Here is a 113288-nt window from a genome sequence, read left to right as displayed (position 1 = left end):
GATCGAAAATGGCCTGACGGCGATCGAGATTCCGCTTAACTCGCCGGAACCATTCAAATCCATCGAGATCGCCGCAAAGATGGCGCCGGCCGAGGTGCTGATCGGCGCCGGCACGGTGCTGACCGTCGAGGCGGTCGACAGCCTGCATGCGGCCGGCGGCAAGCTGCTCGTCACCCCGAATGTCGAGCCCGAGGTGATCATCCGGGCGCGCGAATACGGCATGGTGACGATGCCGGGCGTCTTTACGCCGACCGAGGCGCTGGCGGCTGCGCGCGCCGGCGCCACCGGTCTCAAATTCTTTCCGGCCAGCGTGCTTGGTCCGTCCGGCATCACGGCGATCCGGGCAATCCTGCCGCCGGAGCTCACGATTGCCGTGGTCGGCGGTGTGTCGGACAAGAATTTCGGCGATTACACCAAGGCCGGCATCTTCTCCTTCGGCCTCGGCACCAGCATCTATAAGCCAGGAATGACCGCGTCAGAGGTTGCCGAGCGCGCCAAGGCGACCATTTACGCCTATGATGCAGCCATTGGGAGCGTGAACGTATGACCGATATTTATGAGTTCGAGGGCAAAACACTTTGCAATACCAATTCCGTTCTCGGCGAAGGCCCGACCTATGATCCGGACAGCAATACCGTCTGGTGGTTCAACATCCTCGGCAAGGAACTGCACGAGCTCAATCTTTCGACAGGCGCGAAAAAGGTGCATCCGCTGCCTGTCATGGCGAGCGTTCTTGCCCGCATCGATGCCGGGCGGCAGCTGATCGCGACGGAAGAAGGGCTTTTCGTGCGCGACATCGCAAGCGGCAACCTCACCTTCTATGCCGCGCTCGAAAACGACAGGCCGGAAAACCGTTCGAACGACGGCCGCACCCATCCTTCCGGCGCGCTCTGGATCGGCACGATGAGCAAGCGGGCGGAAAACCAGGCCGGCGCCATCTATCATCTCGCCTCCGGCAAGGTGACGAAGATCTTCAACGGCATCAGCATCCCGAATTCGATCTGCTTCTCGCCTGACGGCACGGTCGGCTATTATACGGATTCCCGCATCAATCGGCTGATGCGCGTCATGGTCGATCCGTTGACCGGCCTACCCTCGGGCGAGCCGATCGTGCTCGTCGACAGCATGAATGACCCCGGCGACATCGACGGCTCGGTGGTCGATGCCGACGGCTATTTGTGGAATGCGCGCTGGGGCGCCGGCGTCGTCGACCGCTATAGTCCGGACGGGCTGCGCATCTCGCGCTACAAGGTTCCCGCCGTCCAGCCCTCCTGCCCTGCCTTCATCGGCGTCAATGCCGACCGGCTGGCGGTAACGACCGCCTGGGAAGGATTGGACGAGGACGCCCGTTCCGCGCAGCCCAGTGCCGGCGCGCTGCTGGAACTCGGCATCGACGTCAAAGGCGTGTTCGATCCGGTCTATGTGATCTGATCACGGGTGATATGCGGCCACCAGAGGCGCTCCCGACCGGGGCGCCTTTTCTCGTTTTGGCGGCGGTTCTTCGATAAATGTTCCGTGAAAATCGAGAAATTTTCCGTGTTTTCAACCGGAACCAATCGGCCCACCAGTCATTTTCCTTTCGAACCGGCGCGGCAATCATACCTGGGAAACAGGTGCTGCCGGGCCAGCGATCACTCTAGGGAAAAACGAAGGTAGGTTCGAAATGACACGCAAACTTTTGACGACCGTTGCCGCTGGCGCCCTGTTTGCCACGGCTTTCGCACCGGCGGCATTCTCGCAGACGGCCCCGCAGCCTGCGGACCCCGCCGCTCCGACCCAGGCGGCTCCCGCCGATCCGGCAGCCCCGAAGCCGATGACGCCTGATGTCACCAAGCCTGCAGGCGATGCCGCACAGGCTCCGGCCGCAGCACCGACGGCAGACACGGCTCAGGCCGGCTATCTGACGGAGCAGTCTCCGGATCAGATCAGTGCCAATACCTATATCGGCCAGTCGGTCTATAACGGCAACAATGAAAGCATCGGCAGCGTCAACGACCTGATCCTGAAGAAGGACGGCGGCTTCGTTGCTGCAATCGTTGGTGTCGGCGGCTTCCTCGGCATCGGCGAAAAGAATGTCGCCGTGCCGATGGAAAAGATCACCGTCGCGCAGAACACCCAGGACGGCAGCGTCAAGCTGACGACAAGCGAAACGGCTGAATCGCTGAAGGCCGCACCTGAGTTCAAGACGCTGGCAATGCAGTCGGCCGAAAAGGCTCCGGCTGCAACCGGTACCGATACCACGGCGACCGGCTCGACCACGCCTAAGTAATCCGTGCGCGGTAGTATAGCGTAGGCGATGGCGCTGCTAGGGGCGCCATCGCTTTATGCGCTGACGCGCTCCATCACGGTCGGATCGTAGTAGTTCTCGTGCAGGAAGCGTAGCGTGGCGATACCATCGGCCGGACGGCCGAAGTGATAGCCCTGGCCCATGCCGCAGCCGAGCATGCGCAACTTCACTGCCTCCGCATAATCCTCGATGCCTTCCGCCACGACCTCCAGCTCCAAACCCTCGCACATGGTAAGGATCGCCTTGATGATGTGTTCGGAGGCGCGATCGGAATTGATGCGCGAGACGAAGGCACGGTCGATCTTGATCTTGTCGAAGATGAAGTCGCGCAAGCGTCCGAGACTCGACTGGCCGGTGCCGAAATCGTCGAGCGAGATGCGCACACCGGCGGCGCGCAGATCGGCGATGATGCGATGAGCGGTATCGGCCGAACTCATCACCGCGGTCTCGGTGATCTCCAGTTCCAGGCGATGCGGATCGAAGCCAACGCGCCCGAGGATCGACAGGACGCTGCTGCTCGTGCCCGGATCCATCAGCTGGGCCGAGGATAGATTGAACGACAGAAAGAGTTCGCGCGGCCAGGAAAGTGCTGCTTCGGCGGCTTTACGCAGCAACGCCTCCGACAGCGCATCGATGAAGCCACGCTCTTCGGCGAGCGGCACGAAGACGCCGGGCGACACGAAGCCGAGATCGGGGTCGTTCCAGCGGGCGAGCGCCTCGAAGCCGACGACCTGATTGTTGGACAGCGAGACGATCGGCTGGAAATGCACGTCGATCGCATCCGAGATGATAGCGTTTCTGAGCGCCTGCTCCAGCTGCGTCGCGCGTTTCATTTCCTGCGCGATCTCGCGCGAATAGACGGTGATCTGGCCGCGACCGCGGCGCTTGGAACGGTAGAGGGCGGTTTCGGCGCTCTTCAGCAGTTCCTCGCAATCCTCTCCGGCGAACGGATATATGGAGAAGCCGAGGGAAGCGGAGAGACGGACGTTGCGGTCACCGAGGTCATAGGGGGCCGATAGCACCTCGCGGATCATCTGGCCGAATTTCTCGGCACTCGCCCGCTCGAAGATCAACGGCAGCACGAAGGCGAATTCGTCACCATCGTGGCGGGTAACAAGCGCGCCATCAGGAATACAGGCCCTGAGACGATGGGCGACCTGGCAGAGGATTTCATCGCCGGCCGTCGAGCCGAAGAGGTCGTTGATCGGCTTGAAGCTGTCGAGGTTGACGATGCCGATGGTGAAGGGGGCCGGATCGCTGGCGCGCTCGGAAGAGATCTGCAAGACCTTGTCCCGCATGCGATTGCGGTTTCCCAATCCGGTCAGCGGATCGGTGTAGGCCATCGCCTGAAGCTCATTCTGACCCACGGTCAAGAAAGCTATTTCCGCCGATTTTATCATGCAAACCCGAGCTTTCCCCCGCAGCTATGCAAAAGAATGACCGGCATGTCTTAATAATTCGATAGGAAATCAGCGGCCTCTGCCGCCTAGAACGCCCAAAATCTAGGGAGTTGACGGGTATTTCGGTTAGAGCGGTTCAGCTTCTCATGGAAGCGCCGAACCGCTCTAACTTTTTGTTTTACGCAATTCCGGACGGAAAACCGCTTCACACTTTTCCTGAAATTGCTCTAAAGCGCGTCGCGATCCTTCAGATTCGCTCCTCGCGCTTTAGGTCTTTGTTTTTACGCATGTCGTTAGCGCAAAACCGCTGCACACTTTTGCGCGACATGCCTTAGTTTCGCGCCCGCAAAGCTTCGCCCATTAGGTACTTCTGAAATACCATCTCGAGCATGTCCGGGCTGACGGGTTTCATGATGACGTCGTCCATGCCTGATTTGACGCATTCGGCACGGTCGCGCTCGAAGGCCTGGGTGAGCACGCCGATGATCGGGGTGCGGGTTCCGTCGCCGGTTTCCTCCATCTGCCGGATGAGGCGGGCGGCCTCGAAACCGTTGAAACCCGGCAGGGAAATATCCATCAGTACGATCTGCGGCCGGTGCTCCGCCCAGAGGCGCACGGCCTCGTCGCCGGTCGCCGCAAGCATATGGCGGTAGCCGAGGCCTTCGAGGATCTGCGAGAAGACGATCTGGTTGATATCGTTGTCTTCGGCGACAAGAATCTGCAGGCCGACCACATCGTCGGACGTGCTGATTTCCCAATCCGCATCCGAACCGGCGGCGCTGCGGCTGTTGCGATTGAAATGGCGGGCGATCTGGAATGTGAGCTCGTTGGCGATCTGGAAGCCGTCCATGACGAGCGCCGGGATGCCATATTGCTCGGCAAGCTCGAGGCAGCGCATGCCCATCTGGTTGTCGATGATCAAAAGATCGAGCGAGATGCCGGAGGAGGTGGCGATTTCCAGGAACCGCTCCTCTTCGTCCTCGCCGCGGACCGAGGAGGATTCGAAGCCGTATTTCGTCAGTGTCCGCAGCGCGGCTGTCTCGGCCGCGAGGTCGGCAGTGACGACGAGGACCTTGCGGCCGGAGAAATTCTCCGGAACGATCGCTTCCATCGCCGCTGGTTCGCGCCGCTCGACGCCGGTTGGTACCGGCACATAGGCCCGGCGATAGCTTTGATTGCTGGAGGCGGTGATCGCGGACGCTTGGCCGAACTCGTCGAGATCGGCGCCGTCGCGCGGCAGGTCCTGCATGGTCGACACCAGGAAATAGCGGCCGGGCTTGCCGATGCGGTGCTTGCGGCTGACGATGTCGCGCTCGATGCCGTCGCGGGAGATCTGACGCTGGCGGGAGACGGACATCTCGCCGGTCTCCAGCACGTGGCGATCGCTCTCCTCGAAGCGCTTGGCGATCTCCTCTGAAAAAAGATCTCCGCTCTTACGGCCGAGCACCTCGTCAGCGCTCGTCTGATATTTCTCGCAGAAGGCGAGATTCACCGCGACATAGGTGAGGTTGCGATCCTTGACGAAAAGCGGAAACGGCAGATTGTCGAGAATGTCCTCGGTGAGCTGCACGCGCTCCAGATCGGAGCGCCATTGCTCTTCGCGCTTCTTGTTCTCGGAAATGTCGGAGATGATGGTGACGCCGTAGCCGCCCGGCAGCCTGCGCTTGACGAAGCGGACCCAGCTGTCGGTGCCATGGCGCTCGACGGCGTCGAAGCGTTCGCGCCAATGAGAGGCGATTTTCTCCGACAGCCAGTCTTCGCGGCTCAGAGAGCCGCCCTGCCTGACATCATACTGCTGGCGAATGCCGGTGTCGTACATTGCGCCGAGGAAATCGCGAAGCCGTGTGCCCGGCTTCAGCATTTCGGCGGGCAGCGGAAAGAATTCGAGGGTCTGGCGGCTTGCGAAGATCAGATGATCGTTCTTGTCGTAGATGATGAAAGCTGCGGAAAGGCTGTCGCACACCACATCGAAAAGCGCCGTCTGCAGATCGGCCTCGGCGGGAGACCCATCGATTTCTGATGATGTGTCCGCCTTTTCGAAGCCGGCACTCATTCTGTTGCGTCCCACATCTGTTCGATTTCACAGCTTCCGGAAGTATGTGATTAGAAATGCCATTTTTATGTTAAAACCGGCTTAACACTAGCCACCCCCAAATTCGGGGATGGCCGTGATCACGCTTTGGGAAAGCGCATCGAAACCCCTTCCCTCCGGCCCGCGAATCCCCGAAAATAGCCCATGGCCATCATACAGCTCTCCGAAACGCTCATCAACCAGATCGCCGCCGGCGAAGTCATCGAACGGCCGGCGAGCGCTGCCAAGGAACTGATCGAAAACGCGCTCGACGCGGGCGCGACGCGCATCGAAATCGCCACGGCTGGCGGCGGCAAGGCGCTGCTGCGCGTCAGCGACAATGGCTCCGGCATGGATGCTGCCGACCTGGAGCTGGCGGTCAGGCGTCACTGCACCTCGAAGATCTCCGAGACGCTCGAGGATATCCGCACGCTCGGCTTCCGCGGCGAGGCGCTGCCCTCGATCGGCTCGGTTGCAAGGCTCAGCATTGCAAGCCGCAGACGCGACAGCGCCGGCGGCCACGAGATCGCCGTTGCCGGCGGCAAGATCGCGCATATGCGGCCGGCTGCCGCTAACCCAGGGACGATCGTCGAAGTGCGCGACCTGTTCTTTGCCACACCGGCCCGCCTCAAATTCCTGAAGACGGAGAAAGCCGAGGCTGGCGCCATCACCGAGATCGTCAAGCGCATGGCGATCGCCTTTCCGGCCGTGCGCTTCGTGCTGTCGGGCTCGGACCGCACGACGCTGGAATTCCCGGCGACCGGCGATGATCATCTGGCGCGCATGGCGCAGGTGCTCGGCAAGGAATTCCGCGACAACGCCATTGCGCTCGACGCCGTACGCGAAGAGATCTCGCTTACCGGCTTTGCCGGTGTGCCAACCTTCAATCGCGGCAACTCCGCCCATCAATACGCCTTCGTCAATGGCCGGCCGGTGCAGGACAAGCTGATCCTCTCGGCGATCCGCGGCGCCTATGCCGAGACGATCCCTTCCGGACGCCATCCGGTGGCGGTGCTGTCGATCACGCTCGATCCCGCTCTCGTCGACGTCAACGTGCATCCGGCAAAATCCGACGTGCGGTTCCGCGACCCGGGCCTGGTGCGCGGCCTGATTGTCGGCGCCATCCGCGAGGCCTTGGCGCGTGACGGCAGCCGGGCGGCGACGACCGGAGCGAGCGACATGCTGCGTTCCTTCCGCCCCGGCTTCCAGCCGAATAGCCAGCGGCCGCAAACGGCATGGTCGGCCGAAACTTCGCCCTCCCGGCCGTATCAGCCGACAACGGGTTTCGGCGAGCGGCCCCAGGCGTCCTTCGACGGACTTTCTATGCCGACGGCGCGAGCCGAGCCGCAGTTTTCGCCGCAGCCGGCAGCGCCCGAACCAAATGCACGGTATCCGCTCGGCGCGGCACGGGCGCAGATCCACGCAAACTACATCGTCGCCCAGACCGAGGACGGGCTCGTCATCGTCGATCAACATGCCGCGCATGAGCGGCTGGTCTTCGAAGCGATGCGCAAGGCGCTGCATTCGAAGCGGCTGGCCTCGCAGGTGCTGCTCATCCCCGAGATCATCGATATTCCGGAAGAGGATTGCGACCGGCTGATGCAGCATGCCGCCGAGCTTTCCGAACTCGGCCTGGCGATCGAGCGTTTCGGCCCCGGTGCGATCGCCGTGCGCGAGACGCCGGCGATGCTCGGCGAGGTCGATGCGCATGGCCTGATCCGCCAGCTCGCCGACGAGATTGCCGAATGGGACACGGCGTCAGGCCTATCGGCCAAGCTCGAATATGTGGCGGCGACCATGGCCTGCCACGGGTCGGTGCGCTCCGGACGGCGATTGCGGCCGGAGGAAATGAACGCGCTGCTGCGGGAGATGGAAGTGACGCCCGGCTCCGGCCAATGTAATCACGGCCGGCCGACCTATATCGAATTGAAGCTCAGCGATATCGAACGGCTTTTCGGCAGAAGCTAAAAAAGCTGGAAAAGCAGCCCTTGCGGGAGTATGGCAGACTAAAGTGTGTCGCGATCTTTCAGATTCGCGTGCCACGCTTTAGGGCTTTGGTGTTCCGCATGTCGTGATCGCAAAACCGCGGCACACTTTTGCGCGACATGCTCTAATGACAGTCGGCAGGGAACGGAGCGCATGAATTTGTTCGAAGGGCACGGAAACCGCGAAGCGAAGATCCGGTATCTCGATGGCGATTTCCAGATTCTCTCGCCCGGCTCCTATGTCGTCTGCGCGATGACGGGAAAACAGATCCCGCTCGACGAGTTACGCTACTGGAGCGTCGCCCGGCAGGAACCTTATGCTGACGTGATCTCGGCAATCGAAGCCGACAAACGCGCCGGCGTGCTGCCGAACCAGCGGCGCTAGATGTTGCGATCCGCGTCGGAGGTTCTGGCTGAGATGGTTCTCCAGTCTGCAGCCCGGAGCTGCTGCAGAGAGAATATCCGCTCCGGTCACCCGGCGACTTGAAGTATCATAGGCTCATCCACGACAACGTCCGTATCGACTGACCAACGTGGCTCCGGGCCGCAGGGCTCGACGATATCATTCCCGAAAGCGGGGAGGTTGACTCCCCGCCTACGCGATCGACATAGGGCAACGGTTCACTTGAATTTTGCCATATTCTCAGGCGTCACGAGCGCAGCGCCGGAATCGATCAAAGACTCAACCTTCTCTCCGCGAATCGATTTTACCAGCGCATCCACACCGAGTTCGGCCATCTTGGTGGGGAACTGCGCCACCGACGCATCCTCGACTCCACTCTTCAGCGCTTCCTCTTCGCCGCAGCAGAAGTCGAAACCGACCAGCACAATCTTGTCATTGGCAGTGCCAGCGTTCTTGATCGCGCGCGCCGCGCCAGCCGCGGGCGGGCCGCAAGCGGCATAAATGGCCTTGAGATCCGGGTTCTTCGTCAGCAGATCCTCGGCGACACTGATCCCCAGCTCCTCGGTGCAGTTTGTTGCGCCTTTCCCGACGATCTTGACATCAAGGCCGTTCAGCCCTTCAAGCATACCGTTCACGCGGTCATCAAGCGCCGGCACACCGGGCACGCCCTCGAGAATCCCGAGCGTATCGCCGGCATGAAGAACAGTTTTGAGATATTCGCCGGCGATTTTGCCCGCAGCGAAATTATTGGTCGTGGCAAGCGCCGTCCTGCCTTTCCAATCCGGAATGTTGTTATCCATCAGCACGACCTTGATACCGGCCGCCACCGCCTTGTCCAGCGCAGTGGACACGGTAGGATCGACGGGCGTGAGGGCAATGCCCTGCACGCCTCGTGTCACCATGGATTCGATCTGTGCAATCTGGCCCTCGATGTCGGTTGCTGACGTACCCTGCCCGTAGATGATCTCGACGCCGGGATTTCTCTTCGCATAATCTTTGGCGGCGTTCTCCATTGTTGCGAAGAACGGTACAGGGAATTTGGTTATAAAGCCGAGCTTGACCGGCTCCTGCGCCAAGGCCGGCACTGCAGCGACGGCCAGGAGCGCAAGAGCTCCCAGCAGGGATTGCGGTTTCATGATAGATCTCCCATGTTTCGACCGCCCTCCTCTAGAGCGATCTCGTTGTCCGCTGCCCCAACGAAGCAGCGATCTCCCTTAAGCCTCGGCGCCGACAATCATCGCGACAACGTCCTGCTTGTTCGCTTCAGTCGGCTTCAGTTCACCCACCTTGCGACCTTGCCGCAGCACAACCGCCCGATCGGCGATTTCGACGACATGCTCCATATTGTGCGTGATGATGATCACGGCATTGCCGTCGGCTTTGAGCTGATGGATAAGGTCAAGAACCTGGCGAGACTCGCGAAGACCGAGGGCGGCCGTTGGCTCGTCAAGGACCACCAGCTTGCGCGCAAAAACAATGGCGCGCGCGACCGCGATAGCCTGTCGCTGCCCCCCAGACATCAGCGCGACCGGCGCGTCGAATCTCGGCAGTTTAACCTTCAGGCGATCGATGACACTTGCTGCCTCCCGCTTCATCGCGCCGGTGTTGAGGAAGCGGAGCGGGCGCGGCAGCCAAGAGGGGAAAGAGATTTCTCGTCCGCAATAGAAATTCTGTACCGGGGTCAGGTTGTCGAAAAGCGCCAGATCCTGATAGACGGTTTCAATACCGGCGCGGCGGGCCGCCGCCGTTGAATGGAGCGATACGGGCGCACCATCCACGAGGATCTCTCCTTCGTCGAGACTATGAAGCCCACTGATGCATTTGACGAGCGTCGACTTGCCGGCGCCGTTGTCACCCAAGAGCGCGGTTACCTCACCTGCATAGGCATCAAAGCTTACATTTTTCAGGGCATGGATGGCGCCAAAGCGCTTCTGGGCGTTTCGAACCGAAAGGGCCGGTGTGGTAGATGCAGGGTTCATTGCACTCTCGCCGATTGAAGCACACGCGCGCGCGCCTCGAGATGGTTACGAAGCACGTCGGCCTCTACGGCGATGACAATGACGAGCCCAATCGCGATCATTTGAAAGAACACGTCGACCCCTAGAAGGTTAAGGGCGTTGCGGATGACGCCGATCAGCACGGCGCCGATCAGGGCGTGGCCGAGATGGCCTCGTCCGCCAAGGAAGCTGGCGCCACCGATAATCACCGCAGCAATCGTGTCGAGCTCCAAAAGATTGCCGTAGATTGGCGAGGCGGCAGCGGTCCGTCCTGCGAGCAGCACCGCGCCGACACCTGCACAAAAGCCGCAAATAATGTAGGTTGCGAGCAGAACGCCCTTTACCGGTATACCCATGCTTCTGGCGGCACTCGGCGCGCCGCCGACCGCATAGATCCATCGGCCAAAGACCATCGACTTCGTCAGGATCAGAAAAAGAAGCCCGAACATCGCAACGGCAAAGAAGGAATTGGGCACACCAAGCGTCGTACCGCCGCCGATTGCAGTCACCGCATCGGGCATCCCGCGCATGGTGGTGTGGCCGGGCGCCAATGCAAGTGCCAGGCCACGGCAGATACTCAAGGTCGCAAGTGTAATGATAAAGGGGTGTGGCAGCCGGCCATAGACAAAGACCAGGCCGTTGACCGCACCGATAGCAGCGCCGGCAAGCAGCATGGCGATAATGACGACGATCGAGGAATCAACCTGCTGGTAGACAAGTCCGCCGATGACGGTTGCTAGCGCCAGATTCGAGCCTACAGACAGGTCGATGCCGCGCGTCAGGATAACGAGTTGCTGCCCCATTGCCACAACAGCAATCACTGCTGTCTGCGCCAGGATGTTCCCCAGGTTAACGGGCTTGAGAAAAGCCGGCGTGATCAAACTGACGACGGCGATGAGCATAATCAGGATCAATAGAGGGCCAAGGCTCAATAGCTTCAGTCCGAATGTGATGCCGGATTGTCTCGGATGGAAGGTTGCATCTTGCGAACCACCAGGCCGGGACGAATTCTGAGGCATAATCCCGGAGTCTTCCAAATTCCCCTAGCCTCCCCCGTTTTTTATACATAAGAAACATATGATACACGTGCGTCAACTTGTTTTTTATGGATAAGTAATCATGCTAGGAGTTGTGCCATGAGAACGGATACGACCTTCAAGCGGGCATTCAATGATATGATCGATATCATTCGGACGCTCGATCTTGGGGAGGAATTGCCGTCCGAAAATGCACTGCGCGCCCAGCTTGGCGTGAGCAGAACAACGGTGCGGAAGGTGCTGGCCGGGATGTCCGCACGTGGGATCATCATATCTGAAGCGCACAGGCGGATCATAGGTGAACAGCCGCAGCAGATAGAGCGCTATCCGAAGGAAGAGACCTTAGCCATTTCGGAACAGGTCGAGACGAGTTTCATGGAATGGATGCTGCGCGGCGATGCCTGTCCGGGTACAGAAATCAATGAGGCGGAATTAGCTCGGAAATTCGGCGTCGCGACAACGATCGTGCGTGAGTTTCTCAATCGATTTCAGAAATATGGGCTGATCGAGAAACGTCAGAATGCAGGTTGGGTTTTTAAAGGGTTCACCGCCAGTTTCGCACTCGAACTGTTCGAGATCAGAGAAATGTTCGAAATGCGCTCCGCACGGCTGTTCGCTACCCTGCCCGACGGGTCGCCGGTCTGGAAGCAGATCCAATCTATGCGGGCGGCACATTTGGAACTGCTCGCGGATATCGACGCTCGGTTTCAGGATTTCTCCGAGCTGGACAGCCGCTTCCACCGGCTGATTACGGCAGTCGCGCCAAACCGCTTTATCGAAAGCTTCCAAGACGTGATAGCCATGGTCTTCCACTATCACTATCAGTGGAACAAGCGTGATGAACGCGCGCGGAATGAGGTCGCCATTGGGGAACATCTCGCGCTGATCGAAGCCCTCGAAAGCCGGAATATCGCGTTGATCGATCGCGCATGCCGGTTGCATCTGACTTCCGCCCGCGAAACTTTGCTTCACTCGATCGCGTGATAGCGTTGCATGCAGAGATGTGCGCGCAGGACGATGCGTTTTGCAGCAGCCTGTCAGAGCGGTTCAGCCTTTCCTGGAATCGCTTTAACCCCGGCCTTCATCTCCCGCAGGCGCCGCTCGCGGCAAGCGGCGATCGCCCGGTCGATGATGAGGCTTGGGGCGAGGTGATCCTCGAATACCATGTCGACCTCAATCACCCGGCTCTTTTCGGCGAGCTGGGCCGCCTTGCCGTGATGGCCGGAGAGACGGACGAAATCCTTGGACGTGGTGACGATCAGAAGGCCGTGCCGCTCGGCGGTCGTCAGGATGTCGTCGATCTCCTCCTCGGTCAGGTGCTCGTGATCGCCGAAGGACTTGGCGACGGTGATTTCGGCGCCGCGGGATTCGACCGTGCGGAAGAATTTGGCGGGATCGGCGATGCCGGCGAAGGCGAGCACTTTCGTGCCGGCCAGCGTATTATCGCCGCGCACTTTCAGCGATGCGGTGAAATAGGGCTTTGCCGAGCGCGCCGCCATGCGGACGATCCTGTCCGCGGCATTGCCGCCACCGACCTTGAGCAGGGCGGTTGCAGAACGCAGCTGCTGGCGGATCGGCGCGCGGACCGGGCCGCCGGGCACGATATGGCCGTTGCCGAGGCCGCGGGTCGCGTCGATGACGAGCAGGGCATAATCGATCGCCAGCCGGGCGCTCTGGAAACCGTCATCCATGATGATGAGATCGGCGCCCTCCGCCACCAGGCGTGCGGCACCCTCGACGCGTCGGCGGGAAATCACCGTCAGCGCTTCCTGGGCAAGCAGCAACGGCTCGTCGCCGACGGCGCCCGCCCGGTGATGATCGGGATCGACGACGGTCGTCACATCGAGCGAGCCGCCGTATCCTCTGCTGAGAAAGCCGGGCTTCAGCCCCTTCGCCTTGGCGGCACGGGCGATCGTCAGCGCCGTCGGCGTCTTGCCGGCGCCGCCGACGGTGAAATTGCCGACGCAGATGACCGGAATGGGAACGGAGGCGCGGCGCGCATGGGCCATGCGGTGGCCGGCGATACGGCCATAGAGAAAAGAAAGCGGCAGCAGCAGCCAGGCCCGCCAATCGGCTTTCCTCCACCAGAACGGCGGCGCTTCGGATATCATCTTGCCGTCCCGCTCCCCTGCCCGCCTCTGTTACGGCCAGTCCCCTGCTTCTCGACGGCGGGATTGAGAAGCCAAAACCTGAAAAAATGCAAGCCCTTACCCGTCAGGCCGGCTGCAGATCCGGCAGCAGCGTCTCGATGGCGGTGATATCATCGAGCACATGATCGGCCGCGGCGGCAAGCGTCTCTCGCGAACCGGTGCCGGTCAGCACCGCGATCCTCAGGCCCGTGCCGGCATTCAGACCCATGTGCAGATCGTGATTGTTGTCGCCGACCATGGCGACCTCGGCCGGCGAAAGACCGGTCGCGGCACAGAAGCCGAGCACCATGCCTGGCTCCGGCTTGACGCCGAAACCGCTGTCGTAGCCGGCGATATAATCGACATAGCAGGCGAAACCGAAGCGTTCCGCCGTCTGGCGGATCGAGCGTTCATTGTCGCTGGAGGCGACACCGAGCTTGAAGCCGCGCCGATGCAGCCGGGCGAAAAAGCCGGCAAGGTCGGTCACCGGCACGGAAAATTCGGCGGCGCTGGAAAAGAGATCGTCGAGGCGGACCGTCAGCTCGCCAACATCGACCATCGAACCCGCGGCAACGAGACCCTCGGCAATCTGGCGGGTATTGCCGGCGGCAAGCAGGCTGTCGGGAACGATATGGCCGGTCACCGGATTCATGCCGCAGGCGGAAAGCAGCCGGTTGGCGAGAAGCTCGTCCCCTTGGGCGGCGATGCGGGCAAGCTCGCGGTTGACCGGCAGCCAGCTCTCATCATAGTCGAGCAGTGTGCCGTCCTTATCGAAGAGGATGCCTTTGATACCAGTCGCAGCCGACATCTTAGCTCCTCAGACCTGGGCCGCGGTCTTGGGCAGCAGCCGCGCCTTCACCGTCAGCGGATTGATATAGGGTTCCAGCCCCTTGACTGTCGCAGTCAGCGCGCCGCGCATCTCGTGCACGGCGGTGATGCCGGCTTCGATCATAGTGCGGCGGGCTTCGTCATTGGTCAGCAGATAATGCACGCCCTTGGCCAGCATTTCGGTATCGCGCACCATGCGGGCGCTGCCGCTGCGGGCAAGCTTCTGATAGGCCTCGCGGAAATTCTGCACATGGCCGCCGGAGAGAATGGCGCAGCCGAGCATGGCCGGCTCCAGCGGGTTCTGGCCGCCTTCGGCAAAGAGCGAACGTCCGACGAAGGCGATTTCCGTCAGGCGGAGATAAAGACCCATTTCGCCGATCGTATCGCCGAGGAAGATATCGACATCGGCCGACAAGACATCGTCGCGGGTGCGACGGGCGACCTTCAGCCCCTGCTTGACGAGCGCTGCCTCGATCTCGTCGCTACGCTCGGGATGGCGCGGCACGATGATCGTCAATTGATGGTCGCGCTCCCTGAGCGCCCGGTGAACGATGGCGGCGGCATTCTCCTCGCCGTCGAAGGTCGAGATCGCCGCCCAGGTCTTGCGCTCGCCGATCTGCTTCTTGTAGCGGGCGAAGACAGCGCTGTCGTAAGGCGGCGCGTCGGTATCGACCTTCAGATTGCCCGAGGTGATGACGGGGACGGCGCCGAGATCGCGGAAACGCTCGGCATCGACATCCGACTGGGCGATGACGAGGGCAAGATTCTCGAACAAGGCTTCGGCGATCGCCGGACGGCGGCGCCAGCGGGCAAAGGAGCGGTCCGACATGCGGGCATTGATCAGGATCTGCGGAATGCGGCGGCGGCCGAGCTCTAGCACCGTTGCCGGCCAGATCTCGGATTCGGCGATGATGGCGCAATCGGGCTGCCAATAATCGAGGAAGCGGCTGACGGAGGGCTTCAGGTCGAGCGGCACATATTGATGGATCGCTTCCTGGCCGAGGCGCTCGGCGGCGAGCTTGGCAGACGTGATGGTGCCGGTCGTCAGGATGACATGGATGTCGCGGCGGCGGATTTCGCGGATCAGCGGGATGACGGCGTTGGTTTCACCGACGCTTGCGGCATGGAACCAGATGAGCGGGCCCTGCGGCCGGTTGGCGCTCGGATAGCCGAAGCGCTCCAGGCGGCGAGCCCGGTCTTCCTTGCCTTTGGCCGTACGGTAGGTGATATAGAGGCCGACGACTGGAGAGGCCACGGTTCCCGCCAGACGGTATGCGCTCAGACCGAACCGCGCCATCCGGGAACTCATCGCGCCAGCCTCCGATCAAAACCGATCGACATCAAACCCATTCCCTAATTATCGTTGCGGCCGCAATGGCCGATTAATTTGTTCAGAATGCGTCAAACAATCCGGATCGACGGGCGCGCCCAATGCACCAAAGCCCCGCTCGACGAGCGGCCGGCGGGCGGCACTTGCTAAGCTCAGCCCTTGGGCTTTTCCTGCGGATCGAGCAAACGATGCATGTGGACGATGAAGTAGCGCATATGCGCATTGTCGACCGTCTGCTGCGCTTTCGCCTTCCAGGCCGTCAGCGCCGCGGCATAATCCGGGAAAATGCCGACGATATCGAGACCCTGCAGATCACGGAACTGGACGTCATCGAGGCTTTCCAGTTCGCCGCCAAAAACGAGATGCAAAAGCTGCTTCTTGTCACCGGATTCAGTCATTTTTTGTTCTCTTTCTGCCTATTCTCCTCCGCCACCCCATCTGCGGGATTTTGACGGAAACGTCAACTGTCTCGTCGCCCCGCAAAGGCCGCGAGGAATTCGCCAAGGCGGGGCGTTGGGGCCGCGCAGAGGACCTTGTGGGTCACTTCGGGGCGGTTGTAGACGATCGGCCTGCCTTCGAGGTCGACGAGAGCGCCGCCGGCGCAAACGAGGATCAGATCGGCGGCAGCCAGATCCCAATCATGTGAATTGCCTTTGACGAAGGTGCCTTCCAGACGACCGTCCGCCACCATGGCGATGCGATAGGCGAGCGAGGGAATGTATTTCTCGCGCGTGACCCGGTCACGAAACTCCGGCGGAAAGGCCTTCAGCAGGTCTTCGCCGATCGCAAGGCGGCTCATCTCTTCCGGTCCGGCGGCCGAGACGGTGAACGGCACGCCGTTCTTCAGCGCCACGCCGCCCTCGACAGCCTCATAAAACTCCTCGAGCGCCGGGGCATAGAGCACACCGGCGACCGGCCGGCCGCGATGAACCACCGCGACGCTGACGCACCAAACCTTCTGGCCGCCGAGGAAGGCGCGCGTGCCGTCGATCGGATCGATGATGAACAGCGTCTCGCGTGAGAGACGGTCGGCATCGTCGTCGGTTTCTTCCGACAGCCAGCCATAATCCGGCCGGGCTTTGCGCAGGATGGTCTCGAGCGTCTTGTTTGCGGCGAAATCGGCGGCGCTGACGGGAGAGCGATCCTTATTCTTCCACCAGACTTCAGGAGACTGGTTGAAGAAGCTGAAAGCGACGGCACCCGCCTCTTTCGCAGCATCGGCGATCAGCGCGAGATCGCTCTGCCAGCGGGCATTTTCCACGTCGCTCATCCCGTCAATCCGTTTCTCAATTCAATAGCGGGAGCATGATGTCGTCCGAAAACCGCTCACACTTTTCGGCATCATGCTCTCAAGCGCGTCGCGATCTTTCACATATGCTTGCCACGCTTTAGGTCTTTGCTTTTCCGCATGTCTTTATCGCAAAACCGCTGCACACTTTTGCGAGACATGCTCTAGCGCCCCGCGAGCGTCATGCCTTCGATGGCGAAGGTGGGGGCCGCGACGCCGAACTTGCGATCGATGTCGTTTGCCGGCGTCAGGCGCATGAACATCTCCTTGAGGTTCGAGGCGATCGTCACCTCGGAGACCGGGAAGGTGAGTTCACCGTTCTCGATCCAGAAGCCGGTGGCGCCGCGGCTATATTCGCCGGTGATCATGTTGACGCCGTGGCCGATCAATTCGGTGACATAGAAACCGTTGCCGACGCTCAGGATCAAATCCTCCGGCGCGATGTCGCCGGGTTCCAGGGCGAGGTTGGTGGAGGAGGGCGAGACGGAAGTGCCGCCGCGCACGCCGCGGCCGTTGGTCTCCAGACCCAACTCGCGCGCGGTCGAGGTCGAGAGGAACCAGTGCTTCAAGACGCCGTCCTCGATCATCACCAGCCGCTCGCCGGACACGCCCTCGCCGTCGAAGGGTCGCGAGGAAGGGCCGCGCACGATCAGCGGATCGTCGGTGATCGACAGGCCTGACTTCAGCACCTGCTGACCCATCTTGTCGCGCAGGAAGCTGGACTTGCGGGCGACGGCTGCGCCATTGATCGCTCCGGCGATATGGCCGACGAAGCCGCGGGCGACACGCGGGTCGAAGATGACCGTGACGTCCTTGCCGGTCGGCACCTGGCGCGGATTGATGCGCTTGATCACCCGTTCGCCGGCGCGACGGCCGATTTCAGCGGGGTCGTCGAGCTCGGCATAATAGAGGCGGCTGTCGAAATCGTAGTCGCGCTCCATGCCGGTGCCTTCGCCAGCGATGACGCTGACGGAATGGCCGAAACGCGAGGCCATGTAACTGCCCTCGAAACCGTGCGAGGTGACTAGAACGAGGCCGCCCATGCCGGCCGACGCACCGGCGCCGGAGGAATTGGTGACGCCCTTGACCGCAAGGGCGGCTGCTTCTGCGGCAAGGCTCGCCTCGCGCAGCATCTCGGAGGAGACCTCGGTGGTGTCGAGCAATTGCAGGTCGGGATAGGATTTCGAAAGGCTCGCCTCATCCGCAAGGCAGGCGAAGGGGTCTTCCGGGGAAACCTTGGCCATGGCGACGGCGCGTTCGGCCAGCGCCTGGAGATCGAAGCCCGGATTGGCCGAAACGCTGGCGACACGCTTGCCGATGAAGACGCGCAGGGAAAAATCGTCGCTTTCGGAGGATTCCGTGCCTTCGACCTTGCCGAGGCGGACGCTGACCGATTGCGAGCGCGACCGGACGACGACAGCGTCGGCGGCATCGGCCCCTGCCTTCCTTGCCAGATCGATCAATTGACTTGCGCGGGAAAGAAGTGTCGAGGAATCAATTTCAGAGGACATGATTTGGCCTTTCCTTCGGCTTCCATTTATTGTGCACTCTCCAAAGCATCAAGGCCGCCGCCACCGATTCTTTGTCGGGGCTGCTTGCTTGCTCCCCGCCGTTGAAAGAAATTGCCAGCATGTCAGCGCCCAATGCCCTTTTTTCCGAAACGATCCTGCTGCTTGGCGGCGCGGTGGTCGCCGCGCCGATCTTCAAGAAGCTCGGGCTCGGCACGGTGCTCGGCTACCTCGCCGCCGGCATCGTCATCGGCCCGGTCTTCCACGGCATCACCGATGGCGAACAGATCCTCAATGTCGCCGAACTCGGCGTCGTCTTCCTGCTCTTCATCATCGGACTGGAGTTGAAACCCACTCGCCTCTGGCAGATGCGGCGCGACATCTTCGGCCTCGGCACGGCGCAGGTGGTGGTGACGGGGCTGGCGCTGACCGCACTTGCCTGGTTTTCCCAGGTTCTCGACTGGCGCGGCAGCATCGTTGCCGGCTTCGGCCTGGCGCTGTCTTCGACGGCCTTTGCCATGCAGATTCTCGAGGGCGACGGCGACGTCAATACGAGATACGGACAGCGCTCCTTTTCGATGCTGCTGTTCCAGGACCTGGCGATCGTCCCGCTGCTGGCGCTGATTACCATCCTCGACGGCGGCGACAAGGGCAACAACGCGCCGCTCTTCGATTTCGCCGTCGCCATCGGCGCGGTTGCGGCGATGATCGTCATGGGGCGCTACCTGCTGACGCCGCTTTTCCAGATCATCGCCCGGACCGGCGCGCGCGAGGCGATGATCGCGGCCGCCCTCTTCGTCGTCATGGGATCGGCGAGCCTGATGCAGCTTGCCGGGCTTTCGATGGCGATGGGCGCTTTCCTGTCCGGCGTGATGCTTGCCGAATCCTCCTACCGGCACGAGCTGGAGGCGGATATCGAGCCGTTCCGCGGCGTGCTGCTCGCCATCTTCTTCATCGCCGTCGGCCTGTCGCTGGAACTCGACGTCCTCGCTGACAACGCGCTCTTCGTCATCCTCGCCGTACCGATCATCATGGCCGTCAAGGCGATCATCATTTATGGGCTCTGCCGGATCTCGGGCTCCCCGCACAACGATGCGATCCGCATCGCCTTCCTGCTGCCGCAGGGCGGCGAATTCGGCTTCGTGCTGTTCACCGCGGCAGGTGCGGTCGGGCTGATGTCGACGAGCACGGCCTCCCTGCTGATCGCAATCGTCACGCTGTCGATGGCACTGACGCCGATCGGGGCGGCCCTTTCGAAGCGGCTGCTGCGCGGCGACGAACAGGAGGAACTGGACGAGGATTTCGAGGGCGCCGGCGCCGACGTGCTGATGGTCGGCTTCTCCCGTTTCGGCCAGATCGCCGCCCAAATCCTGCTTGCCGGCGGGCGCAGCGTCACCGTCATCGATTTTTCGGCCGACCGCATCCGCCAGGCCTCCTCCTTCGGCTTCCGCATCTATTTCGGCGATGGCGCCCGCAAGGACGTGTTGCGCTCGGCCGGCATCGACCGGGCGAAGATCGTGCTCGTCTGCACGCAGAAGAAAGAAATCACCGACAAGGTGGTAGAGCTGGTGCAAGCAGATTATCCGCACACGCGGCTCTACGTGCGCTCCTACGACCGCATCCACTCCATCGAACTGCGCAACAAGGGTGTCGACTACGAGCTGCGTGAAACGCTGGAATCGGGCCTGCTCTTCGGACGGCGAACACTGGAGGCGCTCGGCGTTTCCGAGGTCGCCGCCTACGAAATCGGCGAGGATATCCGCAAGCGCGACGAGGCACGCCTGGTGCTGCAGGTGTCCGAAGGGCTACAGGCGGGGCGCGACATGCTGTTTTCCCACCCCGTCCGCCCCGAACCGCTGGTCAAGCCGAAACGCGCTGCCGATCCCTTCGAAGACGATCCGCTGGCCGGCACCGCGGATGCAACGGCGGACGCGTAAATCGATTCCAGGAAGTGTGAAGCTTGAGCGGATCGAAAGGCCCGATCCGACACGAACCACGACTTGGAGACGATTTAAAAGGCACCGCAGGGACAAACGCTACTGCCAGAATCTGTCAGTATGTCTCGGTAGAGGTGCTCCTGACTGACAACAGGAGCTTGCCGTGATCGACAGCAATAGCATTCTACTTTTCGTAACCGACGCGCCAAAGAGCGCTAGCTTCTATAGCCAACTGCTCGGGCAGGAGCCCGTTGAGGCCAGCCCGACCTTCGCCATGTTCATCCTGCCTTCGGGTCTGGCACTTGGACTCTGGAGCAAGACGGGCGTTGAGCCGGCGCCGGCTGCGACGGGCGGCGGCTGCGACCTCGGTTTCAAGGTGGCGACAGCAGACATGGTCGATACGCTTCACGCCGAATGGCAGGGCAAGGGCGCGACCATCCTCCTGCCGCCGACCAACCTCGATTTCGGCCGCACCTTCGTCGCAGCGGATCCCGACGGGCATCGCCTGCGCGTCTATAACGTGGCGGAGGGTTGAAACATGTCCCGCAACTGGATCGCAGTGGCATCGGCAAACCATGTACGCATCGGGCGCGAAGCCGGTTTCATGCAGGTCTGTCACGGAAAGGCCGCTCCGCTTAGGCGGAGCGCGCCTGGTGACCGCGTGATCTACTATTCGCCGACCGAAACATTTGGCGGCAGGGATCGGCTGCAAGCGTTCACGGCAATTGGCATGGTCGAGGAAACTGATGCATATCAGATGGAAATTCACCCCGACTTCCGCCCCTGGAGGCGGGATGTCGCCTGGCGACAAGCCATGGAAACTCCTATTCGGCCGCTGCTCGGCCGACTATCTTTCACAAGCCGTCGGGCAACCTGGGGCTATCAACTCCGCCTTGGTCTCTTCGAAATCGACAAAAACGATGCCGAGCTGATAGCCGAAGCGATGCTCGTGAAACGCCCGAGGAATCTGGGCTGCACGCCCGACTTCGAACCTTCCGAAAAACCGCACGGGCCCCAGCCGCCGCTTCCTTGACCCGACACGTATAGCATCTGCGAAATTGACGCATTGAATCTGTGGGGAACGGCGTTTATCAAACGCGCAATCGGAGCGACCCAAGAGGGAATCTTGATCAGGCGGACGACACAGATCGAACAATGGGCGCTGCGCATCCTGTGCGCGGTCGCGCTAGTGTTCGTCGGCTTCGCCCATCAGCTGCCCGCCGCAGCGGCTGGCGAATTTGATCCGGCTGAACTCGGCCAATATGTGCTTCCGGACGGGACGCTGCCGACGCTTTGCGTCACCACGACGGACAAATCCGGTCAGAGCCAGCACGACAAGGCGCATTCGCATGGTTGCGAAGCCTGCCGGATCAGCACCGCCATTCTCCTGCCGGCGCCGGCGGACATCGCCGGTGCTGCCATACCCTTTGCGGCCACGGTTGAACTGCCGATCCGGACCGAGGCCTTCCATCGCCAGCTTTTCCCGCCCAATACCGGTCCCCGAGCTCCTCCTTCCGATCCGATCCCTGCCTGAACTTCGCGTTGCGGCAGGCGCCGTGACGCGCCTTTCAACGCCGGCCGACCTGCATGTGTGCCGTCGGTCGTGGATACGGATCCATTCTCATGTCGACTATTACTGCTGCCGAACCGGCAGACGACGCCGCAAACGGCGTTTCGCTCTACCGTGCCATCTGGCGTTGGCATTTCTTTGCCGGGCTTCTCGTCATACCCTTCCTGCTCAATCTGGCCGTTACCGGATCGCTCTATCTCTTCAAGGACGAGATCAACAGCACCTTCTTCGGCTACCGCTATAGTGTCCAGCCGGCTGGCGAAGCGCTGTCGCCGGAGCGGATCGCAGAGATCGCCGCCTCCGCCGTGCCGGGCTCAACCGCGACATCCTACAAAGACCCGGTCCTGCCCGAGCGATCGGCGATCGTCACCCTCTCCAGCGATGCCGGCTCGATGCTGGTCTTCGTCAACCCCTATGACGGCGAGGTGCTCGATGTGGTCGGATCGACCGACGAGTTCAATTATGTCGTCAAGCGCATCCACAGCCTCGCCTATTTCGGCACCATAACGAACCGGCTGATCGAAATTGCCGGCGGCTTTGCCATGGTGCTCGTCGTCACCGGCATCTATCTCTGGTGGCCGCGACGCCAGACGGGCGGTGTTGTCAGCGTGCGGGGAACGCCCGGCCGTCGCGTTTTCTGGCGCGACCTGCATGCCGTGACCGGTGCCTTCGCCGGTGTCCTGATCTTCTTCCTTGCGATGTCAGGCATGCCATGGTCGGCCTATTGGGGGGCGAACGCCAATGCCTGGCTGACCGAACACGGCCTCGGCTATCCGGTCCAGCTCTGGGACCAAGTGCCGAAGTCGCGAAAGGTCACCGAGGATATCCTTCCGAACAGCGGCTGGATCGTCGAGAAGGCGCCAGTCCCGCTTTCCGATATCGCCGCCGCGCAATCAGCCAGGCCAATCGGCCTCGACAAAGCCGTGGAGATCGCCAAACGGCTGGGCATGGCACCGGGCTTCGACGTGGCGATCCCCTCCGACGAGACGGGCGTCTATACCGCCTCGCTCTTTCCCGACGATCTTACCGACGAACGCACGCTCCATATCGACCAGTATTCCGGCAAACCATTGATCGATATCGGCTTCGATCAATATCCGTTCCTCGGCAAAGCGATCGAGTGGGGCATCAATATCCACCAAGGACAGGAATGGGGGCGTTTCAACCAACTGCTGATGCTCGCAACATGCCTTGCAATTGTGCTGAGCTGCGTGACCGCCGTCGTCATGTGGTGGAAACGTCGCCCGATCGGCCGCCTCGGCGTGCCACCCATGCCACCAAAGCCTTCGATCTATTACGGCCTGTGGGTGATTGTCGGGATCTTCGCCGTCACCTTCCCGATGAGCGGGCTCGCGATTCTCGTCATGATCGCCTTCGACCAGATCGTCGTGCGCTTCGTACCGTTGCTGAAACGCGTTCTCGCCTGAGGGAGGCCATCAGATGAAGAAGATCATCGCTATTGTTGCCGGCGTGCTGCTTGCAGCCATGGCATCTGCGGACGACGATCCGCAACAGGCGATCCCGGCAAGGCTGAAGGTGATGTTCGAAAGGCCGGACAAGCCGCTCGATATCGCGCCGGTCGTCGTTCAGGCCGATTGGGCGATCGTCGGCTGGCGGCAGGACGGACGCGGCGGACGGGCCCTGATGAAGAAGACGCATCATGGCTGGAGCATCTATCTCTGCAGCGGCGACAGCCTGAAGGATACCGGGACGCTGGAGACGATCGGGCTCTCCGCAGTTGACGCCACGGGGCTCGCTGCGAAACTCAAGGATGCCGAGGCCGGCCTCGATTCTTCCGCGCTTGCGCTCTTCTCAAGCTTCGAGGGCACGGTGATGATGAATGAGGCTTCAAACGGCGCGGGTCACGCCGGCCATGAGGGCCATGCCCAATGAAGCAAAGAAACAGCTAAAGCATGTCGCGCAAAAGTGTGCAGCGGTTTTGCGACAACGGCATGCATAAAAACAAAAACTTAAAGCGCAAGGAGCGAATCTGAAAGATCGCGACGCGCTTTAGCGCTTCAGTCGAGCCTCGATTTCCCGGTCAAGGGCGAATTTCAGGTCGTCCTTGACGCCGACGGACATGGCAAGGACTTCACGGGCCTTGAGGAAATCCATGACGCCGGTGCGGCCGACGCTCGGGCGCAGGAAGATATGCGGCGGGCGAAGCTTCAGCTTCAGCGAGATCGCCGTCTGCATCATCAGCTGACCGGAACCGAAGATGCTCTCCATGCGGTTCGGAATATGGGTGCCGTCGCCTTCCGGCGCGCCGACGACATCGATGCCGACGACGATGTCGGCAAGATCCATCAGGCATTCATAGGGCACCGGATTGCTGATGCCGCCGTCGATCATCACGCGGTCGCGCAGGCGCACCGGCATGAAGACGGCGGGGATGGCGGAAGAGGCCGCAAGTGCGGGAAACAGCTCGCCCTGTTCGATGATGACTTCGCACTGCCCATAATAATCGGTGGTGATCACCTTCATCGGGACCAGCAGATCCTCGAAGCGGGCCGGCAGCTCGGACGGCAGGAAGGCCTTGAGGATCCGCTCCAGATTGAACTGGCCGATGCGGATACCCTTGGCCACCGCATCGCGCACCGTCGCCGGCCTCAGGCCCCAGATGCGGGCGACGACGGCCGTCTTGTTGCCGACGGTCGTCAGCGCATGTTCGCGGATTTCGGCGCCTGACATGCCGGCCGCCATGCCGGCTGCCATGATCGCACCGATCGACGAGCCTGATACCGCCACCGGGCGGATGCCGAGTTCATCGAGCGTCTCGATGACATGGATATGGGCAAGTCCGCGCGCACCGCCGCCGCCAAAAGCGACGGCGACCGTCGGCACATCGCTGATCGCAGGCAATTTCGGGCTGATGATCTCTGCCTGCTGCACGCCCGCCCCCGCCTATTGCGGCTGATATCGGAAGAAATGCACCCTCGTATCGCCGAAGATGCGGCTTTCGAGGAAAACATAGGAAGGATGCACGGAAACGACAACATCGGCGTGTTCTTCGAGCACCGCAATCGCGCCTGGCCGCAGCCAGCCGCCTTCGGCCGCCGCCGCCATCGCCTTTTCGCCGAGACCCTTGCCATAGGGCGGGTCGGCAAAGAGCACGTCGAAGGGTTCGAGATTGCCGACGGTGCCGAGATCGGTTGCATCCCGGCGCAGGATGCGCGTGCGGCCATGCAGGCCGAGCGCATCGATGTTTTCCCAGAGCAGCGCCCTGCCCTCGACGCTATTTTCGACGAAGAGCGCATGGCGACAGCCGCGTGAAACCGCTTCGAGGCCGACGGCGCCGGTGCCGGCAAAAAGGTCGAGGATCCGGGTGCCATCGACACATTCCGGATAGGCATGGCTCAATATATTGAACAGGCTCTCGCGCGTCCGGTCGGCAGTCGGCCGGATCTCGTTGGATTTTGGCACGGCGAGAGGCCGTCCGCGAAACTCACCGCCGACGATCCGCACCGCGCGTCATTCCTTTTCCTCTAGCACCACCTTTGGACGGCCCGCCTGCAGGCCTGTCGCCGCCCGGCCTGTCACCGCCGGGTTTGGCGCCTTTCGGCTTGCCGGAAAAACTCTTGGCCCCGCCAGGCTTGGACCCACCGGGCCTGGGCGCAAAGCCCTTGCCGCGCGGCCTGTCACCAGAAGGCCTGTCACCCGATGGTTTGTCGCCGAACGATCTTTCGCCACGCGGACGCTCGGAGCGACCCTCGCCGGCAAAGCTTCTCGCTGCCCGCGGGCGCTCATCACCGTCCTCGCGCGGCCTGCGATCGCCACGCGGCTTATCGCCGAAGGGGCGATCCCCACGCGAGGGACGATCACCGAACGGCCGGTCGCCGCGCGGACGCTCCGAACGGCCTTCACCGGCGGAGGCTCTGGCGGCACGAGGACGCTCATCACCGTCCGCACGCGGCTTGCGATCACCCCGCGGCTTGTCGCCGAACGGCCGATCACCGCGAGAAGGACGGTCACCGAACGGCCGATCGCCGCGCGCCGGGCGGTCGCCAAAACCGCGGTCTTCGCGGGCGGGGCGATCACCAAAGGCGCGCTTGCGGCCGGAGCCTTCGCCCTCATCCTTGCGACGAGGCTGCTCGCTCGAGCGGATCCATTCACCATCCTCTTCGCGCACGCGGTTCACCTGCGTGCGCGGGCGGTCCTCGATGCGATCGAAACCAGTGCCTTTTGCCGGCGACTGCTCGCCGCGCTTGCGCGCGGTCTGCGCATTCTTGGCAGCTTTCGCCGCTGCCTTTTCGCCAAGAGGCCGGGCGCCGGGCGCCATCCAGACATTGGCGCTGCGGCGCTGACCGAGCGGCTGGGGACGCTTCGGCTTGTCGTCGTCCCTGCGACCGCCGTCACGGCGATCGTCATCTTTGCGCCCCCCGCCGTGGCGGTCGTCGCGCTTGGTGTCGAGGCGGCTCAGCGCCCGTTCGCGCTTGTCCTCGTCGCGGCGCGGCCGTTCGCGCTTTTCCGGCGCTGCGGGCTCTGCCTCTTCCTCGGCAGCGACCGCCGCCGCATTGTAGATCGGCGCGTCGAAATTCGCCTTGGCTTCCTCGATGAGGCGCGGGCCGAGCTGGTCGCGGAGTGTGCGGCCGCGCACTTCGATGACATGGCCTTCCGGCAAGTCGCCGAGCTGGAACGGGCCATAGGAAATACGGATCAGCCGATTGACGTCGAGGCCGAGCGCGCCGAGCACGTTCTTGATTTCACGGTTCTTGCCTTCGCGAAGGCCCATGGTGATCCAGACGTTCGAGCCTTGCGTGCGGTCAAGCGTCGCCTCGATCGAGCCATAGAGCACACCGTCGACGGCGATGCCGTCCTTCAGCTTGTCGAGCGCATCCTGATCGATCTCGCCATGGGCGCGGACGCGGTAGCGCCGCAGCCAGCCGGTTGCCGGCAGCTCGAGCGCCCGGGCGAGACCGCCGTCATTGGTCAAGAGCAGCAGGCCTTCGGTGTTGATGTCGAGGCGGCCGATCGACATGACGCGCGGCAGTTCTTCCGGTAGGTTGTCGAAGACAGTCGGTCGGCCTTCCGGATCGGCATTGGTGGTCACCAGCCCAGTGGGCTTATGATAAAGCCACAGCCTGGTGCGTTCGATGCCGCGGATCGGCACGCCGTCGACTTCGATGCGGTCGGCGAGCGTGACGTTGACGACGGGGGTTTCGAGAACCCTGCCGTTCAGCGTCACACGGCCTTCCATGATCATGCGTTCGATGTCGCGGCGTGAGGCGACGCCGGCGCGCGCCATCACCTTGGAAATGCGTTCGGCTTTGGCCTCGCCATCGGTCTCGGCGGCGATCGCGCGTGCAACCGCAGGCTTTGCCGGCTTCTCGCCGCCCGGCTTCGGGCCGGCTTTCGACCTGATATCCCGTGAAAGGGGCTTTGCGCCCGGGCGTTTTGGCTTGTCTTTGGGTGTCATTTGTTGTTTGCCTGCCTTTTGGGCCTGTCTATCAGGTCACGCATCTGCGGTTAAGTGGAAATTCGTGCGATCGTGAAGACAAATCGTTTCATGGAGATGGCGCTTGAAGAAGCGCGCGCCGCCGGAGAACGCGGCGAGGTGCCGATCGGTGCCGTCGTCGTTATCGACGATATTGCCGTTTCACGCTCAGGAAACCGCACGCGCGAGCTGAAAGACGTGACCGCGCACGCCGAAATCGCCGCAATCCGGTTCGCCTGCGAAGCGCTCGGGCAGGAACGTCTTGCCGGCGCCGATCTCTACGTGACACTCGAGCCTTGCACCATGTGCGCGGCAGCCATCTCGTTTGCGCGTATCCGCAGGCTCTATTACGGCGCCGAGGACCCGAAGGGCGGCGCCGTCGACAATGGCGTGCGATTCTATGCGCAACCGACCTGTCACCATGCCCCGGAGGTCTATTCCGGTTTCAACGAGGTCCAATCGGCCGATATGCTGCGAAGGTTCTTTTCGCAAAGGAGAGAGGCGCCGTAGTCCCAGCGCCTCTGCGCGGCGCCGTCATCCTTGCCGGCGCGCCGAACATGCTATTGCAGGAGGTTCCACCACTGCTTGCCGGTGTTGGCGACCGCTGCATCCTTCTTGCGCTTCTTCTGCTTCTTCAGCTCGGGCTCGCCGACATCGTCGAGCTTTGCCGGATCGTCGACGGTGCGGTAGCCGGGCGGCGGATCTGATATATAGCGGCGCTGATCGATATAGGAGCCCTTCTGCAGGGCGCGGGCTTCGCGATAGGCCTTGGTCTGGGCTTCCGTCGTGCGCCGGCCGCCTTCGATTGCAGAGCTTGCGAGCGGCGAGCGGTAATTCGGATTGTCCGAATTCGCGTCAGCTTCCGAAACGAGACGGGCGCGGGTCTCCTCCGGCGATTCAAGCCATTGCGAATTGTCCTTGTTGGCGACCGTCTGCTGCGGCGCAACGAGGGTCTCTTTCCGCGCCTGGGCCGGCAGCACCAGCGTCGGCCGCGGCGTATACTTGACGCCCTTGTTCTTCGGGTCCGGACCGGTCAACGACACGGACTGGCCGAGATCGTCGGTCAACTGTTCCATGGCGGTCTTGTCGGTGCCGTAGGTCGGGCTGCTGGCGCAACCGGACACCAGGGAACATCCCGCCATGACGACAGACAGGCAGGCGCCCATACGGAACCAATGCGTTGCTAACATGAAAACCCTTCCAGCCCTGCCGGTGCAATCATCGCCCAACCGGACAACCGTCCCCCTGACGCAAAAATCCGGCCATTTTCAGGCAGCTTTTACCGGATGAACCGCGAAAGCGCAATTCACCCGGCAATATTCTTCACGTGAGCGCGGCGAGTTCGCGAAGGGCGGCGGCGTCGCGGGCCGAAACATCGGGATATTCCGGATCGGAACCGACATCCCTGGTGATGCGCCAGGAGCGGGCGCATTTTTCACCCTCTGCAAGCTTCGGCACGACGCTGACCTCAGGCACCTCAGCCAGGCGGAAGGCTTCCGCTGGGCCTTCACCGGCCTTGATCTCGATTGCCGAGGTGATGCAGACTTCGGTGAAGTCCTGGCCTTCCAGCGCCTTCAGCAATTCCCGATCGGCGATGTGGACGACGGGAGCCGCTTCCAGCGAGGAGCCGATGCGCTTGTCCTTGCGCTCGATTTCCAGGGCGCCGGTCACGACCGAACGCACGGCGCGGATATTCTTCCACTTCTCGGCCAGGGCATCGTTACGCCATTCCTTTGCGACCGGAGCAAACTGCTCCAGATGCACGGAAACGGCCGACGGGTTGCGCGACAGCCAGGCCTCCTCGGTGGTGAAGGGCAGCATCGGGGCAAGCCATGTCACCATGCAATCGAAGATCTGGCGGATGACGTGCAGGCTGGCGCGCCGGCGCAGGCTCGACGGCGCATCGCAATAGAGCGCATCCTTGCGGACATCGAAATAGAAGGCCGACAGCTCGACGTTGGCGAAATCGATCAGCGCGCGAGCGATCTTCTTGAAGTCGAAGGCATCGTAGTTCTCGCGCACCAGCTCATCGAGTTCGGCAAGCCGGTGCAGCATCAGCTGCTCCAGCTCCGGCAGGTCGACAAGCGCGATCTCCTCGCCCTTGTCGTGGGCGAGCGTGCCGAGCATCCAGCGGATGGTGTTGCGCAGCTTGCGATAGGCGTCGACATTGGTCTGGATGATCGTCTTGCCGACGCGCAGGTCGTCGGCATAATCCGAGGTCATCACCCAGAGGCGCAGGATATCGGCGCCGGCGTCCTTCATCACCTCCTGCGGGGCGGTGACGTTGCCTTTCGACTTCGACATCTTCTCGCCCTTCTCGTCCATGGTGAAGCCATGGGTGAGGACGGCGTTGTAAGGCGCACGGCCGCGGGTGGCCGCCGATTCCAGCAGCGACGAATGGAACCAGCCGCGATGCTGGTCGGAACCTTCGAGATAAAGATCGGCCGGCCACTTCAGATCCGGGCGGTCTTCGAGCGTGAAGGTGTGCGTCGAGCCAGAGTCGAACCAGACGTCGAGGATATCCATGACCTGGGTCCAGCGGGAATGGTCGTGGTCATTGCCGAGGAACCGCTCCTTGGCGCCTTCGGCAAACCAGGCGTCGGCGCCCTCATGTTCGAAGGCTTCGAGGATGCGGGCATTGACGGCTTCATCGACCAGAACCTCGCCCTGCTCGTCGGCAAAGACGGCGATCGGCACGCCCCAGGCGCGCTGACGCGAGAGCACCCAGTCCGGGCGGCCCTCGATCATGGCGCGCAGGCGGTTCTGGCCGGCGGCGGGCACGAAGCGCGTGTCGTCGATCGCACCGAGCGCGCGCGAACGCAGCGTCGTGCCGTCGGCAAGGGTCTTGTCCATATAGACGAACCATTGCGGCGTGTTGCGGAAGATGACCGGCTTCTTCGAGCGCCAGGAATGCGGATACTGATGCTTCAGTCGGCCGCGGGCAAAGAGCGCGCCGCGAGCGATCAGCTCCCTGATGACGCGGTCGTTGGCATCGCCCTTCTTGCCGTTGTCGTCGATGACGCGGGCGCCCTCGAAGCCGGGAGCGTCGGCGGTATAGAAGCCGCCGTCGTCGACCGGGAACGGGATCTTGGTGTCGATGCCGCGGGCCTCAAGCGTGCGGACAGCCGACATCCAGGCATCGAAGTCTTCGCGGCCGTGGCTGGGTGCGGTGTGCACGAAGCCAGTGCCGGCGTCATCGGTGACGTGGTCGCCGTCGAGCAGCGGCACGTGGAATTCATAGCCGCCGTCGAGACCCTTGAAGGGATGCGCGCAGGTCATCGCTGCGAAGTCGGCCGCAGAGACATCGCTCAAGCGCTTGTACTGCAGCTTGGCCTTGGCGAAGGATTCCTCGGCCAGTTTATCGGCAAAGATCAGCCTTTCGCCCGGACGCGGTCCGAAATCGTTCTCGGCGGCCGTCACCTCGTAGAGACCGTAGGAGACGCGCGCGGAAAAGGAGACCGCGCGGTTGCCGGGGATCGTCCAGGGCGTGGTCGTCCAGATGACCACGAACGCATCCTTGAGCGCGACCGGACCTTCGACGACCGGGAATTTCACCCAGATCGTGTCGCTCTCATAATCCTGGTATTCGACCTCGGCCTCGGCCAGCGCCGTGCGCTCGACGACCGACCACATGATCGGCTTGGAGCCGCGATAAAGCTGACCGCTCGCGGCGATCTTCAGGAGTTCGCCAGCGATGCGCGATTCCGCGTGGAAGTTCATCGTCGTATAGGGATTGTCGAAGTCGCCCTCGATACCGAGACGCTTGAACTCTTCCGCCTGGACCTTGATCCAGCCGGCGGCGAATTCACGGCATTCCCGGCGGAATTCGTTGACCGGAACCTCGTCCTTGTTCTTGCCCTTCTCGCGGTATTTCTCTTCGATCTTCCATTCGATCGGCAGGCCGTGGCAATCCCAGCCGGGCACGTAATTGGCGTCGTAGCCGCGCATCTGGAACGAACGGTTGATGACGTCCTTGAGGATCTTGTTCAGCGCGTGGCCGATATGGATATTGCCGTTGGCATAGGGCGGGCCATCGTGAAGGACGAATTTCTCGCGGCCGGCGGCGGAAGCACGCAGTTTCTTGTAAAGACCCATTTCCTGCCAGCGCTTGACGAGTTCCGGCTCCTTCTGCGGCAGGCCGGCGCGCATGGGGAAATCGGTCTCGGGCAAATAGAGGGTCTTCGAATAGTCGATCTTTTCGGCTGTGTCGGTCATGTCGGACAATCATTTCTGGCGGCCCAGGAAGGGGCGCAACGGGCGTGAAAAAGCTGGTGACGGAAGCGCTTGTATCCAAGCGCCAAAAACCCGGACCTTCCGGCCGCTTAGCGCGCGCGGAAGGCCGGGCCGATAATTCGCATCATCATTGCCAGCCGATATTTCGTCATCGCGCCGGTTCATAGGCGTTTTTGCCGGGAAAAGGAAGAGAAGAATTCGCGGTTGGCAATCGGCTTCAACGGCTGGAATCGCCGATGTCCCAGCGACAGCCGCACTCAAGGCGACCTCAGGAAAAGCAGAGTTTCCGATCAAGAGCGCCGAGCGGCTTGACACCCGCAAGCAGCGCCCTCGCCTCTTCCTCATCGCGCTTGATCTGGGCGACGAGCGGATCGAGGCCGTCGAATTTCAGCTCGGGTCTAATATAGCCGAAGAAGGAGACGGAGCAGAGCTGGCCGTAGAGATCGCCGCTGAAATCGAAAAGATAGGTTTCGAGCAGCGGCGCGCCGTTTTCCGTCACCGTCGGGCGGCGGCCGTAGCTTGCGACGGCATCATGGAGCGTGCCGTCCTGACGGCGGAAGCGGACGGCGTAGATGCCGGCGGCAAGATCGACCTCCGGCGGCAGGCGCATGTTGGCCGTCGGGAAACCCAGCTGCCGGCCGAGCTTTTCGCCATCGATCACCTCGGCTTCCACCGTATAGCGGTAACCCAGCATGCCGGCGACTTCGCTGACATTGCCCTCATTGAGGAGCGCGCGGATATGGCTCGAAGAGACGACATCGGCGTTTTCGTCGCGGAAGGCGTCGATCAGGGTGACGCCGAAGCCGTAGGTATTGCCGGCATTCATCAGGAAGGCGGGACCGCCCTCGCGGCCGCGGCCAAAATGGAAATCGAAGCCGGTGACGACTTCGGAAGCGCCGAGCCAATCCTTCAGGATCGAATGGATGAAATCATCGGCCGAGCGCTGCGAGAACTCGTAATCGAAGGGATACTCGATGACGGCGCTGAAACCCAACGCTTCCAGGATGCGGGCCTTCAGGGGCGCCGGCGTCAGGCGGAAGACCGGCGCCTGCGGCCGGAAGACCGTGCGCGGATGCGGCTCGAAGGTCAGCACCAAAGCGGGGATGCCACGCGCCTTGGAGATTTCGAGCGCTCGGTTCAGCACCGACTGATGGCCGCGGTGCACGCCGTCGAAATTGCCGATGGCAATGACGCCGCCCTTCAGATGGGCGGGCAAGGGTTCCCGGGTTTCATTGCGGTGGAAGACGGTCATCGGCTGGCTTCTCTTCATGCAAGGCGTGGCATCCACCACTTCGGCGCGGCGTTTTCCCGTTCGAGATAGGCGTTGAGGATCGCCTCGTCGGTTTCGCCGTTGAGGGTGTATTCCTTGGCGTGGATACCGCCGCTGATGTAGAGAAGGTCGAGCCCATAATTCAAGGCGCCGCGCACATCGGTCGGCATGCCGTCGCCGATCGCCAGCACGCGCTCGACGGGGAAATCACCGCGAACCTCGCGGGCCGCCGAAAGCGTCGCCTCGTAGATCGGCCGATGCGGCTTGCCGGCGATGCGGGTTTGGCCACCAAGCTGCTCGTAGTAGGCGGCCATGGCGCCGGCGCAGGGGATGATGCGATGGCCGCGTTCGACGACCAGATCGGGATTGGCGCAGATCATCGCCACGTCGCGGGCTTTGAAATCGAGAAGCATGTCGGTGTAGTCCTCCGGCTTCTCAGTCTCGTCGTCGAAAAAGCCGGTGCAGACGAGCGATAGCGCTTCGCCGGCGGGCCTGCGCTCGATGTCGAGGCCATCAAGCAGCGGGCTGTCGCGCTCGGGGCCGAGCAGGAAGACCGTCTTCGGCCCTTCGGAGATCAGCCCGCGCGTGACGTCGCCAGAAGTGACGATCCTGTCATAGGCGCTGTCGGGAACACCGATCTGGCGCAACTGCTCGACCACTTGCCAGGAAACGCGCGGCGAATTGGTGATGAGGACGACGGCGACGCCGTTCTCGCGCGCCGCTTCAAGGGCTGCGGTGGCCCTCGGGAACGGATCGACGCCGTTGTGAACGACACCCCAGACATCGCAGAGCACCACATCATATTGACCTGATATCTCCGAGAAGTTTTCTATCCGCCTGGCCATTCCGATTTCCCGATTTGTTTCAGTCACCGGTGACATTGCAAAGGCGCAAGACGATGGCAAGGAATTTTCTTCGCGGCCCGGCCCATGCGAAGAACTCGAAGGCGATCCGAGGGTGCGGATAGCAAGGGGTTTGACGATTATCCCGAAGCGGCAGATCGCCGACGGCGGACGAGTTCGGCAAAGTTCGGCCGCGCCTGGGTTTCGGCCGCAATCTCAGACTATTCTCAGGTCTCTTCACAATTCCGGCACAAAAATTCGTGATTGCTCTCATTGACTCCTTTCGGAGCCATCCCTAAATGCTCGTCGCTAGCACTCACCGCAAGGGAGTGCTAACATCTATCCATGTGGGCCACTCCGGTCCGCGAATGTCATTCGATCGAGGGATTAGACAATGGCAAGCACCAACTTCCGCCCCCTTCACGACCGCGTCGTTGTTCGCCGCGTTGAGTCCGAAGCCAAGACCAAGGGCGGCATCATCATTCCCGATACCGCCAAGGAAAAGCCGCAGGAAGGCGAAATCGTCGCCGTCGGCTCCGGCGCGCGCGATGAGTCCGGCAAGGTCGTCGCACTCGACGTCAAGGCTGGCGACCGCATCCTGTTCGGCAAGTGGTCCGGCACTGAAGTCAAGATCGACGGCGAAGACCTTCTGATCATGAAGGAAGCCGACATCATGGGCATCATCGGCTGATCGGCCGACCTGCTTTCCCGAAATGGCTGACGGGCCTTTTGCCCGAACAACTCGAATTCAGGAGTTAAGAATATGGCATCTAAAGAAATCAAGTTTGGCCGCACCGCGCGCGAAAAGATGCTGCGTGGCGTCGACATTCTCGCCGATGCAGTGAAGGTCACGCTCGGCCCGAAGGGTCGTAACGTCATCATCGACAAGTCCTTCGGCGCTCCGCGCATCACCAAGGACGGCGTTTCCGTCGCCAAGGAAATCGAACTCGAAGACAAGTTCGAAAACATGGGCGCCCAGATGGTCCGCGAAGTTGCTTCGAAGACCAACGACATCGCCGGCGACGGCACCACGACTGCAACTGTTCTTGCCCAGGCGATCGTTCGCGAAGGCAACAAGGCCGTTGCAGCCGGCATGAACCCGATGGACCTGAAGCGTGGCATCGATCTTGCTGTTGCCGACGTCGTGAAGGATCTCCAGGCCAAGGCCAAGAAGATCTCGACCTCGGAAGAAGTTGCACAGGTCGGCACGATTTCGGCAAATGGCGACAAGCAGGTCGGTCTCGACATTGCTGAAGCCATGCAGAAGGTCGGCAACGAAGGCGTCATCACGGTTGAAGAAGCCAAGACCGCCGAAACCGAACTCGAAGTCGTCGAAGGCATGCAGTTCGACCGCGGCTACCTCAGCCCCTACTTCGTGACCAACCCGGAAAAGATGATCGCCGACCTCGAAGACGTCTTCATTCTCCTCCACGAGAAGAAGCTGTCGAACCTGCAGTCGATGCTGCCGGTTCTCGAAGCCGTCGTCCAGACCGGCAAGCCGCTCCTCATCGTCGCTGAAGACGTCGAAGGCGAAGCCCTCGCAACGCTCGTCGTCAACAAGCTGCGCGGCGGCCTCAAGATCGCTGCCGTCAAGGCACCTGGCTTCGGCGACCGCCGCAAGGCCATGCTCGAAGACATCGCGATCCTGACCGGCGGTACGGTCATCTCCGAAGATCTCGGCATCAAGCTCGAATCCGTCACGCTCGACATGCTCGGCCGTGCCAAGAAGGTTTCGATCTCCAAGGAAAACACCACGATCGTCGACGGTTCGGGCGCCAAGACCGACATCGAAGGCCGTGTTGCCCAGATCAAGGCCCAGATCGAAGAAACCACCTCCGACTACGACCGCGAGAAGCTGCAGGAACGTCTTGCCAAGCTCGCCGGCGGCGTTGCCGTCATCCGCGTCGGCGGCTCTACGGAAGTCGAAGTGAAGGAAAAGAAGGACCGCATCGACGACGCGCTCAACGCGACCCGCGCTGCTGTTCAGGAAGGCATCGTCCCCGGCGGCGGTATCGCTCTGCTCCGCTCCTCCACGAAGATCACCGTCAAGGGTGCAAACGACGACCAGGAAGCCGGCATCAACATCGTTCGCCGCGCCCTGCAGTCGCTCGTTCGTCAGATCGCTGAAAACGCAGGCGACGAAGCCTCGATCGTTGTCGGCAAGGTCCTCGACAAGAACGAAGACAACTTCGGCTACAACGCCCAGACATCCGAATATGGCGACATGATCGCCATGGGTATCGTCGACCCGCTCAAGGTCGTTCGCACGGCGCTGCAGAACGCTGCTTCTGTTGCATCGCTGCTGATCACCACCGAAGCCATGATCGCCGAACTGCCGAAGAAAGAATCGGCTGGCGGCGGCATGCCGGGCGGAATGGGCGGAATGGGCGGAATGGACATGATGTGATCGGCGAAAGCCATCACTGACGACCATTCCGGCATCCGGAATAGGAAGGGCGGCTCTCGGGTCGCCCTTTTCTTTTGCCCAAAGCGATTCGACGTGCGGCACACTGATTGGCATAGCCGACGAAACGTTTACTCAGCACCCTCTTGCAGGCCCCGGGCGCGAAGCTTGCGCCAAGCTTGCGCTGCCTTCGCATTTCTCAGCCTGCCGAAATGCGGGAGATCGCAGTGCTGCCGCAACATTTCCGGCCTGACGTGGAGTGAAAACGTTTGTAAAGCTCTCAAATATGATCTTCCCCTGCCAATTCTCGCGAAATAGGCCGAAGATGCAGGCATTTCAAGAAATGAGGCGGATCCGAATACCCCTTAAAAAGCCGTTGCCGTTTGTCCGAAAGCCCCTATAAATCCGCGCTGCAATTAAAGTGCACCCGGCGATAATTTTTCGCCAATAGACGAGGCCGGGGCGCGGAAGGCGATGCATGAACGTTCGGCTTCGAAGGGCTCCGCTTACGGAGGCCAGATGGCCGTGGCAATAATCGCCGGAGGTAAGCGCGGGCATCATGCCCGCTGCTGCGTGATCCTGTTTCTTTGTGTTTGCCGAGCGTGCGGCGGGAGCCGCATCCGAACGGGGGAACGCCTTGTTTAAGATCGCCAGAGCCAATGCAGCCGTAACTTTGACACCCGGCTCGTTTGATGACGCCAATCAAAATCACGAGATGTTGGCGCAGTTCTCCGTTTCCGAAGCCTGGACCGGAGATTTTTCGAGCGGCATGCTCCGTCTCGGCGAGTGGAGCGCGACGCTGCACGGCCTCGCCGCACAGGAATGCGGACTTTTGAGCCTGATCCGCTGCTATGATACCAAGGACCGCAGCCACATATTGGCGCTGTTCGAGCAGGCGGCAACGCTCTGCTCCTCCTTCTGTTTTTCGACGACGATCATCATGCCGAACGGCTTTCGCCAGCCGCTGTTCTGCATGGGCGAATCCAACGGCCTGGAAGAAAAATTCAGCGGCAGCATGGTCGGCGTCTTCGTCTTTCCGCGCTTCAAGCTGGAAGGCGCAAAGCAGATATCAAGTCGGCGATAAGGGTGGAATGGCTGCCCCTCACCCTAACCCTCTCCCCGCTCGCGGGGCGAGGGGACGTGCCCTGCGATAGGTAGGCGGAAAACGGACAGCTTGCGGCATGGTCCCTTCGCCCCGTTTACGGGGAGAAGGTGGCGGCAGCCGGATGAGGGGCCGGGATCGGCGATCTCTTGGGCCGTCCGTTACTCCGGCTTGACCGGTATGTTGAGGCCCCTGGCACTTGCCGGACGAGCGATGCAGCGCTCCAGCCAATCCGAGACGGCGGGGAATTTCGCGTATTCGAGAACCTCGCGGCCGCCATAGAAGATGTCGGCGCCACGAACCCAGGTGAAGGTGGTGATGTCGGCGATCGTATAGAGATCGTCCATGATCCACTGGCGATCCTTCAGCCGGTCTTCGAGCACGCCGAGCAAGCGTTTGGATTCATCGCGATAACGCTCCACCGGATAGGAATTGTTGGCGACCTTGTCGGCGGCGAATTTGTAGAAATGTCCGAACTGGCCGAACATCGGGCCGATGCCCGCCATCTGGAAAAACACCCACTGGATGGTTTCATATCGGCCGGCGGCATCGGCAGGGATGAGCTTGCCCGTTTTTTCCGCGAGATAAAGCAGAATGGCGCCGGATTCGAAAAGGCCGATCGGCTTCCCGTCCGGACCGTTCGGATCGATGATCGAGGGGATGCGACCGTTCGGGTTGAGAGATTCGAATTCCGGCGACTTCTGCTCGTTGGCGGCGAAGGAAATATAATGCGGCTCATAGGCGAGGCCGAGTTCTTCGAGGGCGACGGAGACCTTCACCCCATTCGGGGTCTGCAGGGAATAGAGCTGGATGATGTCGGGATTTTTCGCCGGCCAGCGCGTCGTGATCGGAAAAGCGGAAAGATCTGCCATCGGATTCTCCATGTTGGGCGCCGACCATAAAAACCGGGCTTAGCAAACGCAAGCGGGGGCATCCAATGCATGTCGCCCAAAAGTGCGCAGCGGTTTTGGGACAACGACATGCATGACAACAAAGATCTAAGCGCGTCGCATGAATGCCGTCGAACGCGACGCGCTTTGGAGATCGTTCCATATTAGTGAACGAAGTGTCCCCTTTCGTTTATCTTTCCACAACGCACGAAAAGAGCCACATAGAGGCATCCGAGGTCGAAGCGGTGCCGGGGCACCAAGATCTCCAGAGTCCTTCAAACGGAGACAACGTCCATGTCGAACAACGTCATCATCCTGATTGCCCGTATTCTTCTTTCCTTCATGTTCATCTTTGCCGGCTTCGGCAAGGTGACCGATCCGGCAGCGACCGCCGGCATGATCGCCGGTGCCGGCCTTCCGGCTTCCACCGCGCTGACCTATCTCGCCGGCCTCTTCGAACTCGCAACCGGCATTGCCGTGCTCGTCGGCTTCCAGGTCCGCATCGTCGGCTGGCTGCTCGCCGTCTTCTGTGTCTTCACCGGCGTCGTCTTCCACCTTGCGCCAGTCAACGTTCCGGATTTCCCGGCCGCCGCCAACGGCTGGATCAACGGCCTGAACTTCGTCAACTTCCTGAAGAACATCACGCTCGCCGGCGCCTATATCATGCTCGCAACCAACGGCGCAGGCGCCTACTCGCTCGACGCCCGCCGCGGCGCCTACGCAGCTGCATAACGCCAGCAGACATCCTCCCGGACATACAGAACCCGCCGTCATCCGACGGCGGGTTTTTCTATGCCTTATGACCAGGATCAGAGGGCGGCGCGCACTGCCTCGATGATTGCCTGCACGGCGGGTTCGCCGGCGTGGTTTTCCTTGCGGGCGCGCACCAGGCAGGCCTGCGAATGCAGGATGACGCCGTCCTGGAGCACCTTCAGGTGGTTGGCGCGCAGCGTCGAGCCGGTGGAGGTGATATCGACGATGATATCGGCCGAGCCGGAGGCGGGAGCGCCCTCGGTGGCGCCCAGGCTTTCGACGATGCGATAAAGCTGGATGCCGTGCTGGCTCGAAAAGAACTGCTGGGTCAGCCGCCAGTATTTGGTGGCGATGGCAAGGCGTCGGCCGTGGCGGGCGCGGAAATCGGCGGCGACATCGACGAGATCGGCCATGGTGTCGACATCGAGCCAGATCTCCGGCACGGCAACGACGACATCGGCATGGCCGAAGCCGAGCCGGGCGCAGAATTCGACGCGCTTGTCGACCTCGGCAAAACCTTCCCGCATCAGGTCCTCGCCAGTGACACCGAAATCGACGGTGCCGTTGCCGATTTCACGGGAGATTTCGGAAGCCGAGAGGAAGGCGATCTCCACATCATCCCAGCCTTCGACGCGGCCGCGATAGGAGCGGTCGTTGCCGACCGCCGAGATTGTCATGCCGGCACGTTCGAAGATCGCCGAAGCGTCCTCCTTCATCCGGCCCTTGGAGGGAAGCGCGATGGTGATGGTCATGCGGCTGCCCTTTCGGTTTCGATGCGGTCGAGCCAGAAGGAGAAGCCGACGGCCGGAATACGGTCCGTCGCACCGAGGAAGGTCAGGAGCCGGTCGAAACGGCCGCCGCCGGCGAGCACCGCGCTTGAGCCTTCCACCGTCACCTCGAAGACGAGGCCGGTGTAATAATCGAGCGGCCGTCCGAAGGCGGCGCGGTAGTCGAGGCAGGAAAGATCGACGCCGGCATTGGAAAGTGCTGCGACGCGGCCGTTGAAGCGGGAGAGCGCATTGCCGAGTTTCAGGCCGGCAGCATCGGCAAAACCGGAAAGGGCTGCGGAAGCATTGACCAGCGGCACGTCGAGCGACAGGAACTCTTCCAAAACACGGAAGGCCGCATCGTCGAGGCGCGTTTCGGACAGGATGAGCTTTTCCTTGAGCCGTCGGGCGATCTCCAGGGCCGAGCGGCCGGCATTCGTCGAATAGCCGGTCTTCTGCATCTCCCGCTCGAGATGGGCGACCAGCGCCTGCTCGTCGCCCGATGCGACAAGCCTGGCGATATCGTCGTCCAGCCCGGTGACGAATTGCGGGCTGACGAGGCTGGCAAGCAGCGCTTCCAGCTGCGTCATATTGCCGAAGGCGTGGATCAGGCGCTTCTGCCAGCCGAGCGGCAGGCCGAGCGCCTGGACGACAGCCTCGAACACCGCTTGGTCGCCTAGTGTCACGGCTAAGCGCCGGCCCGGCAGCAGGCGGGCGAGAATGCCAGTGGCATCGCCGATGGCGCGGGCGTCGGCGTTTGACAGGTCGATATCGCCAAGATCCTCGATGCCGGCCTGATAGAATTCATTGGCGCCGTCGCGACGCTGGCGGAAAACCTCGCCGAGATAGGCATAACGCTTCGGCGTGCCGGTCGCCGTCTCGATGTGGCGCAGACAGACAGGGATGGTGAATTCGGGACGCAGGCAGAGGCTGGCGCCGGTTTCGCTCTCCGTCATGAAGATGCGGCGGCGCAGATCTTCGCCGGCGATATCAAGGAAAGGTTCGGCCGGCTGAATGACAGGCGTGTCGATGCGCTCGGCGTTGCGCGCGACGAATTCGGCAAGCAGGTCGCCAGCGAAGTCAGGAAGGTTGATCAGGGGCATGCGAGCCTCCGAACAACAGGCAAAGAGCGTGTCGGAAATGCCTCAGACATCACCGCCTGCCCTCTTCCGATCCTCGGCCTGCGCAGCAAGGATCTCCCTGACCTTGGCGACGAGGTCGGCTTCCGGCGCCGTCTCTTGCGCCACGCGCGCTTCGCGCCAGCTGGCATTGTCCTCGATCTCGCCGGAGAGCCGCTTGCCTTCGATCAGATCTTTGATCTGCACGACGCCTTCGGCGCGCTCGTCGCCGCCCTGGATGATGGCGACGGGGCAGCCGCGGCGATCGGCATATTTCAGCTGGTTGCCGAACTTCTTCCAGTTACCCTGGAACATCTCAGCGCGGATGCCGGCGGCGCGCAGCTCCTGCGTCATCTTCTGATAGCGGCCCATCGCCTCGATATCGCCGTCCATGACGGTCACCAGCACCGGCTCGATGACCTCGCTCGCGCCGAGCTTGCCGAGGTTCTTCAGCGCCGTCATCAGCCTGGAGACGCCGATCGAAAAGCCCGTCGCCGGAACCGGCTGGCCCATGAAGCGGGAGACGAGGCCGTCATAACGCCCGCCACCGCCGACCGAACCGAAGACGACCTTTTCGCCCTTTTCATTGGTGACGTCGAAGGTCAGTTCGGCCTCATAGACCGGGCCTGTATAATATTCGAGGCCGCGCACGACGGAGGGGTCGATCTTGATGCGGTCAGGGCCATAACCGGCGCTAGTCACCAGCGCACCAATGAAATTCAGCTCCTCGACGCCTTCGCCACCCCTGGCGGTTCCAGCAACCAGCTCGGCAAGACGCGCAGCGCTTTCGGCATAGTCCGTGATGCCGACAAAGAACAGCACCTTGTCGATCTGCGCCTGATCGAGACCGGCGCCCTTGGTGAAGTCGCCGGATTCATCCTTGCGGCCGGGACCGAGCAGCAATGCCACGCCTTCCGGACCGAATTTGTCGAGCTTGTCGATGGCGCGCAGCACGTTGAGCCGCTGGCCAGCCTTGTCCTCGCCGCCGAGACCGATCGCCTCGAGCACGCCGTCCAGAACCTTGCGGTTATTGACGCGGATGACATAGTCGCCGCGCTTGATGCCGAGGGCTTCCAGCGTATCGGCCATCATCATGCACATTTCGGCATCGGCCTGAACACCCGGCGCACCGACGGTATCGGCATCGAACTGCATGAACTGGCGGAAGCGGCCGGGGCCTGGCTTCTCGTTGCGGAAAACATAGCCGGCGCGATAGGTGCGATAGGGCAGTTGGATCTCGTTGAAATTCTCGGCGACATGACGGGCGAGCGGCGCCGTCAGGTCGTAACGCAGCGACATCCATTGCTCGTCATCGTCCTGCAGCGAGAAGACGCCTTCGTTCGGCCGGTCGCTATCGGGCAGAAACTTGCCAAGCGCATCGGTATATTCAAACAGCGGCGTTTCGAGCGGATCGAAACCATAATGCTCATAGACTTCCCGGATCTTTGCCGTCATCTCGTTGACGGCGCGGATATCGCCGGCCGTTCGGTCGACGAAGCCGCGCGGCAGGCGGGCCTTGAGCTTTTGCGGTTTCTTCTGCTTATCGTTCATTTCCGGGAATTCCACTGACTGTGACAGTGGCGGTTTCCTAGCGGATTGGGCGGGGAGCGGCAAGGGCGAAGGGCCTTGATGTCAAGACCGGAATCGATTGAACGAAGAGGCGTCCCTCAGAAATGCGGATATGCTCATGATCACGGAGGCGCTTCTCTATGCCGCGACCTTGCCGCTGACCGGCAAGCCGCATCGAAAGTTCGTCCGCTATTCCGTCAATCTCTGGTCGCGGGCCGGGCGCTGCGCGGCGGATTGGGCCGAGCATGAGGAGATGAGCCGGAAGGCGATCCTGGCGGCAACGGCCGACCTCAGGCAGAAGCGGACCGCCGTCGTCCTCGGCTCAGGCTTGTTGCGCGACGTGCCGATCGAAGCGCTGGCGCGGGATTTCGACACCGTCGTCCTGGTCGATCTCGTTCATCTCGCCTCGGTGCGCCTGTGGCTGTCGGCCAAATTCTATCGCAATGTCCGGCTGATTGAGCGTGATCTCTCCGGCTATGATGAACTTGCCGCCGGCCGCGAACCCGAACCGCTCGGCTTCATGCGCGGCGTGCCCTATCTCGATTTCGTGGTTTCCGCCAACCTCTTGTCGCAGATCGGTCGCGGCGTGAAACGGCGCCATGAGGCCGAGGCCGGGCGAATGCCTGAAGACACGGTGGAAAGGCTGATCGCGGCACATCTGACCGGGCTTGCGGGACTTCCCTGCCGGAGCTGCCTGGTGACCGACATCGCCTATGCCGTCATCGACCGCAACGGCAAGACGCATGAAGAGGCCGACCTGCTGCATGGCGTTTTGCCGCCGCCGGCAAAAGCCGCCTGGACATGGCCGGTCGCGCCGCTCGGCGAAGAGAACAAGGATTATAAGATCGAGCACAAGGTCATTGCCGCCTGGTGACCTGGATGTGACCACCGGCTTGGCTTCTATCCGGCCTTCGCCTATAAAACAGCATGCGCACGTTCGCTCTCATCACGATGTTTCTCGGCTGGCTGGTCTACAGCGCCATGTCCGCATGGGCAGGCTGTCCGACATGTGCGTCGATGAATGCACCGGTTGCCGTCGAAACCGGCATGCACCACGAAATGCACGGCATGGCTATGTCCGAGGCGGTGGGCAAGACTGAGCCCTCGAAAGGCCCCTGCGCCAGCGGCAATTCCGCACATATGCCCCTTTGCGCCGCCTGCCTGTTGCTGCCACCGGCGGTGACGGTCATGGCCAGCGGAAAATCCATTTTCGGCTACCCCACCCCGGCGCCTGCCCGCGCCCTGGACGGCGACAAGCCGGTACCGCAGCCGCCCCCGCCCCGACTGTCCTGAGACAACGCTTTCCATGCCGAATGGGCGGCCCGGCCGCCTGGAAGACCTATTGTCAGACAGAGGAAGGAACTCTCATGTCTTTGAAAATCATCACCCTCACCGCAATGCTCGCCATCGTTGCCGCTCCCGTCCTTGCCGAAGACAAGCCGATGGACATGAGCAAGCCGATGGGCAACCACGATGCGGCAAGCCACGCCTTCAGCGAGGCGAACGCCAAGATGCACAAGGATATGATGATCGAGTATAGCGGCGATGCCGATGCGGATTTCGTCCGCGGCATGATCCCCCACCATCAGGGTGCGATCGATATGGCCAAGATCGAGCTGCAATACGGAAAAGATCCCGATATCCGCAAGCTCGCCGAAGCCGTTATCAAGGCGCAGGAAGCCGAGATCGCCGAGATGAACGCCTGGCTCAAGACCCACGGCAAGTAATCGATCACTCGTGAAAAGGGAACGCCGGGAGAAATCCGGCGTTCCCCAAGACTTATGTTGGCGAGGTCAGTCCTTCGGCTCGAAATCGGCCGGCCGGCGGCCGGCGCCCTGTCGCGCCAGCATCCAGCCCGGATATTCCGGAGCAAGCGCGCTCACCTCGTCGAGCCTCTTCATATCGTCTTCATCGAGCTTCAGCTTGACGGCGGCAAGGTTCTGGTCGAGCTGATCGACCCGCTTGGCTCCGATGATGACTGTGGTGACGAAGGGCTTGGCGAGGATATAGGCGAGTGCCACGGTGGCGACGCTGACGTCGTGCTTTTCGGCGACTTCGCGCATGACGGCGACACAGGCCCAGGCCTTGTCCTTGTCGACGGGCGGGAAATCGAAACTGGCGCGGCGGCCCTCGCCGTTGCCGGGCGCGCCGGGACCATACTTGCCGGAGAGCAGACCGCCGGCGAGCGGCGACCAGACCAGCAGGCCGAGCTTTTCCTCCTGCATCATCGGCACAATGTCACGTTCGAGATCGCGGCCGGCGATGGAGTAATAGGCCTGTACTGTCTCGAAGCGGGCAAAGCCGCGGCGTTCCGATAGGCCGAGCGCCTTGGAAATGCGCCAGGCCTGCCAGTTGGAGACGCCGATATAGCGCACGAGACCACGGGAAACGAGATCGTCGAAGGCGCGCAGCGTCTCCTCGATCGGCGTCACCGTATCGGTCGCGTGGATCTGATAGAGGTCAATATGATCGGTCTGCAGGCGCTTGAGGCTCGCCTCGACCGAATCCATGATATGGCCGCGCGAGGCGCCGCGATCGTTCGGCTTGTCACCCATGACGCCGTAGACCTTGGTGGCGATGACGACGTCCTTGCGCGGGATGTCGAGGTTCTTCAGCGCTTGGCCGAGCAGCCTTTCGGACTCGCCGGATGAATAGACGTCGGCCGTGTCGATGAAATTGACGCCTGATGCAAGCGAGCGCTCGACGATCCGGTCGGCGGCATTCTGGTCGACGTCGGCGATGGCGCCCCACATACTGCCCTGTTTGGCTTCGCCGAAGGTCATCGTGCCCAGGCAGATTTCCGAGACGAAAAGTCCCGTATTTCCGAGTTGATTGTAACGCATGGTCGAAAAATTCCTTTGTGTCTGCCGCAAGAGGGGCTTGCGAACTACTGAACTTCATTTTTTGATTATTGGCCTGCATATGACAGGCACAGCCGTGGCTGGCTGCAAGGTGAGGCGATTTTCATGTAGTGCGGCGGCGGCGCTTTTCAACGCCGTACCTTGGCTGTGCGGAGGCGGATGCCCTTGTCTCGACACAGGCAGCCGATAGATTGCCGGCCATATTTTAAGAGGTGCGCATATGACGACGCGACCACTGACCACGATTGGCTTCGATGCCGACGATACGCTCTGGCAGAACGAACAATATTACCGGCTGACGGAAGCACATTTCACCGGGCTGCTTGCCGATTTCGCCGAAGGACCGAAAATTTCCGAACGGCTGCTGGAAGCCGAGAAACGCAACCTTCGCCACTACGGCTTCGGCATCAAGGGCTTCACGCTGTCGATGGTCGAAACCGCGATCGAGATCACCGAGGGCAAGGTCCCGGCGAGCGTGATCGCCAAGATCCTTGATACCGGCCGGGATCTTCTCAACCATCCGGTCGAGACCATGCCGCATGTGCGCGATACGCTGGAGGCGCTTGCCGGCAAATACCTGCTGGTGATGATCACCAAGGGCGATCTCTTCGATCAGGAGCGCAAGCTCGCCCAATCCGGGCTCGGCGACTTCTTCGATGCCGTCGAGATCGTCTCCGACAAGACGGCCGTCACCTATCGCCGCATCTTCGCCAAGGTCGGCGACGGGCCGGAGCGGGCGATGATGGTCGGCAATTCGCTGAAATCGGACATCGTGCCGGCAATCGCGGCCGGCAGCTACGGCGTCTTCGTGCCGCACGAACTGACCTGGGTGCTGGAACATGTGGACGAGCCGAAAGAGGCGCCGCGTTTCCGCAAGATCGGCCACCTCGGCGAATTGCGCGACCTGATCGACCGCCTCTCATAAGCTGCGCTTGCAGCTCTTACCTCATTGCTTGGCGGGCGCCTTTGGAAAGAGCGACGGACTCTCCGGCTCGGCCGGCGGTTTCGGCTGCTGCGGAGCAGCCGCCAGCGGCTCGATCAGGATGCTGAAGGGAGCGCCGAGGCCGCGACGCGGCGAGACCTTGGAATAATAGGGACGCAGCAGCCAGGTAGCGTTTTCCTTGACCGTCGTCTCGAAGCTCGTGCCGTCCTCGTCGGTACCGAAGAAGGCCTCGTCATCCGGTTTCGACAGGTCGAAGATTGCCAGGAAGGCAAATTTGCTCTTGCTGGAAAAACTGATCTTCATGTGCTGGCCGGCGCGCACCGGCAGCGTATAGACATGGCCATTGCCGAACTTCGTCCAGCCCTTCAACTGCATGGTGACGGCAGGGAATTGCAGCTTCTCCAGCTTCTCGCCAGGATCGAGCTGCGGCGTCTGCGCCATGGCGGAGACCGTCAGGAGGAAAAGGGCGGCGGCGGCGATCAATGTTCTCACGGAGTGATCTTTCATGGGCGAACCAGGGCGGTGCGCATCGCCTCGACCTCGGGCCGGCAGAAGCAGCCTTCCAGATGATCGTTGACGAGACCCATCGCCTGCATGAAAGCATAAACTGTGGTCGGGCCGACAAAGGTCCAGCCGCGTTTCTTCAGATCCTTCGAAATGACCACGGATGTCGGCGTCGTCGGATTGGCGACGATGTGATCACGGTCGACCACTGCCGGCCGTTCGTTATGGCCGGGTTCGTAGCGCCAGAAATAATGGGCGAGCGAGCCGAATTCGTCCCTGAGCTCTATTGCACGCTTGGCATTGTTGATGGTCGAGACGATCTTGCCGCGATGACGGATGATGCCGGCATCGGCAAGGCAGCGCGCGACATCGCCTTCGCCGAAAAGGGCGACCTTCTCGAAATCGAAACCTGAAAAGTCGGCGCGGAAATTCTCGCGCTTGCGCAGGATCGTCAGCCAGGAAAGGCCGGACTGGAAACCTTCGAGGCAGATCTTCTCGAAGAGTCGGATGTCGTCGGTGACGGGGCGGCCCCATTCCTCGTCATGATACCGGAGATAGTCGGGCAGATTGGCGTGCCAGTGGCAGCGGCTCCTGCCATCCTCGCCGGTGATGATGCCTGTCGTGCTCATGATCCTTCATTCTGCGGGGGTCCGCTTCGTTCTCCGGTATTGATTCCGGCTTTACCATTTGCAAACCGTCTTTCCAAACCGAACGGTAACCCTGACGAAAAGTTTATCCGATCGGTCGGCTTTTCATGAATCGATCTTTACCATTCGCTGGCGGATTGGGTGGCAGCGTCTTCCCGGGCGGACATGTCCCGCCAGCGCATTTTCGGTCATTTGTAGAGAGTTCGTCCGATGATGAAACAGCTTGTTCTTGCCGCAGCCCTCTTCGGCATTTTCTCCACGGCCGCCCTTGCAGACGACCGTTACGCCACTCGCCCGCCCGTCGTGCTCAGCCCCGATCTGACCGCGCCCTGGATCAACCAGCTGGGCGGCGGCACGGTTCGTCCCGTCGTCTACCAGCGGCCGGTCATCCAGCCGCAGCAGCGCGGCCTTTTCCAGCGCCGTATCATCCGCCGGGCGCCGCAGGTGTCACCGCAGACCGTTTCGGCGATCAATCCCGGCATCCCGTCGATCCGCCATCCGATCGAACCGCAATACCTGCCGCAGATGGTCGACTACGACACGCAGGAAAAGCCCGGCACGATCGTCATCGATACCAACAACCGTTTCCTCTATCTGGTGATGCAAGGCGGCAAGGCGCGCCGCTACGGCGTCGGCGTCGGCAAGCCTGGCTTCGAATGGGCGGGCGCCCACAAGATCACCCGCAAGACCGAATGGCCGGACTGGACGCCGCCTTCCGAGATGATCAGCCGCGAAGCCGCCAAGGGCCATTACCTGCCGGCGCGCATGGACGGCGGCGCGGAAAACCCACTCGGCGCCCGCGCCATGTATCTCGGCTCGACACTTTACCGCATCCACGGCACCAACGCGCCCTGGTCGATCGGCAGCGCCGTCTCCTCCGGCTGCATCCGCCTGCGCAACGAAGACGTCGTCGACCTCTACGACCGCGTCAACGTCGGAACCCGCGTCATCGTCATGTAACGGCGGCACAACATCTTGGGAGCCGCAAGCACAGCCGGCTCCTTTCCCCAAAATTGCTGTATCCGATCGCGCCGATCTTGAATCGGGCAGAAGTTCATGTAGCTTCGCTCGGATATTGCTTGAGGGGAATCGTCCATGATCAAATTGATGCCGGGTCTGGCTGCCGCCGGACTTGTCCTGTCCTTGATGTCTGCGTCCGCCATTGCCGCACCCGCCGGCTCCACCCCTGATAACGCACAGCGCCCGGCGCAGATTGTGCGTGTGGCGCAGATGCCGAAATACGTGAAGCCGCAGTTTAAGCGCAAGAAAGTGCGTCTGGTGACGACGGAAGCGGCCGGCACCGTCATCATCGATACCAACAACAAGTATCTCTACCTTGTCGAAGGCAACAATCGCGCCACCCGCTACGGCATCGGCGTCGGCCGCGATGGCTTCGGCTGGTCCGGGGTGGTCAAGATCGGCCGCAAGGCCGAATGGCCGGCCTGGACGCCGCCGGCCGAGATGCGCCGCCGCGAAGCCGCCAAAGGACACATGATCCCCGCTTTCCAGGAAGGCGGCGAGGACAATCCGCTCGGCGCCCGCGCCATGTATCTCTACCAGGGTGGCCGCGACACGATCTTCCGCATTCACGGCACCAACCAGCCCTGGACGATCGGCCTCAACATGTCGTCCGGCTGTATCCGGATGATGAACGAGGATGTGACCCATCTCTATGACCGCGCGCCTGTCGGCACCAAGGTGATCGTCATTGGCCCCGGCAACAAGCAGGGCAAGGTCGCGTTTGAGGATCGGGGCATCGACGTGCTGCGCACGATGTTTGGCGGCTGAGCAACACTTTCAAAAAAAACGAAAGGCGCATTTTGACGCGCCTTTTGTTTTGCTTAGACTTTGCGACTGAAAGCTGGCAAACCTGCCTAAGAGTCGACACATTTGCAATATCGGGGCTATTCAATGACATATGCGCTGCGTTCCTCCGCTTCACTGCTTGCGGGCATCGCGTTTCTCACCATCTGTTCGGCAGCTTCCGCCTCGGCGGAAGATCTGCAATTCTCCGTCTACGGCGGCTATCAGACCGCACCACACAGCGGCGTCGATCTCTCCGACGGCACGCATTTCACCGCCGGCTGGGAAGGCAAGTCCTTCGGCAGCCCGCCTTATTACGGCGGCCGCGTCACCTGGTGGCTCGAGAACTTCAACAAACCGAACTGGGGTGTCTCGCTCGATTATACCCATGACAAGGTCTATGCCGACGACGATACGCTGGCCAAGACCGGCTGGTCGCATTTCGAATTCACCGACGGCCTGAACCTGATCACGGTGAACGGTCTCTATCGCTTCCAGGATCCGACCCGCCGCTGGACGCCCTATCTCGGCGCCGGTATCGGCGTGAACATTCCGCATGTCGAAGTGATTCGCCCAGAGGGCAAGACCTGGGCCTATGAATTCGGCGGCGTGACGCTGCAGGCCCAGGCCGGCGTCGACTTCAAGGTGACCGAGCGCTGGTCGACCTTCGTCGAATACAAGGGCACCTATTCGCGCATCGACGTTCCGATCGATAGCGGCGTGGACCTGAAGACCAACATCTTCACGAATGCCGTCAACGTCGGCGTTTCATTCCACTGGTAAGAATAAATTTCGGCTGCGGCGCTATTTGGTGCCGCAGCTGACCTTGCCCTCGACGGCATAGGGCTTTTCGCCGCCTGCTATCGTCAGGGAATATGTGCCGCTGAAATTTGCCGACGGCTTGCCGCGCTCACCGGCGACGACCACCAGATCCAGCGTTGCTCCGTCGGTATCGTCACCGCCGCCGTCAAAGACCTCCATAAGCAGTTCGCCGTCGCGCGACCAGTGATTGGTCAGGTGCTGCGATTCGAAAACACGCTTTCCGAATACGGTCGATTGGGCCTCATCCTTGACGATCAACGCGCCGCGGAAATGGTTGAGCTTGTGGCCGGCATCGCTTTCGAAACCGCTTTCGAGCGTGAAGCGTGCTTCCTTGTCATCGGCGGAACAGAAATAGCGGCTATTTGCATGGGCGGTGCCTGCCGCACCGAGTAGTCCCGCAAGCACAATCATTCCCCGCCACATCGTCTAAACTCCCGAGACCGGCCCGACAGGCCTTCGCAAGCTTCAACCTAACGGCAAACCTGTTAATTTTTCCGGCATAGCGCCGCCGTAGGCCCAATCGAGCAGTTCGACCGTGTGCAGGATCGGAATGCCGGTGCCGGTGGCTATCTGGGTGATGCAGCCGATATTGCCGGTGGCGATGATATCGGCCTTGGTCGCCTCGATGTTTTTGACCTTGCGCGCCTTCAGCGCAGCCGAGATCTCCGGCTGCATGATGTTATAGGTGCCGGCAGAGCCGCAGCACAGATGGCCTTCGGCCGGATCGCGCACCGCAAAGCCCGCCGCTTTCAGCAATTGCTTCGGTGCGAGGGTGATCCGCTGGCCGTGCTGCATGGAACAGGCGGAATGATAGGCGACCGTGATGCCCTTCGGCACGTGCGCCGGCAGATCGAGGGTCGCAAGATATTCGGTGACGTCCTTGGCCAGTGCCGAGACCCTCGCCGCTTTTGCAGCATAGGCGGGATCGAGACGCAGCATGTGGCCGTAATCCTTGATCGTCGTGCCGCAGCCCGAGGCGGTGATGATGACCGCATCGAGGCCCTGCCCGTCGATCTCGCGCGTCCAGATATCGACATTGGCGCGGGCGCTTTCGAGCGCCTGTTCGGCGCGGCCCATGTGATGGACCAGCGAGCCGCAGCAGACCTCTCCTTCCGGCAGCACGACCTCGACGCCGAGCCGCGTCAACAGCCGGATCGCCGCCGCGTTGATGCCGGGATCGAGCACCGGCTGGGCGCAGCCGGAAAGGATCGCCACCCGGCCGCGCCGTTCCGTCTCGGGCAGGTAGCTGCCGGGTTTTGCGAAGGGCGAAGCAGCGGGGATGCGGCGCGGTGCAAGCGCCAGCATGGCGGCGAAGGGTTTCAGCGCGCCACCCCGCATCAGACCGGCGAAGGGCCGGCCGAGGCGGGCGAGATTGAGCGCCAGGCGGAAGCGGCGGGGATAGGGCAGCACGGCGGCAAGAATGGCGCGCGTCAGCCGGTTCATGAACGGGCGTTTGTAGGTCTTTTCGATATGGGCGCGGGCGTGATCGACCAGATGCATGTAATCGACACCGGAGGGACAGGTGGTGACGCAGGCAAGGCAGGAGAGACAGCGGTCGATATGGGTGACGACCTCTGCATCGGCGGGCCGGCCGTTTTCCAGCATGTCCTTGATCAGGTAGATGCGGCCGCGCGGGCTGTCGAGCTCGTTGCCGAGCGTCACATAGGTCGGACAGGTGGCGGTGCAGAAACCGCAGTGAACGCACTTGCGCAGGATCTGCTCGGATTCAGCGACATCGGGGTCGAGGAGCTGGGTCAGGGTGAAGTTGGTTTGCATCTAGCGAGATCTCCGCTTTGGGAGGATGCCAGGTATCGTCAGACCCATCTTATCCCTCATCCCATCTTCCCGGGATTAAATATGCCGGCCGGATCGAATTTCTCTTTCACCCGGCGCGACAGCATCGCCACCGCCTCGGGCTCGGGGTGGACGGCAGCGGTGACCGCCCTCGCCTCACCCGATGCACGGATCAGCGTCGCGTGGCCGCCGCCGAGCGCCTTGATGTAGCGACGGACCTGCTTGGCTTCGGGGCCGGCCTCCATGCGCATCCAGACGAGGCCGCCCTGCCAGTCGTAGAAGGCGTCGACGCCGGCTTCGAGGCGGAGGGCTGCGACCAGCTGATGGCCGGTGCCAGGGGCGACCGAGACACGCCAGACCGGCCGCGTGGTGCCGTCGGCATAGGGCAGCACGTCGCGGATTTCCTGCCAGAGCCTGGAGCTTTCCGGCTGTTCCAGCCGCGTGACCGTGGCGGAGGCCGACATGGCCGCCGCAAGCTTTTCGATGCGCACGTCGACCGAGCCCGGCAGGCCTTCGATGCGCAGAACCGTCGCCTCGCCCTCGGGCAATTTGCCGGCGAGGAATTTCCACGTCACTGTCAAGGGCAGATGGGCCGCACCCGAGACTTCGACCGGCAAGGCCATTGCCGCCGCCATGGCGTTTGCCGCCTCGGCGTCGTTGAGGCCTGATAGCACCACCGTCCGCTCCGTCTTCGGGCGCGGCGGCACACGGAAGGTGACTTCGGTGAGGAAACCCAGCGTGCCGTGCGAGCCGGCGATCAGCTTGACGAGATCGAGGCCGGTGACATTCTTCATCACCCGGCCGCCGGCCTTGATGATCTCGCCTCTGCCGTTGACGAAGCGCGCACCGAGCAGGCTGTCGCGGGCAGCACCTGCGATCAGCCGGCGCGGACCGGAGACATTGGCAGCGAAGACACCGCCAATGGTCGGCTCGCCCGATGTGCCCATCACAGGGCGATGATCCATCGGCTCGAAGGCGAGCATCTGGCCGCTCTCCGAAAGGGCGGCCTCGACCTCGGCAAGCGGCGTGCCGGATCGGACGGTCATGACCATTTCGCCGGGATTGTAGGCGACGATGCCGGAAAGCCCGGTCGAGCGCAGCCGGTCTTCGGCGGCAACCGCATTGCCGAAGCCCGAGCGGGTATTGCCGCCGCAGATATCAAGCGGCCGGCCGGCTTCCGCATGGGCGCGGACGATCACTGCGGCCTCTTCCTCGCTCGTCGGCATCAGATCGATCATGCAGCGGGACGTCCCTCGAGCGGAAAGACCTTCGACGGGTTGAGGATCCAGCCGGGATCGAAGGCGGCGCGCGCTGCCATCTGCTGGGCGAGATCGGCTTCGGAATATTGGTGGCGCATCAGGTCGCGCTTCTCGATGCCGACGCCATGTTCGCCGGTCAGGCAGCCGCCGGCATCGACGCAGAGCCTCAGGATATCGTTGCCGGCCGCCTCGGCACGGGCGGCATCTTCGGGATCGTTGGCGTTGAAGAGGATCAGCGGATGCATATTGCCATCACCGGCGTGGAAGACGTTGGCGACACGCAGGCCGTAATGATCGACGATCTCGGCGGTTCTTTTGAGCACGTGGGAGAGCTGGCTGAGCGGCACGGTGCCATCCATGCAGATATAGTCGGCGATGCGGCCGGTGGCGCCGAAGGCGGATTTGCGACCTTTCCAGATCAGCGCTGCCTCGGTCGCCGACTGGCATTCGCGCACGGTCTTGACAGCGTGGCGACGGGCGATCTCGACGATGTCCTTCAGCGCGGCGTCCATTTCCGCTTCCGACCCCTCGACCTCGACGATCAAAAGCGCACCGACATCGAGGGGGTATCCGGCATGGGCGAAAGCCTCGCAGATCTCGATCGCCGGTTTGTCCATGAATTCGATCGCGACCGGGATGATGCCGGCGGCGATGACATCGGCAACGCAGGCGCCGGCCTCCTCCGAACTCTCGAAGCCGAAGAGCACCGGGCGCGCGCCTTCCGGCTTGGCGATCAGCCGCACTGTCGCCTCGGTAACGATGCCGAGCTGGCCTTCGTGGCCGCAGACGAGGCCGAGCAGGTCATAGCCTGCCGCATCCAGCGCCTTGCCGCCAAGCTCGATCACCGTGCCATCGACCAGCACCATCCTGACGCCGAGCAGATTGTTGGTGGTGACGCCGTATTTCAGGCAGTGGGCGCCGCCGGAATTCATGCCGATATTGCCGCCGATGGTGCAGGCAAGCTGCGAACTCGGATCAGGCGCATAGAAAAAGCCGTCCGCGGAGACGGATTCGGAGATATTGAGATTAGTGACGCCCGCCTGGACCACGGCAACGCGGTTTGGCAGATCGATTTCGAGGATGCTGTTCATCTTCGACAGGCCGAGCACGACGGCATCTTCCTGCGGAATGGCGCCGCCGGAGAGCGAGGTGCCGGCGCCACGCGGCACGACGGGAATGCCGTAGCGGTTGCAATAGCGCATGACGGCCGAAACCTCGGCCGTGGTGCGCGGCAGGGCGACGGCGAGCGGCAGGCGGCGGTAGGACACGAAAGCGTCGGTCTCGAACGGCACCAGCTCGCGCGCCTCATGCACCAGGCATTCCGGCGGCAGAAGATCGGTCAGATCGGCAACGATCTGGGCGCGCCGTGCCAGGACATCGGAACGGGGGCTGAGAAACGAAATGGCGTCGGACATGGCGTTCTCCCTGGCCCTGACGAGGGGGAATGACAGCGGGAAGATGACAGCGGAAACCGGCCGCGAACCTCCCTGCCGCCGATAAAACGGCTTAGCACTTTCCCGAAAGTGGCGCAAATGCTAAGCACTTATGCCAAAAAGGGAAAAAGTCACAAAACCTTATGACCAATCTGGGTGATCTCGAAATCTTTGCCAAGGTCGTTTCGACAGGCAGCATGTCTCTCGCCGGGCGGGCGCTCGGCTTTTCCCCAGCCGTCGTCTCCAAACGGATCAAGCGGCTGGAGGACCGGCTCGGCACGCGGCTTTTGCAGCGCACGACGCGGCAGATCTCGCTGACGGAAGCCGGACAGGGCTTCTATGACCGCGTTCTCGGCATTCTCGCCGGGCTTGAGGAGGCGGAATTCTATATTTCCGGCCGCTCGGCGCAGATGCACGGCACGCTGAAGATCTCGGCCCCGACCTCCTTCGGGCGCATGCATATCGCGCCGCATCTGAAGGATTTCATGGAGGCGCATCCGGAGCTTGCGATCAACCTGGTGCTGACCGACGAATTCAGCGACATCGTCGGCGGCGGTTTCGATCTGGCGATCCGCATCGCCGAACTCACCGATTCGAGCCTCGTTGCCCGCCGGCTGGCGCCGGTGCGCCGGCTGCTCTGCGCTTCCCCGGGCTACCTTGCAGCGCATGGCGAGCCGAAGGAGATCGACGAGCTGAAACACCACCGCTGCCTGCCGGCCCACAATAACGACACCTGGCGGCTGAACGGGCCGGACGGGGCGCTGAGTCTCAGGCCGGAAGGCATGCTGATCACCAACTCCAGCGAGGTGATCCGCGAGGCAGTGATCGCCGGCCTCGGGATCGCGCTGCGCTCCACCTGGGATATCGGCGAAGAGCTCAAGGCCGGCCGGCTGGTGCAGGTGCTGCCGGCCTATGAAGGCTCGCACAATGTCGCGCTGTCGGCCGTCTATCCCAGCCGGCAGTTTCTGCCGGCCAAGGTGCGGCTGTTCATCGACTATCTGGCAGAGCTTTACGGGCCCGTCCCCTATTGGGAGCGCTGATGGCAGCGCCGGTTCAGCGCGCCAGCCTCTCGATGACGAGATCCAGCAGGGCGCGCAGCCGCGCCAAGCGCTTCATGTCGCGGTGATAGCCGACCCAGGTGTCGCGGCCGGGTGGCGGTTCACCGAGATCGACGAGTTCGATGGTCGCAAGGGAATCGCCGAGCGGCCGCGGCAGGACGGCGAGCCCGGCGCCATTGGCACAGAGCGCCGCCTGCACATCGCGGCTGTTGCTGCGCATGACGATGTCGGCCTGCGGCAACAGGCGCTGCAGCCAGCCGACATCCGGCATGTCGCCGAAAGCCTCGTCCATGGTGATGAGGCGGGTGCCCGCGCCGTCGCCGGCTTCGGGGTGCAGCGCGCCGCGGCTGATGTAGAGGCCGTATTCGATATGGATGAGCTTGCGCGATATGACCTCCGCTTCCGCGAAGGGCTGGATGCGGAAGACGAGGTCGGCTTCGCGTCGCGACAGGCTGAGAAGCCGGCTGTCAGTCAACAATTCGACCACCACCTTCGGATGGACTTGCGAGAATTCCGCCAGCACCGGCGAAAGCACATGCGCGCCGAACCAGTCGGATGAAGACAGCCTAAGAAACCCATCGAGCTGTCGGCTGCCGCCGGCAAGGACCCGCTCGACGGCGAGCGCCTCCTCCTCGATCCGTTCGGCGCCGGCGAACACGGCCGCGCCTTCATCTGTCAGAACGAAGCCATCGGTCGTGCGCTGAAAGAGCGTCTGGCCGAGAGAGGTTTCAAGGGCACGCAGCCGCCTGCCCATGGTCGGCTGCGTCAGTCCGAGGCTGCGGGCTGCTGCCCCCAGCGTGCCGAACCGCGCGATCGCCAGAAACAGTTTGAGGTCGCTCCATTCCATCGTTCGCATCCGCCAAACAAAAATGCATGGACTTCAGTCGTTATCTTTCATTTTCATTCGCGTTTCAATGAACCATCTTCTTCCAGAACAAACTCATTGCGGAGGTCTCTACAGACACCGCATTGCGAACGAAGGAGAGTTCCATGTCTGCACCATCAACAATGAAAGCGTTGCTGGCGGAAGCGCCGAATTCGCCATTGCGCATCGCCGACATTGCAAAACCGATGCCCGGCGAAGGCCAGGTTCTGGTGCGCATCAAGGCAAGCGGCGTCAATCCGCTCGACCTCAAGATCCGGGCCGGCAATGCGGCCCATGCCCGCCATCCGCTTCCCGCCATTGTCGGCATCGATATGGCCGGCATCGTCGAAGAGATCGGGGCTGGCGTCAGCGGTTTCCGCCAGGGCGACGCGGTCTACGGCATGACCGGCGGGGTCGGCGGCATTCAGGGATCGCTTGCCGAATTTGCAGCTGTCGACGCCGCACTGCTGGCGCCAAAGCCGCAGAATCTGTCGATGCGCGAGGCCGCCGCCCTGCCGCTGATCTCGATCACCGCCTGGGAAGGGCTAGTCGACCGCGCCGGGGTCAAGGCCGGCCAGAAGGTTCTCGTGCTCGGCGGCGGCGGTGTCGGCCATATCGTCGCGCAGATCGCCAAGGCTGTGGGAGCCGAGGTTTATGTCGTCGACAGCGCTTCAAAAGCGGACTATCTCGCCGGCCTTGGCGCAACGCCGATCGATCGTGATGCGGAAACGGTTGAAACCTACGTCGCAAGACATACCGCCAGCAGGGGTTTCGATCTGGTCTACGATACGATCGGCGGCCAGGGGCTCGATACGGCATTCCGAGCCGTCGCCCGGTTCGGCCGTGTCGTGAGCTGCCTCGGCTGGGGAAGCCACGCGCTGGCGCCGCTCTCCTTCAAGGCGGCCACCTATTCCGGCGTCTTTACGCTGCTGCCGCTTCTGACCGGCGAGGGACGCGCCCATCATGGTGAGATCATGCGGGAGATGACGAAGCTCGTCGAAGCCGGCAAGGTGATGCCGAAGCTCGACCCGCACTGCTTCACCTTTGCCGATACCGATGAGGCGCATCGGCTGATCGAAGACCGGCAGGCGGACGGGAAGCTCGTCGTCGAGATCGACTGATCTAATCCGTCGGCGGAATCAGCGCGCCAGATCGAGGTAGGCGTTTGCCACCATCGCATCGATATCACGGGGCACAGGCACGATGCAGGAATGGGGATCCGCCTCACCCCTGGCGATGCGTTCCAGGCAGCGGGCCTGAAGGGTGAAGCCGAGATCCATCGATTCGACCGTATTGCCGAGCGGCCGCGGTCCGGCGAGATTGGCCATGTGGCCGCCGCCGAGCACATGAAAGAAACGGCCGTCGCTCAGATGGAAGGTCTCGATCTGATCGGCCTCATAGCGGTCGATGCCGATAACATCGGGGTGGCGGCGGAAGGCTTCGACATCGATCTCATGCGGGAAATGGCCACCATTCATCAGGATCGCGCCGTCCTTGACGAGCGGCAGGTCGGCCGCCGTCACGATACCGGCAAAACCCGTGACGGTGACGATGATATCGGCCGAGCGGATCGCTGCGTCGCGCAGCGGCGTGACGAAACCATCGAGATGAGCTTCGAGCGTCGTCACCGGATCGATATCGACGACGCTGACGGTGGAAAAGGCATTGCGGAAACAGGCAGCCGTGCCCTTGCCGCAGGCGCCGTAGCCGAAGACCGTCACGCGCTTGCCGTTGGTGGAGCGGTTGCTGAAGCGCAGGTAGCTTTCAAACAGGCTCTGGCCGACGGCATGCCTGTTTTCGGCGAACTGCTTGATCGGGCTGTCGTTGATGACGAGGATCGGCATGTTCAGCCGCTCGCGCAGCGGCAGCAGGCGGGTGCGGCCAGAGGTGGTTTCCTCGGTGCCGCCGCGGAGATTGGCGTAGGGCTTTTCCGCCGCAATGGCGAAGAGATCGCCGCCATTATCGAGCAGCAGATCCGGCTTTTCCGCGATGACCGCTTCGAGGCTCTGATGGTGCGCGGCGGGATCGGTCGTCTGCGTCGCGAAGACCGTGATGCCTTGGGAACGCAGGAATTCGACCGTCGAAGGTTGGGTGCTGTTGAGATTGCCGGTGCAGACGAGACGCGCGCCGCCGGCGCGAAGCGTCATCAGCAGCGCCACCGTCTTCGGCTCGAGATGAATGCCCGTGCCGATCGACAGACCTTCGAAGGGACGCGCCCGCTCGAATTCGGCGGCCGTTGCCTTGAGCAGCCGGCAGCTGTTGCCGATCCAGTCGATGCGCATTGCGGTCTTTTCCATCATATCTTCCCTGTTGCCGGCGTTGATGCCGTTTCTAGAGTTTGCGCAATTCCGGACGCAAAACCGCTGCACACTTTTGCTGGAATTGCTTTAGCGCAGCAATGAGGCTGCGAATATGGAAGTAATTCTGGCGAAAGGGGGAGAAAAACTACCCTTTCAGGCCGGTGTCCCGCAACGAAGCAGCCAGCCGGACAAGGCCGCAAAGGCTGGCCGTTTCGCATCCGGCGTACGGCAACAGAGGCTGTAACCCGACGGCCGGGAGATGAAACCGTAGGGCGCGACCAGATGCCCGCGCTGAAGATCGTCTTCGATCGACGCGCGCGGGGCAAGTGCGATGCCAAGCCCGGAGCGGGCGGCACCCAGCGCCAGCAGCAGATCCTCGAATTCCTGGGCGCGGGAAAAGACGACCGGCGGCGTGCCGCTTTCGGCAAACCATTCGTCCCAGAGCTTCGGAACGCTGCGGCTGGCGAGCATCGTCAGCGCGCCCATCGCCGCTGGGTCCTTGGATAGTGCCGCGGCAAGCGCCGGGGTGGTGACCGGCCCGAACTCGTCCGCCATGAATCGCAGGGCGGTGATGCCTGCGGCCGGCCGATATTCGCCGCCCATGATCACAGCGTCCAATTCGGGGTGCATCTGCAGCGGCTCGACCACGGTCATCGGCACGATGTCGACGGTATCGCCGAGGCTCGCCTGCATGCCTGCCACGCGCGGCATCAGCCACCAGACCGCGAAGGCGGAGGGCACGCCAAGGCGGATGCGGCCCGGCACGACGCCTTCGAGTTCCGAAGCGGCGCGCAGCAGAATGTCGAAAGCCGCGCTCGAAGCCTCGGCGAAAGCGCTGGCCTGCGGGGTCGGGACCAGCCTGCGGCCGTCACGCGTGAAGAGCTTGCGGCCGAAGTGATTCTCCAGCGTGGCGATCTGCTGGCGTACGGCGCCGCGCACCACATTCAGCTCTTCGGCAGCCTTCAGAATGCTGCCGTGACGGCAGACGGCCTCGAAGGCGCGGACGGCATTGAGCGGTGGAAGACGCATGGGGACGACATTCACAAGATCATAGTGGATCACTAGATCTCGCCATTGAACGAAAGGCAAGATCACGCCATGTTGTACAGCTGTGCAATGTGACGCATTCGAGACAGGGTGTGACGGATTTTCCGAACCTGTCCCACCTCGATTTCCCCTATGAACGGCGATCAGATCGCGTCTCGAGTCATACTGCGCCTTTTGAATTGCGTAAGCTTTCCGTGATATACGTATATGAGTGATTCCTAACGACGACTGCGAAGGTGACCCGACCATTGACTCTTTTCGCCCGACTGGCTTCCGATGTGCAGCTGATGTTCCGGCGTCCGCCGCGACAGCAATATGGTGCGCTCTGCTATCGGGTGAAGAAGAAGAGCGGTGAGGTCGAGGTGCTGTTGATGACGAGCCGCGACACCGGCCGCTGGGTCATTCCCAAGGGCTGGCCGATGACTGGAAAACGCGCCCATGAGGTCGCGATGCAGGAAGCCTTCGAGGAAGCCGGGGTCCGCGGCGTCGTCGAAACGGAAACGCTTGGCGCCTACACCTATTCGAAGGTGCTGCGCGACGGGGTGCAAGTGATCTGCAAAGTGCAGGTCTATGCGCTCGAAGCCACCGACATGGCGAAGAACTTCAAGGAAAAAGGCGAGCGCCGGATCGAATGGGTTTCATTCGACGAAGCGGCCGGGCGCGTGCGTGAACCGGAGCTCCGCCACCTTTTCCTCGCCTTCAAGCAAAGGATGGGCGAGAGGCTTTCGGCCAAGGCGGCGAAGCAAATTCCAGAAGTGAAACAAATTCCGGCGGAATGAATCCTGCCATCTTGCACTGCTAGGAAAGCAGCGTAGAAGCAGATTCATCCTCAGGAACAAGAATGCCGCCACGTCCCGCAGTCCTCACAAAACGTACGCTCGACAAGGACCTCGACAAGATCACCCATGCCGAGGACGTGGCGAAGCATGTTTTGCGGCGGCTGGTGACGCCTGGACTCGGGCTGATCTTCGTCGGTCTGGCCATGCTCTTTGCCGGTGTCTATGTGTTCGACCGACCGGGAGCAGTACTCGTCGTGGCGGCGGCAGCCCTTGCCGGCTACATGGCGCTGAACGTCGGCGCCAATGACGTGACCAACAATGTCGGTGCCGCCGTCGGTGCGCGCGCCATGACGATGGGCCAGGCACTGGTCATCGCTGCGATTTTCGAAGTTCTTGGCGCCACGGTCGGCGGCGGCGAGGTCGTCAAGACGATTTCCGCAAACATCGTCGACGCCGTCCAGGTACCACCGGCGCTGCTCGGCTGGATCATGATGGCGGCGCTGATGGCCGCAGCTCTCTGGATCAACCTCGCAACCTGGATGAACGCGCCGGTTTCCACCACCCATGCGATCGTCGGCGCGGTTATCGGCGCCGGCATCTCAGCCGTCGGACCGGAGCCGGTGAACTGGCGGGTGATGCTGGAGATCACCTCGAGCTGGATCACCTCGCCGCTGATCGGCGGGCTGATCGCCGCCGGGCTGCTTTATCTCGTCAAGACCCTGATCATCTACCGCGAGGACAAGGTCGCGGCGGCCCAACGCTGGGTGCCGGTGCTGGTCGCGGTGATGGCCGGCGGCTTCATGGCCTATATGATGCTGCAGCTCTCGCCCGCGGGCAGGTTCCCGCCGCCGACCGTCCTCCTCATCGGGATCGGCATCGGGCTGGTAGGCTGGCTTGCCGCCCGGCCGCTCGTTGTCGCCCAAGCGCGGGCTCTCGAAAACCGCAACAGCTCGCTGCGGACGCTGTTCCGGCTGCCGCTGATCGGCTCTGCGGCGCTGCTGTCCTTCGCGCATGGCGCAAACGACGTTTCGAACGCGGTCGGGCCGCTGTCGGCGATTGTCCATTCGGTCGGCATCGGTGGCGGCGGCGGCATCGGGCATCCGCCGCTCTGGGTGATGCTGATCGGCGCCTTCGGTATCTCCGTCGGCCTTTTGCTCTTCGGCCCGCGCCTGATCCGCCTGGTCGGCGAGGAAATTACCAAGCTCAATCCGATGCGGGCCTATTGCGTCGCGCTGTCGACCGCCTTCACCGTCATCGTCGCCTCCTGGCTCGGCCTGCCGGTCAGCACCACGCATATCGCCGTCGGTTCGGTCTTCGGCGTCGGATTCTTCCGCGAATGGTACACACGCCATTCGAAGCGCCGCATCGCCTATGTAAGGCGCAAGGCCGAGAGCTTTGATATCGACGAGCCGGAAGAGCCGAATATCCACGAGACACGGCGGCGCTATCTCGTGCGCCGTTCGCATTTCATGACGATCGTCGCCGCATGGATCGTCACCGTGCCGGTTTCGGCTGCGCTTGCGGCAATGATTTATTGGGTTATGTTCGCGCTCTTCGTCTAAAGCGCCTCGCGATCTTTCAGATCCGCGTGCCGCGCTTTAGGTCTTTATTTTCTAGCATGTCATGATCGCAAGACCGCTGCACAGTTTTGCGAGACATGCTTCACGACCTCGAGTTTTTTAATGCGCGCCAATTTCCGCATGCAACGGCTTTTCGTCGACGCGACGCTTACGCGCGGTGCCGTCGTGGAGGCGAATGCCGACCAGTTCAACTATCTCGGCAATGTGCTGAGGATGGAGGAAGGCGGGGAGATCCTGCTCTTCAACGGCCGCGACGGCGAGTGGAAGGCGAGCCTCGCCTTCCCCACACGCAAACGCATTCAGCTGACGGCAACCGAAGAGACAAGACCGCAACCGCCGCCTTGCGACCTGCATTATCTCTTTGCGCCGCTCAAGGTCGGCCGCATGGACTATCTCGTGCAGAAGGCGGTCGAAATGGGAGCCGGCCTGCTGCAGCCGGTCATAACCCAGCACGTTCAGGGCAAGATCACCAATCTCGACAAGCTGCGCGCCAATGTCGTCGAAGCGGCGGAGCAATGCGGCATTCTCGGCATCCCCGATGTGGCCGAGCCGGTGAGGCTTCTCGACCTGCTCGACCGCTGGCCAACCGAGCGCCGCATCATCTATTGCGACGAGGGCGATGCCGGGCAGAACCCGCTGCCGGTGCTCTCAGCGATCAGGGAACGACATCTCGCTCTGCTCGTTGGGCCGGAAGGCGGCTTTTCGGAAGAAGAACGCGCGCGGCTTCGAAGCCTCGATTTTGTCACCGCCATTCCGCTCGGACCGCGCATCCTGCGGGCCGATACAGCAGCAGTTGCGGCCTTGGCGGTGGTCCAGGCCGCAATCGGTGACTGGAATTAAGGTTGAAAACGGGTTGACATGGAAATCGCTGTTATTTTTTTGATAGGTCATTGAAACAATTTCACTTGCAACATGGGTGGCTTGGGTCCTAATCACCCTTCCAACTGCCCGGCCCCCTGGGCGCCTTTTTGAATACAGGTATCCCGCATGGCCCGCGACACTACCGACCAGACACCGCTCTCTTCGGTCCAGGATCTGACCGATTATATCGCCGCGGGCAACAAGCCGCGGGAGCGCTTTCGGATCGGCACCGAACACGAGAAATTCGCTTTCTTCCGCGCCGACAACAGCCCGGTTCCCTATTTTGGCGATGCCAGCATTTCGGCCCTTTTGACCGGCCTGCAGAAAAAAAGCGGCTGGGAGCCGATCACCGATGGCGGCAACATCATCGGGCTTGCCGAGCAGAACGGCATGGGCGCGATCTCGATCGAGCCCGGCGGCCAGTTCGAACTCTCCGGTGCACCGCTGGAGACGATCCACGAGACCTGCAAGGAATCGAACCAGCATCTGGCGACGTTGCGCGAAATCGCCGAGCCGATGGGCATCCGCTTCCTCGGCATCGGCGGCAGTCCGAAATGGACCTATGCGGAAACCCCGCAAATGCCGAAATCACGCTACGAGATCATGACCCGCTACATGCCGAAGGTCGGAGCTAAGGGTCTCGACATGATGTACCGCACCTGCACGATCCAGGTGAACCTCGATTTCTCCTCGGAAGCCGACATGCGCAAGAAGATGCGCGTCTCGATGAAGCTGCAATCGCTGGCGACCGCGCTTTTCGCATCCTCGCCCTTCACCGAAGGCAAGCCGAACGGGCTGCTCTCCTGGCGCGGCGATATCTGGCGCGATGTCGACAACCGGCGCGCCGGTCTGCTCGATTTCACTTTCCGCGACGACTTCGGTTTCCGCGACTATGCCGAGTGGGCGCTCGACGTGCCGATGTATTTCATCGTCCGCGACGGCCGCTATCACGACTGTACCCACGTCACCTTCCGCCAGTTCATGAACGGCGCATTGAAGGGCGAGGTCGCCGATCCGGCGCCGACGATGGGGGACTGGACGAACCATCTTTCGACACTCTTCCCCGACGTGCGGCTGAAGCGTTTCCTCGAAATGCGCGGCGCCGACGGCGGTCCGTGGCGGCGCATCTGTGCGTTGCCGGCCTTCTGGGTCGGCCTGCTCTACGACGATGCGGCACTCGATGCCGCTGATGAGTTAACGAAGGATTGGAGCTTTGCCGAGATCAGCGCCCTGCGCAATGCCGTTCCCGCCGAAGGGCTGAAGGCACAATTTCGCGGACATTCGCTCTTCGAGATGGCGCGCGAAGTGGTCGGCATATCAAGGGCCGGCCTCAAGGCGCGCGGCAGGCTCAACCGGGAAGGCCAGGACGAGAGCATCTTCCTGGCGCCGCTCGAAGAAGTGCTCGCCAAGAAGGCGACGCTCGCCGAGGATCTGCTGTCGCTCTATCACGGCCGCTGGCACGGCTCCGTGGAACCGGTCTTCGAGGACTATCAGTACTGAGCCGGAGCTAGAGCGGTTCCGCTTTTCATGGAAATGCTCTGACAGCCCCTATTTTCGGCTGTCTCCGAGCAGCGGAAGTGAAGGCCGGCGAGATGGTGCTCCACGCGACCTGTCGCTGGAGCCGTAGCCGAACGATCTAAAGCGTGTCGCGATCTTTCAGATTCGCTTGCCGCGCTTTAGATCTTTGCTTTTCCGCGTGTCTTTATCGCAAAACCGCTGCTCACTTTTGCGAGACATGCTTTAGCGAAACTCCTCCCTAAGTTCTTATGGCAAAAAGCCGTTTGCGCATTGCCATTTCCGGTTATAGTGGCGTTACAACGCGTCACGACCCGGGGAAAGGGACTTCCATGCTGCCACTCTTCGACATGATGATGCAGGCGCAGAACGGCGCTGCGATGGAGGCGATCGCCCGGCAGTTCAACCTCGCGCAGGAACAGGCGACGAAGGCGATGGCGGCGCTGATGCCGGCCTTTTCCGCCGGGCTGAAACGCAGCACCAGCAATCCCTATGATTTCGTCGGGCTGATGCAGGCGGTCTCCTCCGGAAACTACGCCCGATATTTCGAAGATATGAGCCGGGCCTTCACGCCGGAGGGTATTTCCGACGGCAACAACATCCTTGCCCAACTCTTCGGCTCGAAGGAGGTTTCGCGCGCGGTCGCCGCCCAGGCCGCACAGATGACCGGCATCGGCCAGGACATCTACAAACAGATGTTGCCAGTGCTGGCCGATACGCTGATGGGTGGGCTCTTCAAGCAGACGACCGGCCAGATGGCCTCACCGGTCAACCCCTTCGTCAACACGACGATGGGCGAGACCATCCAGAAATGGCTGGAAAGCACTGGCTTCGCGCCGAAGCCGAAGACGGCCCCGGAACCCAGCATCTTCGACAACCCCTTCACGCAGGCGATGCAGTTGATGTTTTCGGTGCCGAAGTCTGAATCGACGCCGACGCAAAACCCCTTCCTCGACAATCCCTTCGCCAAAGCCTTCCAGGAGATGATGGGCGCACTTGGCCAGCAACCGGCAGCCAAGACGCCGGAGGCGCCGAAGGAAGAGGCGAAGGTCAATGCCGACAGCTATACCGAGATGCTGAACACCATGTTCGACAGCGGACTGGAAGTGCAGAAGAACTACCAGAGGAACCTGGAAGCGATCTTCGAAACCTATCGGCCGAAGCCCTCGTCCAAGACGAGCGAATAACCCCGAATGCGGCGCATTAGATGTGAGCTTTCCGGAGGTTGTCCATTCGGACGCACAAAGGACGCTCTAACTCTTTCAATCCTCGCATCGGTCCGAAAATCGAGTCCGATTTTCGGACCGATGCGCTAGGCATAAAAAAGCCCGGAGATGGCTTGGGAAAGCCGATCACCGGGTTAAGCGGCAGGGCTATTGGCTATCACCCTGCGGGGAAACTCGAGCTCCTACTCTTCGTAGGAACGGAAGAGCGACAGGCGCCAGCGATTGCGCGCCGAGCGCGTCAGATGTTCCGACGGGTCCTCGAAGAAGGTCGAGGCCAGGAACGCAGAGGTCAGGTCGGCCCTGCTAAGGCCGATATCCCTCAGTTGAGCGTCGCTCAGATCGTGCAGCGTGTTGATATCCATTCGATTGCGGAACCCGCGAAAGAGGGAGGTCAACGGTGCGAGGCCTGCTGCCAGACGCTGGGGAAACGTCGGGGTGAGCTTGCCGCAGTCGAGTTCTATTGTTCTGTCTGTCATCCGCATGGGACTCTCCTTTCTTTCGATTTCTTTCAGGCGCGCAACAACCCACCCCTCCCGCGAGGTCGCACGGGAAGGAGCAAGGCTGAATTGGCTCGGACAGGCAGGGTGTCTGTCCTTCACATTGCTTGATTTGCATCCCGAAGATGCCAAAGACCTATTGATCAGTCCAACGAATGTTTCTAATGATTATCATCAGCTATCTTTATGGGTGAAAACATGTCCGCGCCTCTTGATCTCGACCAATTGCAGACTTTCATCGCCATCGTCGATTCCGGCAGCTTCACCAAGGCGGCCGACAGGGTCTACAAGACCCAATCGGCCGTCTCCATGCAGATGCGCCGTCTCGAGGAGCGCATCGGCAAGCAGTTGTTCATCAAGGACGGGCGCGGCAACCGGCTGACGGTCGAGGGCGAAAAGCTGCTCAACTATGCCCGGCGCATCATCCGCCTCAACAATGAGGCGATCGCCGCCTTCGACGACAACAGGCTGGAGGGGACGCTGCGCATCGGCACGCCGGACGATTATGCCGACCGCTACATGCCCGAAATCATCGGCCGCTTCGCCAAGACGCATCCGAATGTCGAGCTCTATATCGTCTGCGAGCCCTCGGTGGATCTTGCCGAGCGCATGCATAAGGGTGAGCTCGACATCGCGCTCGTCACCCATAATCCGCGCGAGCGCATGTCCGATGTGGTGAGAACCGAGCCACTCTGCTGGGTGGGCTCGGCCAACCATCCGATCCGCGACGACGCGCCGGTGCCGCTTGCCGTCGGCCGGCGCGACTGCCAGTGGCGCCAGCTCGCCTGCTCGGCACTCGATGCGGTGGGACGCGAGCACCAGATCCTGTTCACCAGCTGGTCCTGCACCGTCGTTGCCGCTGCCGTGCTTGCCGGCATGGCGGTTTCGGTGATGCCGGAATCGGCGCTGCGGACGGGCATGAAGGTGCTGAGCCAGGCGGACGGCTTTCCGGCGCTGCCGCCGGTGCAGATCGGCATCATGAAGCGGCCGGGCGTTTCGCTCTCGCTGATGAACGCGATCACGGCGCACATCACCGCCTGCCTTGACAATATCACGCCTGCTGTCGTCGACGACAGCCTCGAGGCGGACGTCAAATCCGCCCAGGCGCGCCTTTATCCGCGGCTGAAGGCGGCCAATATGGTCCCAAGCTGGTAGTCGCTTTCAGGCGGCGCGCGGCAGGGTCGTGGTGAAAAGGGAGGCGCGGATGACGCGCTTCCACTCATTAAGCATACGCTGCGCTAAGGCCTCCTCGCTCACGGCGGCAAGCCGGATGACAGCGCCGATCAGGTGGCTGAACAGGTAAGTACGCGCATACATTTCTTCGTCGCAAAGGTCAGGAGCCAGCTGGCGCACGGCGTCATGGAAAATGCCGGCGACGCGACCGCTATGTTCGATATTCAGCTGCAACAGATCTTGATCGGTCTCCGTTCCCATCCAGACGCCGAGATAGACGGGATCGTTGTGGTAGGAATCGTAATACCAGTCGATGGTGGCGCAGACGACGTCGAGCGCCTGGTCAAGTGACCGTACGTCGGTGAACATCGCCGCCATCTTCGCCTGGATCGCCGAGGCGTGCTGGTCGAACAGGGCTTTGACGATCGCCGCCTTCTCCGGGAAATACTGGTAAACCGAACCGATCGGCACTTTGGCGGCTGCGGCGAGTTCCGTCATCCGCATGGCGCTGACGCCCTTTTCGGCGATGATCTTGGCGGCGGCGGCGAGAATGAGGTCCAGCCTCTGGATGCTGCGCTCCTGCTTCGGCTTCCTGCGCAGGCCGATCCGATCCATGCTTTCCGCGCCCATGTCGTTCCCATTCTTATCTTTTTCGCGACCGAGCAATCTGCCAACCAGCGCGTCGGGCGGGTATGACATGCAAGCCTTCACCTGCCGTAAATGGAACCGTTCGGATTTTAACGGTCGGCAAAAGCCTGTGAAATCAAGCCCTCACAGCATATCGCGGCGATTGACGGAGCATCGAAAAGACCTCGACAGGTTGTGTCATCCTCCCGCAGAGAAGAGAGACAGTCCTCGCATTATCGAGGACATAGAGCTCGGAGTCCTGTTGGCTGCGATCGACGCAGGGTCAGCCCATTGCCATCCAAACGGCGAGCCAGATCCACATGGCAGCGAGTACGACATAGCCTGCCGCAAAAAGCGGGCTGCGATAGCGCAATTCGTTGCTGGTGACGTGGACAGCGGCGTGAGCATAACGCAGGGCAACGAAGATCCAGGCAAGCCCGACGGTGACGATATTATCGGAGTCCGTGATATAAAGAAGAATGCAGCAGACATGGAAGAGCACAGGCAGTTCGAACTGGTTGGCGAGACAGTTCTTGACGGCAAGGCTCTCGGCCGGCTCGCCGCGGTTTTCGCGATAATCCGATTTCGCGATGGTGCCGGCGCGGATCATTTTTGCGCGCCGAAGCCCAAGAAGCGCGTAAAGACCATAGACCAGGGCCACATGGGCGAGGAGTGGCCAGAAGATTTGATAGCCGGTCATATGGCCGTTTCCTTTCCGCTTTCGCATTCGTTGCGAGCAGTAGCCGAAAGGAGAAAAGGATACCAGCGTCGGCCGCCCGCCATCAGAATATGGCGGGCCGCCCGGTTTCATCAGACCTGCGCGCTGCCGCCATCGGCGAAGAGTTCGGCACCAGTGACGAAGCTGGAATCATCCGAGGCAAGGAAGAGTGCGGCGGCGGCAACTTCCTCGGCACGCCCGACCCTGCCCATTGGTACCTGTGCCGCAAGATAATCAAGCAAGCCCTGCTGTTGGGCTGGGTCCTTACCCGCCAATTCGACCAGTCCAGTCGTCTCCGTCGGACCGGGACTGAGCGTGTTGATCCGAATGCCGCGATCCTTCACGTCAAGGATCCAGTTGCGCGCAAAGCTGCGCAAAGCAGCTTTCGATGCGGCATAAACACTGAAGGCGGGCGTGCCGGTCGAGCCTGCTGTCGATCCCGTCAATATGATCGATGATCCTCGGGCAAGCAGTGGCAGGGCCTTCTGCACCGTAAAGAGAACCCCCTTCACATTCCGATCGAAAGTATCGTCATACTGCTCTTCGGTAATTTCGCCGAGGGGCAGCATGGATCCTCCGCCCGCGTTGACGAAGAGCACGTCAATTCGCCCGGCCTCTGCCTTCACCCGCTCATAGAGTTGATCGAGGTCGGCAAGATTGGCCGAATCAGCCTGAATGCCGACAACCCCGCCGCCGATCTCAGCGATGGCTGCATCGAGAACAGCCTTGCGACGGCCGGTAATGAATAGCCGTGCGCCCTCAGCCACGAAACGCTTAGCTGTTGCAAGACCAATGCCAGAAGTGGCGCCGGTGATGACCGCAATCTTTCCATCCAGTCTTTGTGTCATTGTCGTCTCCATTGTTCGACTGAAGCTGAGATATGGACGGAGCTACCGTTTCGAAATAGAAAGAATTGAAAGCTATCGTTTCAGGAATGACATGACAAAATTTCCGGATTTCGAAGGCCTGGCGATGTTTGCAAAAGTCGCCGAAGAACGTTCTTTCGCGCGGGCTGCTCAAACACTTGGGGTGTCCGTGCCGACCGTTTCGCGTGCCGTGAGCCGGCTTGAGCAGAGGCTGGGCGCAAGGCTTTTCAACCGCACTTCGCGGCAGCTCGCGTTGACGGATTTTGGCCTGCGACTGATCGACAGCGCCGCACGGATCTATGCTGAGGCCGAGGCGGCAGAAAACACAGCCCGGGAGCTTGCTACCCGACCGAGGGGCCTCATCAGGCTTGCCGCGCCAATGGACTTCGGCACACGCTGGCTGGCCCCGACCCTGCCCGATTTTTTCGAGCTCTATCCGGACATTTCCATCGACCTGCATATGAGCGATGCCGTCGTCGATATCGTGGGAGACGGCTTTGATGCGGCGCTTCGAATTGCGGTACTGCCGGATTCGTCATTGGTAGCGCGCAGGCTCACGCCGGTTGATCGCTTCATTCTCGCTTCATCCGCTTACATCGCTCGACATGGCGCGCCGGAACACCCTCGCGAGCTAGCTGCGCACCATTGCCTCGGATACGCCTACAGGCCGCGCCAAGACGTCTGGCGCTTGCGTAATAGTGAAGGCAAAGAGGAGGTCATAGTGCCAAGTGGCGCCCTCAGGGCCACCAATTCGCAAGCCTTGGTACCGATGGCGCTACGCGGCCTCGGGATCATCGAACTACCGGAATTTCTCGCGTATGACTATCTCATCGACGGCCGGCTGAAGCCAATCCTTTCCGGCTGGGCGCTGCCTGCCGGCGCACTGTATTTCGTCACCCCTTCTGCTCGGAGCCGACCTGCGAAGGTCGAGGTCCTTTCCGATTTCATGGTGGCAAGACTTTCAAATCCGGCCTGGCGATGGAGGGGCTGACCGCCGCTTCAGGGTTCACGCGAAGAGAGCCAGCGCATGACGGCGAGCCGGGCGATGAGGATGAAGCAGATGGCGAGGCTTGCGAATTTCAGCCGTGTCATCCACGGCAGCAGCTGCGTTGCAACAGTTGAGGGCGCACCGTTGCCGAAGGCGATGAGGCTCGAGATGTTCTCGCCGTAGTCGGCGATGCCGTAAATGAACGGCAGCAGGTAGACCGCCTTGCCAATGACCGGATGCACCGATTGGCCGAACCACGCGCCGCCGGGACCGAGCTTGAGGAAGGCGAGGAACAGCAGCGCCGTCAGCAAGGCCGGAAAGATCAGCTCCGGCCCGAAATACATGGCGCGCAGCAGCCTGGTCGCCGTCTCGTTCTCATCGAGCAGCTTCTGCATGTGGAAAACCGCCGACTCGTCGTAACCGGCGAAATAGGTATCGAGCACCGCCTGGCCGGTTTCGTGCTTGAAGGGAACGACGAAGCCGAAGGTTGTCCAGGCGAGCACGGCAAGGCAGAGGGCTGCGAGCAGCGCGACGACCCACAGAGGAATCCCGCTGCCCGCCTTCATGATCAGAGGCCGGCGCCCGGATAGTTCGGGCTCTCGCGGGTGATCGTCACGTCATGGGCGTGGCTTTCGCGAAGACCGGCGCCGGAGATGCGCACGAACGTGGCCCGTTCCTGGAAATCCTTGAGGTCCTTGCCGCCGACATAGCCCATGGCCGCCTTGAGACCGCCGGCGAGCTGATGGATGACGCCCGAGACCGGGCCCTTGTACGGCACCTGACCTTCGATACCCTCAGGCACGAGCTTCAGAGTGTCGCGCACCTCAGCCTGGAAGTAACGATCGGCCGAGCCGCGGGCCATGGCGCCGACGGAGCCCATGCCGCGATAGGCCTTGAAGGAGCGACCTTGGTAGAGATAGACCTCGCCCGGGCTCTCATCGGTGCCGGCAAGCAGCGAGCCGATCATGACGGCGGAAGCGCCGGCGGCGATCGCCTTGGCAAGATCGCCGGAGAACTTGATGCCGCCATCGGCGATGACGGGCACGTCCTGGTCATTCGCGGCCTGAACCGCCGACATGATCGCGGCGAGCTGCGGCACGCCGACGCCGGCGACGATGCGCGTCGTGCAGATCGAGCCCGGACCGATGCCGACCTTGACGGCATCCGCACCGGCATCGATCAGCGCCCTGGTGCCGTCATAGGTGGCGACGTTGCCGGCCATGATGCGCACCGAGTTGGAAAGCTTCTTGACGCGGGCGACGGCATCGAGGACGCGCTGCGAGTGGCCATGGGCGGTATCGACGACCAGCAGGTCGACGCCGGCCTCGATCAGACGCTCGGCGCGCTCGAAGCCGTCATCGCCGACGCTGATGGCGGCAGCAGCACGAAGCCTGCCCTGCGCATCCTTGGAAGCGTTCGGGTTCAGCTGCGACTTCTCGATATCCTTGACGGTGATGAGGCCGACACAGCGGCCTTCGGTATCGACCACCAGAAGCTTCTCGATGCGATGCGAATGCAGCAGGCGCTTGGCTTCCTGCTGATCGACGTTTTCCTTGACCGTGACCAGACTGTCCTTGGTCATCAGCTCGTGGATCTTCTGTTCCGGATCGGAAGCAAAGCGGACGTCGCGGTTGGTCAGGATACCGACGAGGCGGCCGGACTTCTCCACGACGGGGATGCCGGAAATGCTGTAGGACTTCATGAGCCCGAGCGCATCGGCAAGCGTCGCATCGGGGCCGATCGTCACCGGATTGACGACCATGCCGCTTTCAAACTTCTTCACTTGCCGGACCTGCTCGGCCTGCTCGATCGGTGTCAGGTTGCGATGAATGACGCCGAGGCCGCCGGCCTGGGCCATGGCGATCGCCAGGCGGCTCTCGGTGACGGTATCCATGGCTGATGAAATGATCGGGATGTTGAGCTCGAAATCCCGGGCGATGCGGGTGGAGATATTCGTCTGGCCCGGCATGACCTCGGAATGTCCCGGCTGCAGCAGTACGTCGTCGAAGGTAAGCGCGTCTGCGCCGGTTGCCGTTTCAATGATGCGTGCCATGGCCAAATTCCTTCGTTTAATAAAAATGCGACCCTGTCCGGAAACGAATCGTCCGCCCCGGCGGTCTGCATGGGTTGCTTGGAAGTTGGCGAGGGCTGGTAACACGTCTATGACAGGAAGGAAATAGCAAAAAGCCCGGCATGTCCGCCAGGCTCGGCATGGGTGCCATGCGCCAGAAGCATTCCGGGAAAAGCGCTAAGCGTTTTTCGGTCCGAAATTGTGCAGAAACAAAATGTTAGAGCAGTTCAGCGCTTCCGTGAAAGGCTGAACCGCTTCAGATCAGATGTCGAACTGATAGGTCTTCGGCACGAAGCGATAACCGCCATCCTGCCGATCGACGAAGCCGACCGCCGGGAACGGCATGTGGTAGCCAAGGAAGGCGATCTTCTCGCTCGCAATCATCTCGAAAACCTTGCGGCGCGTGACTGCCGCTTGCGTCTTGTCCATGTCGAAACGCACCTCCCAATCCGGCCGCAGCAGCGACAGGATATAGTGGTTGGCCGTATCGCCTGTGAGCACAAGGCGTTTGCCCTCGGATTCGACGTGGAACACCATATGGCCCGGCGAGTGGCCGGACGCCAGCATCGCCGTTACGCCTGACGCAAAGCTATCGCCATCCTTGACGAAGGTGGTCTTTTCGGCGAGCGGCACGACATTGGCGAGCACCGCCTTGTGGCCGCCCTCGGCGGGCGTGCCCTCGCGTGCCTTGTCCGACCAGAAATCATATTCCGCCTGGCCGACGACATAGCGGGCATTCTTGAAGGCAGCCGCGCCGTCCTCCGTCAGACCGCCGATATGATCGCCGTGCAGATGGGTCAGCGCCACCAAGGTGACGTCGTCGGCCGAATATCCTGCCGCCTTCAGACCTTCGATCAGCTGGCCGGCACCGCGTGCGCGGCCGCTGGCGCCAAAGCCGGTATCGACGAGGATGACATCCGAACCGGTATCGATGAGAGCCGGCGTATAGCCATTCATGAACTTGTCGGCCGGCAGGAAGTTTGCGGTCAGCAACGCCTTGACGGTTTCGGGATCCTGATTGGTGCCGAAGGTTTCATAGGGCTTTTCGACAATGCTGGTGCCGTCGCGGACGACGGTGAATTTATAGGAACCAAGCTTAAATTGATTGATCTCGGGCAAAGGCGTTCCATCCATATGATTGCGCTCTCCAGTTGCGGCCGCTTCGGCCTTCTCTCTTAAAATGACCGGCGCCGCCAGCAAGCCAAGGCCTGCGGCAAAAAGGGTGCGCCGCTTTATTCCCGACGAAATTGTCATATGTCCATCCTTCATGACGTGCAGCTGCGTCACCGCACTGCCCCGGTGTCGATTCCGCGGCCGGATTTCTTGCCCCGGCCAGGTAAACATATGTCAATCTTGACAGGCGACGTTGATGCGCAAGCCGTCTCACGCAGACGTGAAGCAAACGTGTCGTCGACCCGGATTTGGGGATTGGCATAGCCCGCAGCTGGGACTAAACAGCACGGGCCTTTCCAGCTTCAATCCGCTGCCCCATCAAGGCTCCCGCCTATGAATCGCATCGTCCCGCTGATCCTTGCCGTCGCCCTTTTCATGGAACAGATGGACTCCACCGTCATTGCGACGGCGCTGCCGGCGATCGCGGCGGATTTGCATGTCGGGCCGATCACGCTGAAGCTCGCGCTGACCTCCTACATGGTGGCGCTGGCGGTATTTATCCCGGTCAGCGGCTGGATGGCCGACAGGTTCGGCGCCAAGAAGATCTTCCGCCTTGCCATCTCGGTCTTCGTCATCGGCTCGATCTTCTGTGCCGTCTCGTCCAACCTCGTCGAATTCGTGTTTGCCCGCTTCCTGCAGGGCATGGGCGGCGCGATGATGACACCGGTCGGACGCCTCGTGCTGGTGCGCACGACACAGCGCAGCGATCTGGTCTCGGCCATGGCGCTGCTCACCATCCCCGCCCTTGTCGGCCCGCTCACCGGCCCGCCGCTCGGCGGCTTCATCACCACCTATTTCAGCTGGCACTGGATCTTCCTGATCAACGTGCCGGTCGGCATCATCGGCATCTGGCTTGCGACGATTTTTCTGCCGGAGGTGGAAGCGACGGCGCCGCCGCGGCTCGATTTCACTGGTTTCGTGCTGACCTCGCTTTCGGCCGCGGGCGTCGTCTTCGGCCTGTCGGTGGTCAGTCTGCCGGCCCTGCCCCCGATCATCGGCGTCACCGCCACCTTAATCGGCCTCATCTGCGGCGTCCTCTACGTGCGCCATGCCAAGCGGCATCCGGCGCCGATCCTCAATCTCAACCTGTTCAAGAACCCGACGTTCCGGGCCTCCACTTTGGGCGGCATGCTGTTTCGCATCTGCGTCGGCGCCATGCCTTTCCTGACGCCGCTGATGCTGCAGCTCGGCTTCGGGCTGACGCCGTTTCAATCCGGCCTCATCACCTTTGCAGGCGCGATCGGGGCAATCACCACCAAGTTCATGGCGAAACGCGTCTTCGCAGCCGCCGGCTTCCGCACGACGCTTCTCGCCGCCGCCATGGTAACGACCCTGGTGACTGTCGTCACCGGCCTGTTCACGCCATCGACGCCGCATCTCGTCATCATCGGCGTGCTGCTGCTCGGTGGCTTCTCCCGCTCCTTCATGTTCACCGGCGTCAATGCGCTTGCCTTCGCCGACATCGATGATGCGGAAGCCAGCCAGGCGACATCGATGAGCTCGGTGATGCAGCAGGTCAGCCTGGCGCTCGGCGTTGCCGTCGCCGCCGCCATCCTGGAGAGCTCGATCTATATCAGCGGCGAAGCGCTACAGGTGGCCGATTTCCACCTTGCCTTCTACATCATTGCCGGACTGACGGTTATTGCGACCATTCCCTTCATCCGGATGGACCGCAATGCCGGTGCGCTCGTTTCCGGACACCGCTTGAAGACGATGACGGCAGCAACTGTTGAAGCCGGACAGCACGCGGTGAAATAAAGCATGTCGCGCAAAAGTGTGGAGCGGTTTTGCGATAACGACTAAAGCGCGAGAGCGAATCTGAAAGATTGCGACGCGCTTTTGGTAGCCGTTACTCCGGGTTTTCGCAGACGGCAGAGAGCTTGTTGCCGTCGAGATCACGCACATAGGCGGCGTAGAAATGGGCATGGTAGGAGCGCAGGCCGGCCCTGCCCTCATCCACGGCGCCTGCGGCGATCGCTGCCGCATGGAAGGCGTCGACATCCGCCCGTGTTTCGGCGGCAAGCGCCACCATGGCGCCATTGCCTGAGGTCGCCCGGCGGCGATTGAACGGCGTCACCACCCAGAAGCGGCAGCGCGTATCGCCCTCGGCGGCATAGCCGATTTCCTCCTCCGAAGAGCGCTGGCGGCGATAACCGAGCACAGGCAGCACGGCATCATAAAAATGCCCTGCGCGATACAGATCGTTGGTTCCGAGCGTGACGTAAAGGAGCATTGGGATCAGCGGTTCAAATCCTTGCAGCGCCGCGCCTCCTTTGAGACGCGCAAAGGACGCTGTGGCGCTTTCAATTGCTGCATAATTTATCCCTACATCGGTTCCGATTTAAGGAATTAGGCAGTCGATCGCCATCATCGGACAGGACCGGCCCAAAGATCAAGCTTCCTCTGCTTCACCTTCGGCCTTGCGCCCCTTGAACCCCTTGGCCAGCAGGAACATCTCGACCGATTCGGCGCGCGACGAGTTCGGCTTGACATGGACGACCTGGCGGAAGTTCTGCTTCAGCATGGCGAGCAGTTCGCGCTCGGTGCCGCCCTGAAAGGTCTTGGTGAGGAAGTGGCCGCCTTCCTGGAGCACTTCGACGGCGAAATGTGCCGCGACTTCGCACAGATGCATGGTGCGCAGATGGTCGGTGCGGTGGTGGCCGGTGGTGGGTGCTGCCATGTCGGAGATGACAAGGTCGGGCGTGCCGCCGACGGCCTCCAACAGCCTTTCCGGCGCGGTCGGATCGAGGAAATCGAGCTGCAGGATCTTGACCCCCGGCAGCTGGGTCATTTCGAGGAAATCGATCGCAGCCACACGAATATCATCATCCGTCGAGCCGGTGACTTTGGCGGCGATCTGCGACCAGCTGCCCGGAGCAGCCCCCAGATCGATGATGCGCCTGGCACCGCGCAGGATATGATGTTTCTCGTCGATCTCCAGCAGCTTGAAGGCGGCACGGGCGCGATAGCCTTCGAGCTGGGCGCGCTGCACATAGGGATCGTTGATGTGCCGCTCCAGCCATTGGCGGGAGGAGGCCTTCATCTTCTTGTTCTTGACGCGCTGGCCGAGCTTGCGGCCGGTGCGGTTTCCGGCGATCGGTGCCTTGGTCATGCCTTTTCCCTATCTCGCGCGCTGGCCGCGGCGGTTGCGGTGGCGCCGCCACACGCCGTCATCGGCCATCATGTCGGTGAGCAGGCCTTCCCTCAAGCCGCGATCGGCAACGCGCATGCGCGGGCTTGGCCAGCGGCGGCGGATCGCCTCGAGGATGGCGCAGCCGGCGAGCACCAGATCGGCCCGATCAGGCCCGATGCAGGGATTGGCGGCGCGGCTTGCGAAATCCCAGGAGAGAAGCTTTGCCTGCATGGCGGAGACCTCGTCATCGGACAACCAGATGCCATCGACCTTGCGCCGGTCATAACGCGGCAGGTCGAGATGGACGCCGGCAAGCGTCGTCACCGTGCCCGATGTGCCGATCAGATGGAAGTCGCCGGTCTGGGCGACCTCGATCTCCGGGCAATCGAAACGTCCGAGCATGCCCTCGACTTCGCGCACCATGCCTTCGAAAGCCTCCGGCGTGACGTCGTGCCCGCCATGGCGCTCCGACAGCGTCACGACGCCGACCGGCAGCGAGGTCCAGTGGGTGATGTGATTGGCGAGGCGGCTGAAGCGATTGTCGCCGATACGGATGACGGCAATCTCCGACGAACCACCGCCGATATCGAACAACACGACGGAGCGCGTTTCGCGACCGACCAGCGAGGAGCAGCCGGAGACGGCAAGCCGCGCTTCGGTTTCGCGATCGATGATTTCGAGCGCGAGGCCAGTTTCGGCAACGACCCGACTGAGGAATTCCTCGCCATTAATCGCCTGGCGGCAGGCTTCGGTGGCGATCAGCCGCATGCGGCGGATCTCCCGGTTCCTGAGCTTGGAGGCGCAGATCCTCAACGCCTCGATCGCCCGCTCCATCGCCTCGTCGGACAGACGGCCGCTGGCCGCAAGGCCTTCGCCGAGGCGCACGATGCGGGAAAAAGCGTCGACGACGCGGAACTGACCCGGGCGGGTCGGCTGGGCAATGAGGAGACGGCAATTGTTGGTGCCGAGATCGAGAGCGGCGTAGAGCTCCTCCGGCCAAATATGCTCGCCGGCCTGACGATCACCCTGATAACCGGGATTGATATGGCTGTCCTGGCGGCCCTTGCGGTTGGCGGCTGCGCCGTTCTGGGTTTCGCGCGGGACGGCGATGCGCGCCGTCTCTTCCGCGCGGCTTTCCTGCTGCGGGGCACCTGCTGGTTTTGCCGATGTCAGCGGCCGGCCCTGCAGACCGCGCTTGCCGCGATGCTTGCGGCGGTTGCGACGGCTCGGCGCCGAATCGCCATCGGACCGGGCGGCATGATCTCCCGCTCCGGCCTGTTCCAACACATGAGGTTGAGGTGAACCGTCCTGCACAGCACCATGGCCGCCACGACGGCGACGCTTGCGCTTGCGAGCCGGATTGCCGGCTGCATCTTCCATCGGGCGCGCAGGCTGTCCGGCACCGCCGGAAGGCTCATGCGAAGCGGGATGAGCCGCGTTGCGAGATTGCCCGCCACGTTTGCCCTTGCGGCGCCTGGACTTCTTGCCGTCCTTGCGCCCTGCCGCCGACGCCCCGTCAAATTGCGGCTTTGCGCCGCCTTCGGGGTCTTCCACGTTGTTTTTCCATCGCGCCGCGCAAGTCTTGAGATATGCAGCAGGCGCTCATTCGATTTTTGCGTTGCGGCAAGAATATCAGCGCCCGCCGAAATCGCCAAATTCTTTTTTGGACAGGGGATTTGCAGCGATTTCACCTTTCCGAGGCAGCACCGATTTTTTTCAAAACAGCTATTTGCAATCCCCCGGCTTTTGGTTATAAGCGCCGCACACCAGCCGACCGCCCGCCGGTTCGCTTATGCTGGGGAATAGTTCAATGGTAGAACGACGGACTCTGACTCCGTTAATCTTGGTTCGAATCCAGGTTCCCCAGCCAATTTTCCGAAGACGAATTTAATTCTTTAACCGACAAGAGCTCGGTAAGTGATTTCGTGCTATATCATTCGCAACCTAATTCGCTCCCAATACGGAGGAATGAGCGGGGATGGGTACGAACGAGGCGACAGCCAGGGCTATCGATTGGCGCATTCTCGCTGTCAGTGGAAAAAGATGCCGACCGTTGTTAGGCACCGTGAGTTTGTTGGCCGAAAGGCCAGCGTAGTGCGCTGCTTTTTCTTCCGTACCATATAGGCTTCAACGCCGCGCATTCCAGTCACCTCGATCGAGCAAGAAGGTCGTAAGTCGTGACGTGAATATCACTTGCCAACACCGAAAGCAGTGAAACAAAGTAACTTGGAAATCCGACGATCAGGCGGCAAATCTGCGGATGAGACGAGTCTGAACGTCGCGATCGTGCCCTACGGCCGGCCGAGAAGTGTCTTGACGCTAAGGATGATTTTCTATCCAACATGAGGTGTTTGGGCCGCCAACACGGACGCATATGGAAATCGGTTTTGTTGTGGTTGCGGGTGTAGCTGGCTTTGTCGTCGGAAGCGGGCAAGGCAGTTTGGTTGACGGGCTCGTCACGGCCGTCGCAGCCATGGCTGTGGTATTTATATTTGTCACCCTCACCTGAAGCCCAGCATACCTGAGCGTGAAGCGACTTTAGTGGCGTTCCACAATATCCCGAGGACGCAGATGGGGAGTGCCGCTGGATGGTATTCCAATCAGTGGTATGCAGCCATCGACGAACATGTTTTATCCGCCCGGTTCAGTACCGATTGATGGCCGCGATCCACGCCGTCGAAATTGCCGATGGCAATGACGCCGCCCTTCAGATGGGCGGGCAAGGGTTCCCGGGTTTCATTGCGGTGGAAGACGGTCATCGGATGGCTTCTCTTCATGCAAGGCGTGTCTTCATGCAAGGCGTGGCATCCACCACTTCGGCGCGGCGTTTTCCCGTTCGAGATAGGCATTGAGGATCGCCTCGTCGGTTTCGCCGTTGAGGGTGTATTCCTTGGCGTGGATACCGCCGCTGATGTAGAGAAGGTCGAGCCCATAATTCAAGGCGCCGCGCACATCGGTCGGCATGCCGTCGCCGATCGCCAGCACGCGCTCGACCGGGAAATCGCCGCGAACCTCGCGGGCAGCCGCAAGCGTCGCCTCGTAGATCGGCCGATGCGGCTTGCCGGCGATGCGGGTTTGGCCACCGAGCTGCTGGTAATAGGCGGCTATGGCGCCGGCGCAGGGGATGATGCGATGGCCGCGTTCGACGACGAGGTCGGGATTGGCGCAGATCATCGCCACGTCGCGGGCTTTGAAATCGAGAAGCATGTCGGTGTAGTCCTCCGGCTTCTCAGTCTCGTCGTCGAAAAAGCCGGCGCAGACCAGCGATTGCGCTTCGTCCGCCGGCCGGCGTTCGATGTCGAGGCCGTCCAGGAGCGGGCTGTTTCGCTCGTGGCCGAGCAGAAAGACCGACGTTGGCCCTTCGGCGATCAAACCGCGCGTGACGTCGCCAGAGGTGACGATCCTGTCATAGGCGCTGTCGGGAACGCCGATCTGGCGCAGCTGCTCGACCACCTGCCAGGAAAGGCGCGGCGAATTGGTGATAAGGACGACGGCGAGGCCGCTTTCGCGTGCCGCTTCAAGGGCTGCGGTGGCCCTCGGGAACGGATCGACGCCGTTGTGAACGACGCCCCAGACATCGCAGAGCACCACCTCATAGTGACCTGATATCTCCGAGAAGTTTTCTATCCGCTTGGCCATTCCGATTTCCCGATTTGCTTCAGTCACGGTGACATTGCAAAGGCGCAAGGCGATGGCAAGGCATTTTCTTCGCTGCCAAGCCAATGCGAAGAGCTCGAACGGCGATCCGACAGCAGCTTTCGAAGCTGCAAATCTTGGAGACGGACGGACTACGTAAAGGTTTAGGCGCGCCGCACTGACATGCCACTGAACTTTCATCCAGCGGCGGTTAGAGCCTCGGCGGCTTTTGAACCGCCCGCAAAATCCAACTCCCGCTGGCCAAAATTGGGAAGCACTTCATTTAAGAATTGCTTCGCGTTTGGGGATCAGGTCATCCTGCTTATGTCAGGCGTGCGACCGAGATGTTTTGTGAAGTATCGCATCATACTTGAGACATGCCATCGCATGTATTTCGGGTCGGTGTGGCTTGCGCGGCGAGCGTCGTGAACCACAGAGACCGTTGGCTGCAGAATGACCTTCCAGCCTGCCTTCCATAGCCTCGCACAGATGTCCACATCCTCGTAGTAGAGGAAGAAGCCTTCATCAAACCCGCCGACGTCCGCGAAGGCTTCGGACCGAAAAAGCATGAACATGCCAGCAGTCCAATCAACCGCTGAGGGCAGGTTCGGATCAATCAGAAACCTTCCGTCACTCTTGCCCAACGCCTTCCTGAGAAGACCAAAGGGGGTAGGAAAGTATCGAGCGCTGTCTTCGATGGCTCCCTCGGGATTGACTATCAGAGGGGCCACAAGGCCGACCCTGGGATCACTCATCGCCGCCTTGAGGTGGCCAAACGGATCCGCCTGAAGCCGGATGTCAGGATTTGCGACGCAGAACAAACCACTGTCGCAGTGCCTGAATGCCTGGTTGTGGTTTGCTGCGAAGCCCTTGGGAGAAGGATTCTCGATCTGCAGGAGCGGATACCGCCTATCTCGAATAGGCAATTCTTCCGGAATGTTTTTGGTGAGGACAACATTGAGCCCGGAACAGCGATGGTCTAGATCGTCCAGCAGCGGGTTCGCAATCTTCCCCTGTCCGTGGCTCACAATGGACACGCATATATCGCTCATGCTCGCTTCAACGCTTCCAGGGTTTCCAATGTCAGTTGGGCTGTGCGTTCCCAGGAGAATGATTTTGCCCGCTCGCGGCCTTGGACGGCCAGGGCGCCAAGCAGCTCCGGTTCCGTCAGCAGCCTCACAAGTCCGTCACGGATGGCATCCACATTCGTCGGGTCGACAAGGATCGCCGCGCCTTCGGCGATCTCCGCGGTAGCGCCGGTATTGCTGGTCAACAACGGTATTCCGCGCGCCATCGCTTCAACTACCGGCAAACCAAACCCCTCGTAGAGTGATGGATAGAGAAGGGCCTTAGCCCCCTGCATAAGTTCTGCCAGAGAGAAATCGCTGACGTGCCCCAGAAAGTCTATGGTATTGTTCGTCTTAAGGCTTTGTAGCAAGTCGCTCACCATCCATCCCGTGGCACCGACGATAACAAGCCGCGTGTTGCCCCGCGTGGCATCATCGAGCATCTGCCAGGCGCTCAGCAATCGCGGAAGATTCTTTCGCGGCTCCAAAGTTCCGACGAAGAGCAGGTAGTCGCCTGTGGTGCATTGGTCGCGGGGGGGCTGCGAATCCGAGCCCAGCTTGCGTGCAGCCAGCAGTGTGACGGTCGTCTTTCCTTTGCTCTCTGGAATGATCCGTTTCAGGTCCGTTTCTGTTGTCCGTGATACCACAAAGACAGCCTGCGCTTTTGACACTGAGCGCTGCATAATGGCCGGAAAGTAAAAGCGCTTCAAGCGCTCGTGGACCTCGGGGAACAGTTGGAAGGTTAGGTCATGTATTGTAACGGCCATTGGCCGTTGCGAAGCAACCGGCAATACGAAGGCAGTTCCCCAATGCACGTCGATTCCAAGTCGGCGTATATGCCACGGCATCATAAGCTGCTGCCAGATCACTCTGATATGGCGGTTGTTGGGTGCACGGACGAAACGAAACCGATGGTCCAACCCGGCTTCCGAGCAGAGCGAAACGGCCTTCTCGCTCGCGAAGATCGTGAACTCGTGGTTGATGGACGTATTTCGACTCCAGCGCGATAAGATCTCGATGAGATAGACCGATGTTCCAGTCTTGGGGCCGCCCAATCCGGTTGCGTCAATACTAATTCTCACGTCGCTCTCCGGTCTGAGGGCCCCCCATGAGGTCCTCTGCGGGGTAGATGAAGGGCGTTCCCGCGATAATGCCGTTGCAAACGATGTCGAGCCCGGACGACTTGCCGGGTGCAAGGTCGTTTAGACTATCTATATGCACGGCGAATGGCGGCCAACCCTTTCGCTCCTTGATGCAATCGAGCGGGATCATGCGTCGAAAGAAGAAGTGATAAGCATATTTCTGCGCCCGTTCGATCGTGGTGTCGTCCAGCTTTTCCGGCAGCGGCAGGGCATCGAGCAAGCGCAGGTAATTTTCTTCCGAGGTTGCATCCATCGTAACGCCTTTGCCACGGATCCAGGCCTCGCCGGCGACGACGACCGGTATACCGATCGCCGAAAGCTCAACGCCCATTTTCGTGCCATAAATCAAGACGGCGTTGCAGTGAGACATGGCGACGTACGTGCTTGCTTTGCTTTCGGGCGGAATGATGAAGACATTTGCAGGCAAGTCAGGAAAGTGGTGCCGAATTTCGTCAAGGACGGGCTGCCGTGATGGCAGTGTCCCCGTAAGTTCGGCCGGATGAACCCGTATCAGCAACTGCAGGTCGGACCGCTTTTCGAAGTAGGCAATGGTCTTGATCAACCAGTCAACCATGTTCGGAAAGGCGTTTGCCTTATAATGCAGCTGCGCGTCCCAAATCACGTTGGTGAGCAACCCGATGGTCGGACGCCGAAAATCAATGCCGATTTCCTGCTGAATCGAGTGGGTATCGAACTCCGGCTGATCGTGAAACTTCACCCAGTCTTGCTGACCAACCCATCTGCTGCGGAGATACTGCGTGATCTGCTCCTGCTGCATACCGTTCCAGCACATGTTTTCCCAGGACGAGACCGGTTCGTTCATCAAGCCATGATGATAGGTTTCGTGGTGATTGAAGATAAAGCATCCTCGTCTGTAGGCCGGATGCCATGTCACCACGCGCACGCCGAGGTGTCGGGCTGTTTCCGATATGATGCCCTGAGGAACGTATATCCCGTGATTTAACACCAGGGCATCGTACTGACCTTCGCCAAGCAGGCGGCGTGTGCCGTAATAGGTGAGAAGCGCCGCCTCCAGGTAGCGCCTCAGGATCGGTTCAGCTCCAGACACCTTCTCGAGGTCGCCTCTTGAAAAAAAACGAAGTGCGCCCGCCACGGCGTGCTCCCCGATAGGAATACCGTCCTCTTCATACGCCGCGATCTCGCTTTGCGGCGTCTGCATTGAAATCGTCTTTGCCTTAGAGCGATCGCCGTCAGTCAGTTTCGAATTGAGCCCGATCGCGTTGAGGCCAGCACGGTCGAGCATTTCAGCCGATGGTCGGTAGCAGGTCATACAGCGGTCTTTTGGGCCATGCTTGACCAGCCTGTCGACGTCAGAATACCAACTGATCTCGCACATCATGCAGGCAGGCAGGGCCGCATCGCAGAGCAGGAAGTCAACACCGACGCCTCGAACCGCCAATGCCATTCCAAGCAGGCTTTCCATCGTCATCGACGGCAAGTGTCCGGCAGTGCCTGTTGCAATCAACACGCGCTTCGCGCCCTCGGTCAAAGGTGGGCGTACCGGGCCGAGCCCTGCTTGTGGCTGCAATGCCGGCCAGTCGGGCAGTCCACCATGCCGCGCGCGCCATCTTGCATATGCGAGATGAAAGCGGCGATACCAGCTGTCGCGCAACAATCGGTTCCGAATGCCGCGCAAATCCGGCTTGAGCAGTCTGGCAGCTGCGGCAGAGAAGGTATCAATTTTCACTTGTCGTCTTCATTCGTTCACTAGACCGGCATCCGAGCCACCGATCAACTGAACGGAGTAGCTTTCGTTGCCAAAAATGATCGTTTCAACAAGCCAAAGAGCTCGGCGAACTTTGTTGACTTTGATCCCAGACAGCGAAATCGCAGACCCCACCGAACCTACCATGCCGCGACAAGGAAGTGCGCTACGCTTTGTAGTTTCTATGCAGCGACTGATGGCCTCATGCAACCCCTGAGCACTGCAGCGCTATTAAACGTCATGGGAAACCTGCTTAAGCGTAGTAGGCGATCGCGATTGAATTTCTGAGCCGAACCTCAGCCGTGCTCCAACGTAAGAACAACAACAGGCCTCCATTCCAGCGCGAGACTCGCGCACCGACATTAATGGAAATTCCTGCGGTTGCGGGATCCATCGCTTATTCAATCGAGACTAAGGCCCTCAACCGTCTTATTGCCGCTCTCTTGCGCTTCTGAATACGCCTGCTCAATGCGCTGCCGTCCCGCGGCAATTTTCTGAACCAAATGGTATGGCTTATTCCAAGTCAGGACAGGATCCATAAAATTTATATATTTAGCCGTCGTGACGTTGAGAAAGTCTCTCGCCAATGCGCTGTTTCGCAAGGAGGCTCGTGCAAAGAAGAAACGCCCAGCTCGCTTCAGAACGTTGCGGAATTTGGAGGCCGGCCTGCCGCTGCCCGTAGCCTCAGGAGAATAGCGGCTAAGGTAGAGCGCCTTTGCGCGTGCGTGGCGCTCCCTGATCCATTGGCGGTTTTCAGATTTTGGATCTTCATTCCAGTTTCTATAGTGCAGCAGTGCAACTTCACGGGTGTAGACGATCTTGTAACCCGAGAAGAGAACTTCCGCGGTTAATGCTGGATCTATACCGTAGTCCCGAAATTCTTCGGAGAAGCCACCAACTCCCCTGAGCACGGACGTGGGAAGCATCCCCTGATTGACGTTAAGAATGCCCGCCGGAGATATTCCTCCAATATAAGGAGTTCCGAGGAATGGCCCTTGAACGTCCCTGGTCTTCAGCGCGACCATCCCTATGCGAGGGTCGCTTTCCAAAATCCCTATTGCACGGTCTAATCCGGCCCCCGTAACCTCGTTGTCATCGCTCAACCAGCAGACATACGGGGTATCCACGATCTCGAAGACCTCGTTATAGGCCTTCGCCTGACCGAGCTTCTCCCCAACGAGGATCGGGATGATGGTCTCTGACGCAATCGACTGAAGATATTCGATTGTGCCGTCGGTGGAGCCCGCATCCGTCACGTAGATCTTTGTAAGCACCCTCGTTTCGCGAACGATACTTTCTACGCACCGTTTGAGCTGATCGAGGCGGTTGTAGGTTCCAAGTACGACGGAAAGCTTCATCGTGAATAGTCTATTTTCGGAGTTGTAGGTTCGGACTCTAAAATGAAGTCCGGCAGCGAGAGCGCAACATTCTTTGTGACCATGAAGACTTCCCGGCGGTGGCGTCGCTCGGGGCTGTCGATAAAATCGCTATGTTGCACTCCACCCGTATGTCTATACACCGAGGTAAAACCCGCCACATAAAGCATCTTCACGAGCGCACGCCGTGATGGAATGAGGGCGTGAAATTTTAACCCCTGTGTTTGATTTTGGCCTTCGGAAACCAGTACAAGATCGTTGCCCTCGCCGAGGGCGATCTGTGTTTCAATAAACAGATATTGCGCGGTGATCCGATGGAGATTTCGAATTGCAGCGAAGGGATTTTCAAGATGATAAAGGAGGCCAAAGCAAAAAACCAGTCCCGCGGGTTGCAGGTCCTGAAGTGCATTTGGGTCTGTAATATCCTGAGTTATAAACTTCCCTTTTGGAACTCTGGCCGAGGCTTCCACGATAAGCTCATCGCGCCCGTCCAAGCCAAGTACATCCAAACCCCGGTTGATCAATCGCTCAGAGAACCATCCAGGCCCGCAACCGACATCAATGCAGTGGTCCAGGCGGGGCAAGCGGTCTAGTACCGCTTCCGCCATTGCCCAGCGGGCACGATTGATTTCTATATAATAAGCTTCATCAAAGAACGTCACAGAGCTCGACATGGTAGATAACACCTATCGTTCAACATCGTTTACGGACCAATCCAACAGCGGCCTGACTGGCCCAGGAAACTGCCGCGGCATCAGGCCTCGAGCGGATTTCTCCCCAATAGCGGATTCCACGACGTGAAAGGACAAATATCTTTCCTCAGAAAAGTACCGTTTGAACGGCGCCTCCTTTGGGCTGAAGACGACAAGGCTCACCGAATACGTTCCAATATTGAACAAATGAGCCGGCATCCACACCACCGCCTTTACCCGAGTCGGCTGGCCCTTCTCAAAGTCGGCGATGTTAGTGCTCGGGTGCGTGGCAGCGAATGCCAGCGTACCCGATGGACAATAGACATGGATTGCCGGCGCATAAAATCCAGGACCCTTCACATCGTAGACCAGCTCTACCCCAACCTGCTCAGCGACGGAAACCAGCGTCGCCTTGTTTCCGGTGGCATTAATGATCCTCGCGGAAACCAGCTCCGCCCCATCTCGATATTCGATGGTTTCTCGAGCGACGGTCGAGCCGGTTGACTCGGCCTTGACCTCGTGCTGGCTATCCGCCGTGCTGGGCCCATCAATCGCCCCGATTGACACAACAGTTCGTTCCGAGCGAACCTTCAACACTTCCTCGACATAGGCCTCGGTCACTTCGCGCGTATCGCCGTCCATCCGCAGTTTCCCACCGTCGATCCAGAGGCATCGGGTGCAATAGCGGAGAACCGAATCCATGCTGTGCGAGACGAAGAAGAGTGTTTTGCCTGCTGACGTCAACTCATCCACGCGTTCAAGACATTTTTGCTGGAACGACATGTCCCCGACCGCGAGAACCTCGTCCAAAAGCAGGATATCGGGTTCAAGATGAGCCGCAACCGAGAACGCCAGCCGCATGCGCATCCCGCTGCTATAATGCTTGATCGGAGTATCGATGAACCGGCCGATCTCGGAGAACGCAACAATCTGATCGAACCGCTGCGCTATAAGGCTGCGGCTCATGCCGTACAGTGACGCGTTAAGATAGATATTTTCGTGTCCGGTAAGATTATCGTTAAAGCCGGTTCCTACCTCCAACAGCGACGCCAAGCTCCCCCGAATTCGCACTTCACCGGCGGTCGGATAGGAAACCCGCGACATTATCTTCAGAAGCGTCGATTTGCCGGCGCCGTTCTTGCCAATAACGCCAACTCTCTGACCCGGCTCAACCGAAAAATTCACATCTTGCAGCGCCCAGAACTTACTGGATTCATCTTCCCCGAACCGCAACTTATGCGCGAGACGCCGCCACTTTCCGCCCTTAATGCCAGCCTTCTCAATTGAGTAGCACTTGCCGAGGCCATTCACTTCAACTGCAAGCTCAGACAAATTTACAACCTATCAACAAAGTGGCGCTCCATATGTTGAAACGCAATGAAACCGATCAGACCGACAGCGAAACTAACCATCGCCGCTATCGTCCAATCATAAAGTGGAAAGGGCCAATCAGCAAAAAGGCATGCGCGAAAGGCGCCTAACGTTCCTACCATTGGATTGAGGGCGTAGAGCGTCTGGAAATCCGCTGGGATCATCCCCGGCGCGTAAATAACCGGAGAAACGAAGAGACCCACATAGAGAGCGAACCCTAGGAAGCGCTCCCAGTCATTGCTCTGCAAGCCCAAAGCAGCAAACAGACAGCCAAGCCCAAAAATGAGACTGGCGAACTGCAGGATGAAGACCGGCAGCAGCAGGATCTTCAGTCCGGGGAAGCCCCCATAATACAGCATCATCAGCACCAATGGCACGACGTTGAGCGAGAATATCACCACATTCGAAATAATATCGGAGATGGGAACGATCACTTTGGGGAAATAGATCTTCTTCACAATATCAGCTTCGCGCCGGATAGAACCGGCGGTCTGCATCACCGCTTCTGTAAACATGAACCAGAGAACAAGCCCCGAATACACGTACAAAGGATAAGGTATTGAGACCCCGGTCTTCGCGTCCGAAAGATGCCTGAACAAGGTGAACAAGACTACCATGAGTACGGGACGGAAGACCGGCCAGACGAACGCTAGATACTGCTGATCGAACTCCGATTTGAGTTGCCGGCTGATCATCGAATAGATGAGGGAGCGGCATTCCCAAAGCTCCCGGACGCTGAACTGCGCGAGAAGCTTGGGCGGGCGGATGATAATTTCGTTGTTAGACACTCGATTCTCGCTATTGCAAACGTTGCCGTACGGCCACCCTAGCCTCGTTTGGAGAGGGTGTTGATGAGCTCCAAGGCATACGTTCTGAATATTTGCTGGGCGTTGCGCCGATTACGCAATCTTTCGAGAAGCCTAAACACCGGCGGTTCCTTGAACGGGAAATAGTTCAGCCGTGCTGACACGATTTGCGCATCAAATTTCTTCAGCTTCGGAGAACCTTCCTTTATGAAGAAGTAGTTGCCGTTGAGCAGCCCTCGGAAAATAGCCTTCGCATTCGGCAATTTTAGGAACTCGTCCTGCTTCGCCGACAGATGGCGGCAGGTATAGCCACTCTTGAAGAGCCGTGCAAGGAGTAGAAACATCTCATCGTGCTTTGACCGCGGCAGGTTCTTGTGCGTCAGTTCCAGCATGATTAGAGGCTGAAATTTCGCGATCGTTTCCATGGCACCTTCGAGAACCTCCGGTTCATGGCCCTCAACGTCTATCTTGATCGCATCGACACTTGTCAGACCGTTTTCCGCGACGACCCAATCGACCGTGTGGATGGGGAGAGTAACCTCGCCAAATTGACGTGCGCGACCAGTGTCGCTCATTCCACTCAAGCTTGGTTCGGACGACAAGCTGAAACTGGTCGTCCCATTGTGGCTCCCTATGCAGTAGTCGAACACGCGAACTTTGTCTGAAAGCGAATTCAACTGGATATTTTCCGAAAGAAGTTTTAGCGAACGGGCATCGGGCTCGAATGAATAAACCTTGCCTTTTCCTCCAAGAGCCAGACCACTGGCTACCGTATAAAGGCCGATATTCGCGCCGATATCCATGATAACGTCGGTCGGTCTGATTGCACCGAGGAAGGCCCGCAGGTCTTGGACCTCGGTCATGACGCCGTAGTAGAAATCGCATCCCATGCGATCGCCCATGTTCACGTAGTATTTTGCTCCGTCAGACGCCTTAACGATTCGCCTGTCCAGGACACCCGTGGGATGTATCTGCTCCCTGAGGTTGCGGAGTTTGCGCGCATAGAATGCGTCGAAACGGGCAGATGTCTGCGCTTCAGGTATGAGCCGGTGCAATTCGCCCAGAATACCCTCATCCATGCCAATGTTGATGGGATCGAAGACGAAGTCATTCAGGCGCTCCTGATCTCCGATCCAAATTGCATGACTTCTGGACATGCCAGCATGGGCAGCGTTACCCAGCTGTTGCATGTTCAGGCTGCGAAGGCGTTCCCAGTCCTGATCCGGGGATACGAGCAGCGCCGTCATGGGTGTGCCTCCGGCGGCGGCGTCCGTGACAGTTTCAAGGAATATCCCGTTGACACCATCCTCGATGTAATCCGTCATCGTCGGTTGCTTCACCGAAAGAACAGTGCAGCCGCGCGCCATAGCCTCCAGGAAAGAGAGGCCAACGCCCTCGACAGGCCGCGGCGCTATCACGATGTTGGCACGGCGCACGAACTGGTCGGCTTCCGCTGGGTCATCGAAGAACGGCACCTCCACGACCGGAATGTCGACCGGAATGTCGCTTACCTGGTACCCCCGGTCCTCCGGGACGCCCGGATCCAGACGGGGCTTGAAGTACAGCGTCTTTACATCGAGTTCCTTGCAAATCTTCGCAAGGACATCCGGCTTCACCAATCCAACCCTGTTCCAGTAATAAAGGATGTTGCCATCAGACCAGCTGATCTCGCCATCGGCTGGTACATCGGGGACATATTGAACCTCAAGCACCCGAAGCCCCGCCCTTCGGGCAGGTGCCGTGATTGATGGGCTATAGGAGATGATCTTGTAGTGCTTGGGAAGCCTTGCCCATTGCGTGTGATTCATCTGCATCACGTTATTCCACATGGGAATCCAAGTAACGCGAGCATGAGGGTACTTCTTAAAGTGATGATCCGGCGGCCGTTTTTGACAGAAAATGAACGCAGACTCGGCGTCGATATTTTTCCACTCGTCACGGATCGACTTGCCATCCCAGACAACCTCCACGACATCAGTACTGCCGCGGAGATAGTTGACGAATATGCGATGGAATGCCGGACTGGATGTCTTATGCCATTCAAGCATGTAGATGTATGTTGTCATATTCGCCTCAGATGCAGACACACCACCGCCTCTGCGGCAGCAAGATTTGAAGAACGGGCATCGGCGTCTTTCGAATGGACATCGAAGTAGATAGCGTCTGCGGACGTCTGCCTATTAGATAGCTGCCAGCCCGTTGGCCCATGCCGGTATATGGTCTCGGCGATTAGCTGACAGCCGGTACTCGAGATCAGCCTGTCCACCATCGCACCGTCAAAAACCTGGAGCCACCCATGATTCTTAAATTTGCCGAATGGAACCGTAATATAAAGATTGCCGTTGGTCCTTATGACGCGAGCTAACTCCGAGGCAACCTTCAAATAGTCATCAGCTTTGTTTTCCCGGAACATATCGTTGCTGGTATACAGCTGCGTGTTGTCCATCCCCACGTGCTCAATCGTGGAAATACATATGGCGTTGTCAAAGGACTCGCTGGGCAGGGGAATCTCGCGGAGGTCAGCTTGTACTCGATCAACCGATCGCGCCTTTAGATCGAAGGTCATATCCTTGGCATCGAGCGCAATGAGGGTAACCGAATTGTGCTCGGAGATTCGTTCCCTTGCTGCTGGATATTTGAAGAAAGCGCACCCGGCGTCGAGAACGCTGTTGCCCGGCCCTAGACGCGACGCGACCCAGGGCAATTCAACGACCCTTTCATCAATTTTAAATCCGAAGTTATCGGGCAGCGGCAGGGAATTTTCAAAAGCGCTGAGTACGTCGGGTGACTTAAGGACGCTGGTGACGAGCGCACTCCGATATTTAGAATAGCCCTCCGACCAAGGGATGCGTCCGCCCTGCTCATAAGAATTGAACCTGACTCTCGCCGTAGTCTCGAGGACTGCTGGGCGTAGCAATTTTGCTATTTTGGCCAGAAGCGTCATTGAACCTCCGCAGGGTAGATGAACGGCGTTCGCCGAAGAATCCCATCGCAAATAACGTCGAGTCCAATATCACCGCCTGGCAACAACGTCTCGGCCGTCGGGGGCTCGATCTTGTACGGCGGCGATGCCTTGTCCTCGTTGACAAAATCCATCGGGATAAAGCGCCGGAAAAAGAAGTGATAGGCATATTTCCGCGCCCGGCTGACTTGGGCCTCGTTCATACGTGAATCCAAGGGAAGCTTTTCAAGTAAGCGCAGATAGTTTTCAGGAGTATCCGCATCGAGTGTCAGCCCCTTGTTTCGTATCCATGCCTCGCCGGCTACGATGACAGGGATGCCTTTCGCTGTCATCTCAACGCCGGTCTTAGTGCCGTAGATGATTACAGCATTCGAACCTTCGCAGAGGGAGTAGGTGCTGGCTTGGCTTTCAGGCGGGATGATAAACACATTGGCCGGAAGTTCCGGGAATAGCTTCCGTATTTCTTCAACAAGTGGCTGCTTAGACGGAATCGCCCCCCGCACTTCAGCAGGATGAATTCTAATGGCCAACTGAAGATCAGTCCGGGTGCCGAAATAAGCTATCGTTGCCTGAAGCCATTCCAGCATATCCTTGAAGGCGTTGGCCTTGTAATGCAGTTGAGCGTCCCAGAATACGTTGGTCAGCGCCGCGACTACTGGTTTGGTAAAGTCGATACCAATTTCATCCTCTATGGCTTTTAGTGAGTGCTGAGGCTGATCGTGAAACCAGATCCAGTCGCTCGTTCCGTACCAGCGACTCTTCAAATAGGCGTCGAGCTCTTTGTCCAGCTTACCGTCGAGTGAGATATTCTCCCAAACGGACGTAGGCTCTTCAATGAGCGTGTGGTGGTAAGTGTCGTCATGCGAAAATATGAAGCACTTGCTCTTGTACGCCACATTCCAAGTGACGACACGAATTGCGTTGCTGCGCGCAACGTCGGAGATCACTCCGTGTGGGACGTAGATACCATGATTGTAGACAGCTACCTTCGGCTGCAGCACATTGATTACAGATTGCGTGACTTCCTGCGTAATGAGGGCGGCTTCGAAGTAGCGCCTCAAAACCGCCTGGCCCTCCGGTGTTGGCGGCAGGTGGCCTCGGGAAAAAAACCGGAGTGTGCCTGACAAGGCGTGCTGTCCGACATTGACGCCATGGTGTACGTAGTCCGGTATCTCATTGAGATCGATCCGATGAGCAAGATCGCGCAGTTCGCGGGCTCTGCTTGAGGAAAGATGATCGCTATATCGGATGATCGGCAGACCAAGTGGTTCAAGAAGTTTTGCGCCTCTTTTTATACAGCCAGGGCAGACCTTATCCTTCATCCTATAGTCGGTGACGATGTCAACGCTCTCGATCTTGCCTTGGTGAACCTGCAGACAGGTAGGCATCTGCGCATCGCAAATCAAATAATGCACACGCGCTCCGCGAAGCGTCAGCGCAATTCCCAGGAGGCTCTCAACCAACACACCGGCATGGAAGCCGCTGACCGTTGTAGCGATCAGCACAACGTCACCCTTCTTCGTTTCGGTAAGCGCCCGTTTCCAAAACTTCGTCGTAACCACGACATGCGGCCAGCCAAGTTCGCCGTCAGGGGCTGAGTCGCTGCGCGCGGTATGATAGAGACGGCTCAGATATCGGCGACAGCGAGAGATAAAACCTTTGATCATTTACGGGAACTCACGGTGATGCAGACGAAAGCTCGTGAGACACGAGCCGATCGATGATGTCGTCCAGACTCAACGTCGAAGTCCAACCCAATTGAGCTCTCGCTTTTGCGGGATTGGCGTGGCCCTCTGCAATGTCTGAGGGACGCCTAAACTCAGCAGACGTTTCCACATGTTCTTGCCATTCCAGCCCAAGCCGGCGAAAGGTCTTGTCCAGAAACTCTTCGAGACTATGGCTGCGACCTGTCGCGATTACATAATCATCAGGAATCTCTTGCTGAAGCATCAGCCACATGGCCTGAACATATTCGGGTGCCCAGCCCCAGTCTCGTGTAATTTCTATATTACCGAGCTTCAGCTTCTGTTTCGAACCTTGGGCAATTTTGCAGGCCGTCGAGACGATCTTCTTTGTGACAAATCGCTCGGGTCGCAAAGGTGATTCATGGTTGAACAGTATGCCTGTGCATGCAAACTGCCCGTAGGCGTCACGGTAGTTGGCCACCTCCCACTGCGCAGCGGCCTTGGCCACTGCGTAGGGGCTACGGGGGCGAAAAGGTGTGTTCTCATCAGCCGGATGTCCACCGGTATTGCCGAAACATTCGCTTGAACCCGCATTGTAAAAGCGCATATCCAGACCGAGAAATCGGATGGCTTCCAGGATATGCAAAGTTCCAAAAGCAATGCTTTCCATCGTTTCGACGGGCTGCTCGAAAGATAAGCCGACAGAACTCTGGCCTGCGAGATTGTAAATCTCATGGGGCTGGAATCGCGATAGCGTCTGGAGCACGCTACGGAAGTCCGTCGGCGCCATCGAAACAAGTTGTACGCGATCCCTTAGTTCAAGCCGCTCAAGATTGCGAAACGATGCTGTCGCTGCATCTCGAGACGTGCCTATAACCTCATAACCCTCGCGCAGTAGCAGATCGGCCAAAAACGTGCCGTCTTGCCCAGAGATGCCACAGATCAGAGCTTTTTTTGACGTCATTCAAACCAATCCGCGAGAGGTGCACCAACCTCACGCCCGTTTATTTCCTTGATCGACCGCCCCAGCGAGGTTCGCAGATGGGCAAACTACTACGATAAGCTATGACCCTACTTTGATCGACATTGCTGCTACAGCCTCGACGATGGCCATTGCATCGAGGCCCAATGCGCCAAGAACTTGCGCATTTGTCCCACTTGGAGGGACATCACCTACGCCCAAGCAAACTACTGGCACGTTACCGCCCGTCTCCACCATCGCCCTGGCAATTGCGTCACCCTGTCCACCGATAACGTAGTGATTGTCAAGCGAGACTACTGCCCTGCAGCCCGAAACTGCCGACCGCAGCCATTCCGCGTCTACATGATTGAGCCATGGCAGGTTGATGACTTTGGCACTGACACCGTGCTTTTCAGCGAGCATTTTTGAGGCGGCGATCGCATTGCTCAGGAGCACCGGGCCGTAACCGATGATGGCGACGTCCTCTCCTTCGGCCAAGGTGAGTCCCCGGCCCTTTGTCGGCCGGTAGTCGGCCGGAAGCGAATACTCGACTTCCCAAGGTACCGAAATCAGCCGGATATAGCTGCTGCCAGGCGCTTCGTTCACGCACCAATCCAGAAGCAGACCAACTTCCGCATCGCAAGACGGCTCCACCAGCGCCATCCCGGGCATGGCTGCCAGCGCCGAGATATCTCGAACGGATTGATGCGAGTGCCCCGGGCCGCCGGGAACGACACCTGCAAGGGAGCCGACATAGATGATCTTCGTCTTTTCCGTGGCGTTGTTGTAGATCTGCTCATTTGGCCGCGTCGACAGGAAGCACGCGAATGAGTGGACGATCGGCAGCAGGCCGTTCAGCGCCATGCCGCCGGCTGTAGAAACCATATCCTGTTCTGCGATACCGCATTCGACAAATCGATCGGGAAACTGCTCGCGGAATGGGATGAGGCCGGTATCCAGCACCAGGTCTGCGTCAAGGGCAACGAGGTTCGAATGCTTCTCAGCCTGTGCGATCAGAGCCTTGCTGTAGGCGGCAACCAGGCGCTGAGCCTTTTCCGACGGGGCTGCGGATGCAGGCCGCTCGAGCGTTTCAAACTCCAGCCGGGGGATACCGGCGCTGCTCAGATTGGCTTGCAGACGATCCATGATTTCCTGCGCGGCAGCGCGATAATTACTCGCATCAGGCGCGCCGCTGTGGAAGCGGTACATGGCCACATCGGAATCCAGTGACGTGTGCTCCATGAAGGAGACGCCCTTGCCCTTGACGGTATCGGCAACGATAACCTTCGGACGCGGATCGTCTTGGATGGCGGCCAGGGTGGCCGCAAAAGCAGCGATATCGTTTCCGTCACAGCGAGCGACACACCATCCAAACGCCCTGAGCTTTGCCTCAAGGTCACCAAGGTCAGACACGTTCTTCACGAAAGTGTCCGACTGCAGCTTGTTGTGATCGATGATAACCGTAATCTCCTGCAGCCCAGAATTGGCTGCCGAGACCAGGGATTCCCAGAACTGGCCTTCCTGAAGTTCGCCGTCGCCGGTCATCACGAAGATGCGCCCCGGGCGGTTGTTCAGCCTGTTCGCAATCACCATGCCCTTGGCCTTGGAGACGCCCATGCCGAGCGAGCCGGTATTTGTCACCATGCCCGGGGTGCCGACGTCGGGATGGCCGGGCAGACCATCAATCTGGCGAAGTTTGTGGGTAAGCTCGAAATCGAGCTTACCGGCGCCAATCAGTGCCGCGTAATAGCCTGGCGCATCGTGCCCCTTGGAGCTGAAATAGACATCATCGCCCGTCATTCCTTCGAGGAGAAGCCAGCTGACGATATCGAGACTGCTGAAACTGCTGCCTATATGACCGGAGCCGGCCCGACCGATCATGTAGAGCGCGTTCAGGCGACACATGTCAGAAAATAGAGCTGCTCTCTGCTCGCGAGGCGCGTTGATCGCACGTACCCGCTGGAATTCCTTATATGGCAGGTAATAAAGGGTGCCTTCTACCGCTTGTCCTACGAGATCGCCCACGATTTACTCCGGTCTATTCAATAGGTTATAGGGGTTGATTGAGATATTTGGGAGAACCGCCGATTGCGTTGCCAGCAATCGCTCGGCCATCCACCAGTCGTCCGGTTCGTTGATATCGAAGCCTTCATAGCCTTGGCTGACGAAAGGGATGATCGATTCGCCGGCGATGCTGTTGCTTTCGAGCGGGACACGCGACCACGCAATCTCAAGGCTGGCATCCTGCGCATAGACTTCGGGCAGAGCCGCATACTGACTGCTGTGCCATGGCGTCGTGCCGATGCTAAATGGCATTAGCGGGAGCATCCTGTTCTCGCGTATGATCCACATCTTGCCGGGATGCTGCTTGCATTTCTCGATTGCGCGAAGAGAATCTGCTCTTGGATCGGCCGTGAACTGCTGCCATGCGCGCTGGATCGTCTCTGGAAGACGAAACGGGCTGGTGGGGCGCAGAATGCTGAATATGTCGAACTCGCGCCCTTCGGCACGAAGTTGTTCCAGCATCCAAACCACCCATTCGATATCCGGCGATTTGTCGGTGGAGATCTCCGCGGCGCGCAGAAACGGCACTTCGGCGCCATAGTGGCGGGCGATGTCCGCATAAATCTCGCTGTCCGTTGCACAGATAACCGCGTCAAAAACGCCGCTGTCGATGGCGGCGCGGATCGAATAGGCGATCATGGGATGTTCGGCCAGCGGCCGGACATTCTTGTTGGGTACCCGCTTTGAACCAGAGCGTGCGGGAATAAAGGCAACAGAGCGCGGTTTCGTCGTCATGATCAAAGCATCCCCGGGCGGACAAGGAAGGAGATGTTTTTCAGTTCCGAATACACATCGAGCGCCTCGACTCCAGGCTCGCGCGTGCCATTCCCGGACGACCCGAAGCCGCCGAACGGCATGTGCGGCTCGCTGCCATACGTACCCATGTTGACATTGGCGACGCCGGCTTTGACCCTTTGGGCGAACCACATCGCGCGATCGACGTTGCGGGTGTGCACAGCAGCGGTCAATCCGTATTCCGTGGCGTTTGCTACATCCAGCGCCTCGGTCATGCTGCCGACGGGATGGAGTGTCGTCACCGGACCGAAGACTTCCTTGCAACTGAGATCCGACGTGGTGGCAAGGCCATCGATAACTGTAGGCTCGACATAATAGCCTCCGGCCAACTCCGGTGCGTCCGGTGTGCGCCCCCCGCAAAGCACCTGGCCGCCTTGTTCTTTTGCGCGTTCGATGGCGGAAAACACGGACTGCTGTTGGCGGAGGCTGACGAGCGGCCCGAGATCGCATCCGGCGGCAACACCCAGCTTGAGGCTTCTGGCCTTTGCGGTCAGTCGGTTCCGAAACTCCTCGTAGACCGATTTAAAGACCAGCATGCGGCTACCGGCGGCGCAGCGCTGGCCGGCATTGCTGAAGGCCGACAGCGCCGCCCAGTGCACCGCCTGATCGAGATCGGCGTCATCACAGACGACGAAGGGGTTCTTGCCGCCCAGTTCGAGAGAAATACGTGCGAGACGCTTTCCAGCGACTTCCGCAATCCTGCGGCCTACTCCGGTCGAGCCCGTGAAGCTGATAATGTCGACCCGCTCGTCTGCGACCAACGTCGAGCCAGCCGGCTCGCCACGCCCAAGTACGACGTTGAATACGCCGTCGGGCAATCCCGCCTCCTTGGTCAGCTCGGCAAAGAGTTGGGCTATGCGTGGAGAGTCCTCGGCAGCTTTTAGAACCACCGTGTTGCCGCAAATAAGCGCAGGAAAAGTCTTCCATGCGATATTGGCGATCGGCGTATTTGCCGGCACGATCAGGCCGGCTACGCCACGAGGTTGGCGCACTGTGTGGCTGTATTTGCCGGGCGTGCCTGAGGTGAGCGACCGGGCGTATAGGCGCATACCCTCGCCGGCGAAATATTCCGCCTGCATGATCGCTCCGCCCGTCTCACCTTTGGCGTCCTGGGGAGGTTTGCCCGTTTCAAGCGCAATGCATTCCGCCAGCTCATCGGAACGTCGCTTCATCAGGGCGACGATATCCATCAGAATCTGGCCGCGCTTTACGGGTGTAAGCTCCGCCCAGGCTGGGAACGCCGAACGCGCTGCCGTTATCGCTTGCTCAACATCACCCTGCGAGGAGTCAGCCACGTGATAAAGGAGTTCGCCACTGTGCGGATTGAATTTCTCAAGCCATCCTTCACTCGAGGCGTGGCTGGCCTGGCCGTTGATCCAATTGAGAATGCGAAGCGTCGTCATGTTCAGATTGCCGTCCAGCCGCCGTCGATGATGAGATTAGAGCCCGTCATATATCGGGATGCAGGGCTCGCCAAGAATAACATAGCGCCGTTGTATTCATCGACGCTCGCCATACGGCCGATCGGGATCCGGCTGCAGTAGACATCGAGGAAGTCCTGCTCCTGGTTGTTAAAGACGCCCGCGATCGTGAGCGAGTTCACGCGCACGTTGCGCTTCGCCCAATAAGTCGCCAGGTATCGCGTCAGATTCAGGATACCGGATTTCGATGCTGAATAGGCCACGGGCTTGAAGAAGACCTCTCCGCGCTTTCGGCGATATTCGTAGAGGCTCTGGTCGGGAGAAACGAGCCCATAAATGGAAGCGACGTTGATGATTGATCCCTTGCCGGCATTGGCCATCGCGGCCCCGAATACCTGGCATGAGAGATAGACGCCCTTGAGGTTCACGTCGATAACCTTGTCCCAAGACGCTTCCGGGTAGTCTTCGAACGGCCCGTTTTCCTCGGGCGGGGCGGAAGGCGGAGAATCGATAGCGGCATTGTTGATGAGGACGGTGGGGGTACCGAATCTACCGGTCACGTCCTGAAGCGCCTGCTCCAATGACGCCTTCTTGGTCACATCCGCCGAACAAAACATGAAATTGTCGGGGTATTCGTCCTGCATCGCGAGACTGCCGGCAGAGGGGCGGAGATCAAGGCCAACAACGCGCGCATTGCGCGCCAGAAAAGCCTTGGCGTACTCGCCGCCCAGTTGGCCGGAAACACCGGTTACAAGGACGACGTCGCCACTCACGTCAAAAAGTCCATCGACATTCATGATTGCCACCTCGTCTCGATGCAGGCCGGGCAGGCGGAGAGCGATTGGGCGTCGCTCTCCTTACCCGATCTGCCAACCCGTGGGTTCTTCGGGGACGTTCCGTAGTGAGCTCGGTGCGCATCCCCTCGACGCCTCGGAACGGAAGCTCAGCCGAAATCGGAGTATTGAATGGGTTCACCCTTTGCAATATCCCGCTTCACAGTCTTTCCGAGAACCTTATTGCTCTCCCGCACAGGTATGTAATGGGTATTGAAAATGCGACCCGAAAGCTTATCCAGGGTCAGCTCTTCGCCGACGCGGATGTCCGAATATGCGATGATCGACTTGCCCAGCTTCTTGAATACTCTTTCGTTGCCGATCTCGTCCGCCGGCTTCTGGGGCATCATCGCGCGGACGCGCTTAATGTCACGCACGAACTTGCGGAAGCCATCGGGCTCCAGTGCAAAGCTGTGGTCGGTGCCCTTCCAGGCGCGGTTGAGGGTAACGTGCTTTTCGAACACGCGCGCGCCCTTCATGTAGGCAATCGGGCCTGACAACGTCCCGTTGAAGTGATCGGACGAGCCGATGATACAATTCGGAAACTCTTTGATGAGAACCTCGATATTGTCCAGCCCGAGGCGGTTGTACTCGCACGGGTATTCGGAGACGCAGTGCAGGATGGCCAACCGATCGTGATGCTTCAACACGACCTCGACGCTTGACCGAATCTGTTCGATCTTGCCGCCGCCAATGCTCATGACAACGGGCTTACCGAGTTTCGCGATCCGATTGAGGAAGGGAAGGTTGCCAAGATCGAACGAAGCCACTTTCAACAGGTCAACATCAATCTGCTGGAGGATCTCGAGGCTTGGCTCGTCGAAGGGTGTCGACATGAACTTCACGCCGTGCTTTTCGCAATCAGCCTTCAGGATCGGCAACCATTCCGGTTTTAGTTCGAGCTTCTCTCGATGAGCGCCGTAGGTTTCTGCAAAAGCATTTTCGCTGTCATACCCCGCCGCATAAGCATCCTCAGAAAAAAGGTACCTATTGTTGCGCGTCTGAAACTTGATCGCATCCGCGCCTTCGAATGCATAAATTCGAATATATTCCCGGGCGATATCCAGGTCTCCCTGATGATTTTGGCCCACTTCGGCAATCACGAAGGGCGATTCATCGAGAACATCTTTGCGAAACATTTTAACCTCTGTCGTTGGATTCTTCTGCAGCCAGCAAATTCGTTAGTCTGGGAGGATGCCCAGGCGGCACGCAGCGTCAATTTCTGTGCTTCACTCGGCCGCCGGGGTGTCTGATGCAACCTGGGTTTTAAGTTTGGCCGCCGAGTAAAGCCGAATAGTCCCTCTTTCAATCACCCCATTTAGAGCGCCGCTACCGTTCGAAACAGCAACTGCCATCTGAGATCAATGGCTTTTGCCGGTCCGACGCGCGGGTAGGAAAGCTGGCAAGAGCCCAGATCAAGCTCGGCATCAGCCAATAACGGCGGCTCGCAGAAATGACAAGCCGTTTCGTAACGTTTTACTCATGTGATTCTGAGTGTGCAGGTTTGGGGAAGGCCCGGCTGCACAGCTGCAGAAAAATTTTCACGAACCGTGCCGCATCAAGGACGCCGGTGTCGGCCTCGATCGCGTGACCATTGGCGTCGAAAACTCAGTGAACAAGCCGTAGTTGGGTCGCAAAGCGTGCAGATAATGACCAAACAGTGGAACGATCCGCTCGAAAAATAGTCCAGCCTATCCTGTTCGCGCGGCCCTAAGGTTGTTCATTTACAATTCGCAGATGCGCGGATACAAGGCCCAGGAATTCGAAAGACAATCTACCTTGAGAGATATGTGACATGAAAAGAGCCCTCATCACAGGCATCACGGGCCAGGACGGCTCCTATCTTGCAGAGCTTCTCATCGAAAAAGGATATGAGGTACACGGCATCAAGCGCCGCACGTCCCTCTTCAATACCGACCGCATCGACCACCTCTACCAGGATCCACACGACATCAACCGCAGGCTTGTGCTGCACTACGGGGACATGACGGATTCATCCAGCCTCGTTCGCATCGTCCAGCAGGTCCAGCCCGACGAGATCTATAACCTCGCGGCGCAGTCGCATGTCGCCGTCTCATTCGAAGAGCCGGAATATACGGCCAATTCCGACGCGCTCGGCGCGCTGCGCATCCTTGAGGCGATCCGCATTCTTGGCCTTGAAAAGAAGACGCGTTTCTACCAGGCGTCCACCTCCGAGCTCTACGGCCTAGTGCAGGAAATCCCGCAACGCGAAACGACCCCTTTCTATCCACGCTCGCCTTACGCTGTCGCCAAACTCTACGCCTACTGGATCACGGTTAACTATCGGGAAGCCTATGGCATTTATGCCTGCAACGGCATCCTCTTCAACCACGAGAGCCCGGTGCGGGGCGAGACTTTCGTGACGCGCAAGATCACCCGTGCACTGGCGCGCATCAAGCTCGGCCTTCAGGACTGCCTCTATCTCGGCAATCTGGATGCAAAGCGTGACTGGGGACATGCCAAGGACTATGTCGAGGTGCAATGGCTGATGCTGCAGCAGGAAGCGCCGGAGGATTTCGTCATCGCCACTGGCGTGCAGTACAGCGTACGCGAATTCGTCGACGCCGCGGCGCATGAAATTGGGCTTCCAATCTCATGGAAGGGATCAGGCGTTGAGGAAAAGGGCTACAACGAGAACGGCCGCTGCATCGTCGCGGTCGACCCCCGATACTTCCGTCCTACGGAGGTCGAGACCCTGCTGGGCGATCCGTCGAAGGCGAAGGAAAAGCTCGGCTGGGAGCCACGGACAACGTTTAAGCAGCTTGTTGCGGAAATGATGCGCGAGGACCTTAAATCAGCGGAGCGGGACGAACTCGTGAAACGCCACGGCTTCTCAGCATACGACTATCACGAGTGATCCGATGAACAGAGACGTGAAGATCTATGTTGCAGGCCATCGAGGCATGGTGGGGTCGGCCATTGTCCGAAGGCTGAAGGCCGGCGGCTACACGAACATCGTCACCAGAAGCCATGCCGAACTGGATCTCGTCAATCAGGCGGCGGTTGCCGAATTCATGAATGCAGAGCGGCCGGACTACATCTTCATGGCCGCGGCAAGGGTTGGCGGCATCCATGCAAACAATGTTTATCGTGCTGAGTTCCTCTACCAGAATCTGATGATCGAGACGAATGTTGTTCATGCCGCCTGGCAAGCTGGTGTGGAACGCATGCTTTTCCTTGGCTCGAGCTGCATCTACCCACGCGACTGCCCTCAGCCCATTCGCGAGGAGTATTTGCTAACCGGCCCCTTGGAGCAGACGAACGAGCCCTATGCAATCGCCAAGATAGCAGGCGTCAAGCTGTGCGAGAGCTACAATCGGCAATATGGAACCCGCTACGTATCGGCGATGCCGACTAACCTGTACGGTCCGAATGACAACTACGATCTGAACAGTAGCCATGTGATGCCGGCCCTGATCAGAAAGGTCCATGAGGCCAAGGTTCGCGGTGATCAGCAACTGGTCGTCTGGGGGTCTGGTCGGCCAATGCGAGAATTCCTGTATGTCGACGACATGGCTGATGCCTGCGTTTTCTTGATGGAAAGGGACGTCAGCGAGGGGCTCATCAATATCGGGACGGGCGAAGACATTACCATCCGCGAACTTGCCGAGACCGTCATGATGGTCGTCGGCTTCAAGGGCGAAATTGTTTATGACCAGACGAAGCCAGATGGAACGCCGCGCAAACTGATGAGCGTTGACCGTTTGTCGGCAATTGGATGGAAGGCGACCACCTCACTTAGCGACGGTATTGCGCTAACATATGCTGATTTCGCGTCCTGATATCTTTGCTCTCCGGCAACGACTGAAGCAAATCCTCTACACCTACCGTGCTGGGCGACTTGCACCATTTCACAAGCATAAAGCGCCCTCGACTACGGCCACATTAGCAGGCTGCTGAAATTGGCGCTGCGTTGCCGCAATCGAGAGCTTGGGTGCGATTTTTTGACGGATATCGGCCGGATTTGAGCTGGCCGCAGGCGATATCCCGATCATATTGGCCTATTTGCCTCCCACAAGACACACTTCGCCCGTCGACCCAATCAATTTCGGAAGACGAATGATGTTGTAGGCGACAAGGGCGAAAGTGAAGACCGCCTCGACCTTATCCAGTCCGCGCACCTTGAGCTGCGAGAGACCGCCGGTCGTCTTGACCCAGCCAAAGACTTCCTCGATCCGCTTGCGGCAGCGCAGGCTGATCGCATAGCCGGCGCTTTGCGCCACCTGCGGCGGCACCGCAGTCTTGCGCACCTTGCCCGTCTTGCTCACCGTCCCGTTGATCGCCACATGCGGCACGATCTTGCGCGCCTTCAACTCTTCGACAAAGGCTTCCACATCGTAAGCCTTATCGGCACCCAGCGTCGCGCCTTCGGCGGGGCCCTCGCTCAGTTCGCTGGCCGCCTCCCGCTCGCCCGTGCCGGTCGCATGCGTCACCGCACCGTCGACCACAAGTCCATTGCGGTTCTCCATCAGCGCATGCCCCAGATAGGCCAGTCGGCTCTCCTGGCCCTTGCTCTTGCGGTAAAGCCGGGCGTCCGGGTCGGTGGTCGAGGCGTGCGTCTCGTTCGAGCGCTTCTCCTTGCGGAAATCACGCTCGCCATTGCGCCCGCCCTCCGGTGGCTCGCCATCGTCGCCACCTGGGCTTCCTTGGCGCGAAAGCTCTTCATCGAGGCAAACGCCTTCAGCATTGTCCCGTCGACCGAGAAGTGCTCCGCGCTCAAAAGCTTCTTCACCGCCGCCTGTGCAAGCAGCGCCGACAGGAAGCCTTGCGCCACCTCCGTCGTCAGAACCCGGTCGCGATTATGCGTGAACACCGTCGGATGCCACACCGCATCATCGATCCCAAGTCCCACGAACCAGCGGAACAACAGGTCGAACTCAAGCCGTTCCATCAATTGCCGCTCGGAGCGGATCGAATACAGCATCTGCAGCAGCACCGCCCGCAACAGCCGTTCCGGCGCGATCGACGGCCGACCCGTCTTGGCATAGAACCCATCAAACGACCCATCCAGCGCCGCAAGCGATGCGTTCACCAACCCGCGCATCGCACGAAGCGGATGCCCAGCCGGAACCCGTGTCTCAAGGTCAACATACGAAAACAGCGATCCCGTCCGCTCATCCTCGCCACGCATTCAAATCAATCCCCGCTGTTGCAACCGCAGAGAATCATGGCGGCAACCCAAAAGCCAGAGGGTTTTGCAGCAGCCTGTTAGTAGAGGTCAGGCTGAAAGCCTCCTCCTGACGTCCTCTCCCAATTCCTGCACCCGGTCTAGCGGGATGCGGCCGATCAGCATGAAGGCGTGCGTCGCGTTCGACCAGTAGACGACGTTCATACCCTTGCGGCTTTCGAGGTCCGGCGCCTTGCTGCCCGCATCTGATTTGACGATGCACAGCGCCATCGGCCCGGTCTCGGGGTCGAGATAGGCGACCTGGGCAAGCGCCTTACCGTCATATTGCAGCAGCAGGGCGCGTTTGAAATCGATCCCCGGGAGCGAGACGGCTTCAGGGGAGAGTAACAGGCCGAGCTTTTCGTCAAGACTGGCGAGCTGGGCGGCCTGGTCCTCCCTGCCAGGGACGGGGCCGGCCAGGGTCTCCGGGGTATAGAGCGAGATATAATCGGCGACCACGGCGCGCCATTCGCTGTTTTCGTCCTTTGCCGAGAAGCCCCTGCCGATGCCGATGACGGCGCGGTCGATCGCGATGCCAGCGACGAGCGAGGCGGCGAGCGCGCCGAGGAAGCCGCGACGGCTGGCGAATGCGGGCGTGGAGGCGGGTCTGGCGCTCGGCTGCGCCGGGATTGCGGCAAGCATCGTCTCCAGCTTCTCGCGCGGGGCTTCGGCGAGAAGCGGGGCGAAGGCCTGCTTGAACGGCAGGCTGGCGCGCGCCAGGAATTCCAGCCGTTCGGCGGTGCTCTCGTCTTCCTCCACCATGGTTTGAATGCGCGCGGCATCTTCGGCCGTCAGCTCGCCGTCGATGAAGGCGGTCAGGTCCTCGTCGGAGGGAATGGTGTGTTTCGTGTTCATTGCCGTCCCCCTTCCGGTCCGGCGCCGGAGAGCTTGGCGCGGGCAGCAGCCAGCCGGCTCATCACGGTTCCGATCGGGATATCCAATATGCCTGCAACCTCGCGATAGGAAAGTCCTTCCACATAGGCGAGGAAAACCACCGTCCTCTGCGCCTCAGGCAGCGTATTCACCTGTTTCAGCACCTGATGGGCCATCACATGCGTTTCGGTGTCGTGCGCGCCGTCGAAGGTCAGCGTCTCCCCGGCATCGACGAAACCCTGACCCTGTCGCACCCGGCGGGAGCGGATCTCGTTCAGCCAGATTGAATGCAGGATCGAAAACAGCCAACGGTCGAGCCGGGTGCCGGGGATGAACTGATCGGCGCGCTCCAGCGCACGAAGGCAGGTCGCCTGGACCAGGTCGTCGGCGATATCGCGCTGATGCGAGAGAACGAGACCATAACGCCAGAGCCTTGCCAGATTTTCCGTCAGGCCGCTTCTGATATCCGCTTCGCTCGCGATGGCCGCCTCCGCCAATCCTGCATCCCTTGGAACCGCCGGATGAACCGGCGATTCCATTCTCGCGCGACTATAGGCAGGAAAATGGCTGCGCGCGACCGACATTCTTACATCCCTTTCGTGCTTCCGTTTTCCCGCCCGTGACCGGCCGATCAGATCTTCGAAGGGTCAAGGATCGCGGCGTTCAAGTCCTGATATTCCTCGCAACCGGTGCCGCAGATCGCCTTGATCGTGTTCAACTGGTCCTTGGCGAGATCGAGCTGGCCCTTGATGACATAGGCTTCGCCGAGATATTCGCGGACCTTGGCATATTGCGGATCCATCTTCACCGACTGCAGGTAGTAGGAGATGCCTTCGTCGGTGCGGCCGAGCTTGCGGGTGGCATAGCCGCGATAATTCAGCACTTCCGCGGTGTTCTGGTCCTTGACGGTGTCGAGCACGGCAAGCGCCTCTTCATAACGACCGGCCTTGGCCAGCGAATAGGCATAGTCGGCGCGGTTCTCGTCGGAGACGTTGGCGCTCTGCTGCTTGACGCATTTCTTGGTCTTCTGGTCGTAGATCTCGCCCTTCTTGCAGGTGGGCGTTGTGCTGCTATTATCGCCAACCGCAAAGACCGGGCCGGAGAAAACAGAAGCGACAAGGCAGCCGCCGAGAACGATGGAAGCGATGCGGGCTGTCGTGATCGTCATAGGGAAACTCCTCTAGAAATGACGTTGCGAGGAGAGAACACCGCTGCTTCGGACTTTATTCGGCTGCTCCTCGCATTTCTTTCATCACGGTTTCGTGAAGCAAGCTGATCCGAATAATTTCGGCGTAGGCGTGTTCTCAGTCGTTGCGCCGGGAACGACAAGGAGAACTCCGTGACCGATACCGTGAAACTCGTCAGCCTCGCCGTCGCCACACCAGAACATGTCATTTTCCAGAAACAGGCGGTCGAAGCCTCGGCCCGGCTGTTTGCCGACCGCTTCGAGGAATTCCGCCATCTTGCCCGCGTCTTCGACAGCGCCGGTATCGAAAAGCGTCATGCGGCGCGGCCGCTTGCCTGGTTCGACGAGCCGCATGGCTGGCAGGACCGGATGCAGGCCTTTGCAGAGGTGGCAGGCGGGCTTTTCGTCGAGGCTGCCAGCTCCGCCCTTCGGCTGGCAGGGCTTGAGGCCAGCGATGTCGACTGTGTCGTAACCGTCTCCTCCACCGGCTTTACGACGCCGAGCCTCGATGCACAGCTTAGCCGCAGGATGGGTTTCAGACCCGATATCGAACGCGTGCCGGTCTTCGGGCTCGGCTGCGCGGCTGGCGTGTCAGGCTTTGCGATCGCCTCACGGCTGGCGAAAGGACGGCCGGGCACTGTAGTGCTTTTCGTCTCGATCGAGCTTTGCACGCTCGCCTTCCGGCTGGACGAGCTGACGCGGCCAAACATCATCGCGACAGCGCTTTTCGGCGATGGCGCTGCCGCCTGCGTGCTGCGATCAGGCGAAGACGGGCTGGCGGAGGTGGAGTCGACCGGCGAACATCTCTTTCCCGACACGCTCGATATCATGGGCTGGAAGATAGACGACGGCGGCTTCGGCATCGTACTGGCGCAATCGCTGCCGCCCTTTGCCGAAAAGGAGCTTGGCCCGGCGGTGGGGGCTATTCTGGCGCGCAACGGGCTGAAACCGGAGGATATCGACCGCTTCATCTGCCATCCCGGCGGCACCAAGGTGCTGGCCGCGATGGAGAGCGCGCTTTCGCTGGTGCCGGGCACGCTCGATCACGAGCGGGCCGTGCTTGCCGAATATGGCAACATGTCCTCGCCAACCATCCTGTTCGTGCTGGAGCGGGCAATCCGCGCCGGGTTGCCGGAGCGCTCCGCGATGATCGCCATGGGGCCGGGCTTTTCGGCCAGCTGCGTGACGCTGCGGAGGGCGGCATGATGTGGCCGTCGATCGCGCTTCTGGCATTCGTAACGCTGCAGCGGCTGGCGGAACTCGTGCTCGCCCGGCGCAACACGGCGGCGCTTCTTGCCAGAGGCGCCAGAGAGGTGGCGCCCGAGCATTATCCCACCATGGTGGCGCTGCATGCAGGCTGGATCATCGGCCTTTGGCTGCTTGCACCGGGCAGGCCAGTAGCGCTCTTCTGGTTTCTGGTGTTCATGGGCCTGCAGGCGCTGCGGCTCTGGGTGCTCGCGACGCTGAAAGGCCGCTGGACGACGCGTATCATCGTCCTGCCCGGCGCGCCGCTCGTCAGATCCGGGCCCTATCGCTTCCTCCGCCATCCGAACTATGCGATCGTCGTCGGCGAGATCGCCGCCCTTCCCCTCGCCTTCGGCCTGCCGCTTTACGCGATCGTCTTTTCTCTTCTCAACGCGCTGATCCTCCATGTCCGCCTGAGGGCTGAAAATGCCGCACTGAAAAGCGCAATGATTTTGAAATGAATGCGATTTTCCGTTTGCGTCGCGGTATCGGCGCGGGCATTTTCACCGCATTAGACAAAGCGGAATGCAAGCGGAAATGACGAAAAACGCAATTGTGCTCGGCGCCGGCATCGTCGGGGTTTCCACGGCCATCCATCTTCAGCGGCGCGGCCGGCAGGTGACGCTGATCGACCGCAAGGATCCGGGCAACGAAACCTCGTTCGGCAATGCCGGCCTGATCCAGCGCGAAGGTGTCGCGCCTTACGGCTTTCCCCAGCAGCTCGGGCTTTTGCTGCGTTATGCGCTGAATAACCGCATCGACGCGCATTATCACCTGCGCACGCTGCCGAGCCAGATCGCCTTTCTCGCCCGCTACTGGTGGAATTCCAATGCGCGCCGCCATGCGATCATCACCCGGGCCTATGCGCCGCTGATCGAAAATTCGGTTGTCGAACACAAGGATCTGATCGAGGCGTCGCAGGCCGAAGCGCTGATCCGCAAGGACGGCTGGATAAAGATTTTCCGCAGTGAAGCCAAGCGTGACGGGGCTCTTGCGGAGGCAGCACTTTGGCAGAATGAATTCGGCGTGGAATATGACAGCCTGACCTCGGCCGATATCGCCCGCATGGAGCCTCATATGATGACCGGCGATTTCGCCGGCGGCATCCGCTGGCGCGACCCCTGGTCGGTGCTCGACCCGCATGCGCTGACGTCGGCCTATCGCCGCTATTTCGAAAGCCTCGGCGGCCGGTTTGTCACGGGTGACGCCGCCTCGCTCGGTCCGTTCGGCTCCGGCTGGAAAATCATGACCGCGGAAGGTCCGTTCGAAGCCGACGATACTGTGATGGCGCTCGGCCCCTGGGCGGACGTAGCAACGCGCCGGCTCGGCTACTCCTTCCCGCTCGGCGTCAAGCGCGGCTATCACATGCACTATGCCGCCGAGGGCAATGCCGTGCTCAACAACTGGATGCTCGATGCCGAACGCGGCTATCTCCTCGCGCCAATGCGCCGCGGCATCCGCCTGACGACAGGGGCGGAGTTTGCAACGCTCGACGCGCCGAAAACGCCGGTCCAACTCGACCGCGCCGAAGCCGCGGTGCGCACGATCTTCCCAATCGGTCGGAGGCTCGATCCCGAACCCTGGATGGGCGCGCGCCCCTGCACGCCAGACATGATGCCGATCATCGGCAAGGCGCCGCGCCATCAGGGCCTGTGGTTTGCCTTCGGCCATGCCCATCACGGGCTGACGCTCGGGCCGGTGACCGGCCGCGTGCTTGCCGAAGTCATCACTGGCGAGACGCCGTTCATCGATATTGCGGCCTATTCGCCGCAGCGTTTCAACCCGTAACGCCGAGCGCTGCAAGGCTCTTCAGCGCCGTTGCCGCGATGCCTTCGATCGTGTCGTCGATATCGACGGTGACGACGCCCGGCTCGCCTGTGGGCACCTCAAGCGTTGCCAGTTGGCTATCGAGCAGCGAGACCGGCATGAAATGTCCCTTGCGCTCGCCCATACGTTTCATCAGCAGCGCCCTGGAACCTTCGAGATAGACGAAGAACAGATTGCCACCGGCAGCAGCCCGCAGCCTGTCGCGATAGATGCGCTTCAGCGCCGAACAGGAGACGATAATGCCCTCGCTTTTCTCCAGTGAGGCTTTCATGTCTTCGCCGATGCTGTCGAGCCAAGGCATCCGGTCCTCATCGGTCAGCGGAATGCCCTTCGACATCTTTTCGACATTGGCGGCGGGATGGAGCGCATCGCCTTCGACGAAGGCCAAGTGCAGGGCTTCGGCGAGTTTCTCGCCGACAGAGGATTTGCCGCAGCCGCTGACCCCCATGACGACGATCGCATGAGGCCTGTTCATCTGCTCACCCGGCATGTTTGCTCCTCAGGCTTATCTTCCCGCTCAATCGAGCGGGAAGTGACAGGCATATTGATGTGTGCCTTCCCCAGTTAATTCGGGAGAAACCTGGCGGCAATGGTCCTGCGCCTTCCAGCAGCGTGGATTGAAGTGGCAACCTGACGGCGGCTTCAACGGCGAAGGCAGTTCACCCTGCAGGCGAATGCGGGTCTTTTCGCGATCAGGATCGGCGATCGGCGTCGCCGACAGCAAGGCTGCCGTATAGGGATGGCGCGGCCTTGCGAAGACCTCAGCGGCGGGACCGGTTTCCACGGGACGGCCGAGATACATTACCATCACCTCGTCGGCGATATGATGGACGACGGACAGGCCGTGCGAGATGAAGAGATAGGCAAGCCCCATCTCCTTCTGCAGGTCCATCAACAGGTTCAGCACCTGCGCCTGTATCGAGAGATCGAGCGCCGAAACCGGTTCGTCGAGCACCAGCACCTTCGGCCGCAACATCAGGGCGCGGGCAATGGCGATGCGCTGGCGCTGGCCGCCTGAGAACATGTGGGGATAGCGGCCATAATGCTCCGGACGCAGGCCGACGCGGGCCATCATCTCTTCCACCTTGCGGCGCCGGGCGGCGGCGTCGAGACTGGTGTTGATCTTCAGCGGCTCTTCGAGGATCGAGCCGACCTTCTGGCGCGGGTTGAGCGAGCCGTAGGGGTTCTGGAAGACGATCTGCACTTGGCTGCGCAGGCTGCGGTCGCCGACTTGGGCGGGCTTGCCGTCGATCAGCAATTGCCCCGATGTCGGATTCTCGATCATCGTGACTAGGCGGGCGAGCGTCGACTTGCCGCAGCCGGATTCGCCGACGACGGCGAGCGTCTTGCCGGAATGCAGGCTGAAGCTAACGCCGTTCAGCGCCTTGACGGTGGCATCGGCTTTAAACAGGCCACGATTGACGGTGTAGAAGCGGGCGAGATCCCTGCCCTCGAGAACAGCGCCCGTCATACGAGGTCTCCTGCTGTTTCAACGGCCATGATGCCGGGATGTCCGAGCGGCTTGCCGTCCTTCAAAGGATAGTTGCAGAGCGCCAGTCCGAGCTCCGGTCCCTGCCGGACGACGCCGCGATCGCATTCGACCGTGGCAAAGCCGCAGCGCGGCGCAAACAGACAGCCCGTCGGGCGACCATGCTGGCCGGGAACGACACCGGCGATCGAGGGAAGACGCTGGCCGACTTTGGCGCGTTCGGGAAGGGCTGCGAGCAGGGCTGCGGTATAGGGATGATGCGGATCGCGGAACAGCGCCCTTACCGGCTGTTCCTCGACCTTCTGGCCGGCATATTGCACCTGCACGCGCTCGGCAGTTTCGGCAACGACACCCATGTCGTGGGTGATCAGCACCAGCGCCATGCCCTGCTCTTTCTGCAGGCGGACGAGCAGGTCGAGGATCTGTGCCTGGATCGTCACGTCCAGCGCGGTCGTCGGTTCGTCGGCGATCAGCAGCTTCGGATTGCAGGCGAGCGCCATGGCGATCATGACGCGCTGGCTCATGCCGCCGGACATCTGATGCGGGAAGTTCGACAGGCGCTCTTCCGGCGCCGGAATGCCGACGAGGTTCAAGAGCTCGATCGAGCGTTGGCGGCGTTCCTTGCGGTTGAGGCCCATATGGACGCGCAGGGTCTCGCCGAGCTGGAAACCGACCGTGAAGCACGGATTGAGGCTCGACATCGGCTCCTGGAAGATCATCGCCATATCCTTGCCGACGATCCTGCGGCGCTGGCGGGCGGAGATGCCGCGCAGATCCTGGCCGTCGAACTGCATGCGGTCGGCGGTGATCTTCGCCGTCCAGGGCAGAAGCCCCATCAGGGCGAGCATGGCAACGGATTTGCCCGAGCCGGATTCGCCGACGATCGACAGGATTTCGCCCTTGTCACAGGCAAGCGATACGCCGTCGACGGCGCGGAAGAGACCGGAAGAGGTCTGGAATTCGACGGTCAGATTTTCAATTTCAAGAAGGGACATCACGACCTCTTCAGCTTGGGATCGAGCGCATCGCGCAGGCCGTCGCCCATCAGGTTGATGGCAAGAACGGTGATGAGGATGGCAAGACCCGGGAATGTCACCACCCACCAGGCGCGCGAAATGAACTCGCGGGATTCGGCAAGCATCGTCCCCCATTCGGGTGTCGGCGGCTGGGCGCCCATGCCGAGAAAGCCGAGGGCGGCGGCATCGAGAATCGCCGCCGAGAAGGCGAGCGTCGCCTGAACGATCAGCGGCCCAAGACAGTTCGGCAGGATTGTCTGGAACATCAGGCGGAAGGTGCCGGCACCGGCGACGCGCGAGGCGATGACATATTCCTTCTCGCGCTCGGACATGACCGAGGCGCGCGTCAGGCGCACGAAATGCGGCTGGTTGACCAGCGAAATCGCGATCATCGCATTGGTCAGACCTGGCCCGAGCACGGCCACCAGCACGAGAGCGAGCAACAGCGACGGGAAGGCCAGGATGATATCCATCAGGCGCATGATCGCCGTATCGATCTTGCCGCGGAAAAATCCGGCAACGAGGCCGATCAGGACGCCTGAAATGACCGAAAGCGTAACGACGACGACGCCGATGAAGAGCGAGAAGCGCGCGCCGTAGATCAGGCGCGAGAGGATATCGCGACCGACGGCATCCGTTCCAAGCGGGAAGGAAGCGCTGCCGCCTTGCATCCAGAACGGCACCGACAGCAGGACTGCGCGGTTCTGCTCATTCGGACCGTGCGGCGCAAAGACCGGCGCGAGGATTGCCACGACGAGGATGATGACGAAAACAACGAGGCCGATGACGGCGCCCTTGTTACGGGAGAAATAATGCCAGAACTCCGCAAGAGCGGATGGCTGGCCGGTTTTGACGGTGACCGTGCTCATGGACCGCTCCTAGTGACGAATGCGCGGATTGATGAAGCCGTAGAGAACATCAACAATCAGATTGACCAGCATGATGACGCCGGCGATCAGCAGAAGACCACCCTGAACCACAGCATAATCGCGCTTGAAGACCGAATCGACCATCCATTTGCCGATGCCCGGCCAGGAGAAGATCGTTTCGGTGAGGATGGCGCCGGCAAGAAGAACGCCGATCTGCAGACCGATCGTGGTGATGACAGGGATCATCGCATTGCGCAGCGCATGCACGCCGACGACGCGCAGCGGTTTCAGGCCCTTCGAGCGCGCCGTGCGGACGTAGTCCTCGCCCAGAACCTCGAGCATCGCCGAACGCGTCTGGCGCGC

At 60.6% G+C, this 113288-nt stretch carries 106 protein-coding genes, 1 tRNA gene and 2 pseudogenes (2 of these 109 only partly in view); 40 read left to right on the top strand and 69 right to left on the bottom strand.

Going from position 1 to position 113288, the window contains the following annotated elements:
- The 3 genes from J3P73_RS05225 to J3P73_RS05215 form a co-directional block, all read left to right on the top strand.
- Positions 1-547: the 3' portion of a 2-dehydro-3-deoxy-6-phosphogalactonate aldolase gene (locus J3P73_RS05225; RefSeq protein ID WP_207579783.1), read on the top strand. It extends 95 nt beyond the left edge of the window; only the last 547 of its 642 coding nucleotides appear in the window; the start codon falls outside the window, past its left edge; it ends in the stop codon at positions 545-547.
- Positions 544-1431 (top strand): SMP-30/gluconolactonase/LRE family protein, encoded by an 888-nt coding sequence (locus tag J3P73_RS05220; protein WP_207579782.1) that lies wholly within the window; start codon positions 544-546, stop codon positions 1429-1431. Before J3P73_RS05225 ends, J3P73_RS05220 begins: the two co-directional genes overlap by 4 nt.
- 232 nt (positions 1432-1663) lie before the next feature.
- Positions 1664-2269, top strand: coding sequence for a PRC-barrel domain-containing protein (locus J3P73_RS05215; RefSeq protein ID WP_018483249.1), 606 nt, complete (start codon positions 1664-1666; stop codon positions 2267-2269).
- Between the two features lie 53 nt (positions 2270-2322).
- Here the strand turns inward: J3P73_RS05215 and J3P73_RS05210 are convergent, their stop codons facing one another.
- Positions 2323-3687, bottom strand: a complete 1365-nt coding sequence (locus tag J3P73_RS05210; protein WP_018070137.1) for a putative bifunctional diguanylate cyclase/phosphodiesterase — start codon at positions 3685-3687, stop codon at positions 2323-2325.
- Between the two features lie 331 nt (positions 3688-4018).
- A complete protein-coding gene (locus J3P73_RS05205; protein WP_130691363.1) occupies positions 4019-5740 on the bottom strand; it encodes a response regulator in 1722 nt (573 codons plus the stop codon).
- A 183-nt stretch (positions 5741-5923) separates the two neighbouring features.
- Here J3P73_RS05205 and mutL point away from each other — a divergent pair, with 183 nt between their 5' ends.
- Together mutL and J3P73_RS05195 are read left to right on the top strand one after the other, a co-directional pair.
- On the top strand, positions 5924-7726 hold the full coding sequence (mutL, locus tag J3P73_RS05200; protein ID WP_130771148.1) for a DNA mismatch repair endonuclease MutL: 1803 nt from the start codon (positions 5924-5926) through the stop codon (positions 7724-7726).
- 171 nt (positions 7727-7897) lie between these two features.
- On the top strand, positions 7898-8128 hold the full coding sequence (locus tag J3P73_RS05195; RefSeq protein ID WP_003588271.1) for a DUF2093 domain-containing protein: 231 nt from the start codon (positions 7898-7900) through the stop codon (positions 8126-8128).
- A 236-nt stretch (positions 8129-8364) separates the two neighbouring features.
- Here the strand turns inward: J3P73_RS05195 and J3P73_RS05190 are convergent, their stop codons facing one another.
- The 3 genes from J3P73_RS05190 to J3P73_RS05180 all read right to left on the bottom strand — a co-directional run bounded on the left by J3P73_RS05190 (position 8365) and on the right by J3P73_RS05180 (position 11180).
- On the bottom strand, positions 8365-9282 hold the full coding sequence (locus tag J3P73_RS05190; RefSeq protein ID WP_024321309.1) for a sugar ABC transporter substrate-binding protein: 918 nt from the start codon (positions 9280-9282) through the stop codon (positions 8365-8367).
- A 78-nt stretch (positions 9283-9360) separates the two neighbouring features.
- Positions 9361-10125 carry an ATP-binding cassette domain-containing protein gene (locus J3P73_RS05185; protein WP_017963002.1) on the bottom strand — a complete coding sequence of 255 codons (765 nt, stop codon included), beginning with the start codon at positions 10123-10125 and terminating at the stop codon, positions 9361-9363.
- A complete protein-coding gene (locus tag J3P73_RS05180) occupies positions 10122-11180 on the bottom strand; it encodes an ABC transporter permease (protein ID WP_018070140.1) in 1059 nt (352 codons plus the stop codon). The genes J3P73_RS05185 and J3P73_RS05180 overlap by 4 nt, the downstream gene beginning before the upstream one ends.
- Positions 11181-11279: 99 nt before the next feature.
- On the opposite strand from J3P73_RS05180, the gene J3P73_RS05175 reads away from it, so the two are divergent.
- Positions 11280-12164, top strand: coding sequence for a GntR family transcriptional regulator (locus J3P73_RS05175; RefSeq protein ID WP_018070141.1), 885 nt, complete (start codon positions 11280-11282; stop codon positions 12162-12164).
- A gap of 53 nt (positions 12165-12217) precedes the next feature.
- Here J3P73_RS05175 and lpxK read toward each other — a convergent pair whose 3' ends face one another.
- The 6 genes from lpxK to J3P73_RS05145 form a co-directional block, all read right to left on the bottom strand.
- Positions 12218-13291, bottom strand: a complete 1074-nt coding sequence (gene lpxK, locus J3P73_RS05170) for a tetraacyldisaccharide 4'-kinase (protein WP_130691361.1) — start codon at positions 13289-13291, stop codon at positions 12218-12220.
- 103 nt (positions 13292-13394) lie between these two features.
- A complete protein-coding gene (locus J3P73_RS05165; protein WP_018070143.1) occupies positions 13395-14117 on the bottom strand; it encodes an HAD family hydrolase in 723 nt (240 codons plus the stop codon).
- Between the two features lie 9 nt (positions 14118-14126).
- Positions 14127-15446 (bottom strand): lipid IV(A) 3-deoxy-D-manno-octulosonic acid transferase, encoded by a 1320-nt coding sequence (gene waaA / locus J3P73_RS05160; protein WP_130691357.1) that lies wholly within the window; start codon positions 15444-15446, stop codon positions 14127-14129.
- A gap of 173 nt (positions 15447-15619) precedes the next feature.
- Positions 15620-15865 carry a DUF4170 domain-containing protein gene (locus J3P73_RS05155; protein ID WP_018483260.1) on the bottom strand — a complete coding sequence of 82 codons (246 nt, stop codon included), beginning with the start codon at positions 15863-15865 and terminating at the stop codon, positions 15620-15622.
- 62 nt (positions 15866-15927) lie between these two features.
- Entirely contained in the window at positions 15928-16737 is an 810-nt protein-coding gene (locus tag J3P73_RS05150) for a 3'(2'),5'-bisphosphate nucleotidase CysQ (RefSeq protein WP_130697703.1), read from the bottom strand.
- Between the two features lie 182 nt (positions 16738-16919).
- Complete coding sequence (locus tag J3P73_RS05145; protein WP_130691353.1) at positions 16920-18266, bottom strand: TldD/PmbA family protein; 1347 nt, start codon at positions 18264-18266, stop codon at positions 16920-16922.
- A gap of 119 nt (positions 18267-18385) precedes the next feature.
- Here J3P73_RS05145 and J3P73_RS05140 point away from each other — a divergent pair, with 119 nt between their 5' ends.
- The 6 genes from J3P73_RS05140 (at position 18386) to J3P73_RS05115 (ending at position 23663) form a co-directional block, all read left to right on the top strand.
- Complete coding sequence (locus tag J3P73_RS05140) at positions 18386-20200, top strand: monovalent cation:proton antiporter-2 (CPA2) family protein (RefSeq protein ID WP_018483264.1); 1815 nt, start codon at positions 18386-18388, stop codon at positions 20198-20200.
- Positions 20201-20363: 163 nt separating this feature from the next.
- Complete coding sequence (locus tag J3P73_RS05135; RefSeq protein WP_018483265.1) at positions 20364-20735, top strand: VOC family protein; 372 nt, start codon at positions 20364-20366, stop codon at positions 20733-20735.
- A 3-nt stretch (positions 20736-20738) separates the two neighbouring features.
- Positions 20739-21233, top strand: a complete 495-nt coding sequence (locus J3P73_RS05130; RefSeq protein ID WP_130691349.1) for an EVE domain-containing protein — start codon at positions 20739-20741, stop codon at positions 21231-21233.
- A 93-nt stretch (positions 21234-21326) separates the two neighbouring features.
- Positions 21327-21734: a DUF2946 family protein gene (locus J3P73_RS05125; protein WP_130691347.1), complete on the top strand. Its 408-nt coding sequence runs from the start codon at positions 21327-21329 to the stop codon at positions 21732-21734.
- Positions 21735-21823: 89 nt separating this feature from the next.
- Entirely contained in the window at positions 21824-23197 is a 1374-nt protein-coding gene (locus J3P73_RS05120; protein ID WP_130674772.1) for a PepSY-associated TM helix domain-containing protein, read from the top strand.
- Positions 23198-23210: 13 nt separating this feature from the next.
- Positions 23211-23663: a copper uptake system-associated protein gene (locus J3P73_RS05115; RefSeq protein WP_130716876.1), complete on the top strand. Its 453-nt coding sequence runs from the start codon at positions 23211-23213 to the stop codon at positions 23661-23663.
- A 117-nt stretch (positions 23664-23780) separates the two neighbouring features.
- Here the strand turns inward: J3P73_RS05115 and J3P73_RS05110 are convergent, their stop codons facing one another.
- Genes J3P73_RS05110 through J3P73_RS05100 form a run of 3 tightly spaced genes read right to left on the bottom strand, consistent with a single transcriptional unit; the run spans position 23781 to position 27186 of the window.
- Complete coding sequence (locus J3P73_RS05110; RefSeq protein WP_130691341.1) at positions 23781-24662, bottom strand: patatin-like phospholipase family protein; 882 nt, start codon at positions 24660-24662, stop codon at positions 23781-23783.
- 12 nt (positions 24663-24674) lie between these two features.
- Positions 24675-25235, bottom strand: a complete 561-nt coding sequence (rsmD, locus tag J3P73_RS05105; RefSeq protein ID WP_130691339.1) for a 16S rRNA (guanine(966)-N(2))-methyltransferase RsmD — start codon at positions 25233-25235, stop codon at positions 24675-24677.
- Positions 25216-27186 (bottom strand): pseudouridine synthase, encoded by a 1971-nt coding sequence (locus J3P73_RS05100; protein WP_130771146.1) that lies wholly within the window; start codon positions 27184-27186, stop codon positions 25216-25218. The genes rsmD and J3P73_RS05100 overlap by 20 nt, the downstream gene beginning before the upstream one ends.
- 90 nt (positions 27187-27276) lie before the next feature.
- Between J3P73_RS05100 and J3P73_RS05095 the strand changes: the two genes are divergently transcribed.
- Positions 27277-27714 carry a nucleoside deaminase gene (locus J3P73_RS05095; protein ID WP_024321319.1) on the top strand — a complete coding sequence of 146 codons (438 nt, stop codon included), beginning with the start codon at positions 27277-27279 and terminating at the stop codon, positions 27712-27714.
- 50 nt (positions 27715-27764) lie between these two features.
- Here J3P73_RS05095 and J3P73_RS05090 read toward each other — a convergent pair whose 3' ends face one another.
- The 4 genes from J3P73_RS05090 to J3P73_RS05075 all read right to left on the bottom strand — a co-directional run bounded on the left by J3P73_RS05090 (position 27765) and on the right by J3P73_RS05075 (position 33552).
- A complete protein-coding gene (locus J3P73_RS05090) occupies positions 27765-28394 on the bottom strand; it encodes a hypothetical protein (protein ID WP_130771145.1) in 630 nt (209 codons plus the stop codon).
- 133 nt (positions 28395-28527) lie between these two features.
- Positions 28528-31419: an isoleucine--tRNA ligase gene (gene ileS / locus J3P73_RS05085; RefSeq protein WP_130771144.1), complete on the bottom strand. Its 2892-nt coding sequence runs from the start codon at positions 31417-31419 to the stop codon at positions 28528-28530.
- A gap of 286 nt (positions 31420-31705) precedes the next feature.
- Positions 31706-32689, bottom strand: coding sequence for a bifunctional riboflavin kinase/FAD synthetase (locus tag J3P73_RS05080; protein ID WP_026236881.1), 984 nt, complete (start codon positions 32687-32689; stop codon positions 31706-31708).
- Between the two features lie 14 nt (positions 32690-32703).
- A complete protein-coding gene (locus J3P73_RS05075; protein WP_130716874.1) occupies positions 32704-33552 on the bottom strand; it encodes a TIGR01459 family HAD-type hydrolase in 849 nt (282 codons plus the stop codon).
- Positions 33553-33943: 391 nt separating this feature from the next.
- Here J3P73_RS05075 and groES point away from each other — a divergent pair, with 391 nt between their 5' ends.
- The 3 genes from groES to J3P73_RS05060 all read left to right on the top strand — a co-directional run bounded on the left by groES (position 33944) and on the right by J3P73_RS05060 (position 37037).
- Positions 33944-34240, top strand: coding sequence for a co-chaperone GroES (groES, locus tag J3P73_RS05070; RefSeq protein ID WP_003545797.1), 297 nt, complete (start codon positions 33944-33946; stop codon positions 34238-34240).
- Positions 34241-34312: 72 nt separating this feature from the next.
- On the top strand, positions 34313-35956 hold the full coding sequence (gene groL, locus J3P73_RS05065) for a chaperonin GroEL (RefSeq protein WP_003545786.1): 1644 nt from the start codon (positions 34313-34315) through the stop codon (positions 35954-35956).
- A 634-nt stretch (positions 35957-36590) separates the two neighbouring features.
- Complete coding sequence (locus J3P73_RS05060; protein ID WP_130691327.1) at positions 36591-37037, top strand: hypothetical protein; 447 nt, start codon at positions 36591-36593, stop codon at positions 37035-37037.
- A 179-nt stretch (positions 37038-37216) separates the two neighbouring features.
- Here J3P73_RS05060 and J3P73_RS05055 read toward each other — a convergent pair whose 3' ends face one another.
- On the bottom strand, positions 37217-37927 hold the full coding sequence (locus tag J3P73_RS05055) for a glutathione binding-like protein (RefSeq protein WP_130691325.1): 711 nt from the start codon (positions 37925-37927) through the stop codon (positions 37217-37219).
- A gap of 312 nt (positions 37928-38239) precedes the next feature.
- Here J3P73_RS05055 and J3P73_RS05050 point away from each other — a divergent pair, with 312 nt between their 5' ends.
- On the top strand, positions 38240-38677 hold the full coding sequence (locus J3P73_RS05050; RefSeq protein ID WP_018070161.1) for a DoxX family protein: 438 nt from the start codon (positions 38240-38242) through the stop codon (positions 38675-38677).
- 77 nt (positions 38678-38754) lie between these two features.
- On the opposite strand, the gene hisG is transcribed toward J3P73_RS05050, so the two are convergent.
- Genes hisG through hisS form a run of 3 tightly spaced genes read right to left on the bottom strand, consistent with a single transcriptional unit; the run spans position 38755 to position 42134 of the window.
- Complete coding sequence (gene hisG / locus J3P73_RS05045) at positions 38755-39450, bottom strand: ATP phosphoribosyltransferase (protein WP_018483277.1); 696 nt, start codon at positions 39448-39450, stop codon at positions 38755-38757.
- Positions 39447-40568 (bottom strand): ATP phosphoribosyltransferase regulatory subunit, encoded by a 1122-nt coding sequence (locus J3P73_RS05040; RefSeq protein ID WP_018483278.1) that lies wholly within the window; start codon positions 40566-40568, stop codon positions 39447-39449. The genes hisG and J3P73_RS05040 overlap by 4 nt, the downstream gene beginning before the upstream one ends.
- Before the next feature lie 42 nt (positions 40569-40610).
- Positions 40611-42134, bottom strand: coding sequence for a histidine--tRNA ligase (hisS, locus tag J3P73_RS05035; protein WP_130691321.1), 1524 nt, complete (start codon positions 42132-42134; stop codon positions 40611-40613).
- A gap of 130 nt (positions 42135-42264) precedes the next feature.
- On the opposite strand from hisS, the gene J3P73_RS05030 reads away from it, so the two are divergent.
- The 3 genes from J3P73_RS05030 (at position 42265) to copM (ending at position 43879) form a co-directional block, all read left to right on the top strand.
- Positions 42265-43026, top strand: a complete 762-nt coding sequence (locus J3P73_RS05030; RefSeq protein WP_018483280.1) for a hypothetical protein — start codon at positions 42265-42267, stop codon at positions 43024-43026.
- A gap of 53 nt (positions 43027-43079) precedes the next feature.
- Positions 43080-43445, top strand: coding sequence for a hypothetical protein (locus J3P73_RS05025; RefSeq protein WP_130666598.1), 366 nt, complete (start codon positions 43080-43082; stop codon positions 43443-43445).
- Positions 43446-43519: 74 nt separating this feature from the next.
- The gene (gene copM, locus J3P73_RS05020; protein ID WP_130691317.1) at positions 43520-43879 is read left to right on the top strand and encodes a CopM family metallochaperone; all 360 of its coding nucleotides are present in this window, start codon (positions 43520-43522) and stop codon (positions 43877-43879) included.
- A gap of 66 nt (positions 43880-43945) precedes the next feature.
- On the opposite strand, the gene J3P73_RS05015 is transcribed toward copM, so the two are convergent.
- Positions 43946-44995, bottom strand: coding sequence for an aldo/keto reductase (locus J3P73_RS05015; protein ID WP_130691315.1), 1050 nt, complete (start codon positions 44993-44995; stop codon positions 43946-43948).
- A 238-nt stretch (positions 44996-45233) separates the two neighbouring features.
- Here J3P73_RS05015 and J3P73_RS05010 point away from each other — a divergent pair, with 238 nt between their 5' ends.
- On the top strand, positions 45234-45938 hold the full coding sequence (locus tag J3P73_RS05010; RefSeq protein WP_130691313.1) for an HAD family hydrolase: 705 nt from the start codon (positions 45234-45236) through the stop codon (positions 45936-45938).
- 21 nt (positions 45939-45959) lie between these two features.
- Here the strand turns inward: J3P73_RS05010 and J3P73_RS05005 are convergent, their stop codons facing one another.
- Together J3P73_RS05005 and J3P73_RS05000 are read right to left on the bottom strand one after the other, a co-directional pair.
- Positions 45960-46463, bottom strand: coding sequence for a hypothetical protein (locus J3P73_RS05005; protein ID WP_130691311.1), 504 nt, complete (start codon positions 46461-46463; stop codon positions 45960-45962).
- Entirely contained in the window at positions 46460-47089 is a 630-nt protein-coding gene (locus J3P73_RS05000) for a DNA-3-methyladenine glycosylase I (protein WP_130697695.1), read from the bottom strand. Before J3P73_RS05000 ends, J3P73_RS05005 begins: the two co-directional genes overlap by 4 nt.
- 228 nt (positions 47090-47317) lie before the next feature.
- Between J3P73_RS05000 and J3P73_RS04995 the strand changes: the two genes are divergently transcribed.
- From J3P73_RS04995 to J3P73_RS04985, 3 genes are all read left to right on the top strand, one after another.
- Positions 47318-48067, top strand: a complete 750-nt coding sequence (locus J3P73_RS04995) for a L,D-transpeptidase (RefSeq protein ID WP_130691307.1) — start codon at positions 47318-47320, stop codon at positions 48065-48067.
- A 135-nt stretch (positions 48068-48202) separates the two neighbouring features.
- On the top strand, positions 48203-48895 hold the full coding sequence (locus J3P73_RS04990) for a L,D-transpeptidase (protein ID WP_130691305.1): 693 nt from the start codon (positions 48203-48205) through the stop codon (positions 48893-48895).
- A 123-nt stretch (positions 48896-49018) separates the two neighbouring features.
- A complete protein-coding gene (locus J3P73_RS04985; RefSeq protein WP_130691303.1) occupies positions 49019-49693 on the top strand; it encodes an outer membrane protein in 675 nt (224 codons plus the stop codon).
- Positions 49694-49714: 21 nt separating this feature from the next.
- Here J3P73_RS04985 and J3P73_RS04980 read toward each other — a convergent pair whose 3' ends face one another.
- The 4 genes from J3P73_RS04980 to J3P73_RS04965 are packed head-to-tail and all read right to left on the bottom strand — an operon-like array spanning position 49715 to position 54200.
- Positions 49715-50155 (bottom strand): hypothetical protein, encoded by a 441-nt coding sequence (locus J3P73_RS04980; protein WP_018483290.1) that lies wholly within the window; start codon positions 50153-50155, stop codon positions 49715-49717.
- 42 nt (positions 50156-50197) lie between these two features.
- Positions 50198-51508, bottom strand: coding sequence for a glycolate oxidase subunit GlcF (glcF, locus tag J3P73_RS04975; RefSeq protein ID WP_130691301.1), 1311 nt, complete (start codon positions 51506-51508; stop codon positions 50198-50200).
- Positions 51509-51564: 56 nt separating this feature from the next.
- Positions 51565-52764, bottom strand: a complete 1200-nt coding sequence (glcE, locus tag J3P73_RS04970; protein ID WP_207579781.1) for a glycolate oxidase subunit GlcE — start codon at positions 52762-52764, stop codon at positions 51565-51567.
- The gene (locus tag J3P73_RS04965) at positions 52761-54200 is read right to left on the bottom strand and encodes an FAD-linked oxidase C-terminal domain-containing protein (RefSeq protein WP_130771140.1); all 1440 of its coding nucleotides are present in this window, start codon (positions 54198-54200) and stop codon (positions 52761-52763) included. Before J3P73_RS04965 ends, glcE begins: the two co-directional genes overlap by 4 nt.
- Before the next feature lie 161 nt (positions 54201-54361).
- On the opposite strand from J3P73_RS04965, the gene J3P73_RS04960 reads away from it, so the two are divergent.
- On the top strand, positions 54362-55258 hold the full coding sequence (locus J3P73_RS04960; RefSeq protein WP_130691295.1) for a LysR family transcriptional regulator: 897 nt from the start codon (positions 54362-54364) through the stop codon (positions 55256-55258).
- Positions 55259-55271: 13 nt separating this feature from the next.
- On the opposite strand, the gene J3P73_RS04955 is transcribed toward J3P73_RS04960, so the two are convergent.
- On the bottom strand, positions 55272-56123 hold the full coding sequence (locus tag J3P73_RS04955) for a LysR family transcriptional regulator (protein WP_130699565.1): 852 nt from the start codon (positions 56121-56123) through the stop codon (positions 55272-55274).
- 143 nt (positions 56124-56266) lie between these two features.
- Between J3P73_RS04955 and J3P73_RS04950 the strand changes: the two genes are divergently transcribed.
- Positions 56267-57262: a zinc-dependent alcohol dehydrogenase family protein gene (locus tag J3P73_RS04950; protein ID WP_130716870.1), complete on the top strand. Its 996-nt coding sequence runs from the start codon at positions 56267-56269 to the stop codon at positions 57260-57262.
- 18 nt (positions 57263-57280) lie between these two features.
- Here the strand turns inward: J3P73_RS04950 and J3P73_RS04945 are convergent, their stop codons facing one another.
- Positions 57281-58438: an adenosylhomocysteinase gene (locus tag J3P73_RS04945; protein ID WP_018483297.1), complete on the bottom strand. Its 1158-nt coding sequence runs from the start codon at positions 58436-58438 to the stop codon at positions 57281-57283.
- A gap of 156 nt (positions 58439-58594) precedes the next feature.
- Positions 58595-59503, bottom strand: coding sequence for a LysR substrate-binding domain-containing protein (locus J3P73_RS04940; protein WP_130699562.1), 909 nt, complete (start codon positions 59501-59503; stop codon positions 58595-58597).
- 233 nt (positions 59504-59736) lie between these two features.
- Here J3P73_RS04940 and J3P73_RS04935 point away from each other — a divergent pair, with 233 nt between their 5' ends.
- The 5 genes from J3P73_RS04935 to J3P73_RS04915 all read left to right on the top strand — a co-directional run bounded on the left by J3P73_RS04935 (position 59737) and on the right by J3P73_RS04915 (position 65410).
- Complete coding sequence (locus J3P73_RS04935) at positions 59737-60267, top strand: NUDIX hydrolase (RefSeq protein WP_130699561.1); 531 nt, start codon at positions 59737-59739, stop codon at positions 60265-60267.
- Between the two features lie 62 nt (positions 60268-60329).
- Entirely contained in the window at positions 60330-61829 is a 1500-nt protein-coding gene (locus tag J3P73_RS04930) for an inorganic phosphate transporter (RefSeq protein WP_130716868.1), read from the top strand.
- 120 nt (positions 61830-61949) lie between these two features.
- Positions 61950-62687, top strand: coding sequence for a 16S rRNA (uracil(1498)-N(3))-methyltransferase (locus J3P73_RS04925; RefSeq protein ID WP_130771139.1), 738 nt, complete (start codon positions 61950-61952; stop codon positions 62685-62687).
- Positions 62688-62834: 147 nt separating this feature from the next.
- Positions 62835-64208 (top strand): glutamate--cysteine ligase, encoded by a 1374-nt coding sequence (locus J3P73_RS04920; protein ID WP_130699558.1) that lies wholly within the window; start codon positions 62835-62837, stop codon positions 64206-64208.
- Positions 64209-64555: 347 nt separating this feature from the next.
- Positions 64556-65410, top strand: coding sequence for a DUF937 domain-containing protein (locus J3P73_RS04915; protein WP_130716866.1), 855 nt, complete (start codon positions 64556-64558; stop codon positions 65408-65410).
- A 221-nt stretch (positions 65411-65631) separates the two neighbouring features.
- Here the strand turns inward: J3P73_RS04915 and J3P73_RS04910 are convergent, their stop codons facing one another.
- Positions 65632-65931: a DUF1127 domain-containing protein gene (locus tag J3P73_RS04910; protein WP_018483304.1), complete on the bottom strand. Its 300-nt coding sequence runs from the start codon at positions 65929-65931 to the stop codon at positions 65632-65634.
- Between the two features lie 213 nt (positions 65932-66144).
- Between J3P73_RS04910 and J3P73_RS04905 the strand changes: the two genes are divergently transcribed.
- Positions 66145-67101 (top strand): LysR substrate-binding domain-containing protein, encoded by a 957-nt coding sequence (locus J3P73_RS04905; RefSeq protein WP_032982826.1) that lies wholly within the window; start codon positions 66145-66147, stop codon positions 67099-67101.
- Positions 67102-67107: 6 nt separating this feature from the next.
- Here J3P73_RS04905 and J3P73_RS04900 read toward each other — a convergent pair whose 3' ends face one another.
- The 3 genes from J3P73_RS04900 to J3P73_RS04890 all read right to left on the bottom strand — a co-directional run bounded on the left by J3P73_RS04900 (position 67108) and on the right by J3P73_RS04890 (position 69312).
- Positions 67108-67749 (bottom strand): TetR/AcrR family transcriptional regulator, encoded by a 642-nt coding sequence (locus J3P73_RS04900; protein ID WP_018497461.1) that lies wholly within the window; start codon positions 67747-67749, stop codon positions 67108-67110.
- 280 nt (positions 67750-68029) lie between these two features.
- Entirely contained in the window at positions 68030-68446 is a 417-nt protein-coding gene (locus tag J3P73_RS04895; protein WP_018497460.1) for an MAPEG family protein, read from the bottom strand.
- A 110-nt stretch (positions 68447-68556) separates the two neighbouring features.
- Positions 68557-69312 (bottom strand): SDR family oxidoreductase, encoded by a 756-nt coding sequence (locus J3P73_RS04890; RefSeq protein WP_130697685.1) that lies wholly within the window; start codon positions 69310-69312, stop codon positions 68557-68559.
- 91 nt (positions 69313-69403) lie between these two features.
- Here J3P73_RS04890 and J3P73_RS04885 point away from each other — a divergent pair, with 91 nt between their 5' ends.
- On the top strand, positions 69404-70321 hold the full coding sequence (locus tag J3P73_RS04885; protein WP_130698061.1) for a LysR family transcriptional regulator: 918 nt from the start codon (positions 69404-69406) through the stop codon (positions 70319-70321).
- An 8-nt stretch (positions 70322-70329) separates the two neighbouring features.
- On the opposite strand, the gene J3P73_RS04880 is transcribed toward J3P73_RS04885, so the two are convergent.
- The 3 genes from J3P73_RS04880 to J3P73_RS04870 all read right to left on the bottom strand — a co-directional run bounded on the left by J3P73_RS04880 (position 70330) and on the right by J3P73_RS04870 (position 73643).
- A complete protein-coding gene (locus J3P73_RS04880; protein WP_130697684.1) occupies positions 70330-70884 on the bottom strand; it encodes a hypothetical protein in 555 nt (184 codons plus the stop codon).
- Positions 70885-70886: 2 nt separating this feature from the next.
- The gene (gene guaB, locus J3P73_RS04875; protein ID WP_018483310.1) at positions 70887-72371 is read right to left on the bottom strand and encodes an IMP dehydrogenase; all 1485 of its coding nucleotides are present in this window, start codon (positions 72369-72371) and stop codon (positions 70887-70889) included.
- A gap of 279 nt (positions 72372-72650) precedes the next feature.
- The gene (locus tag J3P73_RS04870) at positions 72651-73643 is read right to left on the bottom strand and encodes an MBL fold metallo-hydrolase (protein WP_130768819.1); all 993 of its coding nucleotides are present in this window, start codon (positions 73641-73643) and stop codon (positions 72651-72653) included.
- A gap of 252 nt (positions 73644-73895) precedes the next feature.
- Between J3P73_RS04870 and J3P73_RS04865 the strand changes: the two genes are divergently transcribed.
- Positions 73896-75320 (top strand): DHA2 family efflux MFS transporter permease subunit, encoded by a 1425-nt coding sequence (locus tag J3P73_RS04865; protein ID WP_130684951.1) that lies wholly within the window; start codon positions 73896-73898, stop codon positions 75318-75320.
- A gap of 91 nt (positions 75321-75411) precedes the next feature.
- Here the strand turns inward: J3P73_RS04865 and J3P73_RS04860 are convergent, their stop codons facing one another.
- The 3 genes from J3P73_RS04860 to J3P73_RS04850 all read right to left on the bottom strand — a co-directional run bounded on the left by J3P73_RS04860 (position 75412) and on the right by J3P73_RS04850 (position 78249).
- A complete protein-coding gene (locus tag J3P73_RS04860; RefSeq protein ID WP_018497453.1) occupies positions 75412-75795 on the bottom strand; it encodes a VOC family protein in 384 nt (127 codons plus the stop codon).
- Positions 75796-75954: 159 nt separating this feature from the next.
- Positions 75955-76674, bottom strand: a complete 720-nt coding sequence (locus J3P73_RS04855) for an RlmE family RNA methyltransferase (protein WP_130716862.1) — start codon at positions 76672-76674, stop codon at positions 75955-75957.
- A 9-nt stretch (positions 76675-76683) separates the two neighbouring features.
- The gene (locus J3P73_RS04850) at positions 76684-78249 is read right to left on the bottom strand and encodes a Ppx/GppA phosphatase family protein (RefSeq protein WP_130723641.1); all 1566 of its coding nucleotides are present in this window, start codon (positions 78247-78249) and stop codon (positions 76684-76686) included.
- Positions 78250-78491: 242 nt separating this feature from the next.
- Between J3P73_RS04850 and J3P73_RS04845 the strand changes: the two genes are divergently transcribed.
- A tRNA-Gln gene (locus J3P73_RS04845) sits at positions 78492-78565 on the top strand.
- Between the two features lie 766 nt (positions 78566-79331).
- On the opposite strand, the pseudogene J3P73_RS04840 reads toward J3P73_RS04845, so the two are convergent.
- The 18 genes and pseudogenes from J3P73_RS04840 to J3P73_RS04755 all read right to left on the bottom strand — a co-directional run.
- Positions 79332-79472, bottom strand: a pseudogene (locus J3P73_RS04840) (bifunctional riboflavin kinase/FAD synthetase); the annotation flags it as partial.
- Positions 79473-79485: 13 nt separating this feature from the next.
- Positions 79486-80334: a TIGR01459 family HAD-type hydrolase gene (locus tag J3P73_RS04835; protein ID WP_130716810.1), complete on the bottom strand. Its 849-nt coding sequence runs from the start codon at positions 80332-80334 to the stop codon at positions 79486-79488.
- 305 nt (positions 80335-80639) lie between these two features.
- Positions 80640-81383 (bottom strand): glycosyltransferase, encoded by a 744-nt coding sequence (locus tag J3P73_RS04830; protein ID WP_130771137.1) that lies wholly within the window; start codon positions 81381-81383, stop codon positions 80640-80642.
- On the bottom strand, positions 81380-82480 hold the full coding sequence (locus J3P73_RS04825; protein WP_130771136.1) for a glycosyltransferase family 4 protein: 1101 nt from the start codon (positions 82478-82480) through the stop codon (positions 81380-81382). Before J3P73_RS04825 ends, J3P73_RS04830 begins: the two co-directional genes overlap by 4 nt.
- Complete coding sequence (locus J3P73_RS04820; RefSeq protein ID WP_245002712.1) at positions 82470-84248, bottom strand: capsular biosynthesis protein; 1779 nt, start codon at positions 84246-84248, stop codon at positions 82470-82472. Before J3P73_RS04820 ends, J3P73_RS04825 begins: the two co-directional genes overlap by 11 nt.
- 419 nt (positions 84249-84667) lie before the next feature.
- Positions 84668-85624: a glycosyltransferase family 2 protein gene (locus tag J3P73_RS04815; protein WP_130716804.1), complete on the bottom strand. Its 957-nt coding sequence runs from the start codon at positions 85622-85624 to the stop codon at positions 84668-84670.
- Positions 85621-86316, bottom strand: coding sequence for a class I SAM-dependent methyltransferase (locus tag J3P73_RS04810; RefSeq protein ID WP_130716802.1), 696 nt, complete (start codon positions 86314-86316; stop codon positions 85621-85623). Before J3P73_RS04810 ends, J3P73_RS04815 begins: the two co-directional genes overlap by 4 nt.
- A 12-nt stretch (positions 86317-86328) precedes the next feature.
- Positions 86329-87666 (bottom strand): ABC transporter ATP-binding protein, encoded by a 1338-nt coding sequence (locus tag J3P73_RS04805; protein ID WP_130716800.1) that lies wholly within the window; start codon positions 87664-87666, stop codon positions 86329-86331.
- Between the two features lie 2 nt (positions 87667-87668).
- Positions 87669-88493 (bottom strand): ABC transporter permease, encoded by an 825-nt coding sequence (locus tag J3P73_RS04800; protein ID WP_062942531.1) that lies wholly within the window; start codon positions 88491-88493, stop codon positions 87669-87671.
- Positions 88494-88531: 38 nt separating this feature from the next.
- On the bottom strand, positions 88532-90577 hold the full coding sequence (locus tag J3P73_RS04795) for an FkbM family methyltransferase (protein WP_130771135.1): 2046 nt from the start codon (positions 90575-90577) through the stop codon (positions 88532-88534).
- Entirely contained in the window at positions 90574-91455 is an 882-nt protein-coding gene (locus J3P73_RS04790) for a class I SAM-dependent methyltransferase (protein WP_130716796.1), read from the bottom strand. Before J3P73_RS04790 ends, J3P73_RS04795 begins: the two co-directional genes overlap by 4 nt.
- Positions 91452-93140 (bottom strand): capsule biosynthesis protein, encoded by a 1689-nt coding sequence (locus tag J3P73_RS04785; protein WP_245002711.1) that lies wholly within the window; start codon positions 93138-93140, stop codon positions 91452-91454. Before J3P73_RS04785 ends, J3P73_RS04790 begins: the two co-directional genes overlap by 4 nt.
- Positions 93141-93150: 10 nt before the next feature.
- Positions 93151-94122, bottom strand: a complete 972-nt coding sequence (locus tag J3P73_RS04780) for a GDP-mannose 4,6-dehydratase (protein ID WP_062942528.1) — start codon at positions 94120-94122, stop codon at positions 93151-93153.
- A gap of 99 nt (positions 94123-94221) precedes the next feature.
- Entirely contained in the window at positions 94222-96144 is a 1923-nt protein-coding gene (locus tag J3P73_RS04775; protein ID WP_130716794.1) for a transketolase C-terminal domain-containing protein, read from the bottom strand.
- Between the two features lie 3 nt (positions 96145-96147).
- Positions 96148-96918 (bottom strand): acylneuraminate cytidylyltransferase family protein, encoded by a 771-nt coding sequence (locus J3P73_RS04770; RefSeq protein ID WP_130716792.1) that lies wholly within the window; start codon positions 96916-96918, stop codon positions 96148-96150.
- A 2-nt stretch (positions 96919-96920) separates the two neighbouring features.
- Positions 96921-98381, bottom strand: a complete 1461-nt coding sequence (locus J3P73_RS04765) for an aldehyde dehydrogenase family protein (RefSeq protein WP_130716790.1) — start codon at positions 98379-98381, stop codon at positions 96921-96923.
- A gap of 2 nt (positions 98382-98383) precedes the next feature.
- A complete protein-coding gene (locus tag J3P73_RS04760; RefSeq protein WP_130716788.1) occupies positions 98384-99196 on the bottom strand; it encodes an SDR family oxidoreductase in 813 nt (270 codons plus the stop codon).
- A gap of 146 nt (positions 99197-99342) precedes the next feature.
- Positions 99343-100371 (bottom strand): N-acetylneuraminate synthase family protein, encoded by a 1029-nt coding sequence (locus tag J3P73_RS04755; RefSeq protein WP_130716786.1) that lies wholly within the window; start codon positions 100369-100371, stop codon positions 99343-99345.
- Positions 100372-101027: 656 nt separating this feature from the next.
- On the opposite strand from J3P73_RS04755, the gene gmd reads away from it, so the two are divergent.
- Entirely contained in the window at positions 101028-102110 is a 1083-nt protein-coding gene (gene gmd, locus J3P73_RS04750; protein WP_130716784.1) for a GDP-mannose 4,6-dehydratase, read from the top strand.
- A 4-nt stretch (positions 102111-102114) separates the two neighbouring features.
- Positions 102115-103035 carry a GDP-L-fucose synthase gene (gene fcl / locus J3P73_RS04745; protein ID WP_130716782.1) on the top strand — a complete coding sequence of 307 codons (921 nt, stop codon included), beginning with the start codon at positions 102115-102117 and terminating at the stop codon, positions 103033-103035.
- A gap of 219 nt (positions 103036-103254) precedes the next feature.
- Here fcl and J3P73_RS04740 read toward each other — a convergent pair.
- From J3P73_RS04740 to J3P73_RS04725, 4 genes and pseudogenes are all read right to left on the bottom strand, one after another.
- A pseudogene (locus J3P73_RS04740) lies at positions 103255-104384 on the bottom strand (IS5 family transposase).
- Positions 104385-104471: 87 nt separating this feature from the next.
- The gene (locus J3P73_RS04735) at positions 104472-105275 is read right to left on the bottom strand and encodes an anti-sigma factor family protein (protein ID WP_130716780.1); all 804 of its coding nucleotides are present in this window, start codon (positions 105273-105275) and stop codon (positions 104472-104474) included.
- Positions 105272-105877, bottom strand: coding sequence for an RNA polymerase sigma factor (locus J3P73_RS04730; protein WP_130716778.1), 606 nt, complete (start codon positions 105875-105877; stop codon positions 105272-105274). Before J3P73_RS04730 ends, J3P73_RS04735 begins: the two co-directional genes overlap by 4 nt.
- Before the next feature lie 47 nt (positions 105878-105924).
- Complete coding sequence (locus J3P73_RS04725; protein ID WP_130666546.1) at positions 105925-106461, bottom strand: tetratricopeptide repeat protein; 537 nt, start codon at positions 106459-106461, stop codon at positions 105925-105927.
- A gap of 171 nt (positions 106462-106632) precedes the next feature.
- Here J3P73_RS04725 and J3P73_RS04720 point away from each other — a divergent pair, with 171 nt between their 5' ends.
- The 3 genes from J3P73_RS04720 (at position 106633) to J3P73_RS04710 (ending at position 109512) form a co-directional block, all read left to right on the top strand.
- The gene (locus J3P73_RS04720; protein WP_130716776.1) at positions 106633-107685 is read left to right on the top strand and encodes a type III polyketide synthase; all 1053 of its coding nucleotides are present in this window, start codon (positions 106633-106635) and stop codon (positions 107683-107685) included.
- On the top strand, positions 107682-108185 hold the full coding sequence (locus J3P73_RS04715; protein WP_130723619.1) for an isoprenylcysteine carboxyl methyltransferase family protein: 504 nt from the start codon (positions 107682-107684) through the stop codon (positions 108183-108185). The genes J3P73_RS04720 and J3P73_RS04715 overlap by 4 nt, the downstream gene beginning before the upstream one ends.
- A 76-nt stretch (positions 108186-108261) precedes the next feature.
- Entirely contained in the window at positions 108262-109512 is a 1251-nt protein-coding gene (locus J3P73_RS04710) for an NAD(P)/FAD-dependent oxidoreductase (protein ID WP_130716772.1), read from the top strand.
- Here J3P73_RS04710 and J3P73_RS04705 read toward each other — a convergent pair.
- The 5 genes in view from J3P73_RS04705 to J3P73_RS04685 are tightly spaced (at most 27 nt apart) and all read right to left on the bottom strand, a layout consistent with a single transcriptional unit that may run on beyond the window.
- Positions 109502-110041 carry a gluconokinase gene (locus tag J3P73_RS04705; RefSeq protein ID WP_130716770.1) on the bottom strand — a complete coding sequence of 180 codons (540 nt, stop codon included), beginning with the start codon at positions 110039-110041 and terminating at the stop codon, positions 109502-109504. The genes J3P73_RS04710 and J3P73_RS04705 overlap by 11 nt on opposite strands.
- 27 nt (positions 110042-110068) lie before the next feature.
- Entirely contained in the window at positions 110069-111022 is a 954-nt protein-coding gene (locus J3P73_RS04700; RefSeq protein ID WP_130697651.1) for a peptide ABC transporter ATP-binding protein, read from the bottom strand.
- The gene (locus J3P73_RS04695) at positions 111019-112035 is read right to left on the bottom strand and encodes an ABC transporter ATP-binding protein (RefSeq protein WP_130697650.1); all 1017 of its coding nucleotides are present in this window, start codon (positions 112033-112035) and stop codon (positions 111019-111021) included. Before J3P73_RS04695 ends, J3P73_RS04700 begins: the two co-directional genes overlap by 4 nt.
- Positions 112035-112925 carry an ABC transporter permease subunit gene (locus tag J3P73_RS04690; RefSeq protein ID WP_130716768.1) on the bottom strand — a complete coding sequence of 297 codons (891 nt, stop codon included), beginning with the start codon at positions 112923-112925 and terminating at the stop codon, positions 112035-112037. Before J3P73_RS04690 ends, J3P73_RS04695 begins: the two co-directional genes overlap by 1 nt.
- A 9-nt stretch (positions 112926-112934) precedes the next feature.
- On the bottom strand, positions 112935-113288 hold the end of the coding sequence (locus J3P73_RS04685) for an ABC transporter permease subunit (RefSeq protein ID WP_018497415.1). Its footprint extends 651 nt past the window's final position; only the last 354 of its 1005 coding nucleotides appear in the window; its start codon lies beyond the right edge, outside the window — the gene reads right to left on this strand; the stop codon is at positions 112935-112937.

The organism is Rhizobium ruizarguesonis, assembly GCF_017357285.1.
Taxonomy (GTDB): Bacteria; Pseudomonadota; Alphaproteobacteria; order Rhizobiales; family Rhizobiaceae; genus Rhizobium; species Rhizobium ruizarguesonis.
This window is presented reverse-complemented; position numbering and strand designations above follow the sequence as displayed.

Coding starts and splice junctions, on each gene's coding strand:
- J3P73_RS05220 (WP_207579782.1), top strand. CDS start 544: ATGACCGATATTTATGAGTTCGAGGGCAAAACACTTTGCAATACCAAT.
- J3P73_RS05215 (WP_018483249.1), top strand. CDS start 1,664: ATGACACGCAAACTTTTGACGACCGTTGCCGCTGGCGCCCTGTTTGCC.
- J3P73_RS05210 (WP_018070137.1), bottom strand. CDS start 3,687: ATGATAAAATCGGCGGAAATAGCTTTCTTGACCGTGGGTCAGAATGAG.
- J3P73_RS05205 (WP_130691363.1), bottom strand. CDS start 5,740: ATGAGTGCCGGCTTCGAAAAGGCGGACACATCATCAGAAATCGATGGG.
- mutL (WP_130771148.1), top strand. CDS start 5,924: ATGGCCATCATACAGCTCTCCGAAACGCTCATCAACCAGATCGCCGCC.
- J3P73_RS05195 (WP_003588271.1), top strand. CDS start 7,898: ATGAATTTGTTCGAAGGGCACGGAAACCGCGAAGCGAAGATCCGGTAT.
- J3P73_RS05190 (WP_024321309.1), bottom strand. CDS start 9,282: ATGAAACCGCAATCCCTGCTGGGAGCTCTTGCGCTCCTGGCCGTCGCT.
- J3P73_RS05185 (WP_017963002.1), bottom strand. CDS start 10,125: ATGAACCCTGCATCTACCACACCGGCCCTTTCGGTTCGAAACGCCCAG.
- J3P73_RS05175 (WP_018070141.1), top strand. CDS start 11,280: ATGAGAACGGATACGACCTTCAAGCGGGCATTCAATGATATGATCGAT.
- lpxK (WP_130691361.1), bottom strand. CDS start 13,291: ATGATATCCGAAGCGCCGCCGTTCTGGTGGAGGAAAGCCGATTGGCGG.
- J3P73_RS05165 (WP_018070143.1), bottom strand. CDS start 14,117: ATGTCGGCTGCGACTGGTATCAAAGGCATCCTCTTCGATAAGGACGGC.
- waaA (WP_130691357.1), bottom strand. CDS start 15,446: ATGAGTTCCCGGATGGCGCGGTTCGGTCTGAGCGCATACCGTCTGGCG.
- J3P73_RS05155 (WP_018483260.1), bottom strand. CDS start 15,865: ATGACTGAATCCGGTGACAAGAAGCAGCTTTTGCATCTCGTTTTTGGC.
- J3P73_RS05150 (WP_130697703.1), bottom strand. CDS start 16,737: ATGAGCGACGTGGAAAATGCCCGCTGGCAGAGCGATCTCGCGCTGATC.
- J3P73_RS05145 (WP_130691353.1), bottom strand. CDS start 18,266: ATGTCCTCTGAAATTGATTCCTCGACACTTCTTTCCCGCGCAAGTCAA.
- J3P73_RS05140 (WP_018483264.1), top strand. CDS start 18,386: ATGTCAGCGCCCAATGCCCTTTTTTCCGAAACGATCCTGCTGCTTGGC.
- J3P73_RS05130 (WP_130691349.1), top strand. CDS start 20,739: ATGTCCCGCAACTGGATCGCAGTGGCATCGGCAAACCATGTACGCATC.
- J3P73_RS05120 (WP_130674772.1), top strand. CDS start 21,824: ATGTCGACTATTACTGCTGCCGAACCGGCAGACGACGCCGCAAACGGC.
- J3P73_RS05115 (WP_130716876.1), top strand. CDS start 23,211: ATGAAGAAGATCATCGCTATTGTTGCCGGCGTGCTGCTTGCAGCCATG.
- J3P73_RS05100 (WP_130771146.1), bottom strand. CDS start 27,186: ATGACACCCAAAGACAAGCCAAAACGCCCGGGCGCAAAGCCCCTTTCA.
- J3P73_RS05095 (WP_024321319.1), top strand. CDS start 27,277: ATGGAGATGGCGCTTGAAGAAGCGCGCGCCGCCGGAGAACGCGGCGAG.
- J3P73_RS05090 (WP_130771145.1), bottom strand. CDS start 28,394: ATGTTAGCAACGCATTGGTTCCGTATGGGCGCCTGCCTGTCTGTCGTC.
- ileS (WP_130771144.1), bottom strand. CDS start 31,419: ATGACCGACACAGCCGAAAAGATCGACTATTCGAAGACCCTCTATTTG.
- J3P73_RS05080 (WP_026236881.1), bottom strand. CDS start 32,689: ATGACCGTCTTCCACCGCAATGAAACCCGGGAACCCTTGCCCGCCCAT.
- J3P73_RS05075 (WP_130716874.1), bottom strand. CDS start 33,552: ATGGCCAGGCGGATAGAAAACTTCTCGGAGATATCAGGTCAATATGAT.
- groES (WP_003545797.1), top strand. CDS start 33,944: ATGGCAAGCACCAACTTCCGCCCCCTTCACGACCGCGTCGTTGTTCGC.
- groL (WP_003545786.1), top strand. CDS start 34,313: ATGGCATCTAAAGAAATCAAGTTTGGCCGCACCGCGCGCGAAAAGATG.
- J3P73_RS05055 (WP_130691325.1), bottom strand. CDS start 37,927: ATGGCAGATCTTTCCGCTTTTCCGATCACGACGCGCTGGCCGGCGAAA.
- J3P73_RS05050 (WP_018070161.1), top strand. CDS start 38,240: ATGTCGAACAACGTCATCATCCTGATTGCCCGTATTCTTCTTTCCTTC.
- hisG (WP_018483277.1), bottom strand. CDS start 39,450: ATGACCATCACCATCGCGCTTCCCTCCAAGGGCCGGATGAAGGAGGAC.
- J3P73_RS05040 (WP_018483278.1), bottom strand. CDS start 40,568: ATGCCCCTGATCAACCTTCCTGACTTCGCTGGCGACCTGCTTGCCGAA.
- hisS (WP_130691321.1), bottom strand. CDS start 42,134: ATGAACGATAAGCAGAAGAAACCGCAAAAGCTCAAGGCCCGCCTGCCG.
- J3P73_RS05030 (WP_018483280.1), top strand. CDS start 42,265: ATGCTCATGATCACGGAGGCGCTTCTCTATGCCGCGACCTTGCCGCTG.
- J3P73_RS05025 (WP_130666598.1), top strand. CDS start 43,080: ATGCGCACGTTCGCTCTCATCACGATGTTTCTCGGCTGGCTGGTCTAC.
- copM (WP_130691317.1), top strand. CDS start 43,520: ATGTCTTTGAAAATCATCACCCTCACCGCAATGCTCGCCATCGTTGCC.
- J3P73_RS05015 (WP_130691315.1), bottom strand. CDS start 44,995: ATGCGTTACAATCAACTCGGAAATACGGGACTTTTCGTCTCGGAAATC.
- J3P73_RS05010 (WP_130691313.1), top strand. CDS start 45,234: ATGACGACGCGACCACTGACCACGATTGGCTTCGATGCCGACGATACG.
- J3P73_RS05005 (WP_130691311.1), bottom strand. CDS start 46,463: ATGAAAGATCACTCCGTGAGAACATTGATCGCCGCCGCCGCCCTTTTC.
- J3P73_RS05000 (WP_130697695.1), bottom strand. CDS start 47,089: ATGAGCACGACAGGCATCATCACCGGCGAGGATGGCAGGAGCCGCTGC.
- J3P73_RS04995 (WP_130691307.1), top strand. CDS start 47,318: ATGATGAAACAGCTTGTTCTTGCCGCAGCCCTCTTCGGCATTTTCTCC.
- J3P73_RS04990 (WP_130691305.1), top strand. CDS start 48,203: ATGATCAAATTGATGCCGGGTCTGGCTGCCGCCGGACTTGTCCTGTCC.
- J3P73_RS04985 (WP_130691303.1), top strand. CDS start 49,019: ATGACATATGCGCTGCGTTCCTCCGCTTCACTGCTTGCGGGCATCGCG.
- J3P73_RS04980 (WP_018483290.1), bottom strand. CDS start 50,155: ATGTGGCGGGGAATGATTGTGCTTGCGGGACTACTCGGTGCGGCAGGC.
- glcF (WP_130691301.1), bottom strand. CDS start 51,508: ATGCAAACCAACTTCACCCTGACCCAGCTCCTCGACCCCGATGTCGCT.
- glcE (WP_207579781.1), bottom strand. CDS start 52,764: ATGATCGATCTGATGCCGACGAGCGAGGAAGAGGCCGCAGTGATCGTC.
- J3P73_RS04965 (WP_130771140.1), bottom strand. CDS start 54,200: ATGTCCGACGCCATTTCGTTTCTCAGCCCCCGTTCCGATGTCCTGGCA.
- J3P73_RS04960 (WP_130691295.1), top strand. CDS start 54,362: ATGACCAATCTGGGTGATCTCGAAATCTTTGCCAAGGTCGTTTCGACA.
- J3P73_RS04955 (WP_130699565.1), bottom strand. CDS start 56,123: ATGGAATGGAGCGACCTCAAACTGTTTCTGGCGATCGCGCGGTTCGGC.
- J3P73_RS04950 (WP_130716870.1), top strand. CDS start 56,267: ATGTCTGCACCATCAACAATGAAAGCGTTGCTGGCGGAAGCGCCGAAT.
- J3P73_RS04945 (WP_018483297.1), bottom strand. CDS start 58,438: ATGGAAAAGACCGCAATGCGCATCGACTGGATCGGCAACAGCTGCCGG.
- J3P73_RS04930 (WP_130716868.1), top strand. CDS start 60,330: ATGCCGCCACGTCCCGCAGTCCTCACAAAACGTACGCTCGACAAGGAC.
- J3P73_RS04925 (WP_130771139.1), top strand. CDS start 61,950: ATGCGCGCCAATTTCCGCATGCAACGGCTTTTCGTCGACGCGACGCTT.
- J3P73_RS04920 (WP_130699558.1), top strand. CDS start 62,835: ATGGCCCGCGACACTACCGACCAGACACCGCTCTCTTCGGTCCAGGAT.
- J3P73_RS04915 (WP_130716866.1), top strand. CDS start 64,556: ATGCTGCCACTCTTCGACATGATGATGCAGGCGCAGAACGGCGCTGCG.
- J3P73_RS04910 (WP_018483304.1), bottom strand. CDS start 65,931: ATGCGGATGACAGACAGAACAATAGAACTCGACTGCGGCAAGCTCACC.
- J3P73_RS04905 (WP_032982826.1), top strand. CDS start 66,145: ATGTCCGCGCCTCTTGATCTCGACCAATTGCAGACTTTCATCGCCATC.
- J3P73_RS04900 (WP_018497461.1), bottom strand. CDS start 67,749: ATGGGCGCGGAAAGCATGGATCGGATCGGCCTGCGCAGGAAGCCGAAG.
- J3P73_RS04895 (WP_018497460.1), bottom strand. CDS start 68,446: ATGACCGGCTATCAAATCTTCTGGCCACTCCTCGCCCATGTGGCCCTG.
- J3P73_RS04890 (WP_130697685.1), bottom strand. CDS start 69,312: ATGACACAAAGACTGGATGGAAAGATTGCGGTCATCACCGGCGCCACT.
- J3P73_RS04885 (WP_130698061.1), top strand. CDS start 69,404: ATGACAAAATTTCCGGATTTCGAAGGCCTGGCGATGTTTGCAAAAGTC.
- J3P73_RS04880 (WP_130697684.1), bottom strand. CDS start 70,884: ATGAAGGCGGGCAGCGGGATTCCTCTGTGGGTCGTCGCGCTGCTCGCA.
- guaB (WP_018483310.1), bottom strand. CDS start 72,371: ATGGCACGCATCATTGAAACGGCAACCGGCGCAGACGCGCTTACCTTC.
- J3P73_RS04870 (WP_130768819.1), bottom strand. CDS start 73,643: ATGACAATTTCGTCGGGAATAAAGCGGCGCACCCTTTTTGCCGCAGGC.
- J3P73_RS04865 (WP_130684951.1), top strand. CDS start 73,896: ATGAATCGCATCGTCCCGCTGATCCTTGCCGTCGCCCTTTTCATGGAA.
- J3P73_RS04860 (WP_018497453.1), bottom strand. CDS start 75,795: ATGCTCCTTTACGTCACGCTCGGAACCAACGATCTGTATCGCGCAGGG.
- J3P73_RS04855 (WP_130716862.1), bottom strand. CDS start 76,674: ATGACCAAGGCACCGATCGCCGGAAACCGCACCGGCCGCAAGCTCGGC.
- J3P73_RS04835 (WP_130716810.1), bottom strand. CDS start 80,334: ATGGCCAAGCGGATAGAAAACTTCTCGGAGATATCAGGTCACTATGAG.
- J3P73_RS04830 (WP_130771137.1), bottom strand. CDS start 81,383: ATGAGCGATATATGCGTGTCCATTGTGAGCCACGGACAGGGGAAGATT.
- J3P73_RS04815 (WP_130716804.1), bottom strand. CDS start 85,624: ATGAAGCTTTCCGTCGTACTTGGAACCTACAACCGCCTCGATCAGCTC.
- J3P73_RS04810 (WP_130716802.1), bottom strand. CDS start 86,316: ATGTCGAGCTCTGTGACGTTCTTTGATGAAGCTTATTATATAGAAATC.
- J3P73_RS04795 (WP_130771135.1), bottom strand. CDS start 90,577: ATGACAACATACATCTACATGCTTGAATGGCATAAGACATCCAGTCCG.
- J3P73_RS04790 (WP_130716796.1), bottom strand. CDS start 91,455: ATGACGCTTCTGGCCAAAATAGCAAAATTGCTACGCCCAGCAGTCCTC.
- J3P73_RS04785 (WP_245002711.1), bottom strand. CDS start 93,140: ATGATCAAAGGTTTTATCTCTCGCTGTCGCCGATATCTGAGCCGTCTC.
- J3P73_RS04780 (WP_062942528.1), bottom strand. CDS start 94,122: ATGACGTCAAAAAAAGCTCTGATCTGTGGCATCTCTGGGCAAGACGGC.
- J3P73_RS04770 (WP_130716792.1), bottom strand. CDS start 96,918: ATGACGACGAAACCGCGCTCTGTTGCCTTTATTCCCGCACGCTCTGGT.
- J3P73_RS04765 (WP_130716790.1), bottom strand. CDS start 98,381: ATGACGACGCTTCGCATTCTCAATTGGATCAACGGCCAGGCCAGCCAC.
- J3P73_RS04760 (WP_130716788.1), bottom strand. CDS start 99,196: ATGAATGTCGATGGACTTTTTGACGTGAGTGGCGACGTCGTCCTTGTA.
- J3P73_RS04755 (WP_130716786.1), bottom strand. CDS start 100,371: ATGTTTCGCAAAGATGTTCTCGATGAATCGCCCTTCGTGATTGCCGAA.
- gmd (WP_130716784.1), top strand. CDS start 101,028: ATGAAAAGAGCCCTCATCACAGGCATCACGGGCCAGGACGGCTCCTAT.
- fcl (WP_130716782.1), top strand. CDS start 102,115: ATGAACAGAGACGTGAAGATCTATGTTGCAGGCCATCGAGGCATGGTG.
- J3P73_RS04735 (WP_130716780.1), bottom strand. CDS start 105,275: ATGAACACGAAACACACCATTCCCTCCGACGAGGACCTGACCGCCTTC.
- J3P73_RS04730 (WP_130716778.1), bottom strand. CDS start 105,877: ATGTCGGTCGCGCGCAGCCATTTTCCTGCCTATAGTCGCGCGAGAATG.
- J3P73_RS04725 (WP_130666546.1), bottom strand. CDS start 106,461: ATGACGATCACGACAGCCCGCATCGCTTCCATCGTTCTCGGCGGCTGC.
- J3P73_RS04715 (WP_130723619.1), top strand. CDS start 107,682: ATGATGTGGCCGTCGATCGCGCTTCTGGCATTCGTAACGCTGCAGCGG.
- J3P73_RS04710 (WP_130716772.1), top strand. CDS start 108,262: ATGACGAAAAACGCAATTGTGCTCGGCGCCGGCATCGTCGGGGTTTCC.
- J3P73_RS04705 (WP_130716770.1), bottom strand. CDS start 110,041: ATGCCGGGTGAGCAGATGAACAGGCCTCATGCGATCGTCGTCATGGGG.
- J3P73_RS04700 (WP_130697651.1), bottom strand. CDS start 111,022: ATGACGGGCGCTGTTCTCGAGGGCAGGGATCTCGCCCGCTTCTACACC.
- J3P73_RS04695 (WP_130697650.1), bottom strand. CDS start 112,035: ATGTCCCTTCTTGAAATTGAAAATCTGACCGTCGAATTCCAGACCTCT.
- J3P73_RS04690 (WP_130716768.1), bottom strand. CDS start 112,925: ATGAGCACGGTCACCGTCAAAACCGGCCAGCCATCCGCTCTTGCGGAG.